This is a genomic window from Pseudomonas anuradhapurensis, from assembly GCF_014269225.2.
In the GTDB taxonomy this organism is placed as follows: Bacteria; Pseudomonadota; Gammaproteobacteria; order Pseudomonadales; family Pseudomonadaceae; genus Aquipseudomonas; species Aquipseudomonas anuradhapurensis.
Genome location: NZ_CP077097.1, coordinates 2,443,774 through 2,557,592 on the forward strand (window position 1 = coordinate 2,443,774; position 113,819 = coordinate 2,557,592).

At 63.5% G+C, this 113,819-nt stretch carries 105 protein-coding genes and 1 pseudogene (2 of these 106 only partly in view); 58 read left to right on the forward strand and 48 right to left on the reverse strand.

Features of this window, described 5'->3' with window-relative positions; all coding sequences use genetic code 11:
• Nucleotides 1-278 carry the 5' portion of a LysR substrate-binding domain-containing protein gene (locus HU763_RS11400; RefSeq protein WP_186684912.1) on the reverse strand. It extends 625 nt beyond the left edge of the window, so the window shows 278 of its 903 coding nt (coding positions 1-278); the start codon lies at nt 276-278; its stop codon lies beyond the left edge, outside the window.
• A gap of 133 nt (nt 279-411) precedes the next feature.
• On the opposite strand from HU763_RS11400, the gene HU763_RS11405 reads away from it, so the two are divergent.
• A complete protein-coding gene (locus HU763_RS11405) occupies nt 412-1,023 on the forward strand; it encodes an FMN-dependent NADH-azoreductase (protein WP_170029671.1) in 612 nt (203 codons plus the stop codon).
• Nucleotides 1,024-1,189: 166 nt separating this feature from the next.
• Here HU763_RS11405 and HU763_RS11410 read toward each other — a convergent pair whose 3' ends face one another.
• Nucleotides 1,190-2,587 carry a purine-cytosine permease family protein gene (locus HU763_RS11410; RefSeq protein WP_186684913.1) on the reverse strand — a complete coding sequence of 466 codons (1,398 nt, stop codon included), beginning with the start codon at nt 2,585-2,587 and terminating at the stop codon, nt 1,190-1,192.
• A gap of 237 nt (nt 2,588-2,824) precedes the next feature.
• On the opposite strand from HU763_RS11410, the gene HU763_RS11415 reads away from it, so the two are divergent.
• The 4 genes from HU763_RS11415 (at nt 2,825) to HU763_RS11430 (ending at nt 4,868) form a co-directional block, all read left to right on the forward strand.
• Nucleotides 2,825-3,709, forward strand: coding sequence for an EamA family transporter (locus tag HU763_RS11415; protein ID WP_186684914.1), 885 nt, complete (start codon nt 2,825-2,827; stop codon nt 3,707-3,709).
• 60 nt (nt 3,710-3,769) lie between these two features.
• Entirely contained in the window at nt 3,770-4,090 is a 321-nt protein-coding gene (locus HU763_RS11420; protein ID WP_119713840.1) for a YbjQ family protein, read from the forward strand.
• 139 nt (nt 4,091-4,229) lie between these two features.
• Nucleotides 4,230-4,418 carry a hypothetical protein gene (locus tag HU763_RS11425; protein ID WP_003253897.1) on the forward strand — a complete coding sequence of 63 codons (189 nt, stop codon included), beginning with the start codon at nt 4,230-4,232 and terminating at the stop codon, nt 4,416-4,418.
• Between the two features lie 138 nt (nt 4,419-4,556).
• Nucleotides 4,557-4,868 carry a hypothetical protein gene (locus HU763_RS11430; protein ID WP_186684915.1) on the forward strand — a complete coding sequence of 104 codons (312 nt, stop codon included), beginning with the start codon at nt 4,557-4,559 and terminating at the stop codon, nt 4,866-4,868.
• Nucleotides 4,869-4,914: 46 nt separating this feature from the next.
• Here HU763_RS11430 and HU763_RS11435 read toward each other — a convergent pair whose 3' ends face one another.
• Both HU763_RS11435 and ampC read right to left on the reverse strand, forming a co-directional pair.
• Nucleotides 4,915-5,247, reverse strand: a complete 333-nt coding sequence (locus tag HU763_RS11435; protein ID WP_186684916.1) for a hypothetical protein — start codon at nt 5,245-5,247, stop codon at nt 4,915-4,917.
• A 299-nt stretch (nt 5,248-5,546) separates the two neighbouring features.
• On the reverse strand, nt 5,547-6,689 hold the full coding sequence (gene ampC / locus HU763_RS11440) for a class C beta-lactamase (protein ID WP_186684918.1): 1,143 nt from the start codon (nt 6,687-6,689) through the stop codon (nt 5,547-5,549).
• 118 nt (nt 6,690-6,807) lie between these two features.
• On the opposite strand from ampC, the gene HU763_RS11445 reads away from it, so the two are divergent.
• Nucleotides 6,808-7,800 (forward strand): bile acid:sodium symporter family protein, encoded by a 993-nt coding sequence (locus HU763_RS11445; RefSeq protein WP_186684920.1) that lies wholly within the window; start codon nt 6,808-6,810, stop codon nt 7,798-7,800.
• Between the two features lie 77 nt (nt 7,801-7,877).
• Here HU763_RS11445 and HU763_RS11450 read toward each other — a convergent pair whose 3' ends face one another.
• From HU763_RS11450 to HU763_RS11470, 5 genes are all read right to left on the reverse strand, one after another.
• The gene (locus tag HU763_RS11450) at nt 7,878-8,477 is read right to left on the reverse strand and encodes an eCIS core domain-containing protein (protein WP_186684921.1); all 600 of its coding nucleotides are present in this window, start codon (nt 8,475-8,477) and stop codon (nt 7,878-7,880) included.
• 20 nt (nt 8,478-8,497) lie between these two features.
• Nucleotides 8,498-9,043, reverse strand: a complete 546-nt coding sequence (locus tag HU763_RS11455) for a cupin domain-containing protein (RefSeq protein ID WP_087500627.1) — start codon at nt 9,041-9,043, stop codon at nt 8,498-8,500.
• Between the two features lie 82 nt (nt 9,044-9,125).
• Nucleotides 9,126-10,331 (reverse strand): MFS transporter, encoded by a 1,206-nt coding sequence (locus HU763_RS11460; protein ID WP_186684922.1) that lies wholly within the window; start codon nt 10,329-10,331, stop codon nt 9,126-9,128.
• A gap of 84 nt (nt 10,332-10,415) precedes the next feature.
• Nucleotides 10,416-10,949, reverse strand: a complete 534-nt coding sequence (locus tag HU763_RS11465) for a cytochrome b (protein WP_186684923.1) — start codon at nt 10,947-10,949, stop codon at nt 10,416-10,418.
• On the reverse strand, nt 10,946-11,992 hold the full coding sequence (locus HU763_RS11470; protein ID WP_186684924.1) for a catalase family peroxidase: 1,047 nt from the start codon (nt 11,990-11,992) through the stop codon (nt 10,946-10,948). Before HU763_RS11470 ends, HU763_RS11465 begins: the two co-directional genes overlap by 4 nt.
• A gap of 129 nt (nt 11,993-12,121) precedes the next feature.
• On the opposite strand from HU763_RS11470, the gene HU763_RS11475 reads away from it, so the two are divergent.
• Together HU763_RS11475 and HU763_RS11480 are read left to right on the forward strand one after the other, a co-directional pair.
• On the forward strand, nt 12,122-12,643 hold the full coding sequence (locus HU763_RS11475; RefSeq protein ID WP_186684925.1) for a sigma-70 family RNA polymerase sigma factor: 522 nt from the start codon (nt 12,122-12,124) through the stop codon (nt 12,641-12,643).
• A complete protein-coding gene (locus HU763_RS11480) occupies nt 12,640-13,392 on the forward strand; it encodes an anti-sigma factor family protein (RefSeq protein WP_186684926.1) in 753 nt (250 codons plus the stop codon). Before HU763_RS11475 ends, HU763_RS11480 begins: the two co-directional genes overlap by 4 nt.
• Before the next feature lie 81 nt (nt 13,393-13,473).
• On the opposite strand, the gene xthA is transcribed toward HU763_RS11480, so the two are convergent.
• The gene (gene xthA, locus HU763_RS11485) at nt 13,474-14,286 is read right to left on the reverse strand and encodes an exodeoxyribonuclease III (protein WP_186684928.1); all 813 of its coding nucleotides are present in this window, start codon (nt 14,284-14,286) and stop codon (nt 13,474-13,476) included.
• Nucleotides 14,287-14,450: 164 nt separating this feature from the next.
• Here xthA and HU763_RS11490 point away from each other — a divergent pair, with 164 nt between their 5' ends.
• The 3 genes from HU763_RS11490 to HU763_RS11500 are packed head-to-tail and all read left to right on the forward strand — an operon-like array spanning nt 14,451 to nt 20,567.
• Entirely contained in the window at nt 14,451-15,101 is a 651-nt protein-coding gene (locus HU763_RS11490) for a GNAT family N-acetyltransferase (protein ID WP_170029684.1), read from the forward strand.
• Between the two features lie 52 nt (nt 15,102-15,153).
• The gene (locus HU763_RS11495; protein WP_186684929.1) at nt 15,154-16,896 is read left to right on the forward strand and encodes an autotransporter assembly complex protein TamA; all 1,743 of its coding nucleotides are present in this window, start codon (nt 15,154-15,156) and stop codon (nt 16,894-16,896) included.
• The gene (locus tag HU763_RS11500; protein ID WP_186684930.1) at nt 16,893-20,567 is read left to right on the forward strand and encodes a translocation/assembly module TamB domain-containing protein; all 3,675 of its coding nucleotides are present in this window, start codon (nt 16,893-16,895) and stop codon (nt 20,565-20,567) included. The genes HU763_RS11495 and HU763_RS11500 overlap by 4 nt, the downstream gene beginning before the upstream one ends.
• A gap of 19 nt (nt 20,568-20,586) precedes the next feature.
• Here HU763_RS11500 and HU763_RS11505 read toward each other — a convergent pair whose 3' ends face one another.
• The 4 genes from HU763_RS11505 to HU763_RS11520 all read right to left on the reverse strand — a co-directional run bounded on the left by HU763_RS11505 (nt 20,587) and on the right by HU763_RS11520 (nt 23,057).
• Nucleotides 20,587-21,141 (reverse strand): DUF2589 domain-containing protein, encoded by a 555-nt coding sequence (locus tag HU763_RS11505; protein WP_186684931.1) that lies wholly within the window; start codon nt 21,139-21,141, stop codon nt 20,587-20,589.
• 67 nt (nt 21,142-21,208) lie between these two features.
• Nucleotides 21,209-21,901 carry a DUF2589 domain-containing protein gene (locus HU763_RS11510; RefSeq protein ID WP_186684932.1) on the reverse strand — a complete coding sequence of 231 codons (693 nt, stop codon included), beginning with the start codon at nt 21,899-21,901 and terminating at the stop codon, nt 21,209-21,211.
• Nucleotides 21,902-21,967: 66 nt separating this feature from the next.
• The gene (locus tag HU763_RS11515; protein ID WP_186684933.1) at nt 21,968-22,348 is read right to left on the reverse strand and encodes a Mor transcription activator family protein; all 381 of its coding nucleotides are present in this window, start codon (nt 22,346-22,348) and stop codon (nt 21,968-21,970) included.
• Between the two features lie 250 nt (nt 22,349-22,598).
• Nucleotides 22,599-23,057 carry a hypothetical protein gene (locus HU763_RS11520; protein ID WP_186684934.1) on the reverse strand — a complete coding sequence of 153 codons (459 nt, stop codon included), beginning with the start codon at nt 23,055-23,057 and terminating at the stop codon, nt 22,599-22,601.
• Nucleotides 23,058-23,209: 152 nt separating this feature from the next.
• Between HU763_RS11520 and HU763_RS11525 the strand changes: the two genes are divergently transcribed.
• Nucleotides 23,210-23,398, forward strand: coding sequence for a hypothetical protein (locus HU763_RS11525; protein ID WP_003248064.1), 189 nt, complete (start codon nt 23,210-23,212; stop codon nt 23,396-23,398).
• Between the two features lie 36 nt (nt 23,399-23,434).
• Here HU763_RS11525 and HU763_RS11530 read toward each other — a convergent pair whose 3' ends face one another.
• Nucleotides 23,435-23,809, reverse strand: a complete 375-nt coding sequence (locus tag HU763_RS11530) for a fe2+ zn2+ uptake regulation protein (protein WP_186684935.1) — start codon at nt 23,807-23,809, stop codon at nt 23,435-23,437.
• A 194-nt stretch (nt 23,810-24,003) separates the two neighbouring features.
• On the opposite strand from HU763_RS11530, the gene pvdQ reads away from it, so the two are divergent.
• The gene (gene pvdQ, locus HU763_RS11535) at nt 24,004-26,316 is read left to right on the forward strand and encodes a bifunctional acylase PvdQ (RefSeq protein WP_442793958.1); all 2,313 of its coding nucleotides are present in this window, start codon (nt 24,004-24,006) and stop codon (nt 26,314-26,316) included.
• Between the two features lie 98 nt (nt 26,317-26,414).
• Here pvdQ and lpxH read toward each other — a convergent pair whose 3' ends face one another.
• Nucleotides 26,415-27,137: a UDP-2,3-diacylglucosamine diphosphatase gene (lpxH, locus tag HU763_RS11540; protein WP_186684937.1), complete on the reverse strand. Its 723-nt coding sequence runs from the start codon at nt 27,135-27,137 to the stop codon at nt 26,415-26,417.
• Nucleotides 27,134-27,634: a peptidylprolyl isomerase gene (locus HU763_RS11545; RefSeq protein WP_170029693.1), complete on the reverse strand. Its 501-nt coding sequence runs from the start codon at nt 27,632-27,634 to the stop codon at nt 27,134-27,136. The genes lpxH and HU763_RS11545 overlap by 4 nt, the downstream gene beginning before the upstream one ends.
• Before the next feature lie 249 nt (nt 27,635-27,883).
• Here HU763_RS11545 and HU763_RS11550 point away from each other — a divergent pair, with 249 nt between their 5' ends.
• Together HU763_RS11550 and cysS are read left to right on the forward strand one after the other, a co-directional pair.
• A complete protein-coding gene (locus tag HU763_RS11550) occupies nt 27,884-29,587 on the forward strand; it encodes a glutamine--tRNA ligase/YqeY domain fusion protein (protein WP_186684939.1) in 1,704 nt (567 codons plus the stop codon).
• A 9-nt stretch (nt 29,588-29,596) separates the two neighbouring features.
• A complete protein-coding gene (gene cysS, locus HU763_RS11555; RefSeq protein WP_186684941.1) occupies nt 29,597-30,979 on the forward strand; it encodes a cysteine--tRNA ligase in 1,383 nt (460 codons plus the stop codon).
• A gap of 136 nt (nt 30,980-31,115) precedes the next feature.
• Here the strand turns inward: cysS and HU763_RS11560 are convergent, their stop codons facing one another.
• From HU763_RS11560 to csiR, 3 genes are all read right to left on the reverse strand, one after another.
• Nucleotides 31,116-32,507, reverse strand: a complete 1,392-nt coding sequence (locus HU763_RS11560) for a sensor histidine kinase (RefSeq protein ID WP_186684944.1) — start codon at nt 32,505-32,507, stop codon at nt 31,116-31,118.
• Entirely contained in the window at nt 32,485-33,165 is a 681-nt protein-coding gene (locus HU763_RS11565) for a response regulator transcription factor (protein WP_170029697.1), read from the reverse strand. The genes HU763_RS11560 and HU763_RS11565 overlap by 23 nt, the downstream gene beginning before the upstream one ends.
• A gap of 248 nt (nt 33,166-33,413) precedes the next feature.
• Entirely contained in the window at nt 33,414-34,109 is a 696-nt protein-coding gene (csiR, locus tag HU763_RS11570) for a DNA-binding transcriptional regulator CsiR (RefSeq protein ID WP_170029698.1), read from the reverse strand.
• A gap of 196 nt (nt 34,110-34,305) precedes the next feature.
• On the opposite strand from csiR, the gene glaH reads away from it, so the two are divergent.
• The 6 genes from glaH to proP all read left to right on the forward strand — a co-directional run bounded on the left by glaH (nt 34,306) and on the right by proP (nt 42,011).
• Nucleotides 34,306-35,283 (forward strand): glutarate dioxygenase GlaH, encoded by a 978-nt coding sequence (gene glaH / locus HU763_RS11575; RefSeq protein ID WP_170029699.1) that lies wholly within the window; start codon nt 34,306-34,308, stop codon nt 35,281-35,283.
• A 114-nt stretch (nt 35,284-35,397) separates the two neighbouring features.
• Nucleotides 35,398-36,648, forward strand: coding sequence for an L-2-hydroxyglutarate oxidase (gene lhgO / locus HU763_RS11580; RefSeq protein ID WP_170029700.1), 1,251 nt, complete (start codon nt 35,398-35,400; stop codon nt 36,646-36,648).
• A gap of 150 nt (nt 36,649-36,798) precedes the next feature.
• Nucleotides 36,799-38,190 (forward strand): GABA permease, encoded by a 1,392-nt coding sequence (gene gabP, locus HU763_RS11585; RefSeq protein ID WP_170029701.1) that lies wholly within the window; start codon nt 36,799-36,801, stop codon nt 38,188-38,190.
• Between the two features lie 87 nt (nt 38,191-38,277).
• Complete coding sequence (locus tag HU763_RS11590) at nt 38,278-39,171, forward strand: PA4780 family RIO1-like protein kinase (protein ID WP_186684946.1); 894 nt, start codon at nt 38,278-38,280, stop codon at nt 39,169-39,171.
• A 207-nt stretch (nt 39,172-39,378) separates the two neighbouring features.
• Nucleotides 39,379-40,353, forward strand: a complete 975-nt coding sequence (gene hemB, locus HU763_RS11595; protein ID WP_186674304.1) for a porphobilinogen synthase — start codon at nt 39,379-39,381, stop codon at nt 40,351-40,353.
• A gap of 155 nt (nt 40,354-40,508) precedes the next feature.
• Nucleotides 40,509-42,011, forward strand: a complete 1,503-nt coding sequence (gene proP / locus HU763_RS11600; RefSeq protein WP_170029704.1) for a glycine betaine/L-proline transporter ProP — start codon at nt 40,509-40,511, stop codon at nt 42,009-42,011.
• Here proP and HU763_RS11605 read toward each other — a convergent pair whose 3' ends face one another.
• The 3 genes from HU763_RS11605 to treS all read right to left on the reverse strand — a co-directional run bounded on the left by HU763_RS11605 (nt 42,012) and on the right by treS (nt 45,497).
• On the reverse strand, nt 42,012-42,713 hold the full coding sequence (locus tag HU763_RS11605; RefSeq protein WP_170029705.1) for a YoaK family protein: 702 nt from the start codon (nt 42,711-42,713) through the stop codon (nt 42,012-42,014).
• A 9-nt stretch (nt 42,714-42,722) separates the two neighbouring features.
• Nucleotides 42,723-43,349: a riboflavin synthase subunit alpha gene (locus HU763_RS11610; RefSeq protein ID WP_186684948.1), complete on the reverse strand. Its 627-nt coding sequence runs from the start codon at nt 43,347-43,349 to the stop codon at nt 42,723-42,725.
• Between the two features lie 81 nt (nt 43,350-43,430).
• On the reverse strand, nt 43,431-45,497 hold the full coding sequence (gene treS, locus HU763_RS11615; protein WP_186684949.1) for a maltose alpha-D-glucosyltransferase: 2,067 nt from the start codon (nt 45,495-45,497) through the stop codon (nt 43,431-43,433).
• A 225-nt stretch (nt 45,498-45,722) separates the two neighbouring features.
• Between treS and icmH the strand changes: the two genes are divergently transcribed.
• The 6 genes from icmH to HU763_RS11645 are packed head-to-tail and all read left to right on the forward strand — an operon-like array spanning nt 45,723 to nt 53,896.
• The gene (gene icmH, locus HU763_RS11620) at nt 45,723-46,589 is read left to right on the forward strand and encodes a type IVB secretion system protein IcmH/DotU (RefSeq protein WP_186684950.1); all 867 of its coding nucleotides are present in this window, start codon (nt 45,723-45,725) and stop codon (nt 46,587-46,589) included.
• 15 nt (nt 46,590-46,604) lie between these two features.
• On the forward strand, nt 46,605-48,683 hold the full coding sequence (locus HU763_RS11625; protein WP_186684951.1) for a type VI secretion system Vgr family protein: 2,079 nt from the start codon (nt 46,605-46,607) through the stop codon (nt 48,681-48,683).
• Nucleotides 48,684-48,697: 14 nt separating this feature from the next.
• Nucleotides 48,698-49,606, forward strand: a complete 909-nt coding sequence (locus tag HU763_RS11630; RefSeq protein WP_338052999.1) for a hypothetical protein — start codon at nt 48,698-48,700, stop codon at nt 49,604-49,606.
• A complete protein-coding gene (locus HU763_RS11635) occupies nt 49,603-52,830 on the forward strand; it encodes a T6SS effector BTH_I2691 family protein (protein ID WP_186684953.1) in 3,228 nt (1,075 codons plus the stop codon). Before HU763_RS11630 ends, HU763_RS11635 begins: the two co-directional genes overlap by 4 nt.
• The gene (locus HU763_RS24700; RefSeq protein WP_225931948.1) at nt 52,827-53,642 is read left to right on the forward strand and encodes a DUF6708 domain-containing protein; all 816 of its coding nucleotides are present in this window, start codon (nt 52,827-52,829) and stop codon (nt 53,640-53,642) included. The genes HU763_RS11635 and HU763_RS24700 overlap by 4 nt, the downstream gene beginning before the upstream one ends.
• Nucleotides 53,639-53,896 carry a PAAR domain-containing protein gene (locus HU763_RS11645; protein ID WP_186684954.1) on the forward strand — a complete coding sequence of 86 codons (258 nt, stop codon included), beginning with the start codon at nt 53,639-53,641 and terminating at the stop codon, nt 53,894-53,896. Before HU763_RS24700 ends, HU763_RS11645 begins: the two co-directional genes overlap by 4 nt.
• A 71-nt stretch (nt 53,897-53,967) precedes the next feature.
• Here HU763_RS11645 and HU763_RS11650 read toward each other — a convergent pair whose 3' ends face one another.
• From HU763_RS11650 to HU763_RS11685, 8 genes are all read right to left on the reverse strand, one after another.
• Nucleotides 53,968-54,816, reverse strand: coding sequence for a TIGR03915 family putative DNA repair protein (locus HU763_RS11650; protein ID WP_186684956.1), 849 nt, complete (start codon nt 54,814-54,816; stop codon nt 53,968-53,970).
• Nucleotides 54,807-56,027, reverse strand: a complete 1,221-nt coding sequence (locus HU763_RS11655) for a putative DNA modification/repair radical SAM protein (protein WP_170029714.1) — start codon at nt 56,025-56,027, stop codon at nt 54,807-54,809. Before HU763_RS11655 ends, HU763_RS11650 begins: the two co-directional genes overlap by 10 nt.
• 140 nt (nt 56,028-56,167) lie before the next feature.
• On the reverse strand, nt 56,168-57,718 hold the full coding sequence (locus HU763_RS11660) for an ArnT family glycosyltransferase (RefSeq protein ID WP_189665706.1): 1,551 nt from the start codon (nt 57,716-57,718) through the stop codon (nt 56,168-56,170).
• Between the two features lie 25 nt (nt 57,719-57,743).
• Nucleotides 57,744-58,016 (reverse strand): lipid-A-disaccharide synthase N-terminal domain-containing protein, encoded by a 273-nt coding sequence (locus HU763_RS11665; protein ID WP_186684960.1) that lies wholly within the window; start codon nt 58,014-58,016, stop codon nt 57,744-57,746.
• The gene (locus HU763_RS11670; protein ID WP_186684962.1) at nt 58,013-58,756 is read right to left on the reverse strand and encodes a glycosyltransferase family 2 protein; all 744 of its coding nucleotides are present in this window, start codon (nt 58,754-58,756) and stop codon (nt 58,013-58,015) included. The genes HU763_RS11665 and HU763_RS11670 overlap by 4 nt, the downstream gene beginning before the upstream one ends.
• A 33-nt stretch (nt 58,757-58,789) precedes the next feature.
• Nucleotides 58,790-59,764, reverse strand: a complete 975-nt coding sequence (locus HU763_RS11675) for an NAD-dependent epimerase/dehydratase family protein (RefSeq protein ID WP_186684964.1) — start codon at nt 59,762-59,764, stop codon at nt 58,790-58,792.
• Nucleotides 59,752-61,089 (reverse strand): UDP-glucose dehydrogenase family protein, encoded by a 1,338-nt coding sequence (locus tag HU763_RS11680; protein WP_186684966.1) that lies wholly within the window; start codon nt 61,087-61,089, stop codon nt 59,752-59,754. Before HU763_RS11680 ends, HU763_RS11675 begins: the two co-directional genes overlap by 13 nt.
• 48 nt (nt 61,090-61,137) lie before the next feature.
• Complete coding sequence (locus HU763_RS11685) at nt 61,138-62,073, reverse strand: LysR family transcriptional regulator (RefSeq protein ID WP_186684968.1); 936 nt, start codon at nt 62,071-62,073, stop codon at nt 61,138-61,140.
• Nucleotides 62,074-62,191: 118 nt separating this feature from the next.
• Between HU763_RS11685 and HU763_RS11690 the strand changes: the two genes are divergently transcribed.
• Together HU763_RS11690 and HU763_RS11695 are read left to right on the forward strand one after the other, a co-directional pair.
• Nucleotides 62,192-63,055, forward strand: coding sequence for a type 1 glutamine amidotransferase domain-containing protein (locus tag HU763_RS11690; RefSeq protein WP_186684970.1), 864 nt, complete (start codon nt 62,192-62,194; stop codon nt 63,053-63,055).
• 119 nt (nt 63,056-63,174) lie between these two features.
• Nucleotides 63,175-64,221 (forward strand): class I SAM-dependent methyltransferase, encoded by a 1,047-nt coding sequence (locus tag HU763_RS11695; protein ID WP_186684971.1) that lies wholly within the window; start codon nt 63,175-63,177, stop codon nt 64,219-64,221.
• Between the two features lie 115 nt (nt 64,222-64,336).
• Here the strand turns inward: HU763_RS11695 and HU763_RS11700 are convergent, their stop codons facing one another.
• Together HU763_RS11700 and nspC are read right to left on the reverse strand one after the other, a co-directional pair.
• A complete protein-coding gene (locus HU763_RS11700) occupies nt 64,337-65,581 on the reverse strand; it encodes a saccharopine dehydrogenase family protein (protein ID WP_186684972.1) in 1,245 nt (414 codons plus the stop codon).
• Between the two features lie 31 nt (nt 65,582-65,612).
• Nucleotides 65,613-66,710 carry a carboxynorspermidine decarboxylase gene (nspC, locus tag HU763_RS11705; protein ID WP_186684973.1) on the reverse strand — a complete coding sequence of 366 codons (1,098 nt, stop codon included), beginning with the start codon at nt 66,708-66,710 and terminating at the stop codon, nt 65,613-65,615.
• 274 nt (nt 66,711-66,984) lie between these two features.
• Here nspC and HU763_RS11710 point away from each other — a divergent pair, with 274 nt between their 5' ends.
• Nucleotides 66,985-67,155, forward strand: coding sequence for a KGG domain-containing protein (locus HU763_RS11710; protein ID WP_170029725.1), 171 nt, complete (start codon nt 66,985-66,987; stop codon nt 67,153-67,155).
• An 18-nt stretch (nt 67,156-67,173) separates the two neighbouring features.
• Here HU763_RS11710 and HU763_RS11715 read toward each other — a convergent pair whose 3' ends face one another.
• From HU763_RS11715 to yghU, 4 genes are all read right to left on the reverse strand, one after another.
• Entirely contained in the window at nt 67,174-68,091 is a 918-nt protein-coding gene (locus HU763_RS11715) for a pyridoxal-phosphate dependent enzyme (RefSeq protein ID WP_186684974.1), read from the reverse strand.
• Nucleotides 68,088-68,762 (reverse strand): helix-turn-helix transcriptional regulator, encoded by a 675-nt coding sequence (locus tag HU763_RS11720; protein WP_186684976.1) that lies wholly within the window; start codon nt 68,760-68,762, stop codon nt 68,088-68,090. Before HU763_RS11720 ends, HU763_RS11715 begins: the two co-directional genes overlap by 4 nt.
• Nucleotides 68,763-68,945: 183 nt before the next feature.
• On the reverse strand, nt 68,946-70,649 hold the full coding sequence (locus tag HU763_RS11725) for an amidase (RefSeq protein WP_186684977.1): 1,704 nt from the start codon (nt 70,647-70,649) through the stop codon (nt 68,946-68,948).
• A gap of 139 nt (nt 70,650-70,788) precedes the next feature.
• Nucleotides 70,789-71,628 (reverse strand): glutathione-dependent disulfide-bond oxidoreductase, encoded by an 840-nt coding sequence (yghU, locus tag HU763_RS11730; protein WP_186684978.1) that lies wholly within the window; start codon nt 71,626-71,628, stop codon nt 70,789-70,791.
• Between the two features lie 200 nt (nt 71,629-71,828).
• Here yghU and HU763_RS11735 point away from each other — a divergent pair, with 200 nt between their 5' ends.
• Complete coding sequence (locus HU763_RS11735) at nt 71,829-72,875, forward strand: alpha/beta hydrolase family protein (RefSeq protein ID WP_186684979.1); 1,047 nt, start codon at nt 71,829-71,831, stop codon at nt 72,873-72,875.
• Here the strand turns inward: HU763_RS11735 and HU763_RS11740 are convergent.
• The 3 genes and pseudogenes from HU763_RS11740 to HU763_RS24705 form a co-directional block, all read right to left on the reverse strand.
• Nucleotides 72,837-74,015 (reverse strand): MFS transporter, encoded by a 1,179-nt coding sequence (locus HU763_RS11740; RefSeq protein ID WP_186684980.1) that lies wholly within the window; start codon nt 74,013-74,015, stop codon nt 72,837-72,839. The two genes, HU763_RS11735 and HU763_RS11740, sit on opposite strands and share 39 nt — an antisense overlap.
• 209 nt (nt 74,016-74,224) lie before the next feature.
• A complete protein-coding gene (locus HU763_RS11745; protein ID WP_170029732.1) occupies nt 74,225-75,811 on the reverse strand; it encodes an ABC-F family ATPase in 1,587 nt (528 codons plus the stop codon).
• Nucleotides 75,812-75,846: 35 nt separating this feature from the next.
• A pseudogene (locus HU763_RS24705) lies at nt 75,847-76,276 on the reverse strand (site-specific integrase); the annotation flags it as partial.
• A gap of 97 nt (nt 76,277-76,373) precedes the next feature.
• On the opposite strand from HU763_RS24705, the gene HU763_RS24710 reads away from it, so the two are divergent.
• Nucleotides 76,374-76,451, forward strand: a complete 78-nt coding sequence (locus HU763_RS24710) for a DUF1799 domain-containing protein (RefSeq protein ID WP_234454526.1) — start codon at nt 76,374-76,376, stop codon at nt 76,449-76,451.
• Between the two features lie 321 nt (nt 76,452-76,772).
• On the opposite strand, the gene HU763_RS11755 is transcribed toward HU763_RS24710, so the two are convergent.
• The gene (locus HU763_RS11755) at nt 76,773-76,928 is read right to left on the reverse strand and encodes a hypothetical protein (RefSeq protein WP_186684981.1); all 156 of its coding nucleotides are present in this window, start codon (nt 76,926-76,928) and stop codon (nt 76,773-76,775) included.
• An 870-nt stretch (nt 76,929-77,798) separates the two neighbouring features.
• Here HU763_RS11755 and HU763_RS24720 point away from each other — a divergent pair.
• Complete coding sequence (locus HU763_RS24720) at nt 77,799-78,131, forward strand: hypothetical protein (RefSeq protein ID WP_225931949.1); 333 nt, start codon at nt 77,799-77,801, stop codon at nt 78,129-78,131.
• A gap of 40 nt (nt 78,132-78,171) precedes the next feature.
• Here the strand turns inward: HU763_RS24720 and HU763_RS24725 are convergent, their stop codons facing one another.
• Both HU763_RS24725 and HU763_RS11770 read right to left on the reverse strand, forming a co-directional pair.
• Complete coding sequence (locus tag HU763_RS24725) at nt 78,172-79,146, reverse strand: fimbrial protein (RefSeq protein ID WP_186684982.1); 975 nt, start codon at nt 79,144-79,146, stop codon at nt 78,172-78,174.
• A gap of 353 nt (nt 79,147-79,499) precedes the next feature.
• A complete protein-coding gene (locus tag HU763_RS11770) occupies nt 79,500-79,817 on the reverse strand; it encodes an SOS response-associated peptidase family protein (protein WP_186684984.1) in 318 nt (105 codons plus the stop codon).
• Here HU763_RS11770 and hflK (HU763_RS11775) point away from each other — a divergent pair.
• The 4 genes from hflK (HU763_RS11775) to HU763_RS11790 all read left to right on the forward strand — a co-directional run bounded on the left by hflK (HU763_RS11775) (nt 79,816) and on the right by HU763_RS11790 (nt 85,909).
• Nucleotides 79,816-81,798 carry a protease modulator HflK gene (gene hflK, locus HU763_RS11775; RefSeq protein ID WP_186684986.1) on the forward strand — a complete coding sequence of 661 codons (1,983 nt, stop codon included), beginning with the start codon at nt 79,816-79,818 and terminating at the stop codon, nt 81,796-81,798. The genes HU763_RS11770 and hflK (HU763_RS11775) overlap by 2 nt on opposite strands.
• Complete coding sequence (gene hflC, locus HU763_RS11780) at nt 81,795-82,817, forward strand: protease modulator HflC (RefSeq protein ID WP_186684988.1); 1,023 nt, start codon at nt 81,795-81,797, stop codon at nt 82,815-82,817. The genes hflK (HU763_RS11775) and hflC overlap by 4 nt, the downstream gene beginning before the upstream one ends.
• Nucleotides 82,804-83,844, forward strand: a complete 1,041-nt coding sequence (gene hflK, locus HU763_RS11785) for a protease modulator HflK (protein WP_186684990.1) — start codon at nt 82,804-82,806, stop codon at nt 83,842-83,844. The genes hflC and hflK (HU763_RS11785) overlap by 14 nt, the downstream gene beginning before the upstream one ends.
• A 70-nt stretch (nt 83,845-83,914) precedes the next feature.
• On the forward strand, nt 83,915-85,909 hold the full coding sequence (locus tag HU763_RS11790) for a heavy metal translocating P-type ATPase (protein ID WP_186684992.1): 1,995 nt from the start codon (nt 83,915-83,917) through the stop codon (nt 85,907-85,909).
• Here the strand turns inward: HU763_RS11790 and HU763_RS11795 are convergent.
• The gene (locus HU763_RS11795) at nt 85,888-86,925 is read right to left on the reverse strand and encodes a GGDEF domain-containing protein (protein WP_186684994.1); all 1,038 of its coding nucleotides are present in this window, start codon (nt 86,923-86,925) and stop codon (nt 85,888-85,890) included. The genes HU763_RS11790 and HU763_RS11795 overlap by 22 nt on opposite strands.
• Nucleotides 86,926-87,001: 76 nt before the next feature.
• Nucleotides 87,002-87,667, reverse strand: coding sequence for an SOS response-associated peptidase (locus HU763_RS11800; protein ID WP_186684996.1), 666 nt, complete (start codon nt 87,665-87,667; stop codon nt 87,002-87,004).
• Nucleotides 87,668-87,775: 108 nt separating this feature from the next.
• On the opposite strand from HU763_RS11800, the gene HU763_RS11805 reads away from it, so the two are divergent.
• On the forward strand, nt 87,776-88,069 hold the full coding sequence (locus HU763_RS11805; RefSeq protein ID WP_186684998.1) for a hypothetical protein: 294 nt from the start codon (nt 87,776-87,778) through the stop codon (nt 88,067-88,069).
• A 122-nt stretch (nt 88,070-88,191) separates the two neighbouring features.
• Nucleotides 88,192-88,638: a structural protein P5 gene (locus tag HU763_RS11810; RefSeq protein WP_186684999.1), complete on the forward strand. Its 447-nt coding sequence runs from the start codon at nt 88,192-88,194 to the stop codon at nt 88,636-88,638.
• A 42-nt stretch (nt 88,639-88,680) separates the two neighbouring features.
• Here the strand turns inward: HU763_RS11810 and nosR are convergent, their stop codons facing one another.
• Nucleotides 88,681-90,048 carry a response regulator c-di-GMP phosphodiesterase, NosR family gene (nosR, locus tag HU763_RS11815; RefSeq protein ID WP_186685000.1) on the reverse strand — a complete coding sequence of 456 codons (1,368 nt, stop codon included), beginning with the start codon at nt 90,046-90,048 and terminating at the stop codon, nt 88,681-88,683.
• A 94-nt stretch (nt 90,049-90,142) separates the two neighbouring features.
• Here nosR and HU763_RS11820 point away from each other — a divergent pair, with 94 nt between their 5' ends.
• The 4 genes from HU763_RS11820 (at nt 90,143) to HU763_RS11835 (ending at nt 94,042) form a co-directional block, all read left to right on the forward strand.
• Nucleotides 90,143-91,147: a cytochrome-c peroxidase gene (locus HU763_RS11820; protein ID WP_186685001.1), complete on the forward strand. Its 1,005-nt coding sequence runs from the start codon at nt 90,143-90,145 to the stop codon at nt 91,145-91,147.
• Nucleotides 91,144-92,955 (forward strand): DAHL domain-containing protein, encoded by a 1,812-nt coding sequence (locus tag HU763_RS11825; protein WP_186685002.1) that lies wholly within the window; start codon nt 91,144-91,146, stop codon nt 92,953-92,955. The genes HU763_RS11820 and HU763_RS11825 overlap by 4 nt, the downstream gene beginning before the upstream one ends.
• A 142-nt stretch (nt 92,956-93,097) precedes the next feature.
• Nucleotides 93,098-93,571, forward strand: coding sequence for an anti-virulence regulator CigR family protein (locus tag HU763_RS11830; protein WP_186685003.1), 474 nt, complete (start codon nt 93,098-93,100; stop codon nt 93,569-93,571).
• Nucleotides 93,572-93,712: 141 nt separating this feature from the next.
• Complete coding sequence (locus HU763_RS11835; RefSeq protein ID WP_189665669.1) at nt 93,713-94,042, forward strand: hypothetical protein; 330 nt, start codon at nt 93,713-93,715, stop codon at nt 94,040-94,042.
• 58 nt (nt 94,043-94,100) lie between these two features.
• Here HU763_RS11835 and HU763_RS11840 read toward each other — a convergent pair whose 3' ends face one another.
• Nucleotides 94,101-94,307 (reverse strand): hypothetical protein, encoded by a 207-nt coding sequence (locus HU763_RS11840; RefSeq protein ID WP_186685004.1) that lies wholly within the window; start codon nt 94,305-94,307, stop codon nt 94,101-94,103.
• A gap of 227 nt (nt 94,308-94,534) precedes the next feature.
• Here HU763_RS11840 and HU763_RS11845 point away from each other — a divergent pair, with 227 nt between their 5' ends.
• From HU763_RS11845 to HU763_RS11875, 7 genes are all read left to right on the forward strand, one after another.
• Nucleotides 94,535-95,515 (forward strand): quinone oxidoreductase family protein, encoded by a 981-nt coding sequence (locus tag HU763_RS11845; protein WP_186685005.1) that lies wholly within the window; start codon nt 94,535-94,537, stop codon nt 95,513-95,515.
• 13 nt (nt 95,516-95,528) lie between these two features.
• The gene (locus tag HU763_RS11850) at nt 95,529-96,377 is read left to right on the forward strand and encodes a TauD/TfdA dioxygenase family protein (RefSeq protein WP_186685007.1); all 849 of its coding nucleotides are present in this window, start codon (nt 95,529-95,531) and stop codon (nt 96,375-96,377) included.
• A 54-nt stretch (nt 96,378-96,431) separates the two neighbouring features.
• Entirely contained in the window at nt 96,432-97,484 is a 1,053-nt protein-coding gene (locus tag HU763_RS11855) for a beta-keto acid cleavage family enzyme (protein WP_186685009.1), read from the forward strand.
• Between the two features lie 188 nt (nt 97,485-97,672).
• A complete protein-coding gene (locus HU763_RS11860) occupies nt 97,673-98,989 on the forward strand; it encodes an MFS transporter (RefSeq protein ID WP_186685011.1) in 1,317 nt (438 codons plus the stop codon).
• Nucleotides 98,986-99,639 carry a DsbA family oxidoreductase gene (locus HU763_RS11865; RefSeq protein WP_186685013.1) on the forward strand — a complete coding sequence of 218 codons (654 nt, stop codon included), beginning with the start codon at nt 98,986-98,988 and terminating at the stop codon, nt 99,637-99,639. Before HU763_RS11860 ends, HU763_RS11865 begins: the two co-directional genes overlap by 4 nt.
• Nucleotides 99,636-99,962: a Rieske (2Fe-2S) protein gene (locus tag HU763_RS11870; RefSeq protein WP_186685015.1), complete on the forward strand. Its 327-nt coding sequence runs from the start codon at nt 99,636-99,638 to the stop codon at nt 99,960-99,962. The genes HU763_RS11865 and HU763_RS11870 overlap by 4 nt, the downstream gene beginning before the upstream one ends.
• On the forward strand, nt 99,959-100,981 hold the full coding sequence (locus HU763_RS11875) for a YeiH family protein (protein ID WP_186685017.1): 1,023 nt from the start codon (nt 99,959-99,961) through the stop codon (nt 100,979-100,981). The genes HU763_RS11870 and HU763_RS11875 overlap by 4 nt, the downstream gene beginning before the upstream one ends.
• 90 nt (nt 100,982-101,071) lie before the next feature.
• Here HU763_RS11875 and HU763_RS11880 read toward each other — a convergent pair whose 3' ends face one another.
• The gene (locus HU763_RS11880) at nt 101,072-102,076 is read right to left on the reverse strand and encodes an AraC family transcriptional regulator (RefSeq protein ID WP_186685019.1); all 1,005 of its coding nucleotides are present in this window, start codon (nt 102,074-102,076) and stop codon (nt 101,072-101,074) included.
• Between the two features lie 192 nt (nt 102,077-102,268).
• Here HU763_RS11880 and HU763_RS11885 point away from each other — a divergent pair, with 192 nt between their 5' ends.
• The 8 genes from HU763_RS11885 to HU763_RS11920 all read left to right on the forward strand — a co-directional run.
• The gene (locus HU763_RS11885; RefSeq protein WP_186685022.1) at nt 102,269-102,847 is read left to right on the forward strand and encodes an RBBP9/YdeN family alpha/beta hydrolase; all 579 of its coding nucleotides are present in this window, start codon (nt 102,269-102,271) and stop codon (nt 102,845-102,847) included.
• Nucleotides 102,848-102,921: 74 nt separating this feature from the next.
• Nucleotides 102,922-104,877, forward strand: coding sequence for a DUF1302 domain-containing protein (locus tag HU763_RS11890; protein WP_186685023.1), 1,956 nt, complete (start codon nt 102,922-102,924; stop codon nt 104,875-104,877).
• A gap of 38 nt (nt 104,878-104,915) precedes the next feature.
• Nucleotides 104,916-106,274, forward strand: a complete 1,359-nt coding sequence (locus tag HU763_RS11895) for a DUF1329 domain-containing protein (protein ID WP_186685025.1) — start codon at nt 104,916-104,918, stop codon at nt 106,272-106,274.
• Nucleotides 106,275-106,295: 21 nt separating this feature from the next.
• Nucleotides 106,296-107,291, forward strand: a complete 996-nt coding sequence (locus HU763_RS11900; protein WP_186685027.1) for a WD40/YVTN/BNR-like repeat-containing protein — start codon at nt 106,296-106,298, stop codon at nt 107,289-107,291.
• 15 nt (nt 107,292-107,306) lie between these two features.
• Nucleotides 107,307-109,772 carry an efflux RND transporter permease subunit gene (locus tag HU763_RS11905; protein ID WP_186685029.1) on the forward strand — a complete coding sequence of 822 codons (2,466 nt, stop codon included), beginning with the start codon at nt 107,307-107,309 and terminating at the stop codon, nt 109,770-109,772.
• Complete coding sequence (locus tag HU763_RS11910) at nt 109,765-111,543, forward strand: acyl-CoA dehydrogenase C-terminal domain-containing protein (RefSeq protein ID WP_186685031.1); 1,779 nt, start codon at nt 109,765-109,767, stop codon at nt 111,541-111,543. The genes HU763_RS11905 and HU763_RS11910 overlap by 8 nt, the downstream gene beginning before the upstream one ends.
• The gene (locus HU763_RS11915) at nt 111,540-113,195 is read left to right on the forward strand and encodes a fatty acid--CoA ligase (RefSeq protein WP_186685033.1); all 1,656 of its coding nucleotides are present in this window, start codon (nt 111,540-111,542) and stop codon (nt 113,193-113,195) included. The genes HU763_RS11910 and HU763_RS11915 overlap by 4 nt, the downstream gene beginning before the upstream one ends.
• 169 nt (nt 113,196-113,364) lie before the next feature.
• Nucleotides 113,365-113,819, forward strand: the 5' portion of a protein-coding gene (locus HU763_RS11920) for a lipopolysaccharide biosynthesis protein (RefSeq protein ID WP_186685075.1). 346 nt of this gene lie beyond the right edge of the window; 455 of the gene's 801 nt are visible here — the first part of the coding sequence; the start codon lies at nt 113,365-113,367; its stop codon lies off the right edge, out of view.

The following is a 113,819-nucleotide window of genomic DNA, read 5'->3' on the forward strand; positions in this document are numbered from 1 at the left end:
CGCCCACGCGGTTCGCTGCTCATGCTGGCCACCGCTTCGTCGGCGGCTTCGGCCTCAAGCAGCATGGCCTGGCAGTGGTGCAGGTAGCGCTCGCCAACGGCGGTGAGCTTCAGTTGCCGCGTGGTGCGCTGCAGCAGGCGAGTGCCCAGGCGTTCTTCCAGCTCGGCAATGCGCCGCGACAGCCGCGACTTGGGGATGCCCAGTTGGCGACCGGCTGCGGCGAAACCGCCGGCCTCGACTACGCGGGCAAAATAGAAAAGGTTGTTGAGGTCTTGCATGGGTATGTCTCACTGTTCCATCTGTGGGACAAACTAACGCATTTTTGCTGACTTATCAGCCATTGGCTCCCTCGGTAGGATTCTCTCCATCGTGATCGCCCACTGTCGCGGTCGTCATTCACAGGAGAGTCCCATGAAACTGTTGCACATCGATTCGAGCATCCTGGGCGACAATTCCGCCTCCCGCCAACTGAGCCGCGAAGTGGTCGAAGCCTGGAAAGCTGCCGACCCGAGCGTGGAGGTGGTGTACCGCGACTTGGCCGCTGACGCCATCGCCCACTTCTCTGCGGCCACCCTGGTAGCGGCGGGCACCCCGGAAGACGTGCGCGATGCAGCCCAGGCCTTCGAGGCCAAGCTCAGCGCAGAAACCCTGGAAGAGTTCCTGGCGGCGGATGCCGTGGTGATCGGCGCGCCGATGTACAACTTCACCGTGCCGACCCAGCTCAAGGCCTGGATCGACCGCGTGGCCGTCGCCGGCAAGACCTTCCGCTACACCGAAGCCGGCCCGGAAGGCCTGTGCGGCAACAAGAAAGTCGTGCTGGTGTCCACCGCCGGCGGCCTGCACGCTGGCCAGCCGAGCGGTGCCGGGCATGAGGAATTCCTCAAGGTGTTCCTGGGCTTCATCGGCATCACCGACCTGGAAATCGTCCGCGCCCATGGCCTGGCCTACGGCCCTGAGCAGCGCAGCCAGGCGATCGACGCTGCCCAGGCGCAAATTGCCAACGAGCTGTTTGCGGCTGCCTGAGTCAGGTACCAAACGCTGACGCTGTAACAGCGGCCTTGTGTCGCGAAAGAGCCGCAAGGCGGCCCCGGAGGTCTCGGCGATAACGCTGAAACTGGGGCCGTCTTGCGGCTCTTCGCTGCATAACCGCGTCGGCCTGTCGGTTGATACAGGCGCGTTTCTGCGCGGCTCAGTGACTCTCAGGCACGATCATCGACACGGGCGCGTGGTGGGCCCGCTGGCGTGCCGCCAGGTAGTACAGCACGCTCGGTACTACCAGGCCGATCAGCCACGATACATCCACACCGCCCAGGTGCTCGACCATCGGCCCCGTGTACAGCTTGGTGTCGATGAACGGCATCTGGACCAGCACGCCGACGCTGTAGACGATGATCCCGGGCCAGTTCCAGCGGCCATAGCGGCCCTGTGGGTCGGCGAGGGCAGGGATGTCGTAACGTTCCTTGGTGATGAAGTAGTAGTCGACCAGGTTGACCGCGCTCCACGGCACGAAGAACGTCAGCAGGAACAGGATGAACGACTTGAATGCGCTGAGAAACGAATGCTGGCCAAGCAGGGCAACCAGGGTCGCGGCACCGACGATTGCCAGGACGAACAGCAGGCGCTGTAGCCGACTGATCGCCAAGTGGCCGCGAAAGCCGCTGATGATGGTGGCAATGCACATGAAGCTGCCATAGGAATTCAGCGTCGAGATGGTCACCTTGCCGAAGGCGATGCAGAAATACAGCAGCGCTGCGCTGCTGCCGGCACCGCCCAGGCCAACGATGTATGCCACTTCATGGCCGGCGAACTGGCCACCGGCGATAGCCACGGCAAATACCCCGAGCACCATTGATGCTTGCGCGCCGATCACCGAGCCCAACCCGGCAGCGAGGAAAGTCTTGCCTGGCGAGGTGCTGCTTGGCAGGTAGCGCGAATAGTCGGCGACATAAGGGCCGAAGGCGATCTGCCAGGACGCCGCAAGTGACACCGCGAGCATGAACGATGCCCAGCTGAAGTGGCGGTTGTCCAGTAGTTGCCCGATGTCGGCCAGCATCAGGATGCGGCTGAACAGGTAGACGAAGGCAATGATCCCCAGCACGCTGGCGACTCGCCCGATCCAGTGGATCACCCGGTAGCCGGCCAAGGTGGCGAGAACGATGACGCTGGCGAAAACCAGGATGCCGGCGCTGTCGCTGACGTCCAACAGTTGGCCGATTGCCTGCCCGGAGAGTACCGTGCCGGTAGCGGTAAAGCCCAGGTACATCAGGCACACCAGCACCATCGGTATGGCTGCGCCATAGACCCCGAACTGCACGCGGCTGGAAATCATCTGCGGCAGCCCGAGGCGTGGGCCCTGGGCTGCATGCAGGGCCATTACCGCGCCACCGATCAATTGGCCGAGCAACAGGCCAATCAATGACCAGAACACATCGCCACCGAGCACCACGGCCAGCGCGCCGGTCACGATCGCAGTGATCTGCAGGTTGGCGCCGAGCCACAGGGTGAACTGGCTGTACACGCGCCCATGGCGTTCAGTTTCGGGGATGTAGTCGATCGAGCGCCGCTCGAATACGGGTTTGCTGGTCATTCGGTGGCTCCGCTTCATTGTATTTGTGTAAGCGAGTCAGTCATCGATGGGGCACGGGGCGGATGACGTTGGCGTCATGTGAGCATGTATATACAAGCAGGGTCAAGCGAGGGTGTCGCGAATGGAACAGTGGCACTGTTGCGCAATGATGGGCTGCAACTGTGCCGGTCCCCAGTGAAGGAATAGCCTTATGCTGTAACGAAATATGTCTAAAAAGCCTGGAAGAAGGATGCTGCAATGCCGCTCAAGGACCTGCTGATCGCCCTGGTGGTGATCGTCGCCTGGGGAGTCAACTTCGTGGTCATCAAGGTTGGCCTCGATGGCTTGCCGCCGATGTTGCTGGGGGCATTGCGCTTCTTGCTGGTGGCGTTTCCGGCCATCCTGTTGGTCAGGCGGCCCAGGTTGCCCTGGCGCTGGCTGATCGCCTACGGTGCGACCATTTCCCTGGGCCAGTTCGCCTTCCTGTTCCAGGCCATGTACAGCGGCATGCCACCAGGGCTGGCTTCGCTGATCCTGCAATCACAGGCGTTCTTCACGCTGGGTTTTGCTGCCCTGTTCCTGGGCGAGCGGCTGCGCCTGGCGAGCGTGCTCGGGCTATTGGTGGCCGCCAGCGGCCTGGCCCTCATCGGCAGCGAAGACGGTGGCCATGTACCGATGCTGGCGCTGGTGCTGACCCTGTGCGGCGGCGCCATGTGGGGCCTGGGCAACATCATTACCCGCCGCTTTGGCTCGGTTGACCTGGTGGCGCTGGTGATCTGGGGCGGGCTGATTCCGCCGCTGCCGTTCCTGGTATTGTCCTGGTGGCTGGAAGGGCCTGAGCGCATTGGTCATGCCTTGGCCAACATCGGTTGGAGTTCGGTGCTGGCCCTGGCCTACCTGGCGTTCGTCGCCACCATGCTGGGCTACAGCCTGTGGAGCAAGCTGCTGTCGCGTCATCCAGCTGGCAAAGTGGCACCGTTCTCGCTGCTGGTGCCGGTGATCGGCTTGAGTTCATCGGCGCTGTTGCTGGGCGAGCGTCTGACGGTAACGCAGGGTTGGGGTGCCTTGCTGGTGATGGCAGGGTTGCTGGTAAACGTGTTCGGTGCGCGCATCGGCCAGCGCTTGCGCGCGGTCAGCGCATGAATCGGCGGTGCTGCACTCTGGTAGAATCGGCCTCTTTTGCCAGGCCAATGGAGTGCACCCATGATCATTTCCACCACCAGCCAGCTTGAAGGCCGCCCGATTGCCGACTATCTGGGCGTGGTCAGCTCCGAATCGGTGCAGGGTATCAACTTCGTGCGCGATTTCTTTGCACGTTTCCGCGACTTCTTCGGCGGCCGCTCGCAAACCCTGGAAAGCGCACTGCGCGAGGCGCGGGAGCAGGCCACCGAAGAATTGAAAGCGCGGGCACGCCAGTTGCAAGCCGATGCTGTAGTGGGGGTGGATTTCGAGATCAGCATGCCATCGGTACAGGGCGGCATGGTCGTGGTATTTGCCACCGGCACGGCGGTGCGCCTGAAGTAGCGCGTTCAGCCGCTGGTCGGGCCCGGCATTTCAGTCTGGGCGGTCCGCAAATGACCAGCTAGTCTCATTTCCACTGGTCGCGTTTACCTGGGCAACCCTTCTGGTTGCCGGCGCGTCCGCCACTGGAGGGAGACAGGGCATGAGCGAATCCTTTTTCGAAGACCTGAACGACGCGTTCCCGATCAACAGCCAGGTGCGTTGCGGCCAGGCGGCATTCCGCCTGGGTTTCGCCCACATGACGCTGGATGATTCCGAACAGCTCCAACCCGCCCACCTGCAGCGCAGCAAAAAAGGCCGCTTCATGCCGCGGGTGCCACTGAAGAAGTGACCCGCCCCAACAAGACCCCGCCGAACGGCGGGGTTTTTGTTGCTATTCGTTGATCCGCCTCATGGCATTGCCGGGTAGCACTCGCCGGATGGCCAAGACTGTGATTTCCTGACGCCGCATTGCGCAACGGAGGATTGAATGCTCATGCGAGTCAGGGAAGAGACTTATTGGCGGTGGGCTGACGCCCAATTGCATAGCCGCAGCCATGATGAAGCGCTCAGTGACGGTACCACGCTGGACGTGCAGGTGCGCCTGTCACGGCTGGGGGCGACCCAGTTGTTCCTGGGGTTGTATGCCGGGGACGGTCGGGCACTGCTGGAGGAGTATTACCCCGCGCGGCCTGGCGAGACCATGACCCGCGCCCTGGTCTGGGGTGTCGACCGTGCGCGGGCGATGGCCACCGGGGCCTTGCCTTTGCCGGAAGCCCGCCACCGTCGGCGCCAGGCATGAAAAAGCCCGGCCTTTGCGGGCCGGGCTTGTTCAAGGAGGCGGATCCTCAATTGATCGAATCGATCACCTTGACGGCCTGCTGTTCGCGAACAGCGGGCCATTCTTGTTGCAGGGTCTGCAGGACGCGGCCGACGAACTCGGTGTCAGCGGCGGCCTTCTTGCCGACGTAGCCCTGCCCACGGCGGTAGACCTTGAAGCGGGCACGCATGCTCGGCAGGTGCTCTTCGAATTCATCTTCGACGGTATTCGGTGGCAGGCGGTCGAGGCGCACTTCACCGGTTTGGCTGACCCACAGCAGGTGGTCGTCAAGGCTGTCCTTGCGCATGGCGAACAGCTGGGCCAATTGGTCGATAGTCGGATTGTTGTTCAAGTTCATCATAAAGCCCCCATTACCCAGTCGTAGTGATTTTCACAGTTGGCGCTACCACGGTGTAGCGCACTACCAAGGCTGCTACAGCAGCATCGCAACAGGGGCTTTCTCACGCTGCCTTTTGGACAGTTTCCCTCTCCACGGACGGCCTGCGTTACCGCGCAGGCCGTCTGGAACACCCTTGCCACCGCTCCCGATCAGAGAGACGGCTTCATCATGCCCAAGGGCGATGAACGGCGTCAACCATTTTGTAGTGAATATTTTTTCTCACTACATCGTGTCGTTTTGTTCGACAATTGCTGCCGCCGCTACAGTCCTGAAAGGATCTCGAAGGCGGCGCGTACGCGGGCTTCGTTGGGGTAGTTGCGGTTGGCCAGTAACACGATCGCCAGTTGCTCGGAGGGCACGAACGCGGCGTAGGCACCGAAACCATTGGTCGAGCCGGTCTTGTTGTACCAGGCCGCCGACAACGCGGGCAGGGCAGGTTGCAAGCGTGTGGCTGCCTGCGGTTCGCGAATGAGTCGCGGGCTGTTGCCGTCGACCAGGGTAGCCAGCGTGACCGGATACGGGTAACGCTCCCAACCCAGGCCCTGGGTCATGGCGCCAACCTGGAAGTAGCCCTGTCGGGTAATGGTTGTGGCCTGCAGCAGAGCAGGGGGCAGGCCTTCCGGTTGCATGTAGAGGCGCACATAGCGCAACAGGTCGCTGGCGCTGGTCTTGATGCCGTACGCCTCATCTGCGTAGGGACCGGGGCCGACCCGTACCGGCCTGTCGCTGGCGTCGTAGCCTTGGGCATACAGCCCCTGGGCATCGGCCGGGACCTGCAGGTAGGTGTTCTGCAGGCCCATTTTCGCCAGCAGGCCTTCACTCATCAGGGCCGAGAACGGTTGATGCTGGGCGCGAGCGGCCAGGTCGCCGAACAGCCCCAGGCTGGGGTTGGAATAGCAGCGCTGGGTGCCCGCTTTGGCCCGGGGCTGCCAGTGACGGAAGAAATCGACTACCTGCTGTGCGGTCTGCACCGTGTCCGGGAACTGCAACGGCAGGCAGTCGGCGCTATAGGTGCCCAGGTCCAGCACGCTTGCCTCGCCGAGAGGCGCCCCGGCCAGCGCAGGGTGATAGCGCTTGGCCGGGGCGCCGAGGTCCAGTTTGCCCTCGGCACTGGCCAGTGCGGCCAGGGTAGCGGTGTAGGTCTTGCTCAGCGAACCGATTTCAAACAGCGTGTCGCGGCTGACCGGTACAGGGTCGTCCTTGCTCGCCACGCCGTAGTTGAAATAGTGCGCGTGGTCGCGGGCATAGAGCGCCACGGCCATCCCGGAAATGCCTTGTTCCTGCATCAGCGGACGGATGATCCGGTCGACCTTGGCCTGCAGCTGGTCATCGGCTTCGGCGGCGCTGTGGCCTAGAGCGAGGGTGAGGGCGGCTGCAACTGCGGCCAGGCGGGGGAAGGGCATGGGCGGGTCCTTTGCGGGAAGTGTCCGTTGAGCGATACCGGTGGGGGTTCCGGCGTTAGCGGTGAAAAGCCGAAGACCTTATCGTCTGCCCTTGCCCAATGACAAGACGGAAACGGTAATGAAGTATTTGCGCATGCTGTTCGACAACTTCACCCTGGCGTTGCTCGGGGTGGTCCTGATTGCCACCGTGCTGCCCTGCTCGGGCGACGGCGCGGTGTATTTCGGCTGGCTGACCAACCTGGCCATCGGCCTGCTGTTCTTCCTGCATGGGGCCAAACTGTCGCGCGAGGCGATCATCGCCGGTGCCGGGCACTGGCGCCTGCATGGGCTGGTGTTCGCCTGCACCTTCGTGCTGTTCCCGCTGCTGGGCCTGGCGTTCAAGCCGCTGTTCGTACCGCTGGTGGGCAACGAGCTGTACCTGGGCGTCTTGTACCTGTGTGCCTTGCCGGCCACCGTGCAGTCAGCCATTGCCTTCACTTCGCTGGCACGCGGTAACGTGCCGGCAGCCATCTGCAGCGCGGCGGCATCGAGCCTGCTGGGCATCTTCCTCACGCCCTTGCTGGTCATGCTGCTGCTGGGCGCCAGCGGTGATACCGGCTCAGGCCTGTATGCGGTGCTGAAGATCACCCTGCAGCTGCTGGTGCCGTTCGTGGCCGGGCAGCTCGCGCGGCGCTGGATCGGCGCCTGGGTCAAGCGCAATGCACGCTGGTTGAAGGTAGTGGACCAGGGCTCGATCCTGCTGGTGGTGTATACCGCCTTCAGCGAGGCGGTGGTCACCGGCTTGTGGCACACGGTATCGCCGCAGCACTTGGCCGGATTGTTTGCCGTATGCGCGATCCTGCTGGCGGTGGTGCTGTTTGGTACCCGCCAGTTGGGCAAGCTGCTGGGCTTTGCCCTGGAGGACCGCATCACCATCCTGTTCGCCGGCTCGAAGAAAAGCCTGGCCACCGGGGTACCGATGGCCCAGGTGCTGTTCGTTGGCAGTGGCATCGGCGCGATGATCTTGCCGCTGATGCTGTTCCACCAAATCCAGCTGATGGTCTGTGCAGTGCTGGCGCAACGTTATGCCAGCCGCGAGCAGGCGGCTGGAGAGGCTTCGGCGACATCCTGACAGGGCCTGTCGCCGGTAAGCCAGCCCCCACCTCGAGCGCATCGATCCCATCATGGGCTATCCTGGTGGCAGCTGGCTTACCGGGCCTGCCCTGAACCACGCTCGCGCAGCGCCTTGCGCACTTCAGCCTCGGTCTTGTAGGCCGGCGCTTCCAGGTCGTCGTAGTTGCGCGTGTAGCGCCGGGCGAACTCTTCCACACCCAGCTGCTGATACTGCTGCACATGCTTGAGCTCGTGTGCCCACAAGGCCACGTTGTCCTCGGCATCGGAGGGGCGGCGGAAGATGATCGTGTCGATCAGCGTCACGGCGTTCACGTCAGGGTTCTGCAGCAGCGCATTGGCCGCGCTCATTTGCTGCTCGTCACCTACCCGGTAGCGCGCCGCGTCGAGCACGGCAAAGTCATACCAGGGTTCGAGCTGCGCGCGGATGTGCAACGGGATCGGTTGCACGCCGTTGGCGGTGGCCTCGTCACGGGCTTGCTGCAAGGCGTAGGTCAGGCTGGACGAGGCCACGCTCTCCACATCCTTGAGGATCTGCCCGGCCTGGCCGGGGTCGATCGGGGCGCAGAAGCAGCCCATCAGGCAGACCTGATACTGCCCGGGCGGGCAAGCCTGGCCGGCCAGCGCAGGCTGGGCCAGCCCCAGCATCAGCCCCAGCAGCATAGTGATCCGCTTCATTCAGGGCCTGTTCAGCAAGGTCAGAAATTCGCCGGGGTGTTGGCGCTGATGATCTCGGCCTCGTCCGGGCCGATATTCTTGAAACTGTGCGGCAAGGTGGTGGGAATGTAGTAGCCATCGCCCGAGTTGAGCACGCTGACCTGCCCATCGACCCACAACTCGACAGTGCCGCGGGTGACCAGGCCACACTCTTCACCCTCGGCATGCACGATCGGCTCGCCCGAGTCAGCGCCCGGTGCATACAGCTCGCGCAGCATACGCATCTGCCGGCCTTCGACACTGGCACCGACCAGCAGCATGCGCAGGCCGTTGCGCCCCAGGTCTGGCTGTTCGCCAGCACGGAATACGTAGCGTTCTTCGCGCACCGGTTCGTCGAAGCTGAAGAACTCCGCCAGGCTCATGGGAATGCCTTCGAGCAGTTTTTTCAGGGAGCTGACCGAAGGGCTGACGCGATTCTGTTCGATCTGCGAGATCGTCGAATTGGTCAGCCCGCTGCGGCGGGCCAGTTCCCGTTGGGAGAGGTTGTTGCGTTCACGCACCAGTTTGAGTCGCGTCCCCGTGTCCATAGCCGCCTTGTTATCAAGAGGTGTCAAAAATAATGAGCGATGCGCATTAAAACACACTCTGCTCGCTTGCGCGCTGTGCTTGTCAGGCCCTTTGTTCGCGGGGCATCGGCCACAGCCCGACCAATAGCAACAGGGCCGCAACGGCGAGGAACGGCAAGCGTGGATCCAGCGCATACACCAGGGTGCCTGCCAGCGGCCCGACCACCGCGCCCATGCCCTGCGCCGCGCCGATGGAACCGGCTGTGGCGCCTTGTTCCGAGGCGTGCATGGCGTTTGCCGCCAGCGCGGAAAATGCCGGGAACACGAAGCCCATGCCCGCTGCCGCGACAAAGTAGCAGGCCCACAGCCACGGCGCGGTGGTTGCCAGCGCGCCGCAGGCAAAGCCCAGGGCCGACAGCGTGGCACCGACCCGGATCATTTTCAGCGGCGGCCATTCCAGCTGGCGCAACAACACCTGTGCCAGGATCAGCGCCACGCCCACCGTGGTCAGGGCAATCCCGGCAGCCTGGGCGGCTTCGGTCGGGCCCAGGTGCAGGCGGTCGAGGGCGAAGAAACCAACGATGATCTGCGATACCGTGACACTGAGCATGGCGCAGAATGCCACCAGCAGCGGCCGGCGCAGGCGCGGGTCGGTCAGCCGCACCGGGCTGGGGGCATGGCGCTGCGCCAGCGCCTGCGGTTTGAGGCGCAACAGCAGAAGCAGAAAGGCAATGGCCGGCAACAGCGACAGGAGGTGGAACGGCAGGCTCAGGCTATGCCGTGCCAGCAGCGCTGCCAGCGCTGGCCCGACCACCAGGCCGACGGCATTGGCAGCGCCCAGCGCGGCCATGGCGCGGGCCCGGCGTTGGGGTTCGACATGGTCGGCGATCAGCGCGTTGCAGCCCACCGGGATGGCGGCATAGAAGGCGCCGATGCAAGCGCGTGCCACGGTCAGGCCGATGAACGCCAGGGTCGCTCCAGGCAGCCAGCGCAGAGCGCCTTCGACGAACAGGCACAACAGCCAGTACCCCAGGGTGAATCCGGCACTGCCCAGCAGCAGCACACGTCGGCGGCCGAGGCAGTCCGCCGCGCGCCCCCAAGGGCGTGCCAGCAGCACCCAGACCACACCCGCCACGGTCACTGCGGCACCGGCTTGCCAGGTAGCCATGCCAAGCTGGCGGGCAAGCGGGCCGATCAGCGCGACAAAAGCCATCATCGACAAGGTGCAGGCCATGTTGGCCAGCAACAGCGGGCGTAAATCCAGCGTGCTGGCAGGCAGCAGAGTGGCAGGGTCCTTTGCGAGGTTCATCAGGCAGTCCAGGGCAGTACGGCAAACAGTAAGCCGAGTGGGCGGGCATTATCATCGATTGTCGAAGGCCCTGTCTGCTGGCGGTCACGGGTTGCGGCGCAGGGGGCCTGGCCACATGCTACGCAACACGCCGTCACGGCGCACCCACGCATGCATCAATGCTGCGGCCACGTGCACCAGCACGGCGGCAAACAGCAGGTAGCCGGCCCAGCCGTGGGCCTGGCGCAGCACGGCATACAGCTGCAGGTCGTGTGGGGCGATTGCCGGCAAACCCAGCGGGGGTGGGTAACCACCTGCAGACAGCATGGCCCAGCCCAACAGTGGCATGCCCAGCATCAGGCCATAGAGCAGCACATGCGAAGCCGCGGCGGCCCAGCGCTGTGGCGCCGGCAGATCGTGCGGCAACGGCGGGTGAGGCACGCCCAGGCGTACCGCGATGCGCAGCACGACCAGCAGCAGCAGGGCCAGGCCGGTGGCCTTGTGCAGGCTGAGCAGCACGGTATGGCGTGGCGACAGGTCCACGACCATGCTCACACCGATGAACAACATGGCCAGGATCAGTAGCGCCATCAACCAATGCAACAGGCGGGCGAGCGGGTGGAAGGCTTCGGGTCTCATGGCTGGGCTCCAGTGCTGAGCGATTCACGGCTGCGGCGGTTGAAGGATTCCGAATAGGCAGAGGAGCGAGCGGCGAGGATCGGGTCGTTGGACGCTTCTATACCTGTGGGCAGGATCAGCGGGTCGAAGTTGAGGTCACGGCAGGCACCTTGTTCGGGGGCATCGACCTGTTCCAGTACCAGGGTGCCGGCATCCACGCTGCGCCGTTCGGCGGGCCAGGGGCGGGCAGGGTCGTCCAGCGCATCGCCCGGGTCGGCCAGGACCAGGCGCAGGGTCCAGCGCAATGGGCCCTGGGCCAGGCGCTGCTGCAGGTCGTGTTGCAGGTACTGCTTGTCATCGACCTGGGCAGGCAACGCGGCAAACGCGCTGTGCGGCTCAAGTTGCCAGCGTACCGGGTGGGCGGTGCCGGCGCTGTCGATCAGGCGGAAGGCATTGATGCTGTGGTACTGCGTGCTGGCAAAGCTGTTGCTTGGCTTGTAGCTGGCCGCCCATTGGCGAAATGCTGCACTTTCCGGATGGGCGGCGAAGAATGCCTGCAGTTTGCCTGGGTCCGGTTTGCCGGTGGCCGGGTCGGGCGCGCTTGCCAGCACTTGCTCATAAAACCCCTGCGGTGTGCTGACCGCCAGCACCGGCGGGTTGTTCATGCCGGTACGCCAGACCTGGCCGTCGTCGGTGCTGAGCTGGATGGCCAGGCTGCGTACCGGTATGCCGGTGTCCGGGGCGAACGGGTTGGCACCGCCGATGGCGAAACGGCCAGTCACCGGCACCCGTTGCTGGCTGAACACGCGCGCTGTAGACAGGCTGGCGGCCTGGCCGCTGGCCTGGAAGTAGCCACTGACGCACAGGCCCTTGGCGTGGTTCTTGCGGTAGCCCGGGTAATGCCCGGCCTGCGCTTCGAACGTGTCGATGATCCGTTGCGGGGTCAGCCGAGGCTGGCCGAGCCAGCCGGCGGCATAGGCAAAGCTGGCGCCGGCGGCCAGCACCACGGCGCCGATGGCGGCCAGGCGCAGGGCCAGGGCTTGGCCGTGCAGGGGTGATTTCATGGTCGGGGTCCGGTTCAGTGAAGGTGCCGGTACGACGGCGTCGGGTAAAACTTATTCCCTCGAGGGGAATAGAATTTGCGCACAGGCGTCTGCTACCTACACTGACCAACCCAGAGGCCGGACCTTGCCATGCACGACCTGGACGACCACCAGTGGCGCGAACTGCTTGCCCGCCTGCGCCGCTTTGCCGTGTGGCTGACCCGCGAGCCGGGCAGCGCCGATGACCTGGTGCAGGCCACGGTCGAGCGGGCCCTGAGCCGGCGCGGTCAACAGCGTGACGCCGATGCGCTGCGCGCCTGGCTGTTCACCATTCTTTATCGGCTGTTTCTCGACGGTAAACGTCGCGAGCGCCTGCATGCACGCTGGCTGTCCTGGTTTGGCCGGGGCGAACGTGATGAAGAGCCGGTTGGCGACAACCTCGAGGCCATCGTCCAGGCCCAGGCCGACCTGCAGGCGTTTGCCCGGTTGACGGCGGAGCAGCGTGCCTTGCTGCTGCTGGTGACTGTCGAAGGCCTGAGCTACAAGGAGGCCGCCGAGGCGCTTGGCATCCCCATCGGCACCGTGATGTCGCGCCTGTCGCGCGCACGCAATGCCTTGCGCCAACTGACCGAGGGTGACCCCCAGCCACCAGCCTTGCGGAGACTGAAATGACGCGCCTGATCCCCAGCGAAGACGAATTGCACGCTTATGTCGATGAGCGCCTGGAGCCTGCGCGCCGCGCCGAAGTGCAGGCCTGGCTGGCGGCCAACCCGCAGGCAGCGGCCAAGGTCGAGGGCTGGCGTGCCGATGCCCGCCGCTTGCGCGCGGCGTTGGCCGGCTTTGCCGACCTGCCTGCGGCGGCGCAACTGGACCTGGACCGGTTGCAGCAGCAAGTACGCCAGCGCCGTCAGCGCCACTGGGCCACGGCGGCGGTGCTGTTGCTGGCACTGGGGGTGGGCGGGCTGGGCGGTTGGCAGGTGCGCGAGGCGACCCTGGCGCAGGCGATGCTGCCGATGGCCGATGCGGTGCAGGCGCACCGCCTGTTTGCCGGCAGCGAGGCGCTGGATATCCAGGCCAGCGACCCGGCGCAGTTGCGCGCCTGGCTGGGCCGGCATTTCAACCGCGTGGGCCAGTTGCCGGACCTGGCAGGGTATGGTTTCAAACCGCTGGGCGCGCGCCTGCTCAGCAATGAGCAAGGGCCGGCGGCGCTACTGGTGTTCGAGGATGGCAAGGGGCAGCGCATCAGCCTGTTCCTGCGTTCACCGGGCGAGCAGTACCGGCGCATGCCGGATGGGCAGCGGGTGGATGGCCAGCTGCAGGCGCGGTACTGGTCGCACGGGGCGTACAACTTTGCCTTGGTCAGCGCCGCGGACGATGTGCGCGGCGCTGGGGTGGGGGAGGCGTTGCGCTTGGGGTTGTGAACGAGCAGATCGAGCTCGGCGCTCGCTTGCCCTTGACGCATTCGGTTCAACCACTTGGGGGCTGCGCAGCAGCCCCGGCGATCAGCTCAATTCCAGCCAGATCGGCGCATGGTCCGAAGGCTTTTCCATCCCGCGCAGCTCGTAGTCCACACCGGCGGCCTTGAGCCGTGGCACCAGGTGCTGCGACGCCATGATCAGGTCGATGCGCAGGCCGCGCTTGGGTTCGTCCTCGAAACCACGGCTGCGGTAGTCGAACCAGCTGAAGCGGTCGGCCACGTCCGGGTGCAGGTGGCGGAAGCTGTCGACCAGGCCCCAGCCCTTCAGGCGCTCAAGCCACTCCCGCTCCTCCGGCAGGAAGCTGCATTTGCCGGTCTTGAGCCAGCGCTTGGCATTGTCCGGGCCGATGCCGATGTCGCAGTCCTGCGGCGAGATATTCATGTCGCCCATCACCAGCAGTGGCTGGTCGTTGCGGAACTGGCCTTCGAGCAGTGCCTGCAGGTCACCGTAGAAGCGCTGCTTGGCCGGGAATTTGGTGGGGTGGTCGCGGCTCTCGCCTTGGGGAAAGTAGCCGTTCATGATGGTGATCGGGTTGCCGTCGGCATCGGCGAAGGTGCCCCAGATGAAGCGGCGCTGGGCGTCTTCCTCATCGGTGGCAAAGCCCTTGTGCAGGCTCAGCGGCGCCTGGCGCGACAGCAGTGCGACGCCATAATGGCCTTTCTGGCCGTGGTAATGCACGTGGTAACCCAGTGCCTGCACGTCGGCCTGCGGGAACTGATCGTCGCTGACCTTGGTTTCCTGCAGGCCGATCACGTCCGGCTGGTGCTTTTCGATCAGCGCCGCCAGCTGGTGCGGGCGGGCTCGCAGGCCGTTGATGTTGAAACAGACGATCTTCATGGAAAGACAATCCCGGTAAAAGCCGCGATGCTAGCCGACATCGCCTGCCACCACCAGCATGGCGGCTTCGCGGGGCGGCTGCTAACGTGCTTTGCAGGGGGTGAACGATGCACGCTGAGGCACCTCCAAGGCACTGTCTGCCCATTCCAGGAGGTTTGCCCGCAATGCCCGAAACCACTGCCGCTCCGGCGCGTGTCTGCCTGCTCGACGACGGCTACAGCCGTGAAGCGCGTTCACTGTTGTACAACGCCTATCGCCACGAACCGACCTTCGCCTATATCTTCGAGGCCCAGCGCCCGGGGTATGAGCGGCGCCTGCGGGTGATGGTGCGCGAGTGGGTGCGCCAGCACTTCTACCTGCAACTGCCGGCCATCGGCCTGCTGCTGGAGGACCGCCTGATCGCCCTGGCCCTGATCGTGCCGCCGCTACGGCGGTTGGGCGTGGCCGACAGCTGGGCCTGGCGCCTGCGCATGATGCTGGGCACCGGCCTGCGCTGCACCCGCCGCTACATGGACTACCAGGCGGCCCTGGCCAGCTGCCTGCCCACCGATAAGGTCCACGTACTGCCGCTGCTGGGGGTGCACCCGCAGTTTCAGGGCAAGCAGTATGGCGAGCAATTGTTGCAAGCCGTGCACGACTGGTGCGCTGCGGACGCCAGCACCCAGGGCGTGGTGCTGGACACCGGCAACGAGCACTACCTGGCGTTCTACCAGCGCCAGGGCTATGAAGAAATTGGAGAGGTGGCTGTAGGGCCAATCCGAGAGAGGGTGTTCTTTCATCCCAACCCGGTCTCTTCCGATTCTGCTTTCGCCTGAGCGGGCAGCGCAGCGGCTCACTTGAGCGCGCGGCTCTGGTAGCATGCGCCGCATGACGTATTCAGGAAGATTGACCTGGGGTCTGGTTATCTGGGCCGCCAGTTTCGCAGCATGGGGCCAGAGCGAGTTGCTGGTGAAGGTAAAACCGGCCAACAAAGCGCTCAAGGCCAATGTCGAAGGCTACATCGGTACCGTTGGCGACCGCGATGAAGAAGCGCTGCTGCGTTTCAGTCGCGGCGCCCAGGAGCAGGCGCGCAAAGCCGCACAGGCACTTGGCTACTATCAGGCCCAGATCGATACCGAGGTCAAGCCTGCCAGCGCGGCTGACCGTTCCCCGCAACTGATCATCAGCATCGACCCGGGCGAGCCGATTCGCCTGCGCAACGTGACCGTGCGCATCGAAGGCCCGGCCAGCGAGCTGAAGGCTTTTCGCGTGCCCGACAGCAAGGCGCTACGGGCAGGGGAACAACTCAACCATGGCCATTACGAAGATGCCAAACGGCTGATCCAAAACCAGGCGTCGCGCTATGGCTTCTTCAGTGGGCGCTTCAGCCGCCAGCGCCTGGCGGTCGACCCCCAGGCTGGCGTGGCCGACATCGAACTGGTCTACCAGAGCGGCCCACGCTACCGCCTGGGCGCCGTCACCTTTGGCGGCGACACCCCGCTGGACGATGACCTGCTGCAGCGCATGGTCTCGTTCAAGCCAGGTACACCCTACGACTCCGAGCTGGTCGCCGAACTGAACAACGACCTGCAGTCGAGCGGCTACTTCGAAGGTGTGCGGGTGGATGCGGCGCCCACCGCGGCCGTCGGAGAGGAAGTCCCGGTGGATGTCCACCTGCAGACACGCAAACCGCGCACCCTGGGCCTGGGCCTGGGTTTCTCGACCGACGTTGGCCCTCGTGGCAAGGCCAACTGGACCCGCCACTGGGTCAACCCGCAAGGCCACAGCTATGGCTGGGAAACCGAACTGTCGGCCCCTCGGCAGAACGTCGGCCTGTGGTACGACATCCCGCTCGACCCGCCGCTGACCGACAAGCTGCGCTTTGCCGGCGGCTACCAGAACGAGGAAATCGCCGGCACCGATACGCTCAGTAAACTGCTGACGGTCGGCCCCGAGTGGCACAGCAAGCTGCCCAGCGGCTGGCAGCGGGTAATCTCGCTCAAATACCAGCGCGAGGAGTATCGCCTGGGCGACGATTCCGGGTTGAGCAACCTGCTGATGCCGGGCGTGAGCTTTTCCTTCTTGCGCAGTGACAACCGCATCGACCCGCACAACGGCTACCGCCTGCAGTTCGATGTGCAGGCCGCCAAGGAAGGGTTGGTTTCGGATACCAACCTGCTGCATGGCAACGTGCTGCTCAAGGGCCTGACCACCCTTGGTCACAACCACCGGCTGCTCGGCCGGGTGCAGTTCGGGGGCAGTGCAACCAATGGTTTCAAGAACAACGTGCCGCCGTCACTACGCTTTTTCGCCGGTGGCGACCAGAGCGTGCGCGGCTACGACTACCAGACCCTGTCGCCTAAAAACAGCGACGGCGACCGCATTGGTGGGCGCTACCTGGTAGCCGGCAGCGTCGAGTACCAGTATTCGCTGACCGAAAAGTGGCGCCTGGCGACCTTCGTCGACCAGGGCAACTCGTTCAACGACCTTGAGCTGCCGAGCCTGAAGACCGGCGTCGGCTTTGGTGTGCGCTGGGTATCGCCGGTCGGGCCGTTGCGCCTGGACCTGGCCAGGGCGCTGGATGACGACGGCGGCATTCGCCTGCACTTTTCCATGGGGCCCGAGCTGTGAAACGTGTAATTAAGTATCTGCTTATCGGCCTGCTCGGGGTAATTGCGAGCCTGGGCATTGCAGTGGGCCTGCTGTTGGGGACCGAGGCTGGCAGCCGCTGGGTGCTGGGCCAGGTGCCAGGGCTTGAAGTGACTGACTTCCAGGGCCGTCTGGCCGGTCGCTGGCAAGCCAGCCAGTTGGTCTGGGCCGACGGTGACAGCAAGGTCGAAGTGCAGGCAGCGTTGCTGGCCTGGTCGCCTGCCTGCCTGCTGCGAGCCACCTTGTGCATCGGCCAGTTGCAGGCACAACGCATTGACATGGCCTTTGCACCCGGTGCCGAGCCGGCCGAGAGCGGCCCGCTGCAGTTGCCGGCCTTGCGCTTGCCGGTGGCTGTCGAGTTGGGGGAAGTCAAGGTTGGCCAGTTGCGCCTGGACGGCAGCGACCTGCTTGGCGACGTGCAACTGGCAGCGCACTGGACCAGCAGCGGGATGCGCATCGACAGCCTGCAGCTGCAGCGCGACGAGCTGCAGTTGAAGCTGCAGGGTAACCTGCAGCCCGAGGGTGACTGGCCGGTGCAACTCCAGGCACAGGTGCAGCTGCCTGCGCTAGACGGCAAGCCCTGGCAGCTGGCGTTGAGCGCCAGCGGCGGTTTGCAGAGCACCTTGGCGCTCACCGGTAGCAGCAGCGGTTACCTCGACGCCACATTGAACGGCCAACTGCAGGCGCTGGCCGAGCATCTGCCGGCAACCTTGCAGATTCGCTCCGAGGCATTCAAGCCAGCCGGTGCGCTACCCGACACCTTGCAGTTCAACCAGCTCAGCCTCGATGCCAAGGGCAACCTGCTCACGGGTTACAAGGTGTCGGGCTCTGCCAGCCTGCCCGCCGAGCAGTCGCCAGTGGCCTTGCTGTTGTCTGGCGTGGTCGACAGCAAAGGGGCCAGGCTGGATGCCCTGGACCTGAGCGCCAGCGACAGCCAGCGCGTCAAGCTGCAGGCCAGCGCCGACTGGCAGCAGGGCCTGGTCAGCGACGCGCAACTGGACTGGCAGGACTTCCCGTGGCTGCGCCTGTACCCGCTGGAAACGCCGCCTCAGGTCACGCTCAAGCGCTTCAGTGCCCAGGTGCATTACCGCGATGGCAATTACCAAGGTACTTTCAATGGCGACCTGGACGGCCCGGCCGGGCCGTTCAGCCTGGCCAGCCCGTTCCAAGGGGACCTGAGCCAGGTCAAGCTGCCGCAGTTGGCGCTTAGCGCCGGGCAAGGCAAGGCTGAAGGCAGCGTCGCCGTGGGTTTTGCCGAGCACCTGGCATGGGACGTTGCCCTGCAGCTTTCGGCGCTCGACCCAGCTTATTGGCTGGCCGAGCTGCCAGGCGCCTTGGCCGGGCCGCTGCGCAGCAAGGGCGAGCTCAAAGGTGATGCGCTGAGCCTGGAGGCTCAGCTTGACCTGAAGGGCCGTCTGCGCGGCCAGCCGGCAGTGCTCAAGGTCGACGCCCAAGGGGCAGGGGAGCGTTGGACGCTGGCCGCCTTGGCCGTGCAACTGGGTGATAACCGGATCAATGGCAGTGGCAGCCTGCAGCAGCGCCTGGCCGGGCGGATTGACCTCGACCTGCCGCGGCTGGGCCAGTTGTGGCCAAGGCTGCAGGGCCAGGTCAAGGGCCGGCTGGACGTCGCCGGTACCTTGCAGGCCCCGCAAGGTACCCTGGCCGTGCAAGGCCAACGGTTGGCCCTGGCCGACAACCGCCTGCAGCAGCTGGGCCTGGATGCCCGCCTGGACAACGCCCAGCGCGGCGTGGTCGCGCTCAAGGCCAGCGGCATCCACCTGGGTGACACGGCATTGGGTGACCTGCAGGCCAACGGCAAGGGCGACATTCGCCAGCAAGCCCTGACCGTGGCGCTGGACGGCCCGCAACTGAAGCTCGACCTGGGCCTGGATGGCCAGCTGAACAAGGGCGACTGGCGTGGGCGCCTGGCCAGCGGGCGGGTCCAGGCCGGTGGCCAGGACTGGCAGTTGCAGGCACCGGCGCGCCTGCAGCGGCTGGCCAGCGGCCAGCTGGACTTCGGCGCCCATTGCTGGCGCTCCGGCCAGGCCAGCCTGTGCGGCGACGATCAGCGCCTGGCCCCCGAGCCACGCTTGCGCTACCACCTCAAGCGGTTCCCGCTGGACAGCCTGGCCCAGTGGTTACCGAAAGACTTCGCCTGGCAGGGCCTGCTCAACGCCGACATCAATCTGGATATTCCGGCCAGCGGCCCCAAGGGCAGCATCGTCGTCGACGCCAGTGGCGGTACCCTGCGCGTGCGTGACAAGGAGCGCTGGGTCGATTTCCCCTACCAGGCCCTGCGCCTGGACAGCACGCTGGCGCCGCGGCGTATCGATACCCGCCTGGTGTTCCGTGGCCAGCGCCTGGGTGAGCTGAACGTCAATACCCGCCTCGACCCGCTGGGCAGGAGCAAGCCGTTGTCAGGGAATTTCCACCTGGCCGGTGTCGATCTGTCAGTGGCGCGGCCGTTCCTGCCGATGGTCGAGCGCCTGGCCGGGCAGCTCAATGGCAGCGGGCGGCTGTCGGGCACCCTGTTGGCGCCGCAGGTCAACGGCAACCTGATGCTGCGCGGCGGCGAGGTCAGTGGTGCCGAATTGCCGGTCAGCTTCGAGAACCTGTCGTTGCAGGCGTTGATAGCCGGTGAGCAGGTACAGCTCGAAGGTGACTGGCGCAGTGGCGAGGCGGGGCGTGGCCAGTTGCGTGGCAACCTCACCTGGGGCCAGGCACTGGGCATGGACCTGCGCCTGCAAGGCCAGCAGTTGCCGGTTACCGTGGAACCCTATGCAACGCTGGAGGTCGCCCCGGACCTCACCCTGCGCCTGATCGACGACAAGCTGGCGGTTACCGGCAAGGTTCAGGTACCCAAAGGCACGATCACCGTGCGTGAGCTGCCGCCGTCCACGGTCAAAGTGTCGGATGACACGGTGATCGTCGGCCACCAGACCGAGGAGGGCACAGCGCCCATGGCGATGGCCATGGACATCGACGTCGAAGTGGGGCGCGAAAAGCTGTCGTTCAGCGGCTTTGGGCTGAAGGCCAACCTGCTCGGCCATGTACACATCGGCGACAACCTTGATACCCGTGGCGAACTGAGCCTGGCCGATGGCCGCTACCGTGCCTATGGCCAGCGCCTGACCATTCGCCGCGCGCGGCTACTGTTTGCCGGGCCGATCGACCAGCCGTACCTGGACATCGAAGCAATCCGCAAGGTTGACGACGTGATCGCCGGTATCCGCCTCACCGGCAGTGCAGAGCAACCCACTACCAAGGTGTTCTCGGAGCCGGCCATGAGCCAGGAACAGGCATTGTCATACCTGGTGCTGGGACGGCCACTGGGCGCTTCCGGCGAAGACAGCAACATGCTTGCCGAGGCGGCTTTGGGCCTGGGCCTGGCCGGTAGCGCCGGCATCACCGGCAGCCTGGCTTCGAGTTTGGGGATCGATGATTTCCAGCTGGACACGGAAGGTTCCGGCACCACCACCAGCGTGGTCGCCAGCGGCAATCTCACCGAGAAGCTGAGCCTGCGCTATGGGGTAGGGGTATTCGAGCCCGCCAACACCATTGCGTTGCGCTACAAGCTGAGCAAGAAAGTCTACCTCGAAGCTGCCAGTGGGCTGGCCAGTTCCCTGGACATCTTCTACAAGCGCGACTTCTGAGCCGCGCAAGGGGCGGCGGTCAACGGACGGTGGCCGCCTCGATGAACTCGTTGGTATCGGGCGAGTGTGGCGGGCTGGGGGCACGTACCGGAATGATCAGGTTGGTGTACTGCTCGATCAGCCGGCTGAGTGCTTCAGGTGGTTCGCTGGCCTGGAACTGCATGCGGATCTGCACTTCGTCGGGGTCACGGCTTTCGCCTTGACGGCTCTGGCCACCGATCGTGACCTTGAAGCTCGCCGCATTGTGTTCGCCAGCGGTCAGCAGTGCCTGTTGGGCTTCGGTGCCTTTGACCCGGACCGACAGGTCGACCTGCATACGCTCCAGGGCCAGGCCCTTGGGCGAGACCAGCGCGAACAGCGGCACGCGCATGATGTGCTGGCCGTCCATGGCTACCTCGACCATCTTGGCTTTCATGGGCGCGCCCAAGGTTTCGGTGTCGCAATCGAAGAACTGGTCGAACAGGTTGATGTACTGCTGCGCGATAAGGCTATTGGTAGCGCTGGCGGCTTCTTGCAGGCCACGGGTAATTTCACGCAGGTCAATGGAAGTCATCGGGGCGGGAACTTTGCTCACTCACTTGGCTCCTCTGGGCAGGTAGTTCCCCCACCACACGGATGGGGGAGGTGCGGGTTTCTGTGGCTCAAGGAGCTGCGGCTCCAGCACCAGCACCAGCACCAGCACCAGCACCAGCACCAGCACCGGCTCCAGCGCTGATGCCCTTGTTATTTAGCGTGTCGGCCTTCGAGATTGCCTCGGGGCTTTCCAGTTTTGCCGAGTTGACGACGGTCGGTTTGGTGGCGGCGTCGGTAAGGAAGTCGATTACCCGCATCAGCGCTTCTGGTGGTTCCTGGCGCTTGATGGTGGTGTTGAAGGCATAGCGGGCGCGGGTATCGGTCTTGCGGGTTTGCGTGGACTTGTGGCTGATGCTGCCTTTCATGTTCAGTCGGAACGGACCCCAGCCCAGCGAGGCGGCCATCGTGCCGCTCTTTTCGCTGCTGGAAGTGTCTTCAGCCGACTGCTGGATGGTCAGTTCGAATTCGACCTTGCCTTCTTCGATGGCAATGTTCGGGTGGGTGATGGCCGCCAGCAGCGGCACTTTCATGGTCTTGCTGACCACGCCCTTGTATTCACCTTGTTCGTCGACGATGGTTTCGTCGTAGTCGAACTGGATGGCGACCGCCTTGCCGTCCTGTATGCAGACTTGCATCAGGAAGTCGGCGTATGACTTGCTTGCGGTGACCTGGGCCTGGACCATCGCTTGCAGTGGGCCGGCAATCATGCGATCCATCGGCAAGGAGTTGATCACGGATCCAATGAGGCTGTTATCTATCATGACTGGTCTCTCTTTCTGGTTGGGTGTGACAAGCGATCGTTAGCGACCGGCCACGGGGGGTGGGCCTCAGCGAGCGCACGCTTCCTGGCGACGAATGTTGCCGATCTGGCGCAGGCTGAGGCCGTATTTGTTGGCCAGCAGGCTGCGTGACAAGCCGCTGGCGCTTTCTTTCTGGATTTGCTGGTTGCGCAACTGGCGCAGGAAGTGGTCAGCCTTGGGGATCTCCAGGGCGACCCCGGCAAAGCGCTTGATCAGCGCATCAAGTGCATCTGCCGGCAGCACATCGGCGAGCTTGGTGCGCTCGCGGTGCTTGGGGATGTACTTCGGCCTGCCGCCGTAGGCACAGGTGAGCTGGTAGGCGTTGTCGATGCCGATGCAGTCGATCAGGGCCTGCAACGAATGGGGCAATTGGCTGATATCGATGTGGCTCAAGTCTGGCAATTCCATGTGGCGCTCCTTGGGGATGGATGGGATTACTACCCGATCACCAGCGGCGTTATGTCGACGGTGTGGCTGAATTCTCGGCGACGGACAAAGCCGGTCGCTAGGCGACATAGGGGTTGGGACTTGTAGCCTCGGAGAACAGGTATTGCAGGCAGCGATATCCGGCGCTGTAGGAGATGACTTCAACAACTGGCTGCAGCGGGTGGTTTCCCATCGAGCCTCATCCAGTCCTGCCTGTTGGGTCTGGTAACCCTCACTCGCACGGATAGCTGCTCAGCAGGCTGGCGCCACGCAGGTACGCCTCGGGGCTGTGAAGCATGCCTTGTGGCAGCGTGCGCCAATCGACCAGCAAGCACAGCGCATGCAGCGGCTGGCCATTGCGCTGGCCGATGACCTGGTCGGCAAAGTGGCGTCGGTACAGCGCCTGGGTGTGCTGCAGCGCCTGTACCTGGTCTGCCCGGCCCAGGGTTTGCCGGGCCAGCTCGGGCAGCAATGCCGGCGCTACGGTGAAATGCAGCGAATCACCGTTTGCCTGCAGGTAGCCGGCCTGGCGCACGCGTTGCCAGAGTTGCTGCCACTGGCTGGACCCAGCCTGGGCGGCCAGGTTGCGGCCCAGGTCGAGCAATTGCCCGGTCGAGGCCTCGTGGGTGTCCAATGCATGAAGGGAAAGGGGGGTCAAAAGCAGCGATGCGAACAGCAGGGGTTTGTACATGGTGCCTCCGGCGGCGAGAGCTTGGGAGCGCCATGCTTGCAGGCCGCCGCCGCCTCACCCAGCAGGAAATGCAGCGCCGGGGCCGGTGGCCGTTGTATGATTGCCGCGGCTCGTTGCGAGCCATTTGCCCCAGATGTTGCAAGGAACCTTCGATGACACATGTGCAGCGCCTCAAATATTCCCTTCTGATCATCCTGGTCGTACTGGGCCTGATGCTGGGCCTGTCCCACTTGCAGAAGCAGGGTACGATCAGTGAGCAGACCTTCCAGATGCTGGCGATTGCGATTGCCGTGGTGGTCGTGGTCATCAACGGCATCTTGCGGCGCAAGGTCAAGCCCTGAGCGGTGCCGGCCGGCCAACTGTGGCCGGCCGTGCCCTCAACGCGAAGGCGTTTGCTCCAGCACGGCACGCGCCTGTGGGTCGAGGCTGTAGCACTTGTCGCTGCCCAGTTGGATGACGCCCTCGGCGCATAGCCGCTTGAGGACTTCGCGCACGCTGAGGAACGACAGCGGGATATCCAGTTGCTGCAGTTGCGCATGCACGCCGCGCACGCCAATGCTGCGGCCGTTACGCTGGGCGACGTGCAAGGCGTCGATCACCTTGAGGCGGATCAGGCTGGTGCGCAGGCCGAAGGTGCGCAACAACGCGCGGATCTGTTCGTTGCCGGTACGTTCGTCGGCCACGGCGTCCTGTCCCTGGGGCGCCTTGTCCGGGCGGTGGCCAGCCTGGATCGAGGATTGCGGGTTGTACATGTGAATGCTCCTTTTCGTCGACGAACCCGAAATATGGGTGCCTCAATGACTAGGACGAATGAGAAGACAAAAACTGCAGCCCATTCGCAAAAAAATGCCGGTTTTTGTTCAAGACGTTTCATCCGCCGCTCACAGGTAAAATTTTCATCTGGCCATTCGTCTGCACGGGATGACCCCGAATTCGAGGAATGCCCGTGTTTCCATTTTCCCGTCCCATGACTTGCGCTGGCCTGGCCATCGCTCTGGTAGCCTTCAATGCAGGCGCAGCGGCGCAGTCCGCCGCAGTCGATGCCAGCGCGCAGATTCGCCGCACCAGCTACGGCGTGCCGCATATCGTGGCCAAGGACGAGCGCGGCCTGGGCTACGGTATCGGCTATGCCTATGCCCAGGACAATCTGTGCCTGCTAGGTAACGAGGTGCTGACCGTCAGCGGCGAACGGTCCCGATATTTCGGTGCCAACGGCAAGACTCTGGAGCAGCGCGACAACCTGGCGAGTGACCTGTTCTTCACCTGGCTCAACAGCCCCTCGGCCATCAACGCGTTCTTGCAGGCGCAACCGGCCTCGGTCCAGGCGCTGTTGGCGGGTTATGCCAGTGGCTACAACCGGGCCCTGGCCGAGCGCCGTGGCCAAGGGTTGCCCGCCGAGTGCGGCAATGGCGAGTGGCTGCGCCCGATCAGTAGCGAAGACCTGGTCAAGCTGACCCGCCGGCTGTTGGCCGAAGGGGGTGTCGGGCAGTTCGTCGAAGCCCTGGTGGGTGCGCAACCGCCCAGTCTGGCCAACCGGCAGGCCGCTAGCGGCTATGCCTCGGCCCTGGCCCGGCAGGAACGTTTTGCCCTGGAGCGCGGTAGCAATGCGGTGGCCTTGGGAGCCCGGCGTTCGGCCAATGGTCGCGGCCTGTTGCTGGCCAACCCGCACTTCCCGTGGATGGGCGGCATGCGCTTCTACCAGATGCAGTTGACCATCCCCGGCAAGCTCGATGTGATGGGGGCAGCATTGCCGGGGCTACCTGTGGTCAATATCGGTTTCAACCAGCACCTGGCCTGGACGCACACTGTCGATACGTCGCAGCACTTTACCCTCTACCGCCTGCAACTCGATCCCAAGGACCCGACCCGCTACCTGCTCGATGGCAAGTCGCTGCCGCTGGTCCGGCAGACCATCAGCGTTGCAGTCAAGGCCGAGGATGGCAGCCTGAGCCAGGTACAACGCCAGGTCTACAGTTCGCGTTTCGGCCCGGTGGTGCAATGGCCCGGGCGCCTGGACTGGGACAGCCGCACGGCCTACAGCTTGCGTGATGCCAACCTGGAGAACACCCGGGTATTGCAGCAGTGGTACCAGATCAACCGCGCCGACAGCGTGGCGGCGCTGCAGCGGGCGGTCGAACGGTTGCAGGGCATTCCTTGGGTCAACACGCTGGCGGTCGACCAGGGCGGCCAGGCCTTGTACTTGAACCAGTCGGTGGTGCCCTATGTCGATCAGCCGTTGCTGGACACCTGCAGCAGTTCGCAGGCCGAGGGTCGCCTGGTAGTGCTGGATGGCTCGCGCAGTGCGTGTGCGTGGAAAGTGGATGCGCAGGCGGCACAGCCGGGGATCTTCCCGGCACGCCTGCTGCCGAGCCTGCAGCGCACGGATTTCGTGCAGAACTCCAATGACCCGGCCTGGATGACCAACCCGGCGCAGCCGCTGACCGGCTACTCGCCGCTGGTAAGCCGCAGTGACCAGCCGCTGGGCATGCGCGGCCGTTTTGCCCTGCAACGCCTGCAGGGCAAGGCCCGCTTGGCGATCGACGATTTGCAACGCATGGTCACCGACGATGAGGTCTACCTGGCCATCCTGGTGCTGCCAGACCTGCTGCAATGGTGCCAGGGCGCCGCTGCCGAGGTACAGGCCGTATGCAGCAGCCTGGCGACCTGGAACGGCAAGGCCGACCTCGACAGTGGCATTGGCCTGGTGCACTTCAACAACCTGTTCGAGGCATTGGCCGAGCACCCGGAAAGCTGGCGGGTGGCCTTCGACCCGGCCGACCCACAGCACACCCCGCGTGGCCTGGCGGTCGAGCAGGCAGCGGTGCGCAAACGGCTGCACCAGGCGGCGCTGGCGTCGCTCAGGCAGGTGAATGAGAGTGGTGTGGCAGGGCAGGTGCGCTGGGGCCAGGTACAGCAGGCAGTCGATGGCACCCCGGTGCCGGGCGGCCCGCAAGCGTTGGGCGTGTACAACGCGATCCACAGCGTGCCGCACGGGCAGGGCAAGCGGCTGGTGGTCAGTGGTACCAGCTACCTGCAACTGGTCAGCTTTACCGACAAGGGGCCGGAGGCGCGCGGGTTGCTGGCGTTCTCGCAGTCCAGCGAAGCCGGTTCGGCACACTTCGGCGACCAGACCAAGGCCTTCTCGGCCAAGCAACTGCTGCCATTACCGTTTACCGAGGCACAAATCCAGGCCGACCCCGAATACCGGCAGTATGTGATCAGCGAGGGGGACAAGGGCGCGCTGGCCAGCCAGCCTTGAGGCGCTCGCACAGGCACTGCACCATGACCGCAAGCGGTGCAGTCCCTGTGCGGGCGGATTTACTCGCGAAGCGGCCAGTATTTGCCAGCGCTACAGCGTCAGGAAAACTCGAACGGCGCCAGCTGAAAGCCTTGCTCGTCAACCTGCAACACCCAGCCCCGGCGGTCCCAGTCACCCAGCACGATGCGCCGTGCCGGTTGCCCATCGACCACCAGTTTGTGGATTGCCGGCCGGTGGGTATGGCCATGCACCAGCGTGCGCACGCCATGCACGGCCATCACCTGCGGCACTGCTTCCGGGGTGACGTCGACGATTTCGGTGGCCTTCATTCGCGTTTGCGAGCGGCTTTCGCTGCGCAGCTTGCGCGCCAGCTTGTAGCGCGCCGCCAGCGGCAGGTGACGCAGGATCCACAGGCTCAGCGGGTTGCGCAGCAAGCGGCGCATCTTCATGTAGCCCAGGTCGCGGGTGCACAAGGTGTCGCCATGCATCAGCAACACCGGTTCGCCGCCGAGTTCGATGACGCTGGGATCGGCCAGCAACGTGCAACCTGCGGCGACACAGAAGGCCTGGCCAATCAGGAAATCACGGTTGCCATGCATCAGGTAGATGGCCGTACCGCTGTCGCTCAAGCGGCGCATGGCCTGGCAGATCGACTGCTGGAACGGCGTCATGGCATCGTCGCCGATCCACGCTTCGAAGAAGTCGCCGAGAATGTACAAGGCCTCGGCGTGGCGGGCACGGCCATCGAGCAAATCCAGAAACGCCCGGGTGATATCCGGGCGTTCTTCTTGCAGGTGCAGATCGGAGATCAGCAGGATCACTCAATGATCTCGGCTTTCTCGATGATCACGTCGTCTTTTGGCACGTCCTGGTGGCCAGCCTTGGAACCGGTCGCGACCTTCTCGATGGCATCGACGATTTCACGGCCTTCGATCACTTCGCCGAACACCGCGTAGCCCCAGCCCTGCACGTTCTTGCCGCTGTGGTTGAGGAAGTCGTTGTCGGCGGCGTTGATGAAGAACTGCGCCGAGGCGGAGTGCGGCTCCATGGTACGGGCCATGGCGATGCTGTACTTCTTGTTCTTCAGGCCGTTGTCGGCTTCGTTCTGGATGCTGGCGCGGGTTTTCTTCTGGCTCATGCCAGGCTCGAAGCCACCGCCCTGGATCATGAAGCCCTTGATCACGCGGTGGAACACGGTGCCGTTGTAGTGGCCATCCTTGACGTACTGAACGAAGTTTTCGGTAGTCAGCGGCGCTTTTTCGGCGTCCAGTTGCAGGACGATGTCGCCGTGGTTGGTGCTCAGTTTGACTTTGGACATGCTGAAACTCGCTCTTTCAAGGCAATCGGGAATTAGGGTGCGCAGGGCGCGGGGTTACCACCTGACGCAGGATCAGGCGGTCGCGACACATGGCGCGCACTGGCCATTTTGCCAGGCTGCGGCAAAAAGCCGTGATAAATCACGCCTGTTTGTCCGGGCCCGACTGTCAGCAGCTTGACTGCTTCGGCTATGATAGGCCCTTTGATTCAATCGGCCTACCCAGGCCGGCCACGTGCATTCAAGGATCCTATGAGCAAGCCCACTGCCGACAACGCGCCCAACGCCGCTGCCAAAGGCGCCCCCGCTGTCCCTGCGAACTTCCTGCGGCCGATCATCCAGGCCGACCTGGACTCGGGCAAGCACAGCCGTATCGTCACCCGTTTCCCGCCGGAGCCCAATGGTTACCTGCACATCGGCCACGCCAAGTCGATCTGCGTGAACTTCGGCCTGGCCAAGGAGTTCGGGGGCGTCTGTCACCTGCGTTTCGACGATACCAACCCGGCCAAGGAAGACCAGGAATACATCGACGCCATCCAGAGCGATGTCAAGTGGCTGGGTTTCGAGTGGGCCGGCGATGTGCGCTACGCCTCGGATTACTTCGACCAGTTGCACGACTGGGCGGTCGAGCTGATCAAGCGCGGCAAGGCCTACGTCTGCGACCTTACCCCCGAGCAGGCCAAGGAATACCGCGGCAGCCTCAAGGAGCCAGGCAAGAACAGCCCGTTCCGCGAGCGCAGCGTGGAGGAGAACCTTGACCTGTTCGCCCGCATGAAGGCCGGTGAGTTCAAGGACGGCGAGCGCGTGCTGCGGGCCAAGATCGACATGGCGTCGCCGAACATGAACCTGCGCGACCCGATCCTGTACCGCATCCGCCATGCCCACCACCACCAGACCGGTGACAAGTGGTGCATCTACCCCAACTACGACTTTACCCACGGCCAGTCGGACGCCATCGAGGGCATCACCCACTCGATCTGCACCCTGGAATTCGAAGGGCATCGTCCGCTGTACGACTGGTTCCTCGACAACCTGCCGGTGCCGGCCCACCCGCGCCAGTATGAGTTCAGCCGCCTGAACCTGAACTACACCATCACTTCCAAGCGCAAGCTCAAGCAGCTGGTCGACGAAAAGCACGTCGAAGCCTGGGACGACCCACGCATGTCGACCCTGTCCGGTTTCCGTCGCCGTGGCTACACCCCGGCCTCGATCCGCAACTTCTGCGAAATGATCGGCACCAACCGCTCCGACGGCGTGGTCGACATGTCGATGCTGGAGTTCAGTATCCGTGACGACCTGGACCGTACTGCACCACGCGCCATGTGCGTGCTGCGCCCGCTGAAGGTGGTCATCACCAACTACCCGCAAGGCCAGGTCGAGCAGCTCGAGCTGCCGCGCCACCCGAAGGAAGACATGGGCGTACGCGTGCTGCCGTTCTCCCGCGAGCTGTACATCGACCGCGACGACTTCATGGAAGAGCCGCCGAAGGGCTACAAGCGCCTGGAACCGGCCGGCGAAGTGCGCCTGCGCGGCAGCTACGTGATCCGCGCCGACGAGGCCATCAAGGATGCCGACGGCAACATCGTCGAGCTGCGCTGCTCGTACGACCCGGACACCCTGGGCAAGAACCCTGAAGGGCGCAAGGTCAAGGGCGTGATCCACTGGGTGCCGGCCGAGGGCAGCGTCGAGTGCGAAGTGCGCCTGTACGACCGCCTGTTCCGCTCGCCGAACCCGGAAAAGACCGAGGAGGGCGGCAGCTTCCTGGACAACATCAACCCGGATTCGCTGCAGGTGCTGCGCGGCTGCCGTGCCGAGCCATCGCTGGCCCAGGCCCAGCCCGAGGACCGCTTCCAGTTCGAGCGCGAAGGCTACTTCTGCGCCGACCTGAAAGACAGCCAGCCGGGCCGCCCGGTGTTCAACCGCACTGTCACCCTGCGTGACTCCTGGGGCAGCTGAGGAACCGCCGTGCTTACCATCTACAACACCCTGAGCAAAGCCAAGGAAGTCTTCAAGCCGCTGGATGGCAACAAGGTGCGCATGTACGTGTGCGGCATGACCGTGTACGACTACTGCCACCTGGGCCATGGCCGCAGCATGGTGGCCTTCGACCTGGTCACGCGCTGGCTGCGCAAGAGCGGCTACGAGCTGACCTACGTGCGCAACATCACCGACATCGATGACAAGATCATCAACCGGGCCAACGAGAACGGCGAGACCTTCGACGCCCTGACCGCGCGCATGATCGACGCGATGCACGAAGACGAGCGGCGCCTGAACATCCTGCCGCCGGACCAGGAACCGCGTGCCACCGACCATATCGCCGGCATGCACGCGATGATCCAGACCCTGATCGACAAGGGCTACGCCTACGCCCCGGGCAATGGCGACGTGTACTACCGTGTCGGCAAGTTCGTCGGCTACGGCAAGCTGTCGCGCAAGAAAATCGAAGACCTGCGTATCGGTGCGCGCATCGAAGTTGATGAAGCCAAGCAGGACCCGCTGGATTTCGTCCTGTGGAAAGGCGCCAAGCCGGGCGAGCCGAGCTGGGAATCGCCATGGGGGCCGGGGCGTCCGGGCTGGCACATCGAGTGCTCGGTGATGTCGACCTGCTGCCTGGGCGAAAGCTTCGACATTCACGGCGGTGGCAGCGACCTGGAGTTCCCGCACCACGAGAACGAGATCGCCCAGAGCGAGGCGGCCACCGGCAAGCAGTACGCCAACGCCTGGATGCACTGCGGCATGATCCGTATCAACGGCGAGAAGATGTCCAAGTCGTTGAACAACTTCTTCACCATCCGCGACGTGCTCGAAAAGTACCACCCGGAAGTGGTGCGTTACCTGCTGGTGGCCAGCCACTACCGCAGCGCGATCAACTACTCGGAAGACAGCCTGCGCGATGCCAAGGGTGCCCTGGAGCGCTTCTACCACGCCTTGCGTGGCCTGCCGCGGGTTGCAGCCAAGGGCGGCGAAGCGTTTGTCGAGCGTTTCAGCGTGGCGATGAACGACGACTTCGGCACCCCCGAAGCCTGCGCCGTGCTGTTCGACCTGGTGCGCGAGATCAACCGCCTGCGCGACAGCGACCCGGATGCGGCTGCCGGCCTGGCGGGTCGCCTGCGCGAGCTCGGTGACGTGCTGGGTGTGCTGCAGCTGGAAGCCGATGACTTCCTGCGTGCCGGTGCCGAAGGCAAGGTCGATGCTGCTGCGGTCGAGGGCTTGATCCAGGCGCGCCTGCAGGCGCGTGCGGACAAGAACTGGGCCGAATCCGACCGTATTCGCGACCAGCTGACCGCCATGGGGGTTGTGCTGGAGGACAGCAAGGGTAGTACTACCTGGCGTCTGGCTGACTGATCCGTACAGACGGGGCCGCTTTGCGGCCCATCGCGACACGAGGCCGCTCCTACAGGAGTAGCGCAGCATCGGATGCTTGCGTCGCCCCTGTAGGAGCGGCCTTGTGTCGCGATGGGCTGCAGAGCAGCCCCATTGTCTACTTGCCTGACGCGGCCAGCGGGCAATCCAGAACCAGCCTGGCCCCACCCAACTCGCTTGCCCCCACTTCCAGCCCGAACCCGTGCAGGTCGACGATCGCCGCAACGATCGACAGCCCCAGCCCGAACCCCGCATGGCGATGGCCTTCTTCGCTGCGATAGAAGCGCTTCAGTACCGCAGCCCGTTCTTCTTCGGGAATACCCGGCCCGCTGTCCTCGATGGCCAGCTGCAGGCCATTGTCGTCCTGCGTGGCGCTGATCCGCACCTGGCCACCCTCCGGGGTGAACTTGATAGCGTTGCCCACCAGGTTAGCCAAGGCTTCGAACAACAGCTCGCGGTCACCATGCAGTGCCGGCAGTTCTGCGGGCTGCTGCAATTCCAGGCGAATACCGCCATCCTCGGCCAACGGCAGGTAGAAGTCATGCAGCTCCACCAGCAACGCGTGTGGGTCCAGCTGGACGAAACCGGCGCGCCGTTGGCGGTCTTCCAGTTCGCTGATGCGCAACAGCCCGCGAAAACGCGCCATCAAGGTGTCGGTTTCGCCGATGGCCTGGTCCAGCGCCTCGGCCTGGGTGGAGTCGCTGTCGCTCTGCTGGCGAATGCGGTACAGCTGGGCGCGCAGGCGCGTGAGTGGGGTGCGCAGGTCGTGGGCGATGTTGTCGCACACACCCTTGACCTCGTGCATCAATCGCTCGATGCGGTCGAGCATGGCATTGACGATGGCTGCCAGCATGTCCAGTTCGTCACGCCGGGCCGACAACGGCAGGCGGTGGGTGAGGTCGCCGGCGACGATCAGCTCGGCCTGGGCCTGGATCGCACGGATGCGCTTGAGCGGCCTGCGGCGCAGCAGGTACCAGCCGGCAAAGCCTGGGATCAGGGTCAGCGAGATACCCCAGAGCAGTGCATGCAGGATGATCCGGGTAACCACGAACAGCGAGCCGTTGTCACGCACCAGCACCAGCCAGCGGCCGTCCTGCACCTTGATCGCCACGGCATCACAACTGTCACGCGGCATGTGCGGGTCGTCGGCGTCCAGGCAGCGCTTGAGTTCATGAACCTTGCCATCGAGCCGCAACTCCGGCGGAAGCGCGCGAATGCGCCCGCCAATCGGGTTGAGCTGGCTGTCGAACAGGCCATAGGCATCGAAGCTGCGCTCTTCCAGGGCCTGGCTGGCGACCAGGGCATCATCCAGCTGCTTGCCGCTCATGTGGGCGAACAGGTGCTGGCGCTGCAGCATGGAATGACGGGTGAGTTTGTTCAGGTAGCTGGACACCTCGAAGTACAGCACCCCCATGAGGATGCTGCTCCAGGCCACGAACAGAAAGCTGTACAGCGCCAGCAGGCGGCTGGTCGAGGAGCTCCAGCCTTTAGACGGGTTCAGCAATGGCATAGCCGGAGCCCCGTACCGTACGGATCAGCGGCGACTGGCCGGGTGAGTCGATCTTCTTGCGCAGGCGGCCAATGTGCACGTCGATCAGGTTGGTACCCGGGTCGAAGTGGTAGCCCCAGACTTCTTCGAAAATCATCATGCGGGTGATCACCTGGCCGCTGTGGCGCATGAGGTATTCCAGCAGCTTGTACTCGGTGGGCAGCAGGTTGAGCGTCTGATCGCCGCGCCGGGCCTCGTGGCTGATCAGGTCCAGTTGCAGGTCGGCTACCTGCAGGCGGGTCTGGGTGACCGGCACGCTGTTGCGGCGCAGCAGGACCTCGACCCGTGCAGCCATCTCATCGGAGGCGAACGGTTTGGTCAGGTAGTCGTCACCACCGGCACGCAGGCCGCGCACTCGCTCGTCGACATCCGACAGGGCACTGATCATCAGGATCGGCGTGGTGATCTTGAGGTTGCGCAGGGTCGTGACGATGGTCAGCCCGTCGACCTCGGGCAGCATGCGGTCGAGGGTGATCAGGTCGTAGCCGCCGGCAATGGCTTTGGAAAGGCCTTCACGGCCATTGTCGGCCCAATCCACTTCCAGGCCGTGGCTGGTAAGTTCGGCGACGATTTCCTGGCCGGTGACGGCGTCGTCTTCGATGGTCAGTACGCGAGGCATGCTGGTTTCCGGGCATCTGATGGAGAGTTGATTGTGCCAAAGAATAGCCAACCGGCGATTTAAGAAAAATTCATCTGGCCACCCGACCGGCCGACACCCCCTTGTAGGAGCGGCCTTGTGTCGCGAACGGGCTGCGCAGCAGCCCCCGGCAATTTGTGCATTTGCACTGAAATCCTGGGGCTGCTGCGCAGCCCTTTCGCGACACAAGGCCGCTCCTACACGGGACCGCGCAGGCCAGGGCAAAGCGGTCAGCGTGCGCCGATGCCTTCGGCATGCATGATCTGGGCAATGATCGGCACCGGGGTCATCAGGTGCGAACGCATCATGGCGCTGGCACGCTTGGCGTCCCGGGCGAGAAGCGCTTCGACCAGTGCCGCATGTTCCTGGCGCTTGAGTTCCAGGGCCTGCTCGGAAAACACCGTCTGGGTCAGCCACAGGTGCCGGTAGCGCTCGGCCTGGTCGAACAGGTAGGTGCGCGCCTGTAGCAGATGCCGGGAGCCGCAACCCGACGCGATCGCGGTGTGGAATGCCTTGTGCCGTTCATCCCAGACATCCAGGCGCTGCTCGCGGGTTTTCACCTCCATCACCTTGGCCAGGGTATGCGAGTGGGCCAATACCGACGCTTCCCAGGCATCGTCGCCGCGCTCGATGGCCAGGGTGATGATCATCGCCTCCAGGTTGGCGCGGGCATCGTAGATGTCGTTCATCTCCTCCAGCGACATGGGTGCCACGCGGTAGCCCTTCTGGCTGATCGCGTTGACCAGGTGCTCGGCCACCAGTTGCGACAGCGCTTCGCGCAACGGGCCGACGCCCAGGTCGTAGCGTTCCTTCAGGGTGCTCATCAACAGCTTTTCCCCGGGCTTGAAGACGCCGCGGATGATGTCCTTCTTGAGCCTCTCATACCCGCTGAATGCTGAGTTTTGTCGGGGGGCGAGCGCTTCCAAGGTCCTGTTTCCTCAAACCGTTTTGCCGATCATACCGAAAGCGCCGGCTGGCGAAAAACAATGGACAAACAAGCAAAACATCGCTGAAAAATAAAAATGTAGACATTTTGTGTTTGTGGCGATATTTTTCTCTCGCCCGCACTGATCCAGGTCATGACCGGACGGCGCCATTCACTTTCTTTGCCAGGACCTTGCCATGAACGCATTTACGCAGATCGACGAACTTGTGATGCCACTGCCGCTCGAACCGCATGGTTACACCATCGCCCCTTCGAAGCAGTCGCCGCGCCTGCTGGAGATCACCTTTGCCCGCGAAACGGTCGAAGCGTTCGTCCAGGCCGTTGCCCAGTGGCCGGTGCAGGCGCTGGAGTACAAGTCGTTCCTGCGTTTTCGGGTGGGTGAGATCCTCGACCAGCTGTGCCAAGGCACCCTGCGCCCGGTGCTGCTCAACACCATCCTCAACCGCGCCAGCGGTGGCATGCTGATCACCCCGGTCGGGCTGGATGACGTGAGCCAGGCCGAAGACATGGTCAAGTTCACCACCGCCTGTGCGCACCTGATCGGGCGCAGCAACTACGACGCCATGAGCGGGCAGTTCTATGCCCGCTTCGTGGTGGTCAATACCGACAACTCCGACAGCTACCTGCGCCAGCCGCACAGGGTCATGGAGCTGCACAACGACGGCACCTTCGTCAACCAGATCACCGACTACGTGCTGATGCTGAAAATCGACGAAAAGAACATGGAAGGCGGCAACTCGCTGCTGCTGCACCTGGACGACTGGGAGCAGTGCGACGAGTTCTTCCGCCACCCACTGGCCCGTCGCGAGATGCGCTGGACCGCACCACCGAGCAAGAAGGTGTCCGAGGATGTGTTCCACGCGGTATTCGACACTGATGCTGAAGGCCGCCCGACCATGCGCTACATTGACCAGTTCGTGCAGCCGGAAAACTTTGAGGAAGGCATCTGGCTGAACGCCTTGTCCGAATCGCTGGAAGGCAGCGCGAAGAAGCTTTCGGTACCGGTGGGCGTGGGCAGCTTCCTGCTGATCAACAACCTGTTCTGGCTGCATGGCCGCGATCGTTTCACGCCACACGAAGGCCTGCGCCGCGAGCTGATGCGCCAGCGCGGTTACCTTGCCTTCCCCAAACCGCTGTACCAGCGCGGGCAATAATGACAGGGCGTGGGGCGGGCGCCCGCCCATGCGTCCATGTAGCAAACGATGCCACCAGGGCCCCTGCGGGCCTTGGTGAGCCAGCCAGGCAATGACTGCGTGTGAGGTAAGGCTGTGTACGATTTCATCATCATCGGCGGTGGCATTGTGGGCATGTCCACGGCCATGCACCTGATCAAGGTCTACCCGGATGCGAAGATTCTCCTGCTGGAGAAAGAGTCCGGCCCGGCCCGCCACCAGACCGGCCACAACAGCGGCGTGATCCACGCCGGCGTCTATTACACCCCTGGTAGTCTCAAGGCGCGCTTCTGCCTGGAAGGCAACAAGGCCACCAAGGCCTTCTGCACCGAGCACGGCATCCGCTTCGACGAGTGCGGCAAGCTGCTGGTAGCCACCAACGAACTGGAAATGCAGCGCATGAAGGCGCTGTGGGAGCGCACCGCGGCCAATGGCCTGGAACGCTACTGGCTGTCAGCGTCCGAGCTGCGCGAGCGCGAGCCGAACATCGTGGGCATGGGCGGCATCTTCGTGCCCTCCAGCGGCATCGTCAATTATGCCCAGGTGACGGCGGCAATGGGCGCGCAATTCCAGCGTGCCGGTGGCGAAATCCGTTATGGCGCCGAGGTGGTCGGCTTGCAGGAGCTGGCCAGTGAAGTGATCGTGCGTACACATGGCGACGAGCTGCGCAGCCGTTTCCTGGTGACCTGTTCGGGCCTGATGGCCGACCGCGTAGTGAGCATGCTGGGCCTGCGCACCGACTTCGTCATCTGCCCGTTCCGCGGTGAGTACTACCTGCTGCCCAAGCAGCACAACCAGATCGTCAACCACCTGATCTACCCGATTCCCGACCCGTCCATGCCGTTCCTCGGGGTGCACCTGACGCGCATGATCGACGGCACCGTCACCGTCGGCCCCAACGCCGTGCTGGCGATGAAGCGCGAGGGCTATCGCAAGACCGACATCAGCCCTGGCGACCTGTTCCAGACCCTGACCACCCCGGGCATCCTCAAGGTTCTGGCAAAGAACTTCCGCCCGGGCCTGATCGAGATGAAGAACTCGCTGTTCAAGGGCGGCTACCTCAAGCAGGTGCAAAAGTACTGCCCGAGCATCACCAAGGCCGACCTCACGCCGTACCCGGCCGGCGTGCGTGCCCAGGCCGTGTCGCGTGATGGCAAGCTGATCGACGACTTCCTGTTCGTCAACACTGCGCGCAGCGTCAACGTCTGCAATGCGCCGTCGCCGGCTGCCACGTCGGCCATTCCGATCGGTGCCTACATCGTCGAGAAGGTCTGTGAGCAAGTCAGCCGGCAAGGCAGCGCTGCGCCCAAGGCCGACCTGGCGCCGCGCCGGCGGGCAGCCGGCTGAAGCACCTGTAGCACCTCCTGCGGTTTCGTTTACTCAACCCGTACTGCCCTACTCACCATCTAGGGCAGGGCGGGCTTTTTCGCGCCTGCGTCGGTGACGTGCAAGCCGACGGCCCCTGCGTGGGCATGACAAAAACAACAAGGTAACGCCATGCAAACCCACAACAACAATTTGAGTCATGGATTGAAATCACGGCATGTCACCATGCTGTCCATCGCCGGTGTGATCGGTGCCGGCCTGTTCGTCGGCTCCGGCCGGGCGATCGCCGAAGCCGGGCCGGCCACCATCCTCGCCTATATCCTGGCCGGTGCCCTGGTGGTGCTGGTAATGCGCATGCTGGCGGAAATGGCGGTGGCCTCGCCGGACACCGGTTCGTTTTCCACCTATGCCGACCTCGCCATCGGCAAATGGGCCGGCTATACCATCGGCTGGCTGTACTGGTGGTTCTGGGTGCTGATCATCCCGATCGAGGCCAACATCGCCGCCACCATTATCAATTCCTGGGTTCCGCAGCTGGAAATCTGGCTGCTGTCGCTGGTCATCACCTTGCTGCTGACCGCGACCAACCTGTTCAGCGTGAAGAACTATGGTGAGTTCGAGTTCTGGCTGGCGCTGGTCAAGGTGCTGGCCATCGTCGGCTTCATCGCGCTGGGGCTGTGCGCCATCTTCGGCCTGCTGCCGGGCTCCGGTGTCAGCGGGGTGTCGCGCCTGTGGGACACGGGCGGTTTCATGCCCAACGGCTTCGGCGCGGTGCTCAGTGCCATGCTCATCACCATGTTCTCCTTCCTCGGTGCCGAGGTGGTGACCATCGCCGCAGCCGAGTCCGACGAAGCGGGCAAGCACATCTCCAGGGCCACCAACTCGGTGATCTGGCGAATCACGCTGTTCTATATCCTGTCGATCTTCATCGTCATCGCCCTGGTGCCGTGGACTGACCCGCGCCTGGCCAGCGAAGGCTCCTATGTCACGGTGCTGGACACCCTCGGCGTGCCGCATGCCAAGGCGATCATCGACTTCGTCGTGCTGACTTCGGTCACCAGTTGCCTCAACTCGTCGCTGTACACCGCCTCGCGCATGGTCTATTCGCTGAGCCGCCGCGGTGATGCACCGGCCTGCGCCCAGCTGACCAGCCGCAGTGGCACGCCGGTGGTGGCGGTGTTGCTGTCCACCGGTGCGGCGTTCCTGGCGGTCATTGCCAACTACCTGGTGCCGGCCAAGGTATTCGGCTTCCTCATGGCCAGCTCCGGCGCGATTGCCTTGCTGGTGTACCTGGTGATTGCCATTTCCCAGTTGCGCCTGCGCCAGCGCCTGATTGCCCAGGGCAAGACCTTGGGTTACCGCATGTGGCTGTTCCCGTGGCTGACCTGGGCGGTGATCCTGTTCATCAGCGCGGTACTGGTGTTGATGTTGTTCCGCCCGGACCACCGCATAGAGGTCGTATCGACCATGGTACTGGCGCTGCTGGTGGTGTGTTCCGGCCTGCTGGTTACCCGGCGCCGGGCACGCGGGATGGTGCCAGGGGGTGTGGGGCAGGGCGCCTGACACAGGCGCGCTGAAGACAGGCGAGCAAGTCGCTGCCGGCTGTGAGAGGATGTCCCCCATCACAGCCAGGACCCCGAACGCAGCCTGATGAAGACACCGAAAAGAATCGAACCCCTGATCGAAGACGGCCTGGTCGATGAAGTACTGCGGCCGTTGATGAGTGGCAAGGAAGCTGCCGTGTATGTCGTGCGCTGCGGCAGCCAGGTACGCTGCGCGAAGGTATATAAAGAAGCCAGCAAGCGCAGTTTTCGCCAGGCTGCCGAGTACCAGGAAGGCCGCAAGGTCCGCAACAGCCGTCAGGCACGGGCCATGGCCAAGGGCAGCAAGTATGGCCGCAAGGAAGCCGAGGATGCCTGGCAGAACGCCGAAGTGGCGGCGCTGTTCCGGCTGGCCGCTGCTGGCGTACGCGTGCCACGGCCCTACGACTTCCAGGACGGCGTGCTGTTGATGGAGCTGGTGACCGACGCCGACGGCGATGCGGCACCGCGCCTGAACGATGTGCACCTGGAGGCCGAGGAAGCCCGCACCTTCCATGCCTTCGTCATCCGCCAGATCGTGCTGATGCTGTGTGCCGGGCTGGTGCATGGCGACCTGTCGGAGTTCAACGTGCTGCTCGGCCCCGACGGGCCGGTGATCATCGACCTGCCGCAGGCCGTGGATGCTGCAGCCAACAACCATGCCTTCAGCATGCTGCAGCGCGATGTGGCCAACATGGCGCACTATTTCGGGCGTTTTGCGCCGGAGCTGAAAAATACCCGGTACGCGCAGGAAATGTGGGCTTTGTACGAGGCGGGCGAACTGCGCTCGGACAGTCCGCTGACGGGGCTGTTCGATGACGACGAGCATGACGTCGATGTGGCCGGCGTGATGCGCGAGATCGATGCAGCCCGGCGGGATGATGCGCGCCGGCGCGCCGCGCGGGCCGAGGCCGAGCAGGGGGTGGCCCGGGCAGAGGAGCCAGCGCCGCCCTGGCTTCAGTAACAGGTTGCCTGCAGTGGTTTCTTCGCGGGTAAACCCGCACCCACAAGTACAGCGCGAATCCTGTGGGAGCGGGTTTACCCGCGAAGAGGCCGGCACAGGAAAAATGCAGCCATTGCCTTTGACGCAAGACAATATCTCGTCATTTGGCCTTTTCACTGGCGCGCGACAGGCATAAGGTATACGCCGTTCAAATACCCTGGAGCAGTCATGTCCAACCAATTCCCGTCCGTTCGTCCTCGCCGCTTGCGCCAGAACGAGTCCCTGCGCACGATCTTCCAGGAAACCGAGTTCCGCCTTGAAGACCTGATCCTGCCAATCTTCGTCGAAGAAGGCATCGACGACTTCGTGCCGATCACCAGCATGCCGGGTGTCAACCGCATCCCGGAGAAGCTGCTGGCCCAGGAAATCGAGCGCTATGCCCGCGCCGGCATCAAGTCGGTGATGACCTTTGGCGTTTCGCACAACCTGGACGCCGTTGGCAGCGACACCTGGAACGAAAACGGCCTGGTTGCGCGGATGTCGCGGATCTGCAAGGACACCGTGCCGGAAATGGTAGTAATGTCCGACACCTGCTTCTGCGAATACACCAGCCACGGCCACTGCGGTGTGTTGCATGACCACGGCGTGGACAATGACGCCACACTCGCCAACCTGGGCAAGCAGGCGGTCATCGCCGCCGCTGCCGGTGCCGATTTCATCGCCCCTTCGGCGGCAATGGACGGCCAGGTGCAGGCCATCCGCAGCGCGCTGGACGGCGCCGGTTTCCATGACACCGCGATCATGGCCTATTCCACCAAGTTCGCTTCGTCACTGTATGGCCCGTTCCGCGAAGCCGGTGGTACCGCGCTGAAGGGCGACCGCAAGAGCTATCAGATGAACCCCATGAACCGCCGCGAAGCGGTGCGCGAGTCGTTGCTCGACGAGCAGGAAGGGGCCGACGTGTTGATGGTCAAGCCGGCCGGCGCCTACCTCGACGTGATTGCCGATATCCGTGCCGCCTCGCGCCTGCCGCTGGCCGCATACCAGGTCAGTGGCGAATACGCGATGATCAAGTTCGGCGGCCTGGCTGGCGCCATCGATGAAGGCCGGGTAGTGCGTGAAAGCATCGGCGCGATCAAACGTGCCGGTGCCGACCTGATCCTCACCTACTTCGCCATGGACCTGGCCCGCGACGGTATCTGACCGGGGTCTTTGCCCATGTAAGCCGCTGCCATCGCAGCGGCTTTCCTCCAATGCGCAGCAGCTGCCGAGAAAGCACGAAAAAGCAGTAAGCGCTGAATTATTTAGTGTCCCGTTGTATCTCATCCCTTAGAGCATTCATCGACAGGGATACGGACATGAAACCTCGCAAGAAAAGCGTCCAGCCAATCGGCCTCAAGGACATCACCATCGTCGACGACGCGAAGATGCGCAAGGCGATTACCGCAGCCGCCCTGGGCAATGCCATGGAGTGGTTCGATTTCGGTGTCTACGGCTTCGTCGCCTATGCCCTGGGCAAGGTATTCTTCCCCAATGCCGACCCGGGCGTGCAGATGATCGCGGCGTTGGCCACGTTCTCCGTACCGTTTCTGATCAGGCCATTGGGCGGGCTGTTCTTCGGTGCCCTGGGCGACCGTTTCGGGCGGCAGAAGATCCTCGCGGCAACCATCGTCATCATGTCGCTCAGCACCTTCGCCATTGGCCTGATACCGTCCTATGCCAGCATCGGCATCTGGGCGCCGATCCTGTTGCTGCTGGCGAAGATGGCCCAGGGCTTCTCGGTAGGGGGCGAATACACCGGCGCGTCGATCTTCGTCGCCGAATACGCGCCCGACCGCAAGCGCGGGTTTCTCGGCAGCTGGCTGGACTTTGGCTCGATTGCCGGGTTTGTGCTGGGGGCCGGCGTGGTGGTGCTGATCTCCACCGTGCTGGGTGAGGACAAGTTCCTCGAATGGGGCTGGCGCCTGCCGTTCTTCCTCGCCCTGCCGCTGGGCATCATCGGCCTCTACCTGCGCCATGCGCTGGAGGAGACCCCAGCCTTCCAGCAGCACGTCGACAAGCTGGAGCAAGGCGACCGCGAAGGGCTGGCCGCCGGGCCCAAGGTCTCGTTCAAGGAAGTCGCCACCCAGCACTGGCGCAGCCTGGTGACCTGCATCGGCGTGGTGATCGCCACCAACGTCACCTACTACATGCTGCTCACCTACATGCCCAGCTACCTGTCGCACAACCTGCACTACAGCGAAGACCATGGCGTGCTGATCATCATTGCGATCATGGTCGGCATGCTGTTCGTGCAGCCGATGATCGGCCTGCTCAGCGACAAGTTCGGCCGGCGACCGTTCATCATCGTCGGCAGTGTCGGCCTTTTCGTGCTGGCCATCCCTGCCTTCATGCTGATCAACAGCGGCGTGCTGGGGGTGATTTTTGCCGGGCTGCTGATCATTGCCGTGCTGCTGAACTTCTTCATCGGCGTGATGGCCTCGACACTACCGGCCATGTTCCCCACGCATATCCGCTACAGCGCCCTGGCCAGCGCCTTCAACATCTCGGTACTGATTGCCGGGCTTACACCGACCCTGGCGGCCTGGCTGGTGGAGAGCAGCGGCAACCTGTACATGCCGGCGTACTACCTGATGGTGATTGCTGCCGTGGGGCTGGTCACCGGCCTGACCATGAAGGAAACCGCCAACAAGCCGCTGCGCGGCGCGGCACCGGCCGCATCGGATATCGAGGAAGCGCGCGAGCTGCTGCAAGAGCACCATGACAATATCGAGCAGAAGATCGAGGACATCGATGCGCAGATTGCCGAGCTGGAGGCCAAGCGCAAGTTGCTGGTGCAACAACATCCGCGCATCGACTGATCAGCGTGGCATGTAGCCACGCTGCCAGGAGCGGGGAATGAAGCGCGACACCAGGGCCAGCACGCAGGCCAGCGAGCAGCTGCCGGCCAGCGCCTGCAGGCCCAGGCGTTGCTCCAGCCAGGCCCCCAGCGCAGCGCCTAGCAGCATGCCGGCCCACGGGACCAGTTGCACGCGCCAGCCGTTGCGCCGCTCACCCAACAGCCAGCGCCCCAAGCCGCGGCCGAAGCGTGACAGGGCGCCGGTGACGTAGGTCAGGCCGATCGGCAGGCCGTTCACCTGTTCGACCACGGCATTGATCATGCCCATGGCCAAGGTGGCGGCCAGCAGCGCCGGGAAGGTATTTGCCAAGCGCCAGCCAGCGGCGAAGGCCAGCAGTACGGCGACCACCAGCAGCACTGGCCAAGCCCGCCGGCGGAAGGCGCGCGCCAACAGCACACCCAGTGCGTTGCCGGCGACAAAGCCGAGGACGGCTCCGCTCAGGCGCAGCACCATGGCCAGGTCCGCTTCACTGATGGCCACCGCCAGGCGCGTGGTGTTGCCGCTCATGAACGAGACGAAGTCGCCCAGTGCCAGCAGGCCGATCGCATCGGTCATGCCGGCCAGTACCGACAGCCCGGCAACCAGGCCAAGGCCGACACGGCCACGCAGGATCTGCAGGCGCAGCCGCCGGGCCGTGCGTGCAGGAAGGGCGTTGGGCAGCATGCAGGTACCTCAGCGGGGCAATTCGCGAGCGAGGGTGCTCTTGATGGTGCGTTCTACCACATCCACCAGCACCATGGTCTGGTGGTCGACCTCGATATTCAGCAGTTCACCGACCTGGTAACGGGCGAAAGTGGTCTGGCGCAGGGTTTCGGGGATCAGGTTGATAGTGACCACGTTGTCTTCGACATCGGCGACCGTCAAGCTGCAGCCGTTGACCCCGATGAAACCGCGCGGGAACACGTACTTGCCCCATTGCGCGGGCATGCGGAACCGGATGAAGGCGCCGCTCGGCTGGATCGACAGCTCGACGATCTCGGCGGTGGTGGCGATGTGGCCTGCCATCAGGTGGCCGCCGACTTCGGCATTCATCTTCGCCGAACGTTCGATGTTGACACCCTGGCCCGCCTTGAAGAAGCGCAGGTTGGTACGCTCGAGGGTGGCGGTCATGGCGTCGAACCTGACCCGGCTGCCGTCAATCTCGGTGACCGAGAGGCAAGTCCCTTCGACACTGACGCTGGCGCCGATCTTCAGCTCGTCGAGCAATTCCGGGGTCAGGTCGATGGTGAACTGGTTGTGGCCCGGGTAGCTGGTCACTTCAAGCAGGGGGCGGACGGCCTGGACGATGCCGGTATACATGGGTTGCTCCTGGGCACAGAGAAAGAAAACTCCCGAACGCTATGCCCATGGCGCGGCAAATGCAAGAGCGGCCAGCCCGGTTCAGACATGCCCGCTGCTATTGACGATACGCAGGCACAGCGCCTCGTACGGGTCCAGGTTGACCATCAGCCGCCCGTCCTCGGTCAGGTCACCCTCGACCGTCTCGTTGATCATGTCCACCACCGGCCCCGGGGTGAACCCGGTCAGCTGCAATTGCTCGGCAATCACTTCCCGGCCAAAGTTCAGCGCACTGATCTGGATGCCGCGCCCGGCCGGCAGCTCATGCACCATCACCAGCAACCCGGGGCTGCTGACGTCGGGTACCAGCAGCTGGCGGCTGCTGGCGATACCATAGGCCTGGCGCACCGCCAGCAGCTTTTTCACCTTGCAGGCGAACGAATCGCCGTTTTCCAGCTGGCTGTCCAGGCTGCCATACAGGGCCCGCGCCCGCGGCAGGCCACGCACCGATGCCTCGGCCTGGGGGGCGAGCCCGGCCAGGTCGTAAGCGCCCCGGTGAATCCAGCGGGTATCGCCATCCATCATCCGCTCTGCCACCGCTTCGGCGGGCAAGGGCAGGGCGCCCACCAGGTCCCAGCCGGACAGCGCCACGACCCCCGGTTGCATGGCGTTGTACATGACCAGCAACAAGTGCACCTTCTGGATCAGCTCGACCTCTGCCGGGCCGATCTGCCCAAGGTCGCGGATGCCCAGTGCCGCGGTGATCAGGCTGACCGTGGTGCAGGCGATGCCATTGGTGACGAAGCGCAGGTTGTAGGGCGCGTGTTCGCCCGACAGCCGCTCGTAGATTTCTTCGCGGATGTGCTCACGGAGGATGCCGCCAGGCAGGGTCTGGCCCTTGTACAGGTACATGTCATGGGCGTGCAGGGTCCAGAAATGCACCAGTTCCACGGTCACTTCGTCGTGGTTCTGCAGGGCATGGATCAGCGAGGCCGGGTCGATGCCGAAGGCATGCATCTCTTTCAGCATCAAGCGCAGGAACTCGGTGTCGCCGGTCAGCAGAGCATGCTGGTAGGCGGGCCGGGTGACGAAGTCATAGGACAGGTCGGCACCGCCCTTGGACATCTGCGCGATATCGTCGAGCGTCAGGTTCAGTTCCTGGAAACTGAAGCCGCCGGCCTTGCGGATCATGCCGCCGATCAGCTGGTTGCCGACCAGCGACAGTGGGTGGCTTTCCGACCAGGCTGTGCCGTTGGTGCGCGTTTCCACGCCGAGGAAGCCGTTGGCATCCAGGCGCAGGCCGCGGGCCCCCAGGCAGTCCAGGGCGTGCAGGGCATCGCCAATGATCATTTGCTGGGCGGCGAAGGTCGGGTCCAGCCAGTTCAGTGACGGCTGGCCCTCCTTGAAGTAGTGCAGGTATACCCAGCGCCGCGTCTTGCCGTCCACCCCGGTCACCGGCGGCGTAGCGCTCCAGTCGGTTTCCTTCACACCCGGCTCGAAGAAGATCACCCGTTGCAGCTGGCCGACGATGTAATGCCGGGCCTTGAGTTCGTCACATTGTGCCGGCAGCAGGTTGACCGCGTCGCGTCCGGCCGGCACTTCGGGCAGCAGGGGCCAGTCTTCCTCGCGGATCTCGACCATGTGGTACAGCCCCGGGTAGGGGCCGTAGGCCAGCTCGGCCAGGCGGAAGTCGGCGCCCTTGCCAGTGTGCGAGGGAATCAGGTCGTCGATGGTCACGGCGTTGTGGGCGGCGGCCATGCGGCTCATCTGGATCAGCTCCTGCTCGCTGCCGTACAGCGGGTCGATGTCGAAGCTGATGCGGTCGAAGTTGCCGTCCACGCTGGGCGTGAGTTCGCGGCCTTGAATGCCGCCGGAGCGCTTGATCGGGCCGGTGTGCAGGCCTTGGATGCCGATCTCCGACAGGCGTTTCCACAGCGCTTCGTGGGCCAGGGCGCCGAGTACCGAACAGCCCTCGGGGGCGATGATGGCGTCAGGGTAGACCGTCAGCCAGACCGAGGCGATCTCGATGGCCCGGCGCGGCTGGGCTTCGGCGTAGGGCTGCTGCCACAGGCGCGACTGGCCTGCGTACAGGTGGGTACGCTGCTGGGCTGCCTGAAGCATGGCGCGCTCTTCGAGCCATTTGACATAGGACGGGTCGGGCTGGGTCATTGCGCTTCCTCATTGCGTTCACCGGCTCAGGTTATGACGGCTTTGCAGGCGGAACGTTTCACTTGGTTGCGTTCGTTGTCGCGATGCGTTTGGGGCCTGCACCCATGCCTGGAAACAGGCCGGTCGAAATGTCCTACAACGGCGCGGGAAGGCCCCGACTTCTCACAGAATGGCTTCCCCGATAGCGTTCATGTCTTCAGTCTGCTGGAAGACAAGGACCTTCTCATGCCCCGGCCACGCTCCATCCCGCCTGAAGAAATCGTGGGCGCCAAGGCCGCTCACGACGTCATGGAAAACAGCTTGCACACCATGCTCGAGGCCCCGCAGGAAGCTCACTCGCCCTACCTGGCTGCGGCAGCAGGGCTGGCAGGCTACCCGGCCGACCCTGAGTTCCAGCTACGTGGCGGCTTCGACAACCTGATGCTCGACGCGGCAAACCCGTTGTTCGGCCTGGTCATCCGCCTGCGCACCCTGGATGAACTGCCGAACATCGAATACGTGCACAAGACCCTGCAAACGCAGGTCAGCGCCATCCGCGAGGAAATCCAGCAGCACGGCTATGCCGAGGCGCATCTCGAAGTTTACTCCTACGCGCTGTGCCTATACCTGGACGAGGCGGTAATGAGCCGCCCCTGGGGCTGCAATTCGTGCTGGAGCCATGAACCGTTGTTGAGTGTGTTCCACCACGAAACCCACGGCGGCGAGAAAATCTTCGTGCTGCTGGAGCGGATGATGCAGTCGCCTGCAGAATTCCAGGATGTGCTGGAGTTCCTGTACTTCTGTTTCTGCCTGGGCCTGAAGGGCAAGTACGCGCTCGATCCCAAGGGCGATGACCTGATCAATGCGCTGATTTCACGCATGCACAAGGTACTTCGCGAACTGCGTGGTCCCACCCCCGAAAGCGTGTGCGACCCCTACACCAACATTGTCGATCGTCCCTATCGCCGGCGGCGCTGGAACTGGCCCTGGTGGAGCCCGCTGGTGGTGTCTGCCGTGGCCATGGTCTGTGCCTACTGCTACTACAGCTACCGCCTGAGCCTGATCACCAGCGAGGTTCTGGAGGCACTCGACAGCATCATCCTGCAGCCGTAGCCAGGGGAAACCTGCATGCCTAGCCAATCCGAGTTGCGTTTTACCTTTCAGCCGCTGGCGAGCCGGCTGGAGTTCGAAGTGGTTTCGTTCGAACTCGACGAAGCGCTCAGCTCACCGTTCCAGCTGAGCCTGGAACTGATCAGTTTCGACAGCGACGTCGACTTCGGCGCGTTGCTCGACAAACCGGCATTGTTCACCCTGTGGCGCGGCGAACGCCCGCTACGTTATGTGCACGGCCTGGTCAGCCGCTTCAGCCAGGGCGAGACAGGCCACTTCCGTACCCGTTACCGCGCGCTGGTCGAACCCGCGCTGGCGCGGGCCGGGCTGCGTTCGAACTGGCGCATCTTCCAGCACAAGAGCGTGCCGCAGATCCTCGAACTGATGCTCCAGCGCCAGGGCATCAGCCGTTTTGAAATCAAGAGTATCGGCGCACATCAGGTGCGCGAGTTCTGCGTGCAGGCCGGTGAAACCGACCTCGATTTCATGGCCCGCCTGGCCGCCGAGGAGGGGTTCGTCTACCGCTTCGAACACACGCCGAAATATCACCAGCTGGTCATCAGCGACCGGCTGTTGGCGCTGGGTACGATCAGCCTCGGCGCCATAAAGCCGGATGAAGATGACGACGGTCTTCATGAAGCGGATGACATCGGTCCCGACCAGGTGCTGTACCGCGCCAACAGCGGTGGCGATCAGGCACGCCCGTGCCTGTGGAGCCTGCGCTACAGCGAACAGGTGCGTACCGCGAAGCAGGTGCAGCGGGACTACACCTTCACCCACCCACAGTACCGCCAGGAGCACAGCGCCGGTGACAGCAGCATCACCCACCAGTCGCTGGACTATGAGCGTTTCGACTACCCAGGCCGCTACAAGCGCGATGCGGTCGGTATCCCCTTCACCGCCACCCGGCTCACGGCCCTGCGCCATGACGCCCGCCTTGCCGAGGTGGAGGGTGACGATGTGCGCCTGCAACCGGGGTTGAGCTTCACCCTCGTCGAACACCCTCGCGAGGACCTCAATGTGCATTGGCGCACGATCCGCGTGCACCACCAGGGCACTCAGTTCACCAGCCTGCAGGAGGAGGCTGCTGGCAGTGCGCAAGGCACGCATTACCAGCAGGCAGCGGTGCTGGTGCCGGGAAGAACTGAGTGGCGCCCGGCACCGTTGCCCAAACCGCGTATCGACGGCCCGCACATGGCCACCGTCGTCGGCCCGCCTGGTGAAGAAATCCATTGCGACGAATGGGGGCGGGTCAAGGTCAGCTTCCCTTGGGACCGCGAGAGCCGGGACAACGAATTCAGTTCCTGCTGGGTGCGCGTTTCGCAGGGCTGGGCGGGCGGCAGCTGGGGCTTGATGGCCATCCCGCGCATCGGCCAGGACGTGATCATCCAGTATGTCAACAGCGACCCCGACCAGCCGCTGATCATCGGGCGGACTTACTGTGGCGACCAGCTGCCGCCCTATGACTTGCCCAAGCACAAGACGCGCATGACCATCAAGAGCCAGACGCACAAGGGCAAAGGCTTCAACGAACTGCGTTTCGAGGATGAACTGGGCAAGGAGGAGGTGTTCATCCACGCCCAGCGGGACCAGAACAATGTAGTTGGCAATGATGAGACCACGCGTGTCGGGCGCAACCGTGTCGAGCAGGTGGGGCATGACGAGCAATCCAGCATCGGCAATGACTTGCGCGAAGAGATAGGGCGCGACCATACCCGCTTGGTCGGGCAGACCTGCCGCATGGACATCAGGCAGGACCTGGTCGAGAAGGTCGGCAACAACCGGAGCGAATCAACGGGTGGCAATCAGCAGGTGTCTGTCGGCAATGACAGCGAGCTTGTCGTCAAAGGTATGCAAAAGGTCACTGTCGGGCGGGGTATGGAGCACCACACGACGATCTACCAGGTGCGGGCCAGCGAACGCATCGAATTCAGAACCGCGGGTGGCAGCATCATCCTGGATGAGCGAGGCATCACCATCAGTGGGCTGGCACTCGACCTGCAGGGGCAGGCCACGGCGGTCGCCAAAGGCGCAGGCGTTGCCCAGTCACTGTTGCTGACGCCGAACGCCAGCGACAAGTGTGAGGGCCAGCTCTGATGGACTGCGAAGGTTTGGCCAGCCTCATTGAAAAACAGTACGAGCCCCGTTTGCATTGCCATGTGCTGATCGACCCGCTCGCAATTCCTGACAATGGCGACCACGCCTTGCTTGCGCAGCTGCGCAGCGCCTTGGGCGAAGGTGCACTGACCCAGGTGCCAAGGGCCGATCTAGCCCATGCGCCCCATTTGCATCCCGTCCTGGTTTGTCTGGCGATGCCTGGAACCGCGCCCAGTCGCTCATTGCTGGAACAGACAACGCGGGCAGCGCAGAAAGGTTTGTATCAGCGCCGGCGCTACCTGTGCGGCTGGCTGTTCAGTGAGGCGCCGTCGGCCACCATTGCTGTGCACCTGGCAGCCTTGTGCCGGTTACCCAATGGCAAAGGGGCATTCAGTTTCCATCCAATCTATGAACCGGTTCGCCTGGAGCTGCTTGCAGCGACCTACCAGCAGGTTGAGCACGGTCCTTGGTGGCCGATCGGCAAATGGTTGTTCCTGAGCAGTGGAGGACGGCTGGTAAACCTGAAAGGGCAGGGTAAGCAGCGTCATCCCCTGCCAGCGTCTGCCCAGCGGATCCAGGAGGATGCGGCGCTGGTAGAGCGTGTGCTGGGCATCTGGAAAGTGTTGCGAGCGGGAGCGAGCGACGCCTACCCCTGTGCGATTCCGCCGTTTGCCGCCGTGCGTGCATCGAACCACATCGATGATGCGCGGGCGCTGGGGTTGAGCGAAGCGGAGGATATCGTGGTTTTTGCCCTCCATCAGCTGTGTGTGCATCCCGAGTTGCGCAACATTGCTGCGGTTCGTGAACTGATCAGCTCAGTCGTTCGGCAACAGCGTCCCCTTGCACCTGCACTGGCGTGTTACTCCGAGGAGCAATGGCGCCGGCTGACCGAATTCCTGCCGAAATCCGAGAGTCGCCCATGAGCATCAGTCAACGCATCGCCATCGCCGCAGCCGAAGCCGGCCTGCCGCACGACCAGTGCATGTCCTGTGAACGCCAGGGCCTGCCGATCCTGCCGCTGCGCCGCGCGCTGGTGCCAGACACCCGCCCCGAGTGTGTCGTCACCGTCGCGGATAACCTGCATATCTCGACCAGGATCGGCCTGCGCACCTTGCGCATGGGCTACCTGTACGTGTTGCTCGACCAGCAGGTCTGGCAGGCCTATGCCGTCAGCGCACAGGGCCATTTGCGCCGCTTCAACCCCTACGAGCCACCGGATGGCCCGCCAAGGCCACTGCCGGAAAAGTGCGTGCATGAAGACCATGACATCCCCTCGGCCTTTCTCAACATCGACACCGACCGATACAGCAGCGCCTGGCTGGCCTTTTCCAGCGACGCCTGGCCGGTCAGTGTGCTGAACGCCTACAAGCGGGGCCAGGCGCCGGCGCAGCGTTTCGAAGGGCTGGACCTGATCCAGGCGCGCAACCATCCCGAACTGCTGGGCATCGCCATGACGCCCGACAACTTGCAGGTCGACAAGCAGGTTTTCGAGTACGCACAGCAGGCGTGTTCCCCGTTCGACAGCGCGCACGGTTTCCACAGCCGCTGGCTGCGCCGGTTCGCCCTGCGTGGCTACCTGATCAATGCGATGAACCGCCACCAGCTGGAAAACGGCGTGCTGGCCGTGGTGCTCGACGACACCGTCGGGCTGATCCAGGAATACAACCATCAGCGCCTGAATTGGGTACTGAAGCGTCAGGCCTGGCGCGAAGAGCCGATGCGGGCCTATCAGCTGCAGACCTCGCAGATCCTGCAGATCATTCGTGCCACCAACAGGGAACGGGCCGCGCAGGAAGTGCCGTCGCTGGAGCCGATGACCGGTGATGGCCCCCCGGTGTTCACCGACCCGGCAGTCGCGCGACAACAGTTGGTCGAGCGTGCGCAGCAGGCGAGTGACGAGCGGCTGGAGCAGCGTTACCACGAACCGCAGCGCGCGGCGTTCCAGGCGGCTTACGACCAGCAGGAAGGCGAGTTTCAGCGTTACATCGACCAGGACGCGCAGGCGTACGTTGCCTTGTTCGATACGCCCATGTTCAAGGTGGTCGAGGCGTACGACTACGACGGTAACGACCGCGAATCCGGCGTGGCGTATGCCAAGACCCTGGCGCTGTGCCTGGGCGGAGGTGTTACCGAAGCCATGGTGCCGGCCACTGAGTCGCGTATTCCTGCAGCGGGAACCAGCGAGGCCCTCTGGCTGAAATGGCTGCAGGACCCTGACAGCCCACCCTACCGCGCCTTGTTGATGCGCGACCGGGCGTTGCTGGCCGGGTTGCTGCCGAGCTTTGCCGCTGACGGCGGCATCAACTGGAACGACAGTGACAAGCTCTACAGCATGCTGAGCAAGATCATTGCCAGCGACGACGCCGGCTTGCGCCTGCGCACTACCCTCAAGCAGGCCATCGCCGAAACGCAAAGCGCGCTCAACGCGGCCAGCCAGCGCCTGGCGCCCTGCCTGTCGCCTGGCATCCGGAAAGCCGTGCGGCATCTGAACAGCGCCACGCAGTATCTCTACAACGGCGTGCAGTTGATCGAGCTGGAAGTGAAGATGAAGCTGGGCGAGTACTACGCCCTGCAAAGCCAGCACCTGCGGGAATTACAGCACAAGGCCAACGCCTCGATCGCCGCGGCGCGCGACCGGATGCAGCGCAACCTTGACGATTTCGAGTTTGGCTCGATGAAGTCGATGCGCAAGGTGCGGCCGATCATCCAGCACGGGCTGATGAGCCTGGCCGTGCTCGACCCGCGCTTCACCCACACGATGATCAGCGTGACGGTTTGGGTCGAGGGCACCGCCGAAGAGGTGCATGGGCGGTTGTTCAAGGAAGCCAGCATTGGCGTGAACCAGGCGAGCAGCGCGGCGCAGCTTGCCCTGGTGGATATCTCGGTGGCGGCGGGGACGTTGGAAAGTGATGCGCGCAGGTTGTTGCACGGCATGAAGATCACCTCGCAGCAGGCGGCGCGATTGGTAAGGACTGGGTTTTCCGGGTTGCGCGGGGTGGCTGGCAGCTGGGAACTCCTGCTGGCGATAGGTGGGTTGTATCTGCAGCAGGACAGCCTGGGTAGGAATCAGGAAAAGGCGGAAGAGGAAATTGGGCCGAAGGCGCATGAGGCCAAGTTGGCGTTGCAAGGATCTCAGTTGGGCGTGTTGGGAGGGCAAATTGAGCTGGTGGGGCTCATTTTGAGGGCAAGTACCCAGCATATTGGCAAACCGTGGGCTAAAAGTGCGTCAGGTACTGGAGTGTCGCTGATAAAATTCGGTGCCATGATAAGTGCTATCGCCGGGGTTTTCGACACCGTACAAGCTTTTACTGCTGCTAAGCGTGCACGGACAGCCGGCGACAACGCAGCAGAAACGAATTATTTCCGTGCAGGTTTTTTTTACGCCTTCTCAACTGGCGCGTTTGTCTGGGCAATATTTAAGCCGGCCCTGCTAGGGCCTTTAGGTCTGGCTATGATACTGGCACTTACTGCGTACGCACTTACTCGTTCAGCTGGACAAAACGAATCTAATGCACTAGAGCGGTGGGCGCGACGATGTTGTTTTGGGAGAGGTGATGAAAGTCCGGTCATCTCTTGGGATACACCTGAATATGCAGACATAGCGTTTGCAGAACTGAATGCTGCCACGATTGGCGTGCACGCAGCGGTTCATTTCGAATCCAAGCGCTTAAGCGACCCGACCGCCCCCAAGATTGGTGGACTGGTCAGCCTGGAGCTAGAGCACAAACTAAAATTTCACATCATATTGCCCAAATACGATGATGAATACTCGGCCTATCGCTGGATCCTGTCAGTACATCGTTATGGTGACGGAACCCACCCCGATTTTATTGGCGGAGAAACCCTCGCACTTGATGAGCACGGACCAGTTCAAGTTGAACCCCTTACCGAGGGGGCAAAATTCCACGGCTTTTCGCAGCCAAAGCAGCCTGACTACAAAGATAATATCTCAGTAAAAAAAGAGCGACGTCCGTATGACTTGGATGAGCCACATCTGTCATGGCTAGCGTTCACTGGAACGGTGGAGCTCATGCCGACTATTGGACCGCACACCATAAGAGCCGCGACGCTACTGATATGTTACTGGCCAGATAAGAGACTACCAGAGGCATATGTCGAGGTCTGCGTTAAGGAAGCTAATGAATGAAAGCCAAACCCAAAATTCTTTCGGAGCGGGCTCTATGTTGGAGTCATGACCTGCCTGATTTCAGTTCGAGTGCAGTTCCACGCTTAAGCTTTGAAGATATAGATCCCTCGCCAAACTTTTTTGACGAGGTATGCCTGGAGCTTCCTCGCTCTACTGTCAGTTTACGTGGTATTGTCCTGTTAATAGGAGTGCCGATATTGGCTTTTACTGCCGGTACATTTATCTACATGCCTGGCATTTTTTTCACTATTAATTGGTCGGGTGACTGGCATATTGACCTCCTAGCCTCGCTAATGGTTCTGGTTAGCATATGGGCCACTGCGACATACATAAAGATGGATTTGTTGCTACCACGGGACGAACCTATCCGTTTCAATCGCTTACGACGCAAAATCTATTTCTATCAATTTAGATTCCACTACATCTATCTGTTCAGCCGCAAACACTGGGGCGTAAAACCGGTCGCCTACAACTGGGACGACGTAACCGCCGAAGTCTACCGAGTCTACGCCCCCGGCCACGGTGGCCTGATCGAAAACGTCATGTTGTCAATCCGCAATCCGGAAACCAACGAAGTCATCGACCGCGTGTTCTTCACCCATGACCTCCGCCACGGCGAAGCCTACTGGGCCATCGCCCGGCTGTTCATGCAACAAGGCCCTGAAGCGCTGCCGAAGTTCGTCCATCCACCCCGTGACTGGAACGATGACGATGGCCTGAGCCACATGCACTGCCTGGCACCAAAGGTTCATTGGCCGGAAGACATTGACCGTGAATCCCGAACTGCCCCGTGTGAAGGTGAGGCCCGATGAAACCCGTGATACTCGTAGGCCATCGGCATGTCTGCCCGCTGCATGGCAGCAACCAGGTGGAAAGCGGCAGTTCCGCATACACCTTCAATGGCAGGCCGGTTGCCAGAGTGGGCGACCGCACCACGTGTGGCGCTGTAATAATCAGCGGTGCCGCGAACTTTCTGATTGAAGGTGCAGCCGTGGCGCGCAAGGGGGATCGAACCGACCACGGTGGCGTGCTGGAAGGGGGCGATGCGGGCTGGATGCTGGATTGACGCTGACGGCTTGCCAGGGGACCTGTGGCAACCCAACCACCGTGCCGCCTGTTTCGCGGGCGAGCCCGCTCCTACACCGACCGTGTTGGCTTGCTGATTTGTTTGCCAGCCTGCGCTGCCACTTCCAGCGCCTGGCCGTCGCGTTGCTTGCCCTGGCGCGCCAGGCCTTCGAGCTGGGGTATCAGCATGCCCTCCGGCAAGTGTCGCCAGAACCTTCCCGGCATGTGCAGACGTAACGCATCGGGATTGAGGCGGGCGGGGTTGAAGGTATGGCGGTAATAGGTGCGCCATAGCTCGGCACCCGGGTCATCGGCGTTGCGCGCCCAGTGGCGCCAGGCTTCGGGGCACTGCCGGTGGTATTCGAACGCTTGGCCGTCGAAGCGTATGCCATCGCGCGGGGTGGCGATCAACCAACGCAGGCGCCCCAGGCGGTCGGCGAAGTGCGGGCTGGCGCTTTCGAGGATGTCATGGGCCGGCTCGTGGTAAGCCACAAGGTCCAGCTGCAGGTGGGCCGCCACGGCGTCCGGCAATGGCACGAAGCGGACAAAGGCGTGCAGGTGGTGCGCCTCGCGGCTGACCTGCTTGATCCGCCGATGCAGTTCGCTGCCCAGCCGATCCCCCGCCAGCATTGCGGTGCGGTCGCCGTGGGCCACACGCCAGAGCACCTCATACAGCAGGTGCCAGCGTTGCTCGCCACGGTAGCGGGCGGCCTGTTCCAGCAGCGTCAGCAGCGGCGCCGGTACCTTGGCCCGGAAAGGACCGGGGCCTTCCGGGAGCGGAGTGGGTACGGCCAGCAAGTCAGCCATCGGCCCCTGCGACCAAGTGACCTCCGCGGGGTCGATACCATGCCCCAACAGCACGCGCGCCTGCTCACGCCAGGTTGCGAACAGGTCATCGCAGTCCAGCGCGATCATCCCCACAACCCCATCTGCACCGGTGCCTGTGGCTCCCGCAGACGGGCCCGCAACAAGCCGCTGCGCAGCTCGGCCTGGGCCGGGCGGTAGTCACTGGTGACAATGAACGGCCGCGCCTTGTCCAGTACACAACGCAGCTGGATCAGGTCGTCATAGCGGATGCGCCGCTCGCGCCGCAGCGCGACCAGGCGCTGTACGCTGCGCAGGCCAATACCTGGGATGCGCGCCAGCAATGCCGGTTCTGCGCGGTTCACATCCAGCGGGAAGACCTCACGGTTGGCCAGCGCCCATGCCAGCTTGGGGTCGATGTCCAATGCCAGGTTATCGCCCTGGCCGAGCAGTTCCCCGGCCTGGTAGCCATAACCACGCAACAGGAAGTCGGCCTGGTACAGACGGTGTTCGCGCAGCAGCGGCGGCGCCGCCAACGGCACGCTACCCGGGCTGTCGGGTATCGGGCTGAAGGCGGAGTAGTACACGCGCTTGAGGCCATAGCCCTGGTACAGCGACTCGGCATTGCGCAGCAGGGTGCTGTCGTCGGTATTGTCGGCACCGACGATGACCTGGGTGCTCTGCCCGGCGGGGGTGAAGCGCGGGGCCTTGGGTTCGTTGGCCACGGCTTGCTGGCCCTGGTGGATGACGCCCATGGCCTGGCGAATGGTGTGGGCCTGCTTTTCCGGCGCCAGGCGCTTGAGGCTGGCGTCGGTGGGCAGTTCGATGTTGACACTGAGGCGGTCGGCCAGGCGACCGGCTTGTTCGATCAACAGCGGGTCGGCATCGGGGATGGTCTTGAGGTGGATGTAGCCGCGGAAGTGGTGTTCCTCGCGCAATAGCCGGGCCACGCGGATCAACTGCTCCATGGTGTAGTCGGCCGAGCGGATGATGCCGGAACTGAGGAACAGGCCGCTGATGCAGTTGCGCCGGTAGAAATCCAGGGTCAGGCGCACCACTTCCTCGGGGGTGAAACGGGCGCGGGGCACGTTGCTGGAGCGGCGGTTCACGCAGTACTGGCAGTCGTACAGGCAGAAGTTGGTCAGCAGCACCTTGAGCAGCGACACGCAGCGGCCGTCGGGGGTGTAGCTGTGGCAGATGCCCATGCCGTTGGTGGCACCCAGGCCATCACCGCCCCGCGAATTGCGCTTGGGCGCGCCGCTGCTGGCGCAGGAGGCGTCGTACTTGGCGGCGTCGGCGAGGATGCCGAGTTTGGCAATGAGTTGCATGGCGTCATACCGTATACTGATTATTCATACAGTATTTTGAGAAGGCGCCGATTGCAAGTGCATTTGAAGTCCAGGCGATCATAGTGTCCTGTGCCACTCGCCCGAACGGTCACCTCAACCGCGCGCAGAAGGTGTGGCGCTCAATACTCCTGCCAGCGTCGTGTCGCTGCACCCTGGGGTTGCGGCGGGTTACTGGCAGGGCTCGCCCAGGCGAAGTGATAGACATGGCTGGGCGCTGCTGCTTGGCATTGGCCAGTGTCGGCATCGGCGGCGACCACATACCACTCGGCGCGCGAGGTTTCGCCGAGCCTGCGCGCCTTCTCGGCACTGAAGCAGCGGCCCAGTGCGGAGCCCGGGATCAAGGCGTAGGCTGCGGGATGCTGGCGCAGCCAGTAGGCGGCCGCATCTGCCCTGGATTGCCCGCTGAAGCCGAAATGCACGATAGGTTGCCGGGCAAACAGCCAGTGCCCCTCGCGCCAGTCAACCAGCACCAGTTCGGCTCCACTGGTGACGCGCGCGGCTTCGCTCATCAAGGTGTCATGTGGGTTGCGGCCTTCTTGCAATGGCTCGACCCAGCCGCGCGCGAACCATAGCGCGAACCATGCCAGGGCTACGGCGGTGAACCCCTTGCGCCAGGCCGGCCGGCGCTGTAGCCAGCGTTTGAGCAGCCAGGGCAGCAGTGGCGCGATGGCCAGCACCAGGCCCGGCAGCGCCGGGAAGATATACAGCTTGCGCTTGCCGCTGCTGAGGCTGAAGAACAACAGTACCAGCGCTACCCAGCCGAGCAGCAACAGAAAGCGCCCGTCGCGCTTGTGCAGTTGCCGATACCAGGCCGGTACCAGCCAGGGCAAGGCCAGCACCAGCGGCAGCCAGTACTTGGGGATGACCTTGACGAAGAAGTACCAGAACGGCTCACGGTGGTCCCAGGCATTGGCATAGCGGCTGGCGGTCTGGCGCAGCAGGATTTCCTTCAGGTAGGCCAGTTCTGCCGCGCCGCCGCCCTGGGCAATCGACACCAGCAGCGGCAACAGCCACACCGCGCAACCGGCCAGCAGGCATAACAAGCCCAGGCTCCAGCGCCGGGCCTGGCCGGGCATCACCACCACGCCGTGCCAATGCTGGCGCACCGCCCAGGCATACGGCAGCAGTACCAGCGCTGGGACAAAGCCCACGCCCTTGCTGATGATACCCAGGCCCATCGCCGCGCAAGCCAGGTAGAACCAGCCCCAGGCCGGCCCCAGCAGCAGGTGGCGCAACAGGCCATAGAGGCCCAGCGCCACCCACAGGCACAGGAAGCTGTCGATCTGCCCGGTGCGCAGGATGCTGTAGCTTTGGTAGGTCGCCAGGAACAGCAGAGCAGCGATCACCCCGACACGCCGGTTCCACAGGCGCCGCCCCAGGTCGTGCAGCACCCAGGTGATGGTCGCTGCCGATAACAGTCCGGGCAGGTACAGGGCGATGCTGGGCGTGCCGGTCAGGTTGGCGAAGAGGGCTACGGTCCACATGAACAGCGGCGGCTTGTCACCATAGATTTCTGCCGCCCGGTGCGGGATGAACCAGTGGCCGCTGTGCAGCATTTCCAGGGCAACGCCGAGGAAGCGCTCCTCATCCACATTCATCGGCTGGCGCCAGCCGATACCGGCACCCACCAGCAGCAGCGCCAGGGCCATCAGGGCCAGGCGTTCGGCCATGAGCGAGTCGAACCTTGGCACGGGGCTATTCCTTCTGTTGCGGGTGGCGGGCGATCAGCTGCAGGTTGCGCAGGTAGACCAGCAAACCGAAGCTCTGGCCAATGATGAACACCGGGTCCTGGCGATAGATGGCGTAGGCCAGCAGCAGCGCACTGCCGAGCATGCTCAGGTACCAGAAACCCACCGGGATAAGGCTGCGGCGCTTGATCTCGCTGTACAGCCACTGCAGCACAAAGCGCCCGGTGAACACGGCCTGGCCGGCGAGGCCGACGATTAGCCACAGGCTTTCGCGGGTCATCCTTCAAGCTCCTGCGGGCGCGTGTCCAGGCGGGTACGGCGGATCAGCCACCAGACCCCGAACAGGTCGAGAATGCCAACGAGGGCGCGATCCAGGTTGCCGTACTTGGACTCTCCGGCCCGACGTGGCCGGTGGTTGACCGGGTGGACCAGCATCCGGCCGTTGTGACGCAGGATCAGCGCCGGAATGAACCGATGCATATGGTCGAAGTAGGGCAGGCGCAGGAAGGCCGCGCGCTCGACCAGTTTCAGCCCGCAGCCAGTGTCAGGCGTGGCGTCCCCGAGCAGGCGCCGGCGCAGGCCGTTGGCAAGGCGCGAGGCCCAGCGTTTGCTGGCGCTGTCGCAACGCTTGACCCGGTGTCCGGCCACCAGTTTGAGGCTGCCGGCCAGGTGCTGGTTGGCGCGTACCAGGGCCAGCATGCCGGGGATGTCCGCCGGGTCGTTCTGCCCGTCGCCGTCAAGGGTGGCCAGCCACTGGCCGCGCGCCGCTTCGGCGGCGTGCCACAGTGCTGTGCTCTGGCCCAGCGAGTGCTTGTGGCGGAGGATGCGCAATTGCGCGTAGCCTTGGTTTTTCAAGTGTTGCAGGACGCTCAGGGTGTGGTCGCGGCTGCCGTCATCGACCACCAGCACTTCGTAGTCTTGCGTCGCCAGTGCCGCGCGGATTTCCTGCAGCAGTGCCGGCAGGTTGTCGGCCTCGTTCCTGGCGGGAATCAGTACCGATAGCTCAAGTGGGGATGTCATGGGGCGCTTGTGATCCTGTTGTGAGGGGGCGATTCAGACCCGGTAGTAGTCCCGGTACCAACCGACGAAGGCGTTGACGCCGTGCTCCAGTGATGTGCCCGGGGTGTAGCCGATCCAGCGCGCCAGGGCGTCGACATCGGCCCAGGTTTGCAGCACGTCGCCGGGTTGCAGCGGCAGGTAGTCACGCTGGGCCTTGGTGCCCAAGGCATGCTCCAGGCATTCGATGAACTGCAGCAGCCTTACCGGCTGGCCGCGGCCGATATTGAACAACTGGCAGGGCGGTTGCCCCTCGGCTGGCTGTGGCGGCCTCAGGCGCAAGCGCACGATGCTTTCGACGATGTCGTCGATATAGGTAAAGTCGCGGGCCATCAGGCCGTTGTTGTAGACCGCGATCGGCCGGCCCTCGAGGATGGCCCGGGTGAACGCGAACAAGGCCATGTCGGGGCGGCCCCAGGGGCCGTAGACAGTGAAGAAACGCAGCCCTGAGGTCGGCAACTGGTACAGGTGGGCATAGCTGTGCGCCATCAGTTCGTTGGCACGTTTGCTGGCGGCGTACAGCGACAGTGGTTGCTCGACCGGGTCGTCGACGCTGAACGGCAGCTTGGCGTTGGCACCGTACACCGAACTGCTTGAGGCATAGATGAAGTGGCGTGGTGGCTGCTGGCGGCAGGCCTCGAGTATATTGAGAAAGCCAACCAGGTTGGCCTGACCATAGGCACCCGGGTTTTCCAGCGAATAACGCACCCCGGCCTGCGCCGCCAGATGGATCACTTCACTGAACGGTAGCCCGGCAAACAATTGCTGCAGTTCCGCCGGCTGGGTAATGTCGAGGGTATGGAAGCGGAAGTTGGCGAAGTCGAACAGCTGTTGCAAGCGTGCCAGCTTCAACTTGACGCTGTAGTAGGCATTGAGGGTATCGATGCCGACCACCTCGATGCCAGCCTCGCACAGGCGCCGGGCAACGTGGTAGCCAATGAAGCCGGCCACGCCGGTAATCAGTACCGGCATGCTGGCTGCACCTGGCCACGGCCGATGCCATAGTAGGTCAGGCCGGCGGCGGCCATGTGCTCCGGTTCAAACAGGTTACGCCCGTCGAACACCACCCGGTCGGCGAGTTGCTGCAGCACCTTGTCCAGGTCGAGCACGCGGTAATCCTGCCATTCGGTAACGACCACCAGGGCATTGGCACCGCGCAGCGCATCCTCCTTGCAGGGCACCAGGCGCAGGTCGCTACGTGCGCCATAGTGCCGCTGGATCTCGTCCATGGCCTGCGGATCATGGGCCTGTACTCGCGCACCGGCGGCCCACAGAGCTTCCAGCAGCACCCGGCTGGAGGCTTCACGAATGTCGTTGGTATTGGGTTTGAACGACAGTCCCCACAGGGCGAACACCTTGCCGCGCAGGCCTCCGCGGTAGTGGCGCTGGATCTTGCCGAACAACCGGCCTTTTTGCCGCTCGTTGACCGACTCCACCGCACGCAGCAGCTGCGGCTCGAAGCCTTCGGCCTCGGCGCTGCGGCGCAGGGCCTGCAGATCCTTGGGGAAGCACGAGCCACCGAAGCCGCAGCCGGCATAGATGAAGTCGTAGCCGATGCGCGGGTCGGAACCTATGCCACGGCGCACCATCTCGATGTCGGCGCCCAGGTGTTCGGCCAGGTTGGCGATTTCGTTGATAAACGAGATCTTGGTCGCCAGCATGCAGTTGGCGGCGTACTTGGTCAGCTCGGCGCTACGTGCGTCCATGACCATGAGCTTTTCGCGGTTACGGCTGAACGGCAGGTACAGCTCGCGCAGCAGTTCCACCTCGGCAGGTTCCGCGCCACCGATGATGATGCGTTCCGGGCGCATGCAATCGTCCACGGCCGAGCCCTCCTTTAGGAACTCGGGGTTGCTGATGACCTGGAAGCGATGGGTGTCGGCCACGGCCTGGGCGATGTGCGCCTTGATGCGGTGTACCGTGCCGACCGGGACGGTGGATTTGTTGACGATTACCTTGGGCCCGTCGGCGTGCTGGAGGATGCTGTCGACCACTGCGAACACGTGCTTGAGGTCGGCGCTGCCATCGGCCTGTGGCGGGGTACCGACTGCGATGAACTGCAATCTGGCGTAGTTGGCCGCTTCGCTGGCGTCGGTGGTGAAGCGCAACCGACCACAGGCCAGGTTGTTCGCCAACAAGGGCGCCAGGCCGGGCTCGAAGATCGGGCAGTGGCCTTCATTGAGGGCGGCGACCCGCGCGGCGTCGACATCCATGCACAACACCGAATGCCCCACCTGGGCCAGGCACACTGCCTGGGTGAGGCCAACATAACCGGTACCGAAAACCGTGACCTTCATTTGACAGCTCCTTGGCGAGAAAGCTGAAAAAAAATGTCACATTGTTGTTTAGGAATTGTTACCCGTACTGACTGCCGATTGCTGGGCGACCGTCCATAGCTGTTGGCGGAACCACCGCCGCAGGGGATCGGCATGCGTGCGTTCGTGCCAGATCTGCATCACCTCGATTACCGGCAGGGCCAGCGGCAGCGGGTACATGACCAGGTCGTCATCGCGTGCGCTGGCTTCGACGGCCAGTGAGCGCAGGCAGGTCAGCAGCAAGTCGGTGCCGCGCAGCAAGCGCGCCGGGGCGATGAAACTGGACAAGCCGGCTACCACCCGTCGCTGCTTGCCTTGGCTGCGTAGCGCGCGGTCGACCAGGCCGTCGAGGTCGCCGGTGAGGGTGGTGAGCAGATGGTCGCAGGCGAGGAAGGTGTCGAGGTCCAGGCCCTTGCCCAGGCCTGGATGGCTGCGTGACGCCAATACGACCAGTTGTTCGTCGAGCAGGCGCTGCTGGTGGAAGGTGTCCGGCAGGTCGGTATAGAAGCCGGCAACGGCGAGGTCACAGGTGCCTTTCTCCAGCGCTTCGCGGGGTAGCTGGCCACGGGTGTTGTGGGTCACCAGGGTCAGGTTCGGTGCCTGGCTGCGCAGCAGCGGCAGCAGCCTGGGTAACAGGGTCTGTTCGACATAATCGGTGCTGTACAGGTGCAGCCGGGCAGGGCGGGCGAGAAAGTCCTGGCCTTCGCAACGTTCATAGAAACCTTCCAGGCTCATCACCAGGCGTTCCACCTGGGGGGCCAGTTCATGGGCGCGCGGCGTGGGCGTCAGGCCGCGGGGCGCGCGTACGAACAAGGGGTCGCCGAACTGATGGCGCAGCTTGTTGAGTTTGTGGCTGAGCGCAGGCTGGCTCAGCGCAATGCGCTGGGCGGCGAGGGTGGCATTGCGTTCCTGATACAGCACATGGAACAGGTACAGCAGGTTGAAGTCTTTGCTGGCGATATTCATTTTCTGGATTACAGGCATGCAAGCTTTCGAATTATCGAATCATAGCCTGGCCACTAGCATGAGCACATCGGCCCGCCCTGTATGGGATGGCCCATGGGTTGATCGAGGAGATTGCTGCATGATCCAGATGTCCAGGCTTGCCACTGCCGTGGCTGCCACCCTGCTCGCTGCTGGCACCCAGGCCGCGCCCAAGGGCGAGGTGCTGGTGCTGTTGTCCAGCGAGCACCAGCTGCCGTTGCAGGACGGCAAGCGCTACGCCACCGGTTACTACCTCAACGAGTTCGGCGTGCCAGCCGACCAGTTGCTCAAGGCTGGCTACAAGCTAGTCCTGGTAACGCCCAGGGGCAATGCCCCAAGCGTCGACCCGCGTTCGATCGATCCGAGCTATTTTGCCGGCGATGCGGCCGAGATGAAGCGGATCGAAAGGGTCGTCCAAAGCCTGCCGGGCATCGACGATACCCTGTCTGTGAAGGAGGTGCTGGCAGGCGATCTGGGCCGTTATGCCGGGCTGTTCATTCCCGGCGGCCATGCGCCGTTGATCGATCTGGCCAACAATCCGGAGGTGGGCGCCTTGCTGCGGTATTTCCACCAGGCTGGCAAACCTACCGCGGCCATCTGCCACGGCCCCATCGCCTTGCTCTCGGCCCAGCAGGACCCGGCAGGCTATGAGGCCGCGCTGGCACGTGGCGACAAGCCTGCAGCCACTGACTGGTTGTACCAGGGCTACCGGATGACCATCTTCTCCGACCCGGAAGAGCAGGTATTCGAGGGTTCGCTCAAGGGCCAGCGCCTGTTGTTCTACCCGGCGGGTGCCATGGCGATTGCAGGCGGCGACATGGGCTACGCCAAGGCCTGGCAACCCAACGTGGTGGTGGACCGCGAACTGATTACCGGGCAGAACCCGTTCTCGGACAAGATCCTGGCCAAGGCGCTGCTGGAAAAGTTGGCCGAACAGCCACAGCGCCCCGGACAGGGCATCTAAACTTACAAGTGGCCTGCAGCGGCTAACGCTCGCCAGGCCAACATCATCCAACCGACCACCGCCTCCCCGGAGCGGACTTCCCTCGCTGGCGATGGCCTTCTTGCAGAGGAGGGCAGGTCATGGAAGAGGCAAGGCTTCACGATTTCATGGGCAAGCTGGTGGGCGACATGGGCGCGGCGGCGACCTTGGCCAATGTGATACTCGGCGACGAACTGGGGTTGTACCGGGCCATGGCCGACAGCCAACCGACCACCCCCGAGGCACTGGCGGCGAAGACCGGTTGCCACCCACGGCTGGTGCGCGAGTGGCTCAACGCCCAGGCCGCGTCGGGCTACATGGTGCACGATCAGGGCCGCTTCGTATTGCCCGAAGAACAGGCCCTGGCTTTGGCGCTGGAAGATTCCCCGGCCTACATGGCCGGTGGCGCGGCGGTAGTGGCGGCACTGTTCCATGACAAGGACAAACTGGTTGCGGCAATGCGCGGTGACGGCGGGCTGGCCTGGGGTGACCATCACCCCTGCATGTTCAGCGGTACCGAGCGGTTCTTCCGGCCGGGTTACCGCACTTTCCTGGTGTCGGAGTGGCTACCGGCGCTCGAGGGCGTGGTCGCCAAGTTGCAGGCGGGTGCCAAGGTAGCTGACGTCGGTTGCGGGCATGGTGCTTCGACGCTGGTCATGGCCGAGGCATTTCCGGCCTCCACTTTCATTGGCTACGACTACCACGGGCCTTCCATCACCACGGCCAACGAACGCGCACGCGAAGCGGGGTTGGTGGGCCGGGTGACATTCCAGCAGGCCAGCGCCAAGGACTATCCGGGGCATGACTATGACCTGGTGTGCTTCTTCGATTGCCTGCACGACATGGGGGACCCGGTGGGCGCGGCGAAACATGCCTACCGCGCGTTGAAGGCGGACGGCACGGTGATGCTGGTGGAACCTTATGCCGAAGATTCGCTGGAGGGCAACCTGACGCCGGTCGGGCGCTTGTTCTATGCCGCCTCGACGTTCATCTGCACACCGAACTCGTTATCCCAGGAGGTGGGCTTGGGGCTGGGCGCCCAAGCTGGGGAGGCGCGCTTGCGTGCGGTGTTCGAGGAGGCGGGGTTCAGCCAGTTTCGGCGGGCGACGCAGACACCGTTCAACCTGATCCTCGAGGCCAGGAAATAAGGAGAAGCCGTCAGCTCGAAGCCAGCGCACCAGCTGTGAGCGCCTGGCTTGCCGGCGATGAGGCCGCGACGGGCAAAAAGAAGGGGCGCCTGAATGGCGCCCCCTTTTTTGCCGCTTAGGCTTCAGCGTCCCAAGGACGATCGCCTTTTTCATCCTTGATGCGGGTCGGCAGGCCCATTACGTCCAGCGCCTTGAGGAACGGCTCGGCTGGCAGCTCCTCGACGTTGACCATGCGCTTGGCATCCCACTCGCCACGGGCAACCAGCAGGGCGGCAGCCACCGGCGGAACACCGGCAGTGTAGGAAATGCCCTGGCTGTCGGTCTCGGCGTAGGCTTCTTCGTGGTCGGCCACGTTGTAGATGAACACTTCGCGCGGCTGGCCGTTCTTGGTGCCCTTGACCAGGTCGCCGATGCAGGTCTTGCCGGTGTAGCCCGGGGCCAGCGAGGCAGGGTCCGGCAGCACCGCCTTGACCACCTTCAGCGGTACCACTTCCAGGCCTTCGGCGGTTTTTACCGGTTGCTCGGAGAGCAGGCCCAGGTTCTTCAGCACGGTGAACACGTTGATATAGTGTTCGCCGAAGCTCATCCAGAAACGCACGTTCGGCACGTTGAGGTTCTTCGAAAGCGAATGAACTTCATCATGGCCGGTCAGGTACAGGTTCTGTGAACCGACCACCGGCAGGTCGTCGGTACGCTTGACTTCGAACATGCTGTTGCTGGTCCACTGGCTGTTCTGCCAGCTCCAGACTTGCCCGGTGAATTCACGGAAGTTGATTTCCGGGTCGAAGTTGGTGGCAAAGTACTTGCCGTGCGAACCGGCATTGACGTCGAGAATGTCGATCGAATCAATGCTGTCGAAATACTGTTGCTGCGCCAGCTTGGCGTAACTGTTCACCACACCCGGGTCGAAACCGACGCCGAGAATGGCGGTGATGTTCTTGGCCTGGCACTCCTCGAGGTGTTTCCACTCGTAGTTGCCGTACCATGGCGGGGTCTCGCAGATCTTCCCCGGTTCTTCGTGGATGGCGGTGTCCAGGTAGGCGACACCGGTATCGATGCAGGCACGCAGCACCGACATGTTGAGGAAGGCGGAACCGACGTTGATCACGATCTGCGATTCGGTCTCGCGGATCAGTGCCTTGGTCGCCTCGACATCGAGGGCATTGAGCGAGAAGGCCTGGATGTCGGCGGGTACCTTGAGGCTACCCTTGGCCTTGACGCTGTCGATGATGGCCTGGCATTTGGAGATGTTCCGTGACGCGATAGCGATACGACCCAGTTCGTCGTTATGCTGCGCGCACTTGTGGGCCACCACCTTGGCGACACCTCCTGCACCAATGATAAGAACGTTCTTCTTCAATTTATCCCTTGCTCCTTACTGAAAGCCGGTCTTACGACAGGCTGGAAACGTAGTCTTCGAAACCGAACTCGCGCACCACTTCGACGCTGCCGTCGAGTTGCTTGACCACGATGGATGGCATTTTCAGACCGTTGAACCAGTTTTTCTTGACCATGGTGTAACCCGCCGCGTCGACGAACGACAGGCGATCGCCGATGGCCAGCGGGCGGTCGAACTGATATTCGCCGAAGATGTCGCCGGCCAGGCACGACTTGCCGCAGACCATGTAGGTATGCGCACCATCGTTCGGGGCCATCTTGGCGTTGAGGCGATAGATCAGCAGGTCGAGCATGTGCGCTTCGATCGAGCTGTCGACCACGGCCAGGTGCTTGCCGTTGTACAGCGTGTCGAGCACGGTCACTTCCAGCGAGGCGCTGTTGGTGATGGCCGCTTCGCCCGGCTCCAGGTACACCTGTACGCCGTATTTTTCCGAGAAGGCTTTCAGGCGCGCGCAGAAGGCGTCCAGGGCATAGTCTTCACCGGTGAAGTGGATGCCGCCACCGAGGCTGACCCATTCGACCTGGTGCAGCAGGTGGCCGAAGCGTTCTTCGATGTGGCTGAGCATCTTGTCGAACAGGCCGAAGTCGCCGTTTTCGCAGTTGTTGTGGAACATGAAGCCGGAGATCTGCGAAATCACCTGTTCGACCTTGGCCGGGTCCCATTCGCCCAGGCGGCTGAACGGGCGGGCCGGGTCGGCCAGCAGGTAGTCGGAACTGCTGACCTGCGGGTTGACACGCAGGCCGCGGACCTTGCCTTCGGACTGTTCGGCGAAGCGCTGCAGCTGGCCGATCGAGTTGAAGATGATCTTGTCGCAGTTCTCGAGCATTTCCTCGACCTCGTCGTCGGCCCAGGCCACGCTGTAGGCGTGGGTCTCGCCGGCGAACTTCTGGCGGCCAAGCTTGAGCTCGTACAGCGAGGAAGAGGTGGTGCCGTCCATGTACTGTTGCATCAGGTCGAAGACCGACCAGGTGGCAAAGCACTTGAGGGCGAGCAGTGCCTTGGCACCGGAGTGTTCGCGCACGTAGGCGATCTTCTCCATGTTGCCCAGCAGCTTGGTTTTATCGATGAGGTAATACGGCGTCTTGATCATTTAAAGGCCCCCGGCCAGGCCGGCCAAAAAAAGGACACGCATTGTGCCTTCACTTGCCGCAGACCGAAAGGGTGGGATATGCATTTCGTCAGGGTTGCTGACGTTGCAGTGGCTTTTGCGGTTGTGGCGGGCTCAGTAGAACATGCTCATGTGACCGTCCTGGTCATTATCCATGACCTTGCTGGTTGCCCTGAGCCATTGGTCAGGGCAAGGCAATCATCGATCCTGCGCTGATCTCCAATATTGGGCATTCTTTGACTCAGGGAGACATAGCATGACCAAGCATCACGACAACGGCCACGGTTTTGCCGATGACCCACAACGGGTCCATGACGCGGGGCGCAAGGGTGGGTCTGGCAAGGACCTGAAACAGGACCGTGCGGAAAAGGCGCGTGTGGGTGGGCAACACAGCCACGGCGGTTCGCGTCGGCGCGGCGAAGGTTGACTTCGCCGCGGTCGCGCTTCAGTCGGCCGCGGCCAGCCAGGCGTGGATCTGCGCCAGGGTAGCGGTGGCCCCGCCACACACGACCACCAGCACGTTACCGTAACCGGCCAGCGCGACCGCGTCATAGGCCAATGCCAGCGCGGCACCGCAGGCCGGCTCCACCAGCACACGATGATCGAGCAGGAACCGCTCGCAGGCTTCGAGTGCGGCACGGTCACTGACCACATGGCTATGCACAGGGTGCTGGCCGGCGCAGGCCAGTGCCTGGTCGGTGACACGCTTGGCCCCCAGTGACGTGGCTACTGAATCGATACGCTCCAGCTCGACCGGGTGCCCTGCCTGCAAGGCCGCATGCAGCGACGCCGCGCCCGTGGTTTCCACTGCCAGCACCGGCACATCGCCCCAGCCGTTACGTTGCAGGCCCTCGACCACTCCGCAAAGCAGGCCACCACCGCCTACCGACAGCACCACGGCATCCGGCTTCAGGCCGGCTTCGGCAACCTCGTCCACCAGGCTGGCATGGCCAGCCCACAGCAATGGGTCGTCGAACGGGTGGATGAAAGCATCACCCTGGCCGACCAGCGTTTGCGCCAGGGTGTTGGCCTCCTGCCAGGAGCTGCCGTGTACCACCACCTTGGCGCTTTCCAGGCGTAGCAGCTCCTTGGCCCGTTCGGTGGTGGTCTCCGGCACCACCACGGTTACCGGCACGCCCAGCTTGCGCCCGGCATAGGCGACCGCCAGGCCTGCATTGCCTCCCGAGGAGGACACGAAATGCCGCGCGCCACGGGCATGCTGCACTTCGCAGGCATGGCCGACACCGCGCAACTTGAACGAACCGCAGGGCTGCAGGGCGTCGAGCTTGAGCCAGATGTTGCATTCGGCTGCCAGCGACAGCGGGCGGGATTCGATCAAGGGGGTAGGGATATGCAAGGTCATCGGCTGGCTCCACGCAGTTGCTCGAGATAGTTGTAAATGGTGTAGCGGGTCACCCCCAGGGCACTGGCTGCTTTTTCCACTCCGCCTTTGACGATGAACAGGCCGCGTTCCTGCATCACCCGCACGGCTTCGACCTTGGCCTGCTTGTTCATCCGCCCCTGGCCGCTGCGCTGCAGCGCGGCCTGGATGATTTCGCTCATCAGCAGCCCCATGTCGGCGGGCTCGTTGACGGAGGGGGCCGTTGCTGATGGCTGCAACTGCTGGAGGAAGCTCATGGCGGCGTCCAGGCCGGTCACATCGCTGTTGACGCAAAGGCTGGCGAAGGGGTGGCCGGTGCTGTCGCGGAAGATCGCCGTGGCGCTGCGCAAGGTGCGGCCTTTGAGGCTGGTGGCGTAATCGGGGACGACCACCGGCGCGCAGCCTTGCTGGTCGGCCGAGGCTTGCATGAGCGCCTTGAAGCCCTGGTCCTGTTCCGGGGCGGCAAGGATCGGGCTGCCGACGCTGCGGCCGGAAAGGTGGCCGTTGACGATCGCTACCACGGAGTGTTCCGGGTGATCGAGGTCGTGCAGGAGGATTTCCAGGTTGCCTGGGGCAACGCTGCCCATGGCCTGGATGGCGGCCTTGAGGACGGTGAGGGTGAGCTGGCGTTCTGCTTCGGGCGTCAGGGGCATGGCAAATCGCAAATCAACGTTTTGTGTATTTTTACACATAAAGTTGAATTGGGCGATTTGCTTTTTCAGGCCCATTCGCGGGTAAACCCGCTCCCACATGGACCCCACGGTATTCAATACCTGTGGTGAACCTGTGGGAGCGGGTTTACCCGCGAATGGGCCGCAAAGCGGCCCCTTCAACCCTCAGCCCAGGGGCGGGGTACGCGGTGGGATCATCCGGCGCGAGCCGGTCGCCTCGAATGCGGCACCGAAGCTCAGCAGCGCGGTGTCGCTGTAAGCCCGACCAGCGAAGGTCAGCCCGACCGGCATGCCGATATCGGCCATCACGCCCATCGGCACGGTCACGGTCGGTACGCCCAGGTGGCGGATCGCCAGGTTGCCGTTGGCCACCCAGATACCATTGCTCCAGGCGATGTCGGCCGATACCGGGTTGACATCGGCATCCGCGGGGCCCACGTCGGCCACGGTGGGGAACAGCACTGCGTCCAGGCCCAGGTTGTCCATCCAGTCTTCCAGGTCGATCTTGCGGGTCTGCTCCAGGCCGCGCAGGCCATCGGGCAGGGTCTCGATCTGGTCCCAGGTCTTCAGGCCGCGCTTGGCCATGTTGACATATTCGTCCATGCCGGCGGCCAGGTCGTCCTCACGGTTGGGCAGGGTGCCCGGGTCGTGGGGGAAGATCAGCGCGCCATCGACATCGGCAAGGCGGTTGAGCTTGGGGTCGTCATTGGCGCGCAGGAAGTCGTCGAATGCCCAGCCGGACAGTTCCCACAGTTCGTCATGCAGGAACGCCTTGCTGACGATGCCGCGGTTGTACACGGTCGGTGCGCCCGGGCGGTCGCCTTCGCAGTTGGACACTAACGGGAAGTCCACTTCCAGTACTTCGGCGCCGGCCGCTTCGAGCGCCTGGCGTGCCTGTTGCCACAGGTCGATCACGCTGGCGCGGGTGTTGATGCGCTGGCCGGTCGGGCCGCCAATGCCAGGTTTTTCGGACGTGCCAGCCTCGGGGTCGGCATTGATGTACATGCGCGGCACGCCAAAGCGCTTGCCCTTGAGCGCGCTGGCATTTACGGCCAGGTCGAGGTAACTGGCAGGGCGCACCTGGGACGCTGCCGGGATCGGCACCCAGGGTTGCAGGCGCCACAGGTCGCCGCGCTTGTCGGCGTCGTCGGCGACCACCACGTCGAGGATTTCCAGCAGGTCGGCCATGGTGCGGGCGTACGGCACCACCACGTCCATGGTCGGCGTCAGCGGCCAGTTACCGCGCACCGAGATCACCCCGCGCGACGGGGTGTAGGCGCACAAGCCGTTATTGGACGCCGGGCCACGGCCGCTGGACCAAGTCTCCTCGGCCAGGCCGAAAGCGCTGAAGCTGGCTGCGGTGGCGGTGCCGGCACCGTTGGACGAGCCCGAGGCGAACGGTGCGGTCAGGTAATTGGCGTTGTAAGGGCTTTCGGCACGGCCGTACACCCCGCGCTGCATGCCGCCGTTGGCCATCGGTGGCATGTTGGTCTTGCCCAGGCAGATGGCGCCGGCGGCACGCAGGCGCTCGATGGTGAAGGCGTCACGCTGCGCCACCAGGTCCTTGAACGCCGGGCTGCCGGAAGCAGCGGTCAGGCCCTTGACCAGGTAGCTGTCCTTGGCGGTGTAGGGGATGCCGTCCAGCGGGCTCAGCAGCTGGCCTTTGCTGCGGCGGGCGTCGGAGGCCTCGGCCTCGGCCAGCGCCTGCGGGTTGCGCACTACCACGGCGTTCAGGGCGGTGGCGGTGTCGGCACCGTCATAGGCGTCGATACGCGCCAGGTAGGCCTTGACCAGCTCGACCGCCGTCGTGCGGCCCGACTCGAGTGCGTCGCGCAGCTCGGCAATGGAAACCTCGGTTACCTCGATCATGCTTTCACCAAAAAATGTGCAGGTGGGGGCTAATGCGAGGAGTGTACAAGAAGGGCCTGGCGGGCGCAGGTTTGCGCGCGGGCAAATGGTTTTGTGCAGGCGGGCATTGACGGGGCCGCGTAACGGCCCCGACTGCCTGTCAGTCCAGGTCGGACGCCGCGTGTCGCTCTGGCACCTGGCTGTTTTCATCGCCCCAGGTGCGGTTTACCCGGGTTCCGCGCTGGACTGCCGGCCGCAGGGCAATTTCCTCGGCCCAGCGTTGGACATGCGGGTATTCGTCCACCGCCAGGAACTCCGCCGCACCATACAGGTTGCCGCGCACCAACTGGCCATACCATGGCCACACGGCGATATCGGCGATGCTGTATTGCTCGCCGCCCAGGTAGCGGCTTTCCGCCAGGCGCCGATCGAGCACATCCAGCTGGCGCTTGGCTTCCATGGTGAAGCGGTTGATCGCGTACTCGACCTTTTCCGGCGCATAGACATAGAAGTGGCCAAAACCACCGCCCAGGTACGGTGCCGCGCCCATCTGCCAGAACAGCCAGTTCAGGCTTTCGGTGCGGGCCGCCGGCGCCTCGGGCAGCAGGGCGCCGAATTTTTCTGCCAGGTACAGCAGGATCGAGCCCGACTCGAACACCCGCACCGGCGGCTCGACGCTGCGGTCGAGCAATGCGGGGATCTTCGAGTTGGGGTTGACCCGGACGAAGCCGCTGGAAAATTGCTCTCCCTCGCCGATGCGGATCAGCCAGGCGTCATATTCGGCCCCCTGGTGGCCCAGGGCGAGCAGTTCTTCCAGGGCGATGGTGACCTTGACGCCATTGGGCGTGGCCAGCGAGTACAGCTGCAGCGGGTGCTTGCCCAGCGGCAGGTCCTTGTCGTGCGTCGGGCCGGCAACCGGGCGGTTGATGCTGGCGAATTGGCCGCCGGACGCCGCATCGTTGCGCCAGACCTTGGGTGGCACATAGGCGGGCTTGCTCATGCATGAATCTCCTTGAATGGCGCGAAATGAGCGCATGAAGACCTCGACCAGCATCTATGCCATGGGTTCGATAAAAAGCGCAAATGCACAATGCGCGAGCGCGTTGTGCATGACGGCGGTTTCATCCAGGTTTCATCCGCCACTGGCCAGCCCGGTTATATGCTGGATCATCGCTTCGCCCCGCAAGGAACCGCTGGCCGATGACCCTTTCACGTTGCGTGCTGGCCCTGGCCCTGTTCGCCGGCTTGCTTACCCATGCCGAGGCTGCGCCTTGGGTTGCCGGCCTGCACCACATGAGCCTGGCCGACCCGGTCGACGGCCAGCCCATGCAGGCGCTGGCGTTCTACCCGGCTGTTGGCAAAACCCGCAGCAGCCGCATGGACGGCTACCCGATCGATGTGGCTGAAGAAGCGCCGGTAGCGTTGGGCCAGTTCCCCTTGCTGGTGCTGTCGCATGGCAATACCGGCAGCCCGCTGGCCTTGCACTACCTGGCCACCTCGCTGGCGCGTCGTGGGTTCGTGGTGGTAGCCGTGGTCCACCCGGGGGACAACGCCCGCGATCACAGCCGCCTGGGTACCCTGAGCAACCTGTATGGCCGGCCGCTGCAAGTCAGTGCGGCGATCACCGCAGCCCGCGACGATGCCTTGTTGGGGCCTTACCTGAACCATGGCAAGGTCGGGCTGATCGGCTATTCGGCCGGTGGCGAAACCGCCTTGATTGTTTCCGGTGCCCGCCCTGACCTCGACCGCCTGCGCCAGTATTGCCTGGAGCGCCCGAACGATGCCGACGCCTGCAGGACGCACGGGATATTGATTGCCGACCGCAGCGAGTTGGCGCCCATGGCCGACCAACGGGTGGGCGCGGTGATGTTGATGGCACCGCTGAGCTTGTTGTTCGACCGCCATACCCTGGCCGGGGTGCGTTTGCCGGTGTTGATCTACAGCGGTGACAGCGACCAGCTGGTAGCAGTGGATCGTAATGCCGAAGCCTTGGCCCGCAAGCTGCCGCTGACCCCGGACTACCGCCTGCTGGCCGGCGCCGGGCATTTTGTGTTCATGGCCCATTGCGACAGCGAGCAATACGCGCGCATGCCGACGCTGTGCAAGGACGCCGAAGGCGTGGACCGCCGCGATATCCACCATTCGCTGCAACGCGAGACAGCGGCGTTCTTCAGCCAGGCGCTGGGCGCGCCGCAGCCGGCCGAGCGCTCAGCCGCGGCCAGCATGCCGCGCCAGCCACAGCGTTAGGCCGACGCCGGCCAGGGCCAGCAGGGCCGCCACTGCGAAGACCAAGGCATAGCCCAGGTGCACGGCAACTGCTCCCATCAGCGGCCCAGCGATGGCCAGGGCCATGTCGAAGAACACCGCGTAGGCACCCAGCCCGGCGCCGCGACTGCTGGCAGGTACCTGCCTGATTGCCTCCACCCCCAGCGCAGGGTACACCAACGACAGGCCGAACCCGGTCAGCCCGGCACCAACCAGCGCCCAAGGCGGCGCGGCTGCCAACCACAGCAGGCTCAGGCCGAGCACTTCGGTGGCCATGCAGGCCATGGCGACGTTGTAGCCGCCAAACCGGTTGACAGCGTTGACGAACAGCAGCCGCGAAATGATGAAACAGGTGCCAAAGGCAGTCAGGCACCAGGCTGCGCCGAGCCAGCCACGCTCCAGGTAGTACAGGGTGACGAAGGTAGTCAGGGTGCCGTAGCCGATCGAGGCCAGGGTCAGGCCCAGGCCGCACGGCGCGACCCGTGCGAAGGCCGACCAGAACGGCAGGCGCTCGCCGCGTGCCACGACCACGTCCGCGCGCTTGCGCAGCACCAGCAGCGCCGACAGCGCCAGCGCCAGCAACACTGGCCCCAGTACGCTGAAGCCCAGCCCATCCACCGTCAGCACGCCCAAGGGCGCGCCAAGCGCGATGGCGCCATAGGAGGCAATACCGTTCCAGGAAATCACCCGCGCGGTGTGCTCGGGGCCGACCTGGCTGATGCCCCAACTCAACGTGGCCACGCCAATCAGCCCTTGGGCGATACCCAACAGCAAGCGCCCGCCGAGCAACAGTGCCAGGCTCAGCGGCGGCAGGGCCAGGGTCAGGGCCGACAACCAGGTCAGTAGCCCGCAGCCGGCAATCCCCAGCAGGCCGAAGCGAATGGCGCGTTTACCGCCCAGGCTGTCCGCCACGCGCCCGGCAAACGGGCGGCTGAGCAGGGTGGCCAGGTACTGCAGGCCGATGGTCGCACCGGCGACGATGGCGCCGTAGCCCAGCTGGTCATGCACATGGCTGGGCAGCACGGCGATCGGCAGGCCGATACACAGAAAGGCAATGAAGGTGTAGAAGACGATCGACAGGATCTGCAGGGTGATGCCGGCGGCAGGTTGTTGCGCGGTCATGGGCTCGTTCGCGGGTGGGCGGTTGGGCGTGGTCCCATCATGGCCGTTGCGCAAAGGAAAAGAAAGCAGGCTAACGAATTATTCGTCTGGAGTGCCCGCTTGTGGCATCGGTGTTCGCGGGTAGACCGCTCACACAGGGCCTGCAGGCGCCTTGTGGGAGCGGGAAGAGGCCGGCCCGGCCACGCAAATGGCCAGGCCTGGGCCTTCAATCAGACCAGCACACCCTGGCTACGCAGGTAATCGTCGTAGGTGCCGCTGAAGTCCACCACGCCATCGGCCGACAGTTCGATGATACGGGTGGCCAGCGATGACACGAACTCCCGGTCGTGGCTGACGAACAGCAGGGTGCCCGGGTAGTTTTCCAGCGCCAGGTTCAGCGCCTCGATCGATTCCATGTCCAGGTGGTTGGTCGGCTCGTCCATGACCAGCACGTTCGGCTTCTGCAGGATCAGCTTGCCAAACAGCATGCGGCCTTGCTCACCACCGGAGATCACCTTCACCGACTTGAGGATCTCGTCGTTGGAGAACAGCATGCGCCCGAGGGTGCCGCGGATCACCTGCTCGCCGGAAGTCCACTGGCCCATCCAGTCGAACAGGGTCATGTCTTCTTCGAAGTCGTGAGCGTGGTCCTGGGCGTAGTAGCCCACTTCGGCGCTATCGGTCCACTTCACTTCGCCCTTGTCCGGGGTCATTTCACCGACGAGGGTGCGCAGCAGGGTGGTCTTGCCGATACCGTTGGGGCCGATGATCGCCACGCGCTCGCCGGCTTCGATGGTGAAGCCCAGGTCCTTGAACAGCACCTTGTCGTCGAACGCCTTGGACATTTTCTCGACGGTCACGGCCTGGCGGTGCAGCTTCTTGGTCTGCTCGAAGCGGATGAACGGGCTCACCCGGCTCGATGGCTTGACCTCGGCCAGCTGGATCTTGTCGATCTGCTTGGCCCGCGAGGTGGCCTGCTTGGCCTTGGAGGCGTTGGCCGAGAAGCGGCTGACGAAAGTCTGCAGCTCGGCGATCTGCGCCTTTTTCTTGGCATTGTCGGCCAGCAGTTGCTCGCGCGCCTGGGTAGCGGCGGTCATGTATTCGTCGTAGTTGCCCGGGAACAGGCGCAGCTCGCCGTAGTCCAGGTCGGCCATGTGGGTGCAGACACTGTTGAGGAAGTGCCGGTCGTGGGAAATGATCACCATGGTGCTGTTACGCGCGGTGAGGATGTTTTCCAGCCAGCGGATGGTGTTGATATCCAGGTGGTTGGTCGGTTCGTCGAGCAGCAGCACGTCCGGGTCCGAGAACAGCGCCTGGGCCAGCAGCACACGCAGCTTCCAGCCAGGGGCCACTTCGCTCATCGGGCCGAAGTGCTGCTCCAGCGGAATACCCAGGCCCAGCAGCAGTTCACCGGCGCGTGATTCGGCGGTGTAGCCGTCCATTTCGGCGAACTCGGTTTCCAGCTCGGCGACGGCCATGCCGTCTTCCTCGGTCATTTCCGGCAGCGAATAGATGCGGTCGCGTTCGGCCTTGACCTTCCACAGTTGGGCGTGGCCCATGATCACCGTGTCGATCACGGTGAATTCCTCGTAGGCGAACTGGTCCTGGCGCAGCTTGCCCAGGCGCGTGTTCGGCTCGAGCATGACCTGGCCGGCGGACGGCTCCAGGTCACCGCCGAGGATCTTCATGAAGGTCGACTTGCCGCAACCGTTGGCGCCGATCAGGCCGTAGCGGTTGCCGTTGTTGAATTTGACGGAAACGTTTTCGAACAGCGGCTTGGAGCCGAACTGCATGGTGATGTTGGCGGTGGAGATCAAAGGGCTTACCTATCAGTCACTTACAGAGCTGGCTTTCACGCTGATACCGATTTGATACCAATTTTGAGTTTTTCCAGCTCGCTCCAGTCGGAGCTTGAGTTGAGCCAACGGGCATACGTCGACAGCAGCATTTGGACGCTGTGACCCAGCTGTTGGGCGATAAATGCGGGGTTGAGACCAGACATTAAGCATATTGTCGCATAGGTGTGGCGACAGTTATACGGGGGGCGATATTTGATCCCCAAACCTTTGAGGACAGGCGCCACTGATGGTGCAGGTCCGACGTCTGCTTGACATGCTCCCCATTCTTCCCAGGCGGGAAGACGAACGGCGATTCGGTGAATTGCCCTTTGCCGCATATATCTGGCTCGGCCAGTGAGGGTGCTTGTACAGCTCGGCAATGATCAGATTCGCCTCGTCCAAGGTAAAGGGATCGACCTCTTTCGAGCGTGCTGGCAGCTGTAACCGTGCCCGCAAGGGAGCGTAAGCCGGCAAGAGCGCGCAACCATCACCGGCAGCCAGGGCGTTCTGCCTATTTGAAGCGCTGGGCACCCAATGGCGCTTGGGGCCGGGCGGGCCGTCAGGGCTCGATTACGCCGCGATCCCCGGGGCCGCCAAGATACTGGGCCAAGAGGATTGATTTGTCTGAGGCCTTTCACGATCTTCGCCTCATGGAGAACGAGGCGCTGACAGTGATGGCCGAGGCAGCGGAGTAGGGCAGGCCATCAAACCACAAAGGAAAGCCATGATCCGTTCGTGCTGGTTTCGGTTCATGGCTTGCGTGTCGATTTACGAAAAGGAACGATTATGTTCCCTGAAATCACTTTCCGCGGAAGAACGAGCGCGCCTCTTGCTGATCATTCAGCAGGAATCGAAGCGGAGCGGAAAACGCTGTCTCGGTTACTTCGTTGTTCGGGATGTTCGTAAGCGGCCACCCATGCTTAAGGGTATGAGTAAGCATCTACTCCATGACCTTGGTGTAGCCTGGGATTTCACGTAGGGCCGCTGAAATTGAGGCGAGAGCTGCTGCGTTGCCGGCCTTCAATGCTTCGAATTCATCCTTCAGGCGGCTCAACTCAGCTTTCTGCTGAGCGATTTTCCCGTTTTCATCTTGCACATTGACCGCCTAGGTCATCATTCCCCAGTCCATGGGCTTTCCAGCAATGGACTGGGTGCGGTTCGTTGGAAGGCACAACGCTACCTTTGGGGGATGAAGGCCCATTGCCTTCCTCAAGGAGTCGAGTCATGACGTTGCGGTTCCCGAAAAGCATCAAGGTCGCGCCGGGCGCGCGTATCAACCGTAAGCGTTCGCTGAAGTCACCTTGCATGGCTTGGGCGCGCATCGACTTGGCTGAATGCGCGCGAGACAGGATCGCCCTATGATTCGGTGAGTCCACGTCTGATAATGCCTCGGATATCAATATTCAACGCAGGGCCAATAATGGACTACCGTGCAACTCGCTACGCCCTATTTGCCATTCCCTTCTTCGCAATGTGCCAGCCAGTACAAGCATCGACGTGGCAAATTTGCCGTATGGAGCTACATATCACTGATGTGTTGAAGCGTCCCTATCCAAAGCTACAGGCCCAGGTCGTGAAGGTAAGCCAGGCATCGATCACGGCAGAATGCCCGGAAAAGGGGGCGACTATCACATTCGTACCGGAAACTGCTGATTACCAAAGCACGCTCCCACGCAGGCAGTGGCCCAAAAAAGGCCAGTTGATGCACATCAACTACCGATATCTGGATGGGACGTGTAAGGGCGATGGTCATCCCCATGAGTGCCGTATTGAACACTACCCCTTAGCGGGTACTTGGTAAGCGTCCGACAAACACATATTCGCCACATGCAGGTCGAAGCACTTGCGGCGAGCATGGGCCAATGCAGCCGATTTCGGTGATAGCCATCCGTGCAATCACCAGGTTTGCCTGCAGTCGGTACGAGGGCGTGGCTACCGCTGGGTCCCACCGCATGAGCAGACCGGCGTGGCCATGGAGGAGTTAGGGCGAAACGTTCGCAAGGTGTTCCGCAGCACCGGACAGAAGCTGAGAAACCTGCGCATCACCGAGCTTACCGACGACCAGCGACGGGATAACCTGGATCAGGTGGCGAAGTTCTCCGCGCTGCGCGGGATGGCAACTAAGACCTTGCGCTGGCTCTGCCGACTGTGCTGCTGGATAACGGCAGCCAGCACAGCGACAATCCCCATAAAACGTATGAGCGCCGCCGGCGACAACGTTACGATCTGGCCGGGATATGACACACTGACCCGCTCACCGCCACGTGGCAGGGAAGTGGCTAAACGTAAAGCGCACTGACGTTCACCGCTATCGGGAAACCGCCACGCCCAGGCAGTAGTCACAAATAGTTCATAACGAAGGTCACTTCGCTGTTGGCGGAACCCGCGCTCATTCCCTCATCGTATTGGCCGGCATCCCCATTCGGCAGGGTACGAATATACTTGGCACTGAGGGGTATGGAGAAGTTTCCACCGTCTGTTGAGTATTCATTGAAGACATAGGTTTTGTCGAGTTGTATGGGGGTCTGATTGCCGTCAAGCAATTGCAGTGCTATACCTTTTGCTGTTGAGCTTGTGTTTAATTTGATAATTCCGAGTGCGCCGTCCACTGCAGGGGCGCCTGAGGTGGCAGACAAGCTATAGCTCACTTTTCTGATTCCGCTCGGGCAGTTGTTTAGTTTTATATTGAAGGCTTTGGGTGGTGTGGCATTTCCACTTCTTGAAAATACGCTAAGGTTGTGCTCGCCCATATCAACGGCAATGTTTGGAGTTTCGCACGATTGAAGTATAATGGAGGAGCTTTTGTCTATCGTCATGGCTAAAGGTCTTAAGCTCGCCGATTCTACTTGCATATACCCTAGGGTCCCAGCCGGAATGGTTGCGCCTGGTGAAATATCTCCAGTTTTAACTATGCGTAGGGCGTGTGTAGTGTTATTGAAACCGTATCCTCCAGGGTTTTGAGTGATTCCGCTGCCAAATCCATTATATCCTTTACCATCATAAATCCATTGCCACGAAAGCCCCGTACTTCCTATTGGGAAATAAGTTGACGTTGAGTCCGTTCCTATATTGTTTTTAATCCCGGTCGTGAATGTGGTTGTGCAATTAAACGATGCACTGCCATTAAAAGTTTTAGCCGGGGATTCGTAAATCACGGTGTTGACCGCTGCGTCTCTGGGGATGGAAAGCGTGGAGGGTATACTTATACTTATCTGTTTTTGTGAATGGCCGTCGTAAAACGCGCACGCTGCAAACGAGAGCGAAGGTGCAGCGAAAAAAATACAAGCTGCCAGTGATGTAATAGGTTTAATCATTTGCCGAGCCCCTCAACGAATTTCCAGTTGAATTCGGGGTGCTCGGTCGTTAAACGATGGTAAGCCTCGTTTAAGCGGATGCTCTCTGTCTCGCTAGATGTTTCGTTTAAGGTGTCATGAGATAATGAAACACACGCAGAAATAGTTAAGAATATACTTGATATAACTATATTCCAGCCATTATAATGCTTGCTTGCTTGCTTATAAGTTTGCCTTGAGTCTCGCATGGTGCATGCTCGGTAAATGGATGCGCCAAGTTACGCCGGGACCCGCCATACGCTTAATCAGACAATTCTGATAGTCAGCAGAGTCGAACTGCCAAAGATGACTTGCCGCTGGAAGCCCACCCGAGGTCAGCCTTCCGGTTGCGCTGATTGACCCTCAACCAACGTAGATTCCTCGCTTCGCACATTGCCAACGGCCGTGCTCACCTGGTGGCACTCAAAGGTCTCGGCCGGTGCGCCGAGATTGAGCATCCGTTGCCCGGCGTGCTCGCTTGGCATGTCTGCTCCAATCCACCGAATATCCTGCTCGTTCAGCAGCAGTAGCCATCGCTCAACGTTAAACAGATTTTTTACATCCTTTGTTATAACGTTACGGAGATGTTGCAAATTGTTACCGGTCTTCCGAGGAGCTGACTCGCGGTGGCCGGTATTTTCAGGAGTGTTCATGAGCGTCGATCTAGACACCGAGGCCACTGCCCTCGATGGGTTCCCCCGTTTCCAGCGTGCGCCGGCGCACGCGCGCAAACTGGTGCAGTTGACCTATCTGGCACTGGCAATCGCCACGCTGCTGATGATGCTACAGGGCCTGGTCGGGGTATTCAGCCCGGACTCCCATTGGTTGGTCCTGCTCGCCGTCAATGCCGCTGCGCTGTTGCTGTTGGCTGCGGCTGCGCAATCTGCCTGGCGGGTAGCCAACTGGCGCGCGACCCTGCTGGGCGAGACGCCGCTGCAGTTGGCGTTCTGGCGCAGCGCTGCGGTGGAAACGGCCGAGTCGCAATCGCTCAGCCGTTTCGATCGCTGGTGTGCGCAGGTTGGCGAAGCGTGCCGGCGGCAATTGCACAAGCTTGGCGCAGAGACGCCTTGGCTTGTTGGCCTGGCAGGGCTGGCGCTGCTGTTGGTCAACAATGCCTGGCGCCTCGATTTGCCTGTACCGCTGGTTGCCGGCCAGGTGACCTGGGTGGCGATCGGCATCCTGGCCGTGTTCGCGTTCTGCCTGGTTGTGGCCGAGTGCCACCTGATGGGGGAAAGCGCAGCGACCTGGCCCGAGGCCAGGGCTCTCGCGGCGATGATACGGGTAGTCATCGCCGTGCAGGTAGTGACCATTGGCTGCCTGGCCTTCATTGACGGCGAACGCCTGTGGCCGGCGCGCCTGGCGGTATTGATCAGTGTGCTGCCTGGGCTGGCAGCGCTCGAGCTGTTGTCGCGGGCAGGGCTGGCGCTGTTTCGCCCCTGGCGCCCAGGCGAAGAGCCTGCGCTGGTAGCGCGCAGCCTGGTCGGCGACATGCTGCAATGGCCACCGCGCCCGATCTCCGTGCTGCAGAACGAATTGCATCAGCGCCTGGGTATCGACTTGCGCCAGGTATGGGCCTTTGCCTTCATGCGCAAAGCGTTCGCGCCGGTAGCGGCGCTGGTGGCGGTGGTCGGTTGGTTGTTGACCGGCATCGTCGAAGTGCCGATGAACAATCGCGGCGTATATGAACGTTTTGGCAAGCCGCTGGAGGTGTATCAGCCGGGCCTGCATGCCGGCCTGCCTTGGCCTTTTGGCAAGGTACTGGAGGTAGACAACAGCATCATCCATGAGCTGGCCACCTCCGGCGCGGCCAAGGCGGCGGACACCTTGGCCGCCGCCGAAGGGCCAGCGCCGGCAGCGGCCAACCGGCTGTGGGATGCCACCCACCTGAGCGAGAATTCACAAGTGATTGCCGGCGCCGAGGGCGGGCGCCAGGGCTTGCAGATCGTGAACATGGACGTGCGTTTCATCTACCGTATCGGCATGAGTGACGCGGCGGCCCTCGCGGCAACCTACCACAGCACCGACGTTGCACAACTGCTGCGCAGCGTTGCCAACCGCGTGCTGGTCCACGATTTCGCTGGCCGGTCGCTGGATGGCTTGCTCGGCGCCGAGCGTGCGGCGCTCGGCCGGGACATAGGCCGTGCGGTGCAGGCCGACCTGGACCGAATGGACAGCGGCGTGGAACTGCTGGCCACCTCAGTGGAGGCGATTCACCCGCCAGCGGGCGCGGCTCATGCCTACCATGCCGTGCAGGCTGCGCAGATCACCGCCCAGGCGCTGATCGCCCGCGATCGTGGGCAGGCCATGCAGACGCTCAACCAGGCGCGCTTCACGGCAACATCGCTGACCGACAAGGCCACTGCCGAGGCGCACGAAACCGAAACCGCGGCCAACACCGCCGCGCTGCGATTCGCCGCCGAACGTACCGCGTGGCAGCACGCTGGCCAGGCTTTTCTGCTGGAGCAGTACCTGGAGCGTTTGTCCCAGGGGATGGCCGGGGCAAGCAGCCTGATTATCGACCACCGCCTGGCGGCAACCCAGGCACCGACCTTGGACCTGCGCAGCTTCGCTGTGCCTGTCGACCCTACACCGGCAGTACCTGCATCCGGACGCACCCAGGAGCGTAACCAGTGAATTCCCATTCTACCCATGGTCATGACCACAGCCATGACCACAGCCATAGCCACGGTCATGAGCATGACCATGATCATGCCCCCGCAGTTGCCCGGCCGGCCTGGCTGCGCCTTGGCGTGGCATTGCTGCTTGTCCTGGTGATGGCGGCGACAGCGTGTTTTGTCCAGGTGCGGGTAGGCGAGGCAACCGTCATCACGCGCTTCGGCAACCCCTCACGCGTGCTGATGGAGCCTGGCCTGGCCTGGCGCTGGCCGGTGCCGTTCGAGGCAGCGGTACCGGTCGACCTGCGCCTGCGCACCACCTCGAGCGGGCTGCAGGATGTCGGTACCCGCGATGGCCTGCGCATCATTGTCCAGGCCTACATCGCCTGGCAGGTAGCACCCGACCCACAGCGCATCCAGCTGTTCATGCGCGCGGTGCAGAACCAGCCGGACGAGGCGGCGCGGCAGATTCGCACCCTGGTGGGTTCGGCACTGGAAACCACGGCCAGTGGCTTCGAATTGGCAGACCTGGTCAATGTCGACGCCAGCCGGGTGCGTATCGATGCGTTCGAGCAGCGCCTGCAGGACCGGATCGATCAGCAACTGCTCAACACTTATGGGGTACGTGTGGTGCAGGTGGGGATCGAGCGCCTGACCCTGCCCAAGGTTACCCTCGATGCCACCGTCGACCGTATGCGTGCCGAGCGCGAAACCATCGCCACCGAGCGCACTGCTGAAGGCAAGCGCAAGGCTGCGGAAATCCAGTCGGCCGCCGAGCGTGACGCCAGGATCCTGCAAGCCGACGCGAACGTGAAGGCCGCGCAGATCCAGGCCCAGTCGCAAGTACAGGCGGCGGACATCTATGGCAAGGCATACGCCGGTGCGCCAGAGCTGTACACCTTGCTGCGCTCGCTGGATACCCTGGGCTCGGTGATCAACCCTGCTACGCGCCTGGTGTTGCGCACCGACGCGGCGCCGTTCCGTGCGCTGGTGGAGGGGCCGGCGTTGCCGGCTGGAGCTGACCATGGCCATCGCTGAACAGCTGTCGTCGCGGTTACCCGACGGCCCGTGGTTGCAGTCCGCGCGCATCGGCTTCCTGGTGCTCTACGCGGTGACCCTGCTGGCGGCAGTGGGCTGGCTGTTCGGCAATGTGCGCCAGGTGGGTCCGGAAAGCCGCGCAGTGGTGTTGCGCCTCGGCGCCGAAGCGCGCATCCAGAATGCCGGCTTGCTGCTGGCATGGCCACAACCGTTCGAGCAGGTGGTGATGTTGCCCTCGGCGGGGCGGGTTACCGAGCGTCGGGTCGAGGTGCTGCTGCGCTCCGAGCTGGCGCAGAAGTCCGACAAGGACGGCACCCTGGCCAGTGACGCCACGGCAGGCTCCGGCTTTCTCCTGACCGGCGATGCCGGCGCCGTGCAGATGGACGTGCGGGTGTTCTACACCGTGACTGACCCGTATGCTTTCGCGCGCCAGCGGCCGCATGTCGAGGCCGCCCTGGACCGCCTGGTAGAGCGTAACGCGGTGCTGATCTGCGCCTCGCGCGACATGGATGCGATCCTGGTGGCGCGCCCTGAACTGGTTGGGACGGATGCCCAAGTGGCCGAGCACCGCGAACAACTTCGCGGCGACCTCCAGCAGGGCATCAATGCCAGCTTGGCGCGCCTGCGCTCGGCCGGGGCCAGCCTGGGGGTCGAAGTGGCGCGGGTCGACATCCAGTCCTCCTTGCCTTGGTCCGCGGTCAGTGCGTTCAACGCTGTGCTCACCGCCAGCCAGCAGGCCGAGCAGGCGGTGGCAAAAGCCCGCAACGACGCCGCACGGCAACTGCAGCAGGCCACCCAGGCAGCAGACCGCACCGTACAGGTGGCCCAGGCCGAGGCCAGTGAGCGCCTGGCGCGAGCCCAGGCCGAGACGGCGACGATCGTCGGTTTGACGCAACAGCAGGATCCGCAACTGTTGCAACGCCTCTACCAGGAGCGCGTACCGGCAATTCTTGCCCGTGCAGGCGCGGTTACCACCGTCAACAAGGATGATGCCGGGCACATGATCCTGCAGGGGCCAAAGCCATGAGCACAGTGCCTTGCCCACTCGTTCCTTGCCGGGCCGCCCCGGTTCACGTTTATTTCTGGAGCTGTTCGCGATGAGTACCCACCACTGCCATGGCCACGGGCATCATCATCACGCCCATACCCATCTCACCTCGGGCTTGCTGTCGCAGGCCGAACGGCGCACGGCCGGCCGCCAGCTGATCCTGGCAATGCTGGCGCTGGGGCTTCTGGGGTTGGGGCTGGTCTGGCGCTGGCTGGCACCGACCCAGGAAGGGGTCAGCCAGATGCTCCTGGGCGTTGCCTCGCTACTGGTAGCCATCCCGGTTTTGCGCGCGTCGTGGCACAGCCTGCTGCATCCTAGCCTGCACGGTATCACCGACCAGCTTATCGGCTTGGCCATGCTGGGCGCCTGGGCGACCGGTGACCTGGCCACCGCGGCACTGCTGCCAATCATCATGATCTTTGGCCATGTCCTCGAAGAGCGCAGCGTGCTGGGTGCGCAGGAAGCCATTGCCGCGCTTGGGCAACTGACCCGCAGCCATGCGCGCCTGATCGGTGCCGATGGCCAGGTGCGCGAGGTCGATAACGCCAGCCTTGCGCCTGGCGACCAGGTCGAGGTCCGTGCCGGCGACCGTGTGCCCGCCGATGGCCGGGTCGTCGCAGGGCAGGCCAGCCTCGATACTGCGGCCATCACCGGTGAGTCGGTCCCGCAGGAAGTCAGCCCTGGCATGGATATCCATGGTGGCTCGATCAACCTCGATGGCCTGTTGCGCGTGGAGGTGACCCGCGTCGGCGAGGACTCTACCTTGGGCAAGGTGATCGCGCTGATGCAGCGCGCCGAACAGGCCAAGCCGCCAATCACGCGGCTGCTCGAGCGGTACGCTGGGCGCTACATGGTTCTGGTGCTGCTGATCGCCGCCGCGACCTGGTTCATTACCCGCGATGCGCAGGCCATGCTGGCCGTGTTGGTGGCGGCTTGCCCGTGTGCATTGGTGCTGTCCGCGCCGGCGACAGCGGTGGCAGGCATTGCCGTTGCTGCTCGGCACGGCATCCTGATTCGCGGGTCGGCCTTTCTCGAAGAGCTCGCCGACCTGTCTTCGCTGGTGATCGACAAGACTGGCACCCTGACCTACGGCGACCTGCGCCTGCACAGCGTGGTCGGCCTCTCGAGCCAGTTGTCGCAGGCCGCTGTCATCGAGCTGGCCGCCAGTCTCGGTGCGGCCAGCAGCCACCCGGTCAGCCGGGCCCTGGCGTCGTTGCTGGCGCACGACCGGTATCTGCCGCTGGTGGATGTTCAGGAGCGCCAGGGCTTTGGCGTAGTGGCCCGCGCGGTCGAGGGCGAAGCCGCATTGGGCCGCCCGGAGCTGTTCAGCCAGTTGGGCATTGAAGTGCCCACGCTGCCTGAACATGATGGCCCGATTGCTGGCTTGGCCCTGAATGGCCGGTTTCTGGCCTGGCTGCTCCTGGCCGACAATGTGCGCGCCGAAGCCGCCGAGGCGATGCAGCAGTTGCGAGAACTGGGCCTTGAGCGCCAATTGCTGTTGACCGGTGACCGCAAGCGTGTGGCCGAATCGATCGCCGCCCAGGTTGGTATCGCGCGGGTGGTAGCCGAAGCACTGCCAGAAGACAAAATGCATCAGGTCAACCATGAGCTGCAGATTGGCCTGCGGCCGCTGGTAGTCGGAGATGGCATCAATGATTCACTGGCGCTGAAAGCCGGTGTGGTGGGGGTGGCGATCGGTGCGGGCGGCGCTGATATCGCGCTGGCCGCAGCGGATATCGTGCTGATCAACGGTGACCTGCGGCGCCTGGGCACCTGCATCCGCCTCAGCCGCCGCTGCCGCCGCACCCTGCAGGTGAACGTGCTGATCGGCCTGGGCTGGACCTTGGCCATTGTCGTGGCGGCAGCGTTTGGCATCCTCGGGGCAGCAGGGGCAATGGTCGCGGCGTTGTTGCACAACCTCAGCACATTGCTGGTGTTGACCAATTCCGGGCGTCTTTTACGTTATGACGAGAGGCACAGGGAGCACAGCCGCCTGTTGCCAGCCCCGGAACCACGCTCCGCTCATGCCGGCGGCGCCCGGTAGACGACCTGGTCACGCCCTTGCTGTTTGGCCATGTAGAGCCCTGTGTCGGCGCGGTTCAGCGCATCCTCCATCGTTTCGGCGTTGGCGAACAGGGTGCAGCCTATGCTCAGGCTGACGTTCAATTGACCGTTGGCCAACTGCATCGGTGCGCTACCGACCAGTTCACGGATTCGTTCGGCGATGCGCCGCAGCTCTTCGCCGTCCTTGACCTGCAATATGGCGACAAATTCTTCACCGCCATGGCGCACCAGCAGGTCATCGGGGCGAAGTGCCGCGCGCAGACGCCGGGCACATTCGCAGAGCACTTTGTCGCCGCCGGAATGGCCGTACCGGTCATTGATGGATTTGAAATGATCCAGGTCTGCATAAATTGCACCCAGCTGTAAGCCATTCTGTTCGGCCAATCGCCGCTGATGCCCTTCAAAGGCCGCCAACGCGCCGCGGTTCCACAGTTGAGTCAGCGGATCGAGCAAGGCTTTGCGCTGCTCGCGATCCATTTCAAGGCGTAGATCGCGGTTGACCTGCGCCAGGGCCCGTAGTTGCAGGTAGCCTTCCGCGAGTGTGGCCAGGTCCTTGAAATTCGCTTGCTGGGCTTTGCTGAGCTCACGCGGGCGAGGGTCGAACATGCACAGCGTACCGATGGCTTTGCCGTTTCCGGCGCGCAAGGGGTGGCCGGCATAGAAGCGGATATAGGGTGCGTTGAGTACCAGCGGGTTGTCGACGAAGCGCGTATCGTGCCTGGCATCCGGGACCATCAAGGTATCTTCGCCGAGAATGGCGTAGCCGCAGAAGGAGACACTGCGCGTCGTCTCGCTGGCCTCGAGCCCTATACGCGCCTTGAACCACTGGCGGTCCTGATCGATGAGGCTGATAAGCACCGTGTCGACGTGGGCCAGGTCCTGGGTGAGCCGCACCAGGGTATCGAGGTAATGCTCGGCAGGCGTGTCGACCAGGTTCATGTCGTCGAGTGTGCGCTGGCGCAGCGCTTCGTCTACGGGCAAGGGGCAAGCTGGCATATCAGGTCTCCATTCCTCGGTTCGCTGCTTCTGGAACTGGCATCTAGGTACGACGATAAAACAAGCACAGCATAGGTCATGACAGCGGAACGATAAGTTCAGCGCCCTGGTTGCGCACATTTCCCACGGCCGGGCTCACCCGGTACCATTCGAAGTGCTCTGCGGGCTCACCCAGGTTGAGCACCAGTTGCTCCGCCTGCTCGCTCGGCATGGCGGCGACGATCCACGCGCGAGCCAGTTCTGGCGAGAGCACGACAGGCCTGCGGTCGTGCACATCCACCAGGCCGCCTTGGGCATCGGCGGTGATGATCACGAAGCCGTCGCAGGCGGTGCCGGCAAATTGGCCAATCGATGCACACAGGGCAGGGCGCCCATCCCGGCGGCGGATGTAATAGGGCTGTTTCCGCGGCCCGCCTTCATCGACCCATTCATACCAGCCGTCGACTGGCGTGATCGCCCGGTACGGCCAGATAGCCCGGAAGAAAGCGCCGTGCGCCACTTTTTCCACACGGGCATTGATCGGCGCTGCGCGGTCAGTCGCCCAGTGTGGCCGCCATCCCCATTTCACCAGGTCTGCGCGCAGGCCAGCGTCATCCACCCGCAGCACGGCCACCGGCGTTGTCGGCGCGATGTTGTAGCGACCCAGGGGCTGCTCGCCGACATTGTTCTGCCAGGCCCCCGGCAAGCTCAGGGCGGTAACGAAGTCATGGATGCCGCGGTACTGGCTGAGCCTGCCACACATACGTCGCCCTCCTGCCTTGGCGAGTAAGCATAGCCCGCCGAATGGTACTGGTGCGGTGCTGTCTGTGGGTGCTCAAATACTGTATCGATATACAGCATCTGGTGCAGCATGTATTTCCTCATCGTACGCCGCCGGGCGCGCGGCATCGCCATACCGTCCGACCAGTTGAGAAAGGTGCCGGCATTACGCGCCGACGTTCACATTGGCGATCACCACAGCGAACCGCTGGGGCGGGTTTCCACCCAGGCCTGGGTGTTCAACCCGACGCCCGGGCCCGACATCATTCCGCGGCTGCACGATGCCAAGGTCAACGGCATGGCCCAGCTCGGGATGAACATCAATGGCGTCGAGGAGATCGACGGCGTGCTGTTCGCCCAGTCCTGGTGGTGCCGGGCGGAATGACGAGCAGATTGCGGCAAGCTGCCATTTGGCGGGGATTTTCCTGCCTGGAGAAAACTCATGGGTTGCGCCGTCATCAACAGCAGTGACGGCAGTACGGATCAAGCGGTACAGGAGGGCTCCTGATGAGTACGCCACGTGGCATACGCAACAACAACCCCGGCAACATCGACTTCAACCCGCGCAACCCCTGGCAAGGGCAGCTGGGCATGGAAGAGGGCGTGGCGCGGCCGCGCTTCGCGCGTTTCGACCAGCCGGAAAACGGCATCCGCGCCCTTGCCAAGCTGCTCATCAACTATCGCGGCAAGGACGGTATGCCCGGCTTGGGCGCAAAAGGCATCGATACCGTGCTCGAGGCCATCAGCCGCTGGGCGCCGACTAGCGAGAACGACACTCGCGCCTATGCCGAAGCGGTGGCCCGCAACCTGGGCGTGCGCAGCACCGAGCCGATCGACCTCAGGCACCCCGCTACGCTGCGGGCGATGGTGCTTGGCATCATCATTCAAGAGAACGGTGACAACCCTTACAAGGCGCAGGTGATCGACGAGGGGGTGCGCAGGGCGCTCTTGTGACGGGCCAATCGTCTTTGCGTTGTGCTGGCTGGAACCCTTGGGTCAGCCTGCCACTGCGGGTGCTGGCTGAGCGCTGCCGGCCTCCTCGGGAATCCTGACGAACACGCTGTATTTGCCGCCTTCCATTTCTTCGAAGGCAATCAGTTTCTTTACCAGCAGGCCGCTCAGGACCTTGCCGGCATTCAACAGCAGCATGCCGTTGTCGGCATGAAGGTTACGCGCCAATATCATGCCTTCGGCCAACTCGTGCGTGCCCAACACCTTGATGGCCGGGTCGGTCAAGGTGATGTCGCGCATATACTCGGCGCAGACGTTGACGAAATCTTCCACCAGCTCTGGGTCGTACAACTTTCCGGCATATTTGCGAATGTACAGCAGGGCTTCATCGCTATTGAGCTGGCGCTCCAGGACCAGCCCGCGCTGCAACTCGATGAAGTCCACGGCCATTTTCAGCCAGCGGGCCCCCAATGGAATTGCCTCGCCCTTTAGATGGCCCGGAAAACCGCTGCCGTCCCAGCGTTCCTGGTGGTGCAGGATGAGTTGCGCGGCTTCTTTCATGGGGTCCAGGGTCATGACCAGCGCTTCGCTCTGTTTCGGGTATGAGCGGTACAGTTCGCGTTCCTGGGGTGCAATGAGGTCGGCTGGGCAGGTGAGCATGCTGTCGGTCCAGCTCATCTTGCCGATGTTGTACAGCGCAGCCGCCATGGTCAGGTTGCGGCAGGTCGCGTCGTCCAGCTTATGGCTGGTGCAGTACACCTGTATCAGGTCGATGACTTGCCGGTTGGTCTGCTTGGCCTTGGGCAGGCGCATGTTGCCCAATTGCGAAAAGAATTCGGTGCTGGTCACGTAACTGCGCTTGAGCTCTTCATAGGCAAGGTCAAGCATGTCGGCGGTCTGCTGCAATTCGGCGGTGCGTGCGGCTACGCGCTGTTCAAGGCTCTCGTTGAGTGCCTTGAGTTGCTGGAGCTGAACCCGAGTGAGTTGTTCCAGGCGTTTTCGCTCGCTTTCCGAATGTTGGTGGGCCAGCGCCTGACGCAAGGCGACCAGCAGCTCTTCGTCATTCCAGGGTTTGCTGATGTAACGATAGATATGCCCGTCGTTGATGGCCTTCGCGATGGTGTCGGTATCAGCGTAACCGGTCAGCAGAATGCGCAACGTGTCGGGATACCGCTCATGCACGTGCGCCAATAGCGTGGCACCGTCCATGTTCGGCATACGTGCATCGCTCATCACCAGGTTGATCGGGCGCTGTTGGAGAAGCTGCAGGGCATCGGCGCCGCTTTCGGCTAGGAGGACTTCGTACGGCTGGCTGCGTAGCAAACGACGAAGGCTGTTGAGAATCGAGGGTTCGTCGTCCACCAGAAGTACTACGGGCTTGTCTGTGGTGCCATCGGTAACGGGTTGCTCCATGAATCGCTCCTTGCCGGTTTCAGCCAGACTGCTCCCTGGCTACAGCCTAGATGACATTTGCTTCTGCCGTTAGCTTTTGTCGGTTGGCCTCACTATGCTCGGAGGCAACGTGCATCTCGCCAGGGAGGGTTGTGCTGTGCCGACCAGTCTGCAGCTTCGCATCATTGCCACGCTGCTTGTGCCGTTGCCGGCATTGGCGTTGGCCCAGAACATCGGTGGGCCACTCACGCCGCTGCCGGCAGTACCGAAGCTTGACCCCGCGCGGGTAGAGCTGGGCCGCAAGTTGTTCAATGACGCACGATTGTCGCCTGACAACAGCCAATCCTGCGCCGATTGCCATCGCCTGGATCGGGGGGGCGCTGACGGGCAGGCCCGCTCGTCAGGTGCCGATGGCAAGCCTTTGGCGGTCAATACCCCCAGCGTTTTTAATGCCAGCCTGAACTTCCTGCAGTTCTGGGATGGGCGTGCGCAATCGTTTGAGGGGCTGGTACACCTGGTTAGCGGCAGTTCGACCGAAAAGGACAATGACTGGGGAGCGGTCGTCCAACGCATTGCCAACGACCCGGCCTATCGCGCCGGGTTTGCCGACGCCTATCGCCAGCCAGTGACCGCCCGCGGCATCGAAGACGCACTGGTTGCCTACCAGCGCACCCTGTTGACACCGGATTCACGCTTTGATCGATACCTGCAGGGAGACACCAGCAGCCTCAGCCTGGATGAGAAGCATGGCTACCAACGCTTCCAGGAATACGGATGTATCGCCTGCCACCAAGGCGTGAACATTGGTGGCAACATGCTGCAGAAACTCGGCGTTTTCGATGATTATTTCGCCAACCGTGGCAACGTTACGCAGGCGGATAAAGGGCGCTACAACGTGACCGGCGACCCGGAGGACCTGTACCTGTTCAAGGTCCCCAGCCTGCGAAACGTAGCGGTCACAGCCCCTTACTTTCATGACGGTTCGGCACCTACCCTGGAAGCCGCTGTCGACGCCATGTTCCATTATCAGTTGGGGCGCACGCCAAGAGACGGTGACAAAGCGCTGATCATCAAGTTTCTCCAGACCCTCACCGGCCAGTGGGAGGGCAAACCGCTATGAAGCTGAATGCCCGGCGCAGTCTGCTGCTGTTGGCTACCTGCGTGATGTTGCTGGCGTCCGTGTTGGTCTATCTGTACTGGATGTCCAGGTCCGATGAGAGCGGTACCTATGCCCAGGCGCGTGATCTGATTCGCCAGATCAAGCAATACGACGCCCAGTGGGAGAGCGCAGTGCTGAAGGCACGCACCACCACCAATTACAATTATGACCCGCTGGTGCTGCCGTTGATGGACATGAAGCGGCTGTGGCAGGCGTTCCACAAGCTGGAAGGGCGCCACCAGAAAACGGCCACGCCTGCCTGGCAAGCGGCCATTCGCGACTACCAACAGGCCTTTGACGACAAGGTCCTGCTGGTGTCGCGCTTCAAGACGCACAATGCGATTCTGCGCAACTCACTGGCTTTTCTCCCGGGTGCAGCCGATGTCATCCAGGCGCATCTAGGCCAACTGGTCGATGCCGACACGCTTCGCCTGCGCAGGATCACCAGCGACACCTATGACTTGATGCTCAGCAGCCTGGAGTTTGCCCAAACCACGACCGATGACAAAGCTGCCGATATCCTCGTTGGCTTGAACGATCTTGCGGTCAACAAGGAGCGCTTGCCTGTCGATTTTCAGGTACCCATCGATACCATCAGCAAACACATAGAATTGATCCTGCGCGAACAACCCAAGGTCGATCAATTGCTGGAAGCGATCGAGGCGGTGCCGATCGCCGAGCGTCTGGACGCCATTGCCCTGATGCTGGACCACGACGAGCAGGCCGCGTTGCTCACGTCTCAGCGATACCATTTCTACCTGCTGGTGTTTTCCACCCTGCTGGTTTTGCTGCTGCTGTACATGGGGGTGTGGCTGATGCGCAGCTATGCCGAAATAAACCGGGTGAACCGAGCGCTGCTCAGCGCCAATGACGAACTGGAGCAGCGGGTTGAACGGCGCACCCAGGCCCTTAGCCAGGCTAGCGCAGCACTGCAACGTGAGGTGGATGAACGCCGGCTGCTCGAGAACCAGTTGGTCCAGTCGGAAAAGCTCGCCTCGCTTGGCCAACTGGCTGCCGGCGTCGCCCATGAGGTCAACAACCCGATTGGCTTCGTTTCATCCAACCTCGGCGCGCTGGATGACTATTTCGGCCGTTTGCAAAACATACTCAAGGCCTATGCCGACGCGGAAAACAACCTGGTTCCGGAGGGCCTCAGCGCGGAGCTGGCGAAATTGCGCACGGAAATCGAACTGGACTACCTGCTGGAGGACATCCCGGCGCTGATCCGCGAATCCAAGGATGGCATCAGTCGCGTTGCGCGGATCGTCAAGGACCTCAAGGACTTTTCCCGGGTAGACGCCAGCCAGGACTGGCAGCTGGCAGACCTGCATCAAGGCATCGAGTCGACCTTGAACATCGTTGCCAGCGAACTCAAGCACAAGGCGGAGCTGGTCAAGGACTACCAGCCATTGCCGCAGGTGGAATGCCTGCCGTCGCAGATCAATCAGGTGGTGATGAACCTGCTGGTCAATGCCACCCAGGCGATGGGCGCCGAACGCGGCAGGATTACCCTGCGAACCGGCGCCAATGACGAGTGGGTGTGGATCGAAGTCGCGGACAACGGCTGTGGCATTCCTGCCGAGAGCCTGCAGAAGATCTTCGACCCGTTCTACACGACGAAGCCCGTCGGCCAGGGCACCGGGTTGGGGCTGTCACTTTCTTACGGCATCATCAGGCGCCATGGTGGTGAGATCCACGTGGCCAGCGAGGTGGGTGTCGGTACGACATTCAGGGTTGAGCTGCCTATCCGTCAGGCCCGTTCGGCCTGACCCGGGAAACGTGCGGACGAGGGCGATACAGCTGGGTTCTGCCGGTGTACAACGCCCAGGCCTTCGCGCTCGAGCCAGGCTGTGCCGGCACCGGTGCTTGGTCTACAGTACTGGAACGACTCCCTAGCGTAAGGAAACAGATATGGCAAAGCGTCGATGGTCGGTAGTTGCACTGGTTACCTCGATCGCCTTGGCAGTGGGGCCTTCCCTTTCCTTTGCCGACCCGGGTAACGGTAAGGGGCAGGGCCATGGCAAGAACCAGCATGTCCAGGGCCAACACGGGCAGGGTCAGGGCCAAGGCCAGCAAGGTCAAGGCCATGGTGGCGGTAGTGGCGGGTATGGCCACCCTTCGATCGACCATGGCTACGTGCTCGACATCCTGGCCGGCCACCGCAGTTACTGGAACGCCGGGCCGGCACTGCCCCCGGGTATCCAGAAGAACCTGGCCCGTGGCAAACCACTGCCGCCGGGTATCGCCAAGAAGCTCGATGGCCGGCTGTTGGGGCAGCTGCCGCATTACGACGGTTATGAGTGGATGCAGGCAGGTGTGGACCTGATCCTGGTGGCAGTCGCGACTGGGATTATCTACGAGGTGTTGCACGGCGCCCTGGATTGAAGCGAACCGGCCGCCCCGCAAGTGCTCACTGACCTGCGGGACCGGCCCTTGGTGCATTGGCCAGGTCCATCAACTTTGGTTGATTAGTATCCGCGCTCGGCCCCCGTTAGAATACCGCGTGTTCTCCACGGCCAATTGCAAATGTCTACCTTTCGTATCTTTCTCGTCTCGGTGCTGGCTACCGGCCTTGTCGGTTGCGCGACCCCTGGCAAACCCACCGCCAGCAAGCTGACCCACAAATCGCCCCAGCAATATGCCGCCTGTGTACTGCCGAGATGGCAAGCGCTGGCGCCTCAGGCGACACAAAAGTCCATCGCCCACGGTTATCGACTGACAGCACCCAGCGCCGTGGCATCCGACGATGTGCTGGACGTGGTCGACTATCGCCAGGGCAGCCGCGCTACCTTCTACAAAGGCAGCTTCCTGTCAGGCGACAAATTGCGGCAGGCCGCCAAGGAATGCCTGGACTGAGTTCGATAGCCTGAGCCGACCACGCCAGTTAGCCGGGCATAGCGCCTGACGGCCGCGATCATCCGACATCAAAGCGCTTGTTCATTCGCTCGCACTGCAGCTGCGCGTCGCTCCTGCTGGGATAGCTGGGCTTGAGCCGTTCCTTGGCCTGGTTGTCGTAGATGTCGAAGCCTGGGCAAACGGTCGCGAGGTAATCGCGGCCACCCAGGCTGAACGACTCCTTTTCGATCGGCACAGCCGGAACGATGACGAATCTTGGTTGCATGTTGTGTGCCTCCCCAGGCAGAGCTTTAAGTATTAGTCTGGCCAAGGGTAACCATCAAGGCAGCTCATGAATAAATGGCAGGGCGCGCAGTGCGGCTCGACCGTCCAGCTGTCATGAAATGAAAACCCGCTGTCGTCCGATGCGAAGCACCCTCGACGCCAAGGGCATACAGTCCAATCACCCAGAACTGACGCCTCGCGTCCAGATCGATGATTGGAGAGACAAGCATGTCCAAAGTCGTACGTTTCCATCAGACCGGTGGCCCCGAGGTACTGCGCTACGAGGACGTCGAAGTCGGTGAGCCCGGCCCGGGGCAGGTGCGCTTGCGCCAGGTGGCGGTCGGCCTGAACTACGCCGACACCTATTTTCGCAACGGTACCTACCCGATCCCGCTGCCCAACGGCATCGGCGTGGAAGCTGCCGGCGTGGTAGAGGCAGTGGGTGAGGGCGTGAGCCAGGTCGCGGTCGGTGACCGGGTCACCTACACCGGCTTTATCAATACCCTCGGTGCCTATTGCACCGAGCGCCTGATTCCCGCTGCCGCATTGATCAAGCTGCCGGACACCATCGCCTTCGAAACGGCCGCTGCCATGACCATGCGTGGGCTGACCAGCGCCTACCTGTTGCGGCGGCTGCATGACTTCAAGCCTGGCGACAGCCTGCTGTTGCACGCTGCCGCGGGCGGGGTTGGCCTGATCGTCGCGCAGTGGGCGCGCTTGCTCGGGCTGAACGTGATCGGCACCGTGTCCACCGAGGCCAAGGCCGAAGTGGCCCGCGCGCATGGCTGCACCCATGTCATCAACTACAGCGTCGAGGACGTGGCCACGCGCGTGCGTGAGCTGACCGACGGGGTAGGGGTCAACGTGGTGTTCGACAGCGTCGGCAAGAGCACCTTCATGGGCTCGCTCGATTCACTCAAGCGCCGTGGCCTGATGGTCTGCGTCGGCACCGCTTCGGGCACGATCCCGCCCTTCGATCCGCAGCTGCTGGCGATCAAGGGCTCGCTGCAGCTCACTCGCCCGGCGTTGGCCGACTTCATCGCCGACCCGGCAGAAAAGGCCGACCTGGCCGGCGAGCTGTTCGATCACGTCAGTAGCGGGCGCATCCGTATCGAAATCAACCAGCATTACGCGTTGCAGGATGCCGTCCAGGCCCACCGTGACCTGGAAGCGCGCAAGACCACCGGCTCGTCGATCTTCGTCATCTGAAGAGGGCAACAGCATGCACATCGAACAACTGACCTGCGCGATCGGTGCGGAGGTGGCTGGGGTCAACCTGGCCGATGCGGTCCATGACGACGACCTGTTCGCCGAGCTGCGCGCACAGTTGCTCCGCCACCGTGTGTTGTTCCTGCGCGACCAGCACTTCAGCCGCGCCGAACACGTCGCCTTTGCCCGCCGCTTCGGCGACCTGGAAGACCACCCGGTGGCCGGCAGCGACCCGGAGCACCCGGGGCTGGTGCAGATCTACAAGCGCCCGGACCAAGCCAACGACCGCTATGAAAATGCCTGGCACACCGATGCCACCTGGCGCGAGGCACCGCCCATGGGCTGTGTGCTGCGTTGCATCGAATGCCCGCCAGTGGGTGGCGACACGATGTGGGCGAACATGGTGCTGGCCTATGAAAACCTGCCAGACGATGTGAAGGCCAGGATCGAAGGCCTGCGCGCCCGCCACAGCATCGAGGCCAGCTTTGGCGCGGCCATGCCACTGGAAAAGCGCCTGGCGTTGAAGGCGCAGTTCCCTGATGCCGAGCACCCGGTGGTGCGCACGCACCCGGAAACCGGCGAGAAGGTGTTGTTCGTCAACGCTTTCACCACCCATTTCAGCAATTACCACACCCCGCAGCGGGTGCGCTTCGGCCAGGATGCCAACCCCGGCGCTGGCGACCTGCTGCGCTACCTGATCAGCCAGGCCTACCTGCCCGAGTACCAGGTGCGCTGGCGCTGGACGCCCAACAGCGTGGCGATCTGGGACAACCGCAGCACCCAGCACTACGCCGTCATGGACTACCCACCGTGCCATCGCAAGATGGAGCGCGCCGGGATCAAGGGCAGCGCTACGTTCTAGGTCGGCCGCCATGATCGGCGGCAACCGCACAATAACAATAGCGAGGACTACAGCATGCAATTCTTCGACGATTCGTTGCACCCGGAAAACATGGAAAAGGTGGTGATCACCGTGGCCCCCTATGGCCCGGAGTGGATGCCCGAAGACTTCCCCGAAGATATCCCGCTGACCATGGACGAGCAGGTGCAGAAGGCCGTCGACTGCTATGAAGCAGGCGCCACCGTGTTGCACCTGCACGTGCGTGAGCTGGACGGCAAAGGCTCCAAGCGCCTGTCCAAGTTCAACGAGCTGATTGCCGGGGTGCGCGAAGCGGTGCCGGACATGATCATCCAGGTCGGCGGGTCGATTTCCTTCGCCCCGGAAAGCGAGGGTGAGGCGGCCAAATGGCTGTCGGACGACACCCGGCACATGCTCGCCGAGCTGACGCCCCGCCCCGACCAGGTGACCGTGGCCATCAACACCACGCAGATGAACATCATGGAGCTGCTGTACCCTGAATACCTGCACGGCACCACGTTGGCCAGCCCGGCGATCCATGCCGCCTACAGCGAGATGACCGTGCCGGCCGGCCCGGCCTGGGTCCGCGAACACCTGCGTCGCCTGCAGGCCAGCAACATCCAGCCGCATTTCCAGCTGACCGGCATGCACGCCCTGGAGACCCTCGAGCGCATCGTTCGCCGCGGTGACTACATGGGCCCGCTGAACCTGACCTGGATCGGCATTGGCGGCGGTTTCGACGGCCCCAACCCGTTCAACTTCTTCAACTTCATCCACCGTGCGCCAGACGGTTGTACCCTCACCGCCGAATCGCTGCTGAAGAATGTGCTGCCGTTCAACACCATGGCCCTGGCCATGGGCCTGCACCCGCGCTGCGGCAACGAAGACACCATCATCGACCAGCGGGGCAAGCGCTTCACCTCGGTGCAGCAGATCCAGCAGACCGTGCGCGTAGCCCACGAGCTGGGTCGGGAGATCGCCACGGGCAAGGAAGCCCGCGCTATCTACCGCATCGGCCAGCAGTACGACAGCATCGAGCAGACCCTCAAGGCCAATGGCATGGCGCCCAACCGCCAGCCGGGTGTGAGGGGTGTGCCGCAGCGCGGCTGATGCTGATACGGCAGGCCTGGCCTCTTCGCGGGCATGCCCGCTCCCACAGGTGCGGCACTGGCCCAAAGGTCGACGCAGTCCCTGTGGGAGCGGGCGAGCCCGCGAAGAGGCCCGCAAAAGCAACATGAATGTTGGCTGTAGTCCATAACAACAAGAACAACCTCACGCCCCGCACCCAAGGAGGCAACATGGCCACCTACCTCGCCAGTGCCGAAGATTCCGGCACCGACACCGCCCACAGCGTCCCTCGGCGCTATGCCTGGGTGGTGTTCGCCCTGACCTTCGGCCTGCTGATCTCCGACTACATGTCACGCCAGGTGCTCAACGCGGTGTTCCCGCTGCTCAAGGGCGAATGGGCATTGAGCGACAGCCAGCTCGGCCTGCTCAGCGGTATCGTCGCGCTGATGGTCGGCCTGCTGACCTTCCCGCTGTCGCTGCTGGCCGACCGTTTCGGCCGGGTGCGCAGCCTGGTGCTGATGGCGGTACTGTGGAGCCTGGCCACCCTCGGCTGCGGCTTGGCACAGGACTACCCGCAAATGTTCATCGCACGCTTTCTGGTCGGGGTGGGCGAGGCCGCTTATGGCAGTGTCGGCATCGCCGTGGTGGTTGCCGTGTTCCCCCGTGACATGCGCTCGACCCTGGCCGGTGCGTTCATGGCCGGTGGCATGTTCGGCTCGGTCCTGGGCATGGCGTTGGGCGGCGTGTTGGCCCAGCACCTGGGTTGGCGCTGGGCCTTCGCCGGCATGGCCTTGTTCGGTCTGGTGCTGGCGATGCTGTACCCGCTGATCGTCAAGGAGGCGCGCATAGCGCCGAAGTGCGCGCAGCAGTTGCAGGGCAACGCCGGCCGACCGCTGCGCAGTCTGTACAACAGCCGTTCGGTGATCGCCGCCTATGTCGGCAGTGGCCTGCAGCTGTTTGTCGGTGGCACCGTGATCGTGTGGATGCCCAGCTACCTGAACCGCTATTACGCCATGGGCACTGACCGCGCCGGGGCGATTGCCGCAATCATCGTGCTGTGCAGCGGCATCGGCATGATCCTCTGCGCCATGCTCTGTGACCGCCTCGGGCGGCAGCACCCTGATCGCAAGATCAGCCTGGCCATTGCCTATTGCCTGGGCAGTTGCGCGTTGCTGTCGCTTGCTTTTGCGCTACCAGCAGGTACCGCGCAACTGATACTGATCGGCCTGGGCATGATGATTGCCGCCGGCACCAACGGCCCATCCAGTGCCATGGTCGCCAACCTCACCCACGCCGCGGTGCACGGCACCGCGTTTGCCACCCTGACCCTGGCCAACAACCTGCTGGGCCTGGCCACCGGGCCACTGATCACCGGGCGCGTTTCCGACCTGATCGGCCTGCAGGCCGCCTTCCAGCTGGTGCCGTTGATGAGCCTCGGCGCGGCACTGGTGTTCTTCCTTGCCAAACGGCATTACCAACCTGACATGGAGCGTCTGCATGCGCCGGCCCATCACATGGCTGACGCACCCCGGGAGTTGAAACCGTGAAGCTATTGTTATCCGTCGAAGTGTTCTTCGATTTTGTGTGTCCGTGGTGTCTGATTGGCCAGCGGCACCTGCAGGCTGCGCTGTTGCTGTTGCAGCGCGAACGGCCACAGGTGCGCGTGCACTTGCAATGGCGCGGGGTGCAGTTGTTGCCTGGCTTGCCAGCCAGTGGCCTGCCGTTCCATGCGTTCTACCTGCAGCGCCTGGGCAGCGAGGAGGCGGTACGCGAGCGCCAGGCCCAGGTGCGTGCTGCCGCCTGCGTGGTCGGCGAGGACATCGACTTCTCGCGTATTCGTCGCATGCCCAATACCGGCAATGCCCACCGGCTACTGCAACGGGCCGCCGGGTTGCTGGACGCAGCGCGACAGGAAGCGTTGCTGGCGCAATTGTTCATTGCCTATTTCCACCAGGGCCGCGACCTGGGGGATAGCCGCGTCCTGCTCGACATCGCCCAGCGTTGCGGGCTGGAAGCGGCGCAGGTAGCCGGTTGCCTGCGTGACGATGGCAGTCCGTTCCTTGATGGGGCAGGGCGCGCAGGCAGCAGCGTGCCGCGTTTTCGCGTCAACCAGGAGCCGCTGATTGCTGGCGCCCAGCCTGCCGAGGTGCTGTTCGCCGCCATGACAGACGCGTTGCAACAGGTCGAACGGGCATGAGCCGGCGTATTGCAGTAGGTCCCGGCCAGGTACCGCAACGTAACGGTCGTGTACTGCTGACCTGTGAAGGCCGCAGCGTGGCGCTGTTCAACGTTGCCGACGCGCTCTATGCCATCGATGACAGTTGCCCGCACCAGGGCGCGTCGTTGTGCGGTGGGCGGCTCGAAGGCCGGGTCATCCAGTGCTGCGCGCATGGCTTGCGGTTTGACCTGGCCAGCGGCTACCTGGTCAATTCCAGGGCGCTGAAGGTCACCAGCTACCCGGTCGAGCAGCAGGGCGGGCAAGTCTACATCGTGTTCGACAACGAGGAGGCTGGGCGATGATTACTCTGGCACTGAGTGCTACCCAGCAACGTATCCGCACGCTTGCCCCCGGGGTGGTGGTCAGCCTGATCGTCGGTGCCGCGGCCAGTTTTCTCAGCGAACACTATGCAGCGCCGGTCATGCTGTTTGCCCTGTTACTGGGGATGGCACTGAACTTTCTGGCGGTCGATGGTCCCTGCAAGGCCGGCATCGAATTTACCGCCCGCACGGTACTGCGCCTGGGTGTGGCCTTGCTCGGCATGCGCATCACCCTGGACCAGATCGCCAGCCTGGGCTGGAAACCGGTGGCCCTGGTGGTTAGTTTGGTGGTGGTAACGATCCTGGCCGCGGTAGTGGTGGCCAAGGCGCTGGGCTTTTCACGGCTGTTCGGCCTGCTTACCGGCGGTGCGACGGCCATTTGTGGCGCCTCGGCGGCGCTGGCGCTGGCCGCCGCCTTGCCCCAGCACCCGCGCAAGGAGCATGCGACGCTGTTCACCGTGATCGGCGTTTCAGCGCTGTCGACCCTGGCGATGATCCTGTACCCGATGATTGCCCAGTGGCTGCACTTGTCCCCCGGGCAGGCCGGGGTCTTCCTTGGCGCGACGATCCACGATGTGGCGCAGGTGGTGGGGGCGGGCTACAGCCTGTCTACCGAGACCGGCGACATTGCCACAGTGGTCAAGCTGATGCGGGTGGCGATGCTGTTGCCGGTCATTGTCTGCGCGGCCATGATTACCCGCCACCAGGGCCTTGAAGCAGGTGGTCAGCGGCCACCCTTGCTGCCCTGGTTTGCGGTCGGCTTCCTGCTTCTGGCCTGCGTCAACAGCACAGGGTGGGTGCCAGCGGCGGTGCAGGGCGGCATCAATGAGCTATCGCGTGGCTGCCTGGTGGTGGCGATCAGTGCCCTGGGTATGAAGACCCAGCTCAAGGCGCTGGCCTCGGTCGGCTTCAAACCCATTGCACTGATGGTCGGGGAGAGCGTGTTTCTGGTGCTGTTGGTGCTGGCGCTGATGCACGTGGGGCTGCAACCTTCCGCCTGACGCATTCACTGGTAGGAGCGGCTGCAGCAGCGATCACCGGCAAAGCCGGTGCCATCCACCGCGTCGCCTGCTGCGCGGATGAATCCGCTCCTACACTTCATCGTGCCGGGCCCGCCAGCTGGCCGGTGGCATGCCGAACTGGGCGATGAACCAGCGAGTGAATGAGCTGGGCATGGAATAACCGAGCATGTCGGCAATGCGCCCCAGCGAATAGCCGGGGTTTTCCAGGTAACGCATCACCAGGTCGCGGCGCACGCTGTTGATCAGGTCCTTGAAGGTCAACCCGTTTTCCTCGAGACGCCGCTGCAGGGTACGCACGTTCATGCCCTGCGTCTGCGCCACCTGTTCAATGGTGGCGCGGCCCATGGGCAACAGCAGGTAGATGGTCTTGCGCAGCTCCAGCTCCAGCGACGGGGTGCCGCCCACCGGCAGGCTGTCCAGGTAACGCTGCGCCAGGCGAGCCATGGCTTCGTTGGCCTGGGGGCTGGCGCTGTCGAGATCGGCGGCGGGGCAGACAATGCCGTTGAACTCGCTGCCGAACACCAGGGTGCAGCCGAAAATGCGCCGGTGGGTCGCCAGGTCGGCCGGGGCCGCATGGGTGAAGTTGGCGCTGATCGGGTGCCAGTGGGCGCCTAGCAAGGCCGCGCACAGGCGCATCATCACGCCGATGGCCAGCTCGGTGGCCTGGCGGCTGCAGGGCGCGCGCTCGTTGATTACCTCTTCGCGAATGATCACGGTCTTGCCGGCTTCCTCGATATGAATGGCCAGGGCGTCATTGAGCAGGTGTCGGTATTGCACGATCACCTGCAATGCATCGCGCAGGCTGCGCTGGTGGCTGAGCAGCAGGCTGATTTCGCCAAAATCCGACAATTGCCGCAATTCGGCCATGCGCAGGCCGAAGCTTTCGCAGTGGCTGGCGCTGGCCGAGGCTTCCAGCAAGGCAATGACACTGGCAACCGGGATACGCCGGTTGGGGTCATCGAGCAACGCGGCACTCAGGCCTACCTGCGCCAGCAATGCCTGCGGGTTCAGGCCCAGGTGGCGGGACACTTCGAGGTAGTTGGTCAAACTGGCGGCACGGACGAGGGCAGGCATTCTTGTTGTTTTCCATATTGGTATGCCGACATGCGTTCTGTGTCTTATAGACTGCGTGTCATGAATTGAAAAGCAAAGCCCTTGGGGCCCGTTGTCATCAAATGAAAAGGCTCTGACGCCCAATGTGAAGCACCCCGAGAGCGCGCTGTTTACTGTGAATCTCAAGAGCTGCATCCCGAGACGAGGTTCACCGTGGAAAAACTGCAAACCACTGCCACCGTGTTGATTGTCCCTGGCTTGCGCGAGCATGTCGCCGAGCACTGGCAGACCTTGCTCGCCAACCGCCTGGCCAAGGTTCGCAGCGTCCCGCCGCTGCAGGTTGACGGCCTGAGCTGCATGGCCCGGGTCGAAGCGATCCAGCGTGAGCTGGAGCAGATCGACGGCGAGGTGCTGTTGGTGGCGCACAGCGCCGGGGTATTGATGGTCGCCCACTGGGCGGCGCGCTACCAGCGGCCAGTCAAGGGTGCGTTGCTGGCGGCACCACCGGACCTGAACGCGCCATGGCCAGCCCACTACCCAAGCCCGGCCAGCCTGGCTGAGCATGGCTGGGCGCCGGTGCCGGACGCGCCATTGCCATTCCCGAGCATTGTCGCTGCTAGCAGCAATGACCACCTGGCCAGCTACGCCGCGGCTGGCGACCTGGCCCGTCGTTGGGGCAGTGAACTGATCAACCTGGGGGCCGTTGGCCACCTCAACCCAGCGTCCGGTTTCGGCCATTGGCCGCTGGCCGAAGCCCTGGTCCGCCGCCTGGATAACCCGAACCTGCAATAGCGCATGGACGCCCCAGCCACGCCCGCAAAAAGACGGGTGGCGTAAAAACAATAACAATACGTGGAGCCATCGTAATGCCAGTAACCCGCATTCACCGTGCAGTGAAGCCACAGCGCTGCCTGCTCGCTTGCGCCGTCAGCCTGCTCGCGCTACCCGCCGCCCAAGCATTGGAAGTCGACACCGGCAATGAAAGCTGGGCCGTACGCTTCGACAACACCGTCAAGTACAACTACGGCGTGCGCACCGAAAGCGCCGACCAGCACCTGTTGGGCACGCCCAACAGCAACGACGGTGACTACAACTTCCGCAAGGCCGGCACCAACATCACCAACCGTGTCGACCTGCTGACCGAACTGGATGTGGTTTACCAGGGCAATACCGGTTTCCGGGTCAGCACCGCCAGCTGGTACGACAAGGCCTATGACAACACCGGTTCCAATAGCAACCCTTTCGTCAACGGCAACGGTGACCAGTCCGGCATCAATCCCAGCCTCAATGGCCTGCCCGGCACCGGTGTGCCGCTGGGTAGCCCGCACCTGAGCAATTACGCCCAGCGTTACTACAGCGGGCCTTCAGGTGAAGTGCTGGATGCCTTCGTGTTCTTCAGCCGTGAAGTCGGCGAGGCCTCGCAGGTCAGCGCCAAGCTCGGCCAGCACAACCTGTTCTGGGGTGAAACCCTGCTCAACCCGGTGCACTCGTTGAGCTACGGCCAGTCGGGCCTCGACCTGGCCAAGCTGGCCGCCTCGCCGGGCACCGAGGCCAAGGAGCTGTTCGTGCCGCGCAACCAGCTGTCGACCTCGTTCCTGGTCAACTCCGAACTGACCCTGGGCGCCCAGTACTTCTTCGACTGGGACGCCGCCCGTCTGCCCGAGGCCGGCACCTACTATGGCGGTTCGGATGTGGTAGGTGAGGGCGCGCAGAGCTTCCTGCTCGGCCACACCGGCACCCCGGGGCTGATACCGGTGCGTGGCGCGCTGACCAGCATCCGCCGTGGCCACGACCTGCAGCCTGGCAAGAGCGGCGACTGGGGCATCATGGCCAAATGGTCGCCCGAGTGGCTGGGCGGCACCCTCGGCTTCTACTACCGCAAGACTTCCGAAATACTGCCGCAGGCGTGGCTCGATGCACGCGGCATGACTGTCGCCAACGGCCCGTTCGGCAACCCGCCGGGCAGCCGTCAGGGCGCGGTCGGCAACCTGTACAACTCGTTGCAGGGCACCACGTACCAGTTCGCCTACGCCGACAACATCGACATCTACGGCCTGAGCCTGTCCAAGGATGTGGCCGGCATCAGCGTCGGTAGCGACCTGAATATCCGCCACAACATGCCCCTGGCAAGCATCCCGGCCATCGTCAGCGCGCCTGGCCGCGGCGGCCTGGGGGGCGGCTTCGGCCTGCTGCCGGCCCGCCTGCCCAGCAGCGGGGTGATCTACGACGTGCCCAGCGACGGTGACGGCATGGGCGCCACCGGTGACACCCTGCACTGGACCTTGAACGGCCTGATGACCCTGGGTGACACGCCGCTGTTCGACTCGGCAACCCTGCTTGGCGAGCTGTTCTACAGCAACCTGCTCAAGCTCGATAGCCACAACGCGGCCTTGTACAAGGGCAAGGGCAGCTACCGCGGCATCGACAAGGCCACCCGCGACAACTGGGGCATCGCCGTCAACTTCACCCCCACCTGGTACCAGGTGCTGCCGGGCATGGACCTGAGCATGCCGCTGTCGGTCAACGTCGGTTTCGACGGCGTGTCGCCGGTGCAAGGCGGCGGCGCCGAGAACACCGGCAACTACGCGGTGGGCGTCAGCGCCGCGATCTACAACCAGTACTTCGTCGACCTCAAGTACGTCGACAGCTTCGGTGAGACCAAGGCCTGCAAGGATGGCCAGACCGATGGCAGCACCCCCAACGCCCTCGACGGCGAACAGGATTACACCTGCTACGGCGGTGGCTATGCCTCCTTGTCCGGTAGTGGTGCCACCACCGAGGACCGTGGCGCCCTGTACCTGACCGTCAAGACCACCTTCTGAGTCCTCTTTCCCAGAGCCTGCACAGGAACACAACCATCATGAACTTCGTACGTACCCTGCTGGCCTCGTGCCTGTCCTTGGCTGCGCTGAACGCTGCCCAGGCCGCTGTTTCCAATGACCAGGCCGCGCGCCTGGATACCAGCCTGACCGCCGTTGGCGCGGAGAAGGCCGGCAATGCCGATGGCTCCATCCCGGCCTACCAGGGCGGCCTGCTGACGCCGCCAGCCAGCTACCAGAACGGCGCCAGCATGCGCCCCGATCCGTTCGCCAGCGACAAGCCGCTGCTGGTCATCGACGGCAAGAACGCCGAGCAGTACAAGGGCCAGCTGACCGCCACCACTCTGGAACTGCTAAAGCGCTACCCCAGCTACCGCGTCGATGTGTACCCGACCCACCGTAGCGTGGCGCTGCCGCAAGCGGTACTGGACAACACCCGCAAGAACGCCACTGCCGCCAACAGCAAGGAGGGCGGCACGGCGGTGGACAACGTGCTGCCGGGCATTCCGTTCCCCATTCCGCAGAACGGCGCCGAGGCCATGTGGAACTTCCTGCTGCGCTACCAGGGCGTGAGCATGACCGCCAAGTACGACTCGTGGAACGTCGATGCCGCCGGCAAGCCATCACTCTCCACTACCGGCCAGGCCAACATCAGCTACCCGATCTACGAGGACATGGCCAAGCCGATCGGCGCCAAGGACACCTATTACCAGATGAAGCTGGTGTACACCGGGCCCGCACGCCGCGCCGGCGAAGCGATGATGCTGCGCGATGCCGCCAACCCGCTGGTGCAGCCACGCAGCGCCTGGCAGTACCTGCCTGGCCAGCGCCGGGTAAAGCTGGCACCGAACCTGGCCTATGACACGCCCAACCCGGGTACCTCTGGCTCGGGTACCTACGATGACGTGTTCGTCTTCAACGGTGCGCTGGACCGCTACGACTGGACCCTGGTCGGCAAGCAGGAAATGTACGTGCCATACAACACCTACCAGCTGACCTACAACACCGACGTCAAGCAGGTGATCACGCCCAACCACCTGGCGCCGCAGTTCGTGCGTTGGGAGAAGCACCGGGTATGGGTGGTGGAAGGCAAGCTCAAGGACGGCGCACGCCACATCTACCACAAACGCCGCTTCTACCTTGACGAAGACAGCTGGATCGCCCTGGCTTCGGACCAGTACGACGCCCGTGGCCAGCTGTACCGCGGTTCGTTCGCCTTCCTCACCCAGAGCTACGACAAGCAGACCCCGGATGCCACGCCGTTCATGATCTACGACCTGATCGGCGGCACCTACAACCTCAACGGTGTGGTGGGGGCCTATGGCGGCATCCGCTACATCGAGCCATTGTCGAAAACCCAGTGGTCACCCGAATCGCTGGCCGGCAACGGCATTCGCTGAACCTACCGAGCAGAGGTGGCAATGTCTGTGTTCAAACGATGCAGCGTGGTGTTACTGGCTCTGGCCACGCTGCAGGGCGCGGTGCAGGCGGCGCCCTTCACCGATGTGCTGGACCTGCCGGCGATGCCCACCACGCTGGCCGCCAGCAGCGCCTTGCGCGATGTGGCCATGGCCGGGCAGCGCCTGGTCGCGGTGGGCCCGCGCGGGCACATCGTGTATTCCGATGACCACGGCGCGCACTGGCAGCAGGCCCAGGTGCCGGTCAGCGCCGACCTGAACGCCGTGAGCTTCGTCAACGCCGAACTGGGCTGGGCGGTCGGCCATGACGGTGTGGTGCTGCACAGCCGCGATGGCGGTGTGCACTGGCACAAACAGCTGGATGGCCGGACGCTGGCCGAGCGGCTGCCGGAAGTGGGCAGCGACAACGTCTTGCTCGATGTGTGGTTCAGTGATGCCGGCAACGGCTATGCGGTGGGCCTGTTCAACCTGCTGCTGCATACCACGGATGGCGGCGAGCACTGGCAACCCTGGCTGGAACACAGCGACAACCCGCAAGGCCTGCACCTGACCAGCCTGGCCGCCGTCGGTGATGAACTGTACATCACCGGCGAGCAAGGCCTGCTGCTCAAGCGCGACGGTGAGCGCTTCATTCGTGTCGCAACACCTTATACCGGCACGTTGTTCGGCGCGGTGGGCAAGCCCGGCTGGCTGCTGGTGTATGGCCTGCGTGGGCACGCCTACCGCAGCACCGACGGCGGCCAGCAATGGCAGCCGGTAAACACCGGCATCCACACCAGCCTGACCGCCGCCGGCATCGACCGTGACGGGCAGCTGTGGCTGGCCAGCCAGGCCGGCGACCTGCTGCTCAGCCGGGATGAGGGCGCCCGTTTCAGCCCGCTGGCGCAAAGTGCGCGCGGTCCGGTGACTGCGCTTGCCAGCGATGCCGGCCACGGCCTGGTGCTGGTCGGCGAACGCGGCGTGCGCACCCAGGCCGGTATTCCCACGTTGCACCCATAACAAGAGAAGACCCTGATGGCCGCTATCCGCCAAGACACCCTGCCGGTAATCCGCGATCTCGATGCGTTCGACCCACGCTCGGGCAACGCGCTGGAGCGCCTGGTGTTCAACCATCGCCTGTCGTTCGTGCTGGGCATGCTGTTGGTCACGCTGGTGCTGGGCTACATGGCCCTGACCCGCCTGGAGCTGCGCCCCAGCTTCGACAAGATGCTGCCGCAGGGCCACCCCTATATCCACAACTACCTGGAAAACCGCTCATCGCTGCGTGGCCTGGGTAACGCGGTGCGGGTAGTGGTGGAGAATACCCAGGGCGACATCTTCGACCCCGGCTACTTGCAGACCCTGCGGCACATAAACGACGAGCTGTTCCTCAGCCAGGGCGTGGACCGGGCCTGGGTGAAATCGCTGTGGAGCCCGGCGGTGCGCTGGACCGAGGTAACCGAAGAGGGCTTCCAGGGCGGCCCGGTGATGCCAGACGGCTACCAGGGGGCGGCAGCTGATATCGAACAACTGCGGCAGAATATCGAGCGCGCCAACATCGTCGGCAGCCTGGTGGCGCGTGATTTCAAGTCGAGCATGCTGATCGTGCCGTTGCTCGACCAGGATTCGGCCACGGGCAAAGGCCTCGACTACCACGCCTTCTCGGAAAAGCTCGAACAGTTGCGCAGCCAGTACCAGGCCAGCGGCCAGTACCGTATCCATGTGATCGGCTTCGCCAAGCTGGTGGGCGACCTGATCGACGGGCTGATCCAGATGATGGCGTTCTTCGCCCTGGCGCTGCTGACCAGCCTGGTGATCATCTACTGCTACACCCGCTGCGTGCGCAGTACCCTGTTGGTGGTGCTGTGTTCGCTGACAGCAGTGGTGTGGCAGCTGGGCATCGTTGCCTGGCTGGGCTATGCCATCGACCCGTATTCGATCCTGGTGCCGTTCCTGATCTTCGCCATCGGCGTGTCGCACGCCGCGCAGAAGATGAACGGCATTCTCCAGGACATTGGCCGTGGCACCCACCGCCAGGTGGCTGCGCGTTATACCTTCCGCCGCCTGTTCGTTGCCGGGGTTACTGCTTTGCTGGCCGATGCGGTGGGCTTTGCCGTGTTGATGCTGATCGATATCCCGGTGATCCAGGACCTGGCCATCACCGCCAGCATTGGTGTGGCGGTGTTGATCTTCACCTCGTTGCTGTTGATGCCGGTGGCGCTGTCGTATGTCGGGGTCGGCCGCAAGGCTGCCGAGCGAGCGCTGGCTATCGACGCCCGTGCCGCGCGGCATCGAGGCTTCGGCCGGCTTTGGGACCTGCTCGACCGTTTCACCGAACGCAAATGGGCCAGCGCCGCTTTGCTGGCCGCCCTGGTGCTGGCGGTACTCGGCATCCGGGGCAGCCTGCAACTGCAGATCGGTGACCTGGACAGTGGCGCACCCGAGCTGCGCGCGGACTCGCGCTACAACCTCGACAACGCCTACATCACCCAGCATTACGCGCTGTCCAGCGACACCTTCGCGGTGATGGTCAAGACCGCCCCGGAAGGCTGCCTGCAATACCAGACGCTGGTCCTGGCCGACCGCCTGGCCTGGGAACTGCAGCAATTGCCAGGCGTGCAGACCACCGTGTCGCTGGCCAACGCCGTGCGCCAGATCACCGCCGGTACCTACGAAGGCAACCCGCGCCTGAACAGCCTGCAGCACAACCAGGACGTGCTCAACTATGCCGCCCAGCAGGCCTCGGTCAATGCCCCGGAGCTGTTCAACAACGATTGCTCGTTGATGCCGGTCATTGCCTACCTGAAGGACCACCGTGCCGACACCCTGGCCCAGGTGGCTGCCGTGGCCGAGCGCTTTGCCCAGGCCAACAGCAACGCCGAACAGCAGTTCCTGCTGGCTGCCGGCAGCGCCGGCATCGAGGCCGCCACCAACGTGGTGGTGCGCGAGGCCAACCATCGCATGCTGTTACTGGTATACCTGGCGGTCACGCTGTTCTGCCTGTTCACCTTCCGCAGCTGGCGCGCCACGTTGGTCGCGATCCTGCCGCTGATGCTCACCTCGGTGCTGTGCGAAGCGCTGATGGTGGCCATGGGCATCGGCGTCAAGGTTGCCACCTTACCGGTGATCGCCCTTGGCGTGGGCATCGGCGTGGACTATGCGCTGTACCTGCTCAGCGTGCAACTGCACTACCAGCGCACCGGGCTGAGCCTGGCCCAGGCCTACCAGAAAGCCGTGGCCTTCACTGGTCGGGTGGTGGGGCTGGTCGGCATCACCCTGGCCGCCGGGGTGGTTGGCTGGGCCTGGTCGCCAATCAAGTTCCAGGCCGACATGGGCCTGCTGCTGACCTTCATGTTCCTGTGGAACATGCTTGGCGCGCTGGTGCTGATCCCCGCGTTATCGCATTTCCTCTTGCGTGGTCAGGCCGCTGCGGTGCCTGCCGAGGCCCAGGCCACGCCGCTTCCGCAAACCCAAGCAACCGAGTGCTCGCCTCATGTCTGATTACTTTCCGCCACTGCGCGACATGGATTTTCTGTTCAACGAAGTGTTCGACATCCCGGCCTGGTGGGCGCAAACCCCCGCCCTGGCCGAGCAGGTCGATGGCGACACGGCCCGGGCCGTGCTCGAACAGGCCGGGCGCCTGATTGCCGAGGTGGTGGCGCCGCTCAACCGCAGTGGCGACGAGCAAGGCTGCCGCTGGGACGCCGGCCAGGTACGGACCCCCGATGGCTTCGCCGACGCCTACCGGGCCTTCGCCGCCGATGGCTGGGTCGGCGTAGCGGGCGCCCCCGAGTACGGGGGCATGGGCATGCCGAAAGTGATCGGTGCCCAGCTCGAAGAAATGCTCAATGCCGCCAACCTGTCGTTCGGCCTGTACCCGATGCTGACGGCCGGGGCCTGCCTGGCGCTGCTCAACCATGCCAGCGAGCCGTTGAAGGCGCTGTACCTGCCGCCCATGTACCAAGGGCGCTGGGCGGGTTCGATGTGCCTCACCGAGCCCCATGCCGGTACCGACCTGGGTCTGATCCGCACCCGTGCCGAACCAGGCGCCGATGGCCGCTACCGCATAACCGGGACCAAGATCTTCATCACGGGCGGTGAGCAGGACCTGACCGAGAACATCATCCACCTGGTGCTGGCGCGGTTGCCGGATGCGCCCGCCGGGCCGAAGGGCATCTCGCTGTTCCTGGTGCCCAAGGTGCTGGTCGATGCCGACGGTGCGCTGGGCGCGGCCAATACGCTGAGTTGCGGTTCGATCGAGCACAAGATGGGCATCAAGGCTTCGGCCACCTGCGTGATGAACTTCGACGCTGCCATCGGCTACCTGATCGGCGAGCCGAACAAGGGCCTCAATGCCATGTTCACCATGATGAACTACGAGCGTCTGGGTGTGAGTATCCAGGGCCTGGCCCTGGGCGAACGGTCCTACCAGGGCGCCATCGCCTACGCCCGCGACCGCCTGCAGGGCCGCGCGCCGACGGGCGCCGAAGCGCCGGGGCAAAGTGCCGACCCGATCGTCGTCCACCCGGACGTGCGGCGCATGCTGCTGACCATGAAAGCGCTGAACGAAGGTGGGAGGGCGTTTTCCACGTATGTGGCGCTGCAACTGGACCTGGCCAAGTACAGCGAAGACCCTGTCGCGCGTGCCGGTGCCGAGGCCAGGGTGGCATTGCTCACTCCGGTGGCCAAGGCGTTCCTCACCGACATGGCGCTGGAGACCACCGTGCACGGCCAGCAGGTACTGGGCGGCCATGGCTATATCCGTGAATGGGGCCAGGAGCAATTGGTCCGCGACTGTCGCATTACCCAGATCTACGAAGGCACCAACGGCATCCAGGCGCTCGACCTGGTGGGGCGCAAGCTGCTGGCCGATGGCGGCCAGGCCTATCGCAGTGTGTCCGCCGAAATCGGCGCGTTCGCCGAGGCGTTGCCGGCAGCCTGTGCCGAGTTCGGCGCGCCGCTGCTGGCTGCGCTGCGCAACCTCGACGAGCTGACCGCCTGGTTGCTCGACCGCGCCCAGGCCAACCCGCGCGAGCTGGGTGCGGCGGCGGTGGAGTACCTGCACGTATTTGGCTACACCTTCTACGCCTACCTGTGGGCACGCATGGCAGTGGTATGCCAGGGCCACCCGGCGCCCGAGCCGTTGCACCAGGGCAAGCTGGGCACCGCTCGCTTCTACTTTGCACGGCTGCTGCCGCGCATCCATTCGCTGAGCGCCAGTGTCAGGGCCGGCAGCGACAGCCTGTACCTGCTCGAGGCCGGCCAGCTATGAACAGCATCAGCACGGCCACCACCCGTATCATGCCTGCGGCCGAGCAGGCCTATGCCTACCCACTGCTGGTCAAGCGCCTGCTGCTGTCGGGCGTGCGCTACCAGCCCAACCAGGAAATCGTCTACGCCGACAAGCTGCGCTACAGCTACACCACGTTGCTCGAACGCATCCGGCGGCTGGCCAATGTGCTGACCGCTGCCGGGGTGAAGCCAGGCGACACCGTGGCCTTGCTCGACTGGGACAGCCACCGTGCGCTGGAATGCTTCTTTGCCGTGCCGATGCTGGGCGCGGTATTGCATACGGTGAACGTACGGCTGTCCAGCGAGCAAGTGCGCTACACCATGAACCATGCCGAGGACCGCCTGGTACTGGTGCACGACGACTTCCTGCCGTTGATGGCGCAGTTACGCGCTGACCTGCCGACGGTCCGGGGCTTCATCCGCCTCAGCGACGGTGACCGCGACGCGCAGGGCGTACCGCTGCTGGGTGAGTACGAAGGGTTGTTGGCAGCTGCCAAGCCGCAGTTCGAGTTTGCCGATTTCGACGAGCATTCGCTGGCCACGCTGTTCTATACCAGCGGGACCACCGGCAACCCCAAGGGGGTGTATTTCAGCCACCGGCAACTGGTGCTGCATACCCTGGTCGAGCAGGGCACCCTGGCGGCCTGCGGCGAGCTGCCGCTGCTGCGCAGTGGCGATGTGTACATGCCCATCACGCCGATGTTCCACGTGCATGCCTGGGGCATACCCTATGTGGCCACGGCGCTGGGGATCAAGCAGGTCTACCCTGGGCGTTACGAGCCCAACCGGCTGGTGCGCCTGTACCGCGACGAGGGCGTGACGTTTTCTCATTGCGTGCCCACGGTGCTGCAGATGATGCTGGACAGCGACGAAGGGCGACGATCCGACCTGAGCGGCTGGAAGATGCTGCTGGGCGGCAGCGCACTGACCTTGGGCCTGGCGCAGCGCGCCAGCGCGCGCGGCATCAGCGTGCACTGTGGCTACGGCATGTCGGAAAGCTGCCCGCTGCTCAGCATCACCCACCTCAGTGCCGAGCTGCTGGCACTGCCCATGGCACAACAGCTGCCGCTGCGTATCGACGCCGGCGTGCCGATTGCCCTGGTCGACCTGCGCATCGTCGACAGCGAGGGCAGGGAGGTGCCACAGGACGGCGAAAGCCTGGGCGAAATCGTGGTGCGCGCGCCATGGCTGACCCAGGGCTACCTCCACGAACCGCAGCAGGGCGCCGCCTTGTGGCTGGGCGGCTGGATGCACACCGGTGACCTGGCCTGCATCGACGCGGCAGGGGTGGTACGTATTCGCGACCGGATCAAGGATGTGATCAAGACCGGCGGTGAATGGGTCAGTTCGGTGGCCCTGGAAAACCTCATCAGCCAGCACCCGTCTGTCGCTTCGGTGGCGGTGATCGGCATCCCGGACCCTCAGTGGGGCGAGCAACCGCTGGCATTGGTGGTGTGTCGTGAGGGCATGCAGTTTGATCAGCCGACACTGGCTGGGCACTTGCAGCCGTTTGTCGACCAGGGGCAGCTCAACAAATGGGCAATACCCCGGCAGTTGCGTTGTGTGCTGGAGATCCCCAAAACCAGCGTCGGCAAGATCGACAAGAAGCGCATCCGCCAGGGGCTCAGCTGAGTGATGGCGGGCCTCGACCCTGTCGCTGGCGTACTGGCGACAGGCTCAGGCTGCGGGCCTGAGGCCCGATCAGGCGGCGGCCATGCGGTTGACCGACGTCAAGTGGTCGGGTAAAAGGGGCCGCAGCTTCCGTTGTGTGGTTGCACTGTCCATTCCAGAGATGCCATTGATCAGTACATTTTCATCGCAGCCCGGCGTTGAACGCGGGGCGTTCTGCAGCTTCGAGGCATGTCGCAATACCCAGCAGGGCCCTGTCGTGATTCTGGCCTCGGGTGCTTCAGCCAGGCACTTCCCGCTGGCCGAGTTCGCCCACCTGCCGATCATCGCCATGAACGGCTCGGTGGCCATGACCGCCGAGCACGCTATCAGGCCGTTCTTCTACCTGTGCACGGACAAGAGCTTTCGCGAGCAGCAGCCGGCCTTGTTCGCCACTGCCCTGCGCGACAGCGAACGCCTGGCACTGTGGCCGGAGCAATATGCCGGTGCCGAGGTGCCAGCCAGCACCGCGTGCTATGCCTTGCACAAGGCTGACGCACCGGGGCTGCTGGGCGGTTTGCGCGGCCATGGTGACAGCTACGTGTGCAGCCGCGCACTGTGGAGCAAGCGTGCCCGCTCGATTGCCTT

Bases quoted from the DNA above. Each gene is read 5' to 3' on its own strand.
- yghU (WP_186684978.1), bottom strand. From the start codon at position 71,628: ATGAGCAAGCCCGCCTATGTGCCACCCAAGGTCTGGCGCAACGATGCG.
- HU763_RS11690 (WP_186684970.1), top strand. From the start codon at position 62,192: ATGATCCAGATGTCCAGGCTTGCCACTGCCGTGGCTGCCACCCTGCTC.
- HU763_RS11890 (WP_186685023.1), top strand. From the start codon at position 102,922: ATGCCAGTAACCCGCATTCACCGTGCAGTGAAGCCACAGCGCTGCCTG.
- HU763_RS11665 (WP_186684960.1), bottom strand. From the start codon at position 58,016: ATGACCCGCGAAAGCCTGTGGCTAATCGTCGGCCTCGCCGGCCAGGCC.
- nosR (WP_186685000.1), bottom strand. From the start codon at position 90,048: ATGGAGCAACCCGTTACCGATGGCACCACAGACAAGCCCGTAGTACTT.
- HU763_RS11720 (WP_186684976.1), bottom strand. From the start codon at position 68,762: ATGCCCCTGACGCCCGAAGCAGAACGCCAGCTCACCCTCACCGTCCTC.
- HU763_RS11660 (WP_189665706.1), bottom strand. From the start codon at position 57,718: ATGGCCGAACGCCTGGCCCTGATGGCCCTGGCGCTGCTGCTGGTGGGT.
- icmH (WP_186684950.1), top strand. From the start codon at position 45,723: ATGCCCCGGCCACGCTCCATCCCGCCTGAAGAAATCGTGGGCGCCAAG.
- HU763_RS11880 (WP_186685019.1), bottom strand. From the start codon at position 102,076: ATGCCTGCCCTCGTCCGTGCCGCCAGTTTGACCAACTACCTCGAAGTG.
- hflK (WP_186684990.1), top strand. From the start codon at position 82,804: ATGGCCATCGCTGAACAGCTGTCGTCGCGGTTACCCGACGGCCCGTGG.
- HU763_RS11645 (WP_186684954.1), top strand. From the start codon at position 53,639: ATGAAACCCGTGATACTCGTAGGCCATCGGCATGTCTGCCCGCTGCAT.
- HU763_RS11610 (WP_186684948.1), bottom strand. From the start codon at position 43,349: ATGTATACCGGCATCGTCCAGGCCGTCCGCCCCCTGCTTGAAGTGACC.
- HU763_RS11820 (WP_186685001.1), top strand. From the start codon at position 90,143: ATGCTCGGAGGCAACGTGCATCTCGCCAGGGAGGGTTGTGCTGTGCCG.
- HU763_RS11525 (WP_003248064.1), top strand. From the start codon at position 23,210: ATGACACATGTGCAGCGCCTCAAATATTCCCTTCTGATCATCCTGGTC.
- HU763_RS11445 (WP_186684920.1), top strand. From the start codon at position 6,808: ATGAAGTATTTGCGCATGCTGTTCGACAACTTCACCCTGGCGTTGCTC.
- HU763_RS11495 (WP_186684929.1), top strand. From the start codon at position 15,154: ATGACGTATTCAGGAAGATTGACCTGGGGTCTGGTTATCTGGGCCGCC.
- HU763_RS11725 (WP_186684977.1), bottom strand. From the start codon at position 70,649: ATGATCGAGGTAACCGAGGTTTCCATTGCCGAGCTGCGCGACGCACTC.
- nspC (WP_186684973.1), bottom strand. From the start codon at position 66,710: ATGATCAAGACGCCGTATTACCTCATCGATAAAACCAAGCTGCTGGGC.
- glaH (WP_170029699.1), top strand. From the start codon at position 34,306: ATGAACGCATTTACGCAGATCGACGAACTTGTGATGCCACTGCCGCTC.
- proP (WP_170029704.1), top strand. From the start codon at position 40,509: ATGAAACCTCGCAAGAAAAGCGTCCAGCCAATCGGCCTCAAGGACATC.
- HU763_RS11435 (WP_186684916.1), bottom strand. From the start codon at position 5,247: ATGATGAACTTGAACAACAATCCGACTATCGACCAATTGGCCCAGCTG.
- HU763_RS11770 (WP_186684984.1), bottom strand. From the start codon at position 79,817: ATGAACACTCCTGAAAATACCGGCCACCGCGAGTCAGCTCCTCGGAAG.
- HU763_RS11675 (WP_186684964.1), bottom strand. From the start codon at position 59,764: ATGCCGGTACTGATTACCGGCGTGGCCGGCTTCATTGGCTACCACGTT.
- hflK (WP_186684986.1), top strand. From the start codon at position 79,816: ATGAGCGTCGATCTAGACACCGAGGCCACTGCCCTCGATGGGTTCCCC.
- HU763_RS11790 (WP_186684992.1), top strand. From the start codon at position 83,915: ATGAGTACCCACCACTGCCATGGCCACGGGCATCATCATCACGCCCAT.
- HU763_RS11680 (WP_186684966.1), bottom strand. From the start codon at position 61,089: ATGAAGGTCACGGTTTTCGGTACCGGTTATGTTGGCCTCACCCAGGCA.
- HU763_RS11695 (WP_186684971.1), top strand. From the start codon at position 63,175: ATGGAAGAGGCAAGGCTTCACGATTTCATGGGCAAGCTGGTGGGCGAC.
- HU763_RS11810 (WP_186684999.1), top strand. From the start codon at position 88,192: ATGAGTACGCCACGTGGCATACGCAACAACAACCCCGGCAACATCGAC.
- ampC (WP_186684918.1), bottom strand. From the start codon at position 6,689: ATGCCCTTCCCCCGCCTGGCCGCAGTTGCAGCCGCCCTCACCCTCGCT.
- HU763_RS11470 (WP_186684924.1), bottom strand. From the start codon at position 11,992: ATGAAATCACCCCTGCACGGCCAAGCCCTGGCCCTGCGCCTGGCCGCC.
- HU763_RS24725 (WP_186684982.1), bottom strand. From the start codon at position 79,146: ATGATTAAACCTATTACATCACTGGCAGCTTGTATTTTTTTCGCTGCA.
- HU763_RS11895 (WP_186685025.1), top strand. From the start codon at position 104,916: ATGAACTTCGTACGTACCCTGCTGGCCTCGTGCCTGTCCTTGGCTGCG.
- HU763_RS11625 (WP_186684951.1), top strand. From the start codon at position 46,605: ATGCCTAGCCAATCCGAGTTGCGTTTTACCTTTCAGCCGCTGGCGAGC.
- HU763_RS11805 (WP_186684998.1), top strand. From the start codon at position 87,776: ATGTATTTCCTCATCGTACGCCGCCGGGCGCGCGGCATCGCCATACCG.
- HU763_RS11455 (WP_087500627.1), bottom strand. From the start codon at position 9,043: ATGGACACGGGGACGCGACTCAAACTGGTGCGTGAACGCAACAACCTC.
- HU763_RS11870 (WP_186685015.1), top strand. From the start codon at position 99,636: ATGAGCCGGCGTATTGCAGTAGGTCCCGGCCAGGTACCGCAACGTAAC.
- HU763_RS11460 (WP_186684922.1), bottom strand. From the start codon at position 10,331: ATGAACCTCGCAAAGGACCCTGCCACTCTGCTGCCTGCCAGCACGCTG.
- HU763_RS11740 (WP_186684980.1), bottom strand. From the start codon at position 74,015: ATGACCGCGCAACAACCTGCCGCCGGCATCACCCTGCAGATCCTGTCG.
- HU763_RS11685 (WP_186684968.1), bottom strand. From the start codon at position 62,073: ATGAATATCGCCAGCAAAGACTTCAACCTGCTGTACCTGTTCCATGTG.
- HU763_RS11850 (WP_186685007.1), top strand. From the start codon at position 95,529: ATGCACATCGAACAACTGACCTGCGCGATCGGTGCGGAGGTGGCTGGG.
- HU763_RS11480 (WP_186684926.1), top strand. From the start codon at position 12,640: ATGACGCGCCTGATCCCCAGCGAAGACGAATTGCACGCTTATGTCGAT.
- HU763_RS11405 (WP_170029671.1), top strand. From the start codon at position 412: ATGAAACTGTTGCACATCGATTCGAGCATCCTGGGCGACAATTCCGCC.
- HU763_RS11900 (WP_186685027.1), top strand. From the start codon at position 106,296: ATGTCTGTGTTCAAACGATGCAGCGTGGTGTTACTGGCTCTGGCCACG.
- HU763_RS11905 (WP_186685029.1), top strand. From the start codon at position 107,307: ATGGCCGCTATCCGCCAAGACACCCTGCCGGTAATCCGCGATCTCGAT.
- HU763_RS11465 (WP_186684923.1), bottom strand. From the start codon at position 10,949: ATGAGACCCGAAGCCTTCCACCCGCTCGCCCGCCTGTTGCATTGGTTG.
- xthA (WP_186684928.1), bottom strand. From the start codon at position 14,286: ATGAAGATCGTCTGTTTCAACATCAACGGCCTGCGAGCCCGCCCGCAC.
- HU763_RS11515 (WP_186684933.1), bottom strand. From the start codon at position 22,348: ATGGAATTGCCAGACTTGAGCCACATCGATATCAGCCAATTGCCCCAT.
- HU763_RS11840 (WP_186685004.1), bottom strand. From the start codon at position 94,307: ATGCAACCAAGATTCGTCATCGTTCCGGCTGTGCCGATCGAAAAGGAG.
- HU763_RS11475 (WP_186684925.1), top strand. From the start codon at position 12,122: ATGCACGACCTGGACGACCACCAGTGGCGCGAACTGCTTGCCCGCCTG.
- HU763_RS11450 (WP_186684921.1), bottom strand. From the start codon at position 8,477: ATGAAGCGGATCACTATGCTGCTGGGGCTGATGCTGGGGCTGGCCCAG.
- HU763_RS11425 (WP_003253897.1), top strand. From the start codon at position 4,230: ATGAGCGAATCCTTTTTCGAAGACCTGAACGACGCGTTCCCGATCAAC.
- HU763_RS11420 (WP_119713840.1), top strand. From the start codon at position 3,770: ATGATCATTTCCACCACCAGCCAGCTTGAAGGCCGCCCGATTGCCGAC.
- treS (WP_186684949.1), bottom strand. From the start codon at position 45,497: ATGACCCAGCCCGACCCGTCCTATGTCAAATGGCTCGAAGAGCGCGCC.
- HU763_RS11590 (WP_186684946.1), top strand. From the start codon at position 38,278: ATGAAGACACCGAAAAGAATCGAACCCCTGATCGAAGACGGCCTGGTC.
- gabP (WP_170029701.1), top strand. From the start codon at position 36,799: ATGCAAACCCACAACAACAATTTGAGTCATGGATTGAAATCACGGCAT.
- HU763_RS11715 (WP_186684974.1), bottom strand. From the start codon at position 68,091: ATGACCTTGCATATCCCTACCCCCTTGATCGAATCCCGCCCGCTGTCG.
- HU763_RS11910 (WP_186685031.1), top strand. From the start codon at position 109,765: ATGTCTGATTACTTTCCGCCACTGCGCGACATGGATTTTCTGTTCAAC.
- HU763_RS11800 (WP_186684996.1), bottom strand. From the start codon at position 87,667: ATGTGTGGCAGGCTCAGCCAGTACCGCGGCATCCATGACTTCGTTACC.
- HU763_RS11530 (WP_186684935.1), bottom strand. From the start codon at position 23,809: ATGTACAACCCGCAATCCTCGATCCAGGCTGGCCACCGCCCGGACAAG.
- HU763_RS11520 (WP_186684934.1), bottom strand. From the start codon at position 23,057: ATGTACAAACCCCTGCTGTTCGCATCGCTGCTTTTGACCCCCCTTTCC.
- HU763_RS11875 (WP_186685017.1), top strand. From the start codon at position 99,959: ATGATTACTCTGGCACTGAGTGCTACCCAGCAACGTATCCGCACGCTT.
- HU763_RS11710 (WP_170029725.1), top strand. From the start codon at position 66,985: ATGACCAAGCATCACGACAACGGCCACGGTTTTGCCGATGACCCACAA.
- HU763_RS11605 (WP_170029705.1), bottom strand. From the start codon at position 42,713: ATGCTGCCCAACGCCCTTCCTGCACGCACGGCCCGGCGGCTGCGCCTG.
- HU763_RS11430 (WP_186684915.1), top strand. From the start codon at position 4,557: ATGCTCATGCGAGTCAGGGAAGAGACTTATTGGCGGTGGGCTGACGCC.
- HU763_RS11735 (WP_186684979.1), top strand. From the start codon at position 71,829: ATGACCCTTTCACGTTGCGTGCTGGCCCTGGCCCTGTTCGCCGGCTTG.
- HU763_RS11860 (WP_186685011.1), top strand. From the start codon at position 97,673: ATGGCCACCTACCTCGCCAGTGCCGAAGATTCCGGCACCGACACCGCC.
- HU763_RS11565 (WP_170029697.1), bottom strand. From the start codon at position 33,165: ATGCCTCGCGTACTGACCATCGAAGACGACGCCGTCACCGGCCAGGAA.
- HU763_RS11410 (WP_186684913.1), bottom strand. From the start codon at position 2,587: ATGACCAGCAAACCCGTATTCGAGCGGCGCTCGATCGACTACATCCCC.
- HU763_RS11545 (WP_170029693.1), bottom strand. From the start codon at position 27,634: ATGTCCAAAGTCAAACTGAGCACCAACCACGGCGACATCGTCCTGCAA.
- HU763_RS11635 (WP_186684953.1), top strand. From the start codon at position 49,603: ATGAGCATCAGTCAACGCATCGCCATCGCCGCAGCCGAAGCCGGCCTG.
- hemB (WP_186674304.1), top strand. From the start codon at position 39,379: ATGTCCAACCAATTCCCGTCCGTTCGTCCTCGCCGCTTGCGCCAGAAC.
- HU763_RS11655 (WP_170029714.1), bottom strand. From the start codon at position 56,027: ATGCAACTCATTGCCAAACTCGGCATCCTCGCCGACGCCGCCAAGTAC.
- HU763_RS11670 (WP_186684962.1), bottom strand. From the start codon at position 58,756: ATGACATCCCCACTTGAGCTATCGGTACTGATTCCCGCCAGGAACGAG.
- HU763_RS11560 (WP_186684944.1), bottom strand. From the start codon at position 32,507: ATGCCATTGCTGAACCCGTCTAAAGGCTGGAGCTCCTCGACCAGCCGC.
- HU763_RS11510 (WP_186684932.1), bottom strand. From the start codon at position 21,901: ATGATAGATAACAGCCTCATTGGATCCGTGATCAACTCCTTGCCGATG.
- HU763_RS11855 (WP_186685009.1), top strand. From the start codon at position 96,432: ATGCAATTCTTCGACGATTCGTTGCACCCGGAAAACATGGAAAAGGTG.
- HU763_RS24700 (WP_225931948.1), top strand. From the start codon at position 52,827: ATGAAAGCCAAACCCAAAATTCTTTCGGAGCGGGCTCTATGTTGGAGT.
- HU763_RS11915 (WP_186685033.1), top strand. From the start codon at position 111,540: ATGAACAGCATCAGCACGGCCACCACCCGTATCATGCCTGCGGCCGAG.
- HU763_RS11835 (WP_189665669.1), top strand. From the start codon at position 93,713: ATGTCTACCTTTCGTATCTTTCTCGTCTCGGTGCTGGCTACCGGCCTT.
- HU763_RS11830 (WP_186685003.1), top strand. From the start codon at position 93,098: ATGGCAAAGCGTCGATGGTCGGTAGTTGCACTGGTTACCTCGATCGCC.
- HU763_RS11795 (WP_186684994.1), bottom strand. From the start codon at position 86,925: ATGCCAGCTTGCCCCTTGCCCGTAGACGAAGCGCTGCGCCAGCGCACA.
- HU763_RS11825 (WP_186685002.1), top strand. From the start codon at position 91,144: ATGAAGCTGAATGCCCGGCGCAGTCTGCTGCTGTTGGCTACCTGCGTG.
- HU763_RS11490 (WP_170029684.1), top strand. From the start codon at position 14,451: ATGCCCGAAACCACTGCCGCTCCGGCGCGTGTCTGCCTGCTCGACGAC.
- HU763_RS11845 (WP_186685005.1), top strand. From the start codon at position 94,535: ATGTCCAAAGTCGTACGTTTCCATCAGACCGGTGGCCCCGAGGTACTG.
- HU763_RS11415 (WP_186684914.1), top strand. From the start codon at position 2,825: ATGCCGCTCAAGGACCTGCTGATCGCCCTGGTGGTGATCGTCGCCTGG.
- HU763_RS11550 (WP_186684939.1), top strand. From the start codon at position 27,884: ATGAGCAAGCCCACTGCCGACAACGCGCCCAACGCCGCTGCCAAAGGC.